General features: G+C 64.0%; 110 protein-coding genes and 2 tRNA genes (1 of these 112 only partly in view). 71 read left to right on the plus strand and 41 right to left on the minus strand.

Annotated elements, in window-relative coordinates:
- Positions 1-112: 112 nt before the first annotated feature.
- The 3 genes from NKH54_RS04255 to NKH54_RS04265 form a co-directional block, all read right to left on the minus strand.
- Positions 113-189, minus strand: a tRNA-Arg gene (locus NKH54_RS04255).
- A gap of 162 nt (positions 190-351) precedes the next feature.
- Positions 352-1,254, minus strand: a complete 903-nt coding sequence (locus NKH54_RS04260) for a DUF1003 domain-containing protein (RefSeq protein WP_023703727.1) — start codon at positions 1,252-1,254, stop codon at positions 352-354.
- Between the two features lie 429 nt (positions 1,255-1,683).
- Positions 1,684-2,652, minus strand: a complete 969-nt coding sequence (locus NKH54_RS04265) for a D-alanyl-D-alanine carboxypeptidase family protein (protein WP_023689149.1) — start codon at positions 2,650-2,652, stop codon at positions 1,684-1,686.
- 249 nt (positions 2,653-2,901) lie between these two features.
- On the opposite strand from NKH54_RS04265, the gene NKH54_RS04270 reads away from it, so the two are divergent.
- The 4 genes from NKH54_RS04270 to NKH54_RS04285 all read left to right on the plus strand — a co-directional run bounded on the left by NKH54_RS04270 (position 2,902) and on the right by NKH54_RS04285 (position 7,387).
- Entirely contained in the window at positions 2,902-4,713 is a 1,812-nt protein-coding gene (locus NKH54_RS04270; RefSeq protein ID WP_023829330.1) for a methyl-accepting chemotaxis protein, read from the plus strand.
- A 236-nt stretch (positions 4,714-4,949) separates the two neighbouring features.
- Positions 4,950-6,041: a hypothetical protein gene (locus NKH54_RS04275; protein WP_023714518.1), complete on the plus strand. Its 1,092-nt coding sequence runs from the start codon at positions 4,950-4,952 to the stop codon at positions 6,039-6,041.
- Positions 6,042-6,309: 268 nt separating this feature from the next.
- A complete protein-coding gene (locus tag NKH54_RS04280; protein ID WP_023671222.1) occupies positions 6,310-6,930 on the plus strand; it encodes a nucleoside triphosphate hydrolase in 621 nt (206 codons plus the stop codon).
- A gap of 85 nt (positions 6,931-7,015) precedes the next feature.
- Positions 7,016-7,387 carry a hypothetical protein gene (locus NKH54_RS04285; RefSeq protein WP_023683605.1) on the plus strand — a complete coding sequence of 124 codons (372 nt, stop codon included), beginning with the start codon at positions 7,016-7,018 and terminating at the stop codon, positions 7,385-7,387.
- A 25-nt stretch (positions 7,388-7,412) separates the two neighbouring features.
- On the opposite strand, the gene NKH54_RS04290 is transcribed toward NKH54_RS04285, so the two are convergent.
- From NKH54_RS04290 to NKH54_RS04300, 3 genes are all read right to left on the minus strand, one after another.
- Positions 7,413-8,117: a glutathione S-transferase family protein gene (locus NKH54_RS04290; protein WP_023671224.1), complete on the minus strand. Its 705-nt coding sequence runs from the start codon at positions 8,115-8,117 to the stop codon at positions 7,413-7,415.
- A 152-nt stretch (positions 8,118-8,269) separates the two neighbouring features.
- On the minus strand, positions 8,270-9,478 hold the full coding sequence (locus NKH54_RS04295; protein ID WP_023671225.1) for a beta-ketoacyl-[acyl-carrier-protein] synthase family protein: 1,209 nt from the start codon (positions 9,476-9,478) through the stop codon (positions 8,270-8,272).
- 5 nt (positions 9,479-9,483) lie between these two features.
- Positions 9,484-9,738, minus strand: a complete 255-nt coding sequence (locus tag NKH54_RS04300) for an acyl carrier protein (protein ID WP_023671226.1) — start codon at positions 9,736-9,738, stop codon at positions 9,484-9,486.
- A gap of 235 nt (positions 9,739-9,973) precedes the next feature.
- On the opposite strand from NKH54_RS04300, the gene NKH54_RS04305 reads away from it, so the two are divergent.
- From NKH54_RS04305 to NKH54_RS04325, 5 genes are read left to right on the plus strand one after another with little or no spacing between them, the layout of a single operon-like run.
- A complete protein-coding gene (locus NKH54_RS04305; protein WP_084568503.1) occupies positions 9,974-10,795 on the plus strand; it encodes an urease accessory protein UreD in 822 nt (273 codons plus the stop codon).
- Positions 10,796-10,825: 30 nt separating this feature from the next.
- Complete coding sequence (locus NKH54_RS04310) at positions 10,826-11,128, plus strand: urease subunit gamma (RefSeq protein WP_023671228.1); 303 nt, start codon at positions 10,826-10,828, stop codon at positions 11,126-11,128.
- Between the two features lie 11 nt (positions 11,129-11,139).
- Positions 11,140-11,394, plus strand: coding sequence for a DUF1272 domain-containing protein (locus NKH54_RS04315; RefSeq protein WP_023671229.1), 255 nt, complete (start codon positions 11,140-11,142; stop codon positions 11,392-11,394).
- 29 nt (positions 11,395-11,423) lie between these two features.
- Positions 11,424-12,017, plus strand: a complete 594-nt coding sequence (locus tag NKH54_RS04320) for a HupE/UreJ family protein (RefSeq protein WP_352759940.1) — start codon at positions 11,424-11,426, stop codon at positions 12,015-12,017.
- 8 nt (positions 12,018-12,025) lie between these two features.
- Positions 12,026-12,331 (plus strand): urease subunit beta, encoded by a 306-nt coding sequence (locus tag NKH54_RS04325; protein WP_023714521.1) that lies wholly within the window; start codon positions 12,026-12,028, stop codon positions 12,329-12,331.
- A gap of 26 nt (positions 12,332-12,357) precedes the next feature.
- Here NKH54_RS04325 and NKH54_RS04330 read toward each other — a convergent pair whose 3' ends face one another.
- Entirely contained in the window at positions 12,358-12,861 is a 504-nt protein-coding gene (locus NKH54_RS04330) for a hypothetical protein (RefSeq protein ID WP_023700467.1), read from the minus strand.
- Between the two features lie 129 nt (positions 12,862-12,990).
- On the minus strand, positions 12,991-13,353 hold the full coding sequence (locus NKH54_RS04335; protein ID WP_023700466.1) for a hypothetical protein: 363 nt from the start codon (positions 13,351-13,353) through the stop codon (positions 12,991-12,993).
- 179 nt (positions 13,354-13,532) lie between these two features.
- Between NKH54_RS04335 and ureC the strand changes: the two genes are divergently transcribed.
- The 8 genes from ureC (at position 13,533) to NKH54_RS04375 (ending at position 19,759) form a co-directional block, all read left to right on the plus strand.
- A complete protein-coding gene (ureC, locus tag NKH54_RS04340; protein ID WP_031195771.1) occupies positions 13,533-15,245 on the plus strand; it encodes an urease subunit alpha in 1,713 nt (570 codons plus the stop codon).
- 92 nt (positions 15,246-15,337) lie between these two features.
- Positions 15,338-15,931, plus strand: a complete 594-nt coding sequence (locus tag NKH54_RS04345) for a hypothetical protein (RefSeq protein ID WP_353027761.1) — start codon at positions 15,338-15,340, stop codon at positions 15,929-15,931.
- Between the two features lie 42 nt (positions 15,932-15,973).
- Positions 15,974-16,579, plus strand: a complete 606-nt coding sequence (locus NKH54_RS04350) for a glutathione S-transferase family protein (protein WP_023714523.1) — start codon at positions 15,974-15,976, stop codon at positions 16,577-16,579.
- The gene (locus NKH54_RS04355) at positions 16,576-17,178 is read left to right on the plus strand and encodes an urease accessory protein UreE (protein WP_023671237.1); all 603 of its coding nucleotides are present in this window, start codon (positions 16,576-16,578) and stop codon (positions 17,176-17,178) included. Before NKH54_RS04350 ends, NKH54_RS04355 begins: the two co-directional genes overlap by 4 nt.
- Complete coding sequence (locus NKH54_RS04360; RefSeq protein WP_353027919.1) at positions 17,171-17,842, plus strand: urease accessory protein UreF; 672 nt, start codon at positions 17,171-17,173, stop codon at positions 17,840-17,842. The genes NKH54_RS04355 and NKH54_RS04360 overlap by 8 nt, the downstream gene beginning before the upstream one ends.
- Positions 17,839-18,279: a DUF3995 domain-containing protein gene (locus NKH54_RS04365; RefSeq protein WP_023671239.1), complete on the plus strand. Its 441-nt coding sequence runs from the start codon at positions 17,839-17,841 to the stop codon at positions 18,277-18,279. The genes NKH54_RS04360 and NKH54_RS04365 overlap by 4 nt, the downstream gene beginning before the upstream one ends.
- Positions 18,280-18,292: 13 nt before the next feature.
- Positions 18,293-18,925, plus strand: coding sequence for an urease accessory protein UreG (gene ureG / locus NKH54_RS04370; RefSeq protein WP_023671240.1), 633 nt, complete (start codon positions 18,293-18,295; stop codon positions 18,923-18,925).
- A gap of 66 nt (positions 18,926-18,991) precedes the next feature.
- Complete coding sequence (locus NKH54_RS04375; protein WP_023711372.1) at positions 18,992-19,759, plus strand: class II aldolase and adducin N-terminal domain-containing protein; 768 nt, start codon at positions 18,992-18,994, stop codon at positions 19,757-19,759.
- A 360-nt stretch (positions 19,760-20,119) separates the two neighbouring features.
- On the opposite strand, the gene NKH54_RS04380 is transcribed toward NKH54_RS04375, so the two are convergent.
- On the minus strand, positions 20,120-20,752 hold the full coding sequence (locus tag NKH54_RS04380) for an HAD family hydrolase (RefSeq protein ID WP_023671242.1): 633 nt from the start codon (positions 20,750-20,752) through the stop codon (positions 20,120-20,122).
- Positions 20,753-20,972: 220 nt separating this feature from the next.
- Between NKH54_RS04380 and NKH54_RS04385 the strand changes: the two genes are divergently transcribed.
- Positions 20,973-21,932 (plus strand): sugar-binding transcriptional regulator, encoded by a 960-nt coding sequence (locus tag NKH54_RS04385; protein ID WP_023689163.1) that lies wholly within the window; start codon positions 20,973-20,975, stop codon positions 21,930-21,932.
- A gap of 22 nt (positions 21,933-21,954) precedes the next feature.
- On the opposite strand, the gene NKH54_RS04390 is transcribed toward NKH54_RS04385, so the two are convergent.
- Positions 21,955-22,140, minus strand: coding sequence for a hypothetical protein (locus tag NKH54_RS04390; protein WP_023732685.1), 186 nt, complete (start codon positions 22,138-22,140; stop codon positions 21,955-21,957).
- Positions 22,141-22,250: 110 nt separating this feature from the next.
- Between NKH54_RS04390 and NKH54_RS04395 the strand changes: the two genes are divergently transcribed.
- From NKH54_RS04395 to NKH54_RS04440, 10 genes are all read left to right on the plus strand, one after another.
- A complete protein-coding gene (locus NKH54_RS04395; protein ID WP_023671245.1) occupies positions 22,251-23,159 on the plus strand; it encodes a LysR substrate-binding domain-containing protein in 909 nt (302 codons plus the stop codon).
- Between the two features lie 112 nt (positions 23,160-23,271).
- Positions 23,272-23,613 carry a hypothetical protein gene (locus NKH54_RS04400; protein ID WP_353027762.1) on the plus strand — a complete coding sequence of 114 codons (342 nt, stop codon included), beginning with the start codon at positions 23,272-23,274 and terminating at the stop codon, positions 23,611-23,613.
- 242 nt (positions 23,614-23,855) lie between these two features.
- A complete protein-coding gene (locus tag NKH54_RS04405) occupies positions 23,856-25,166 on the plus strand; it encodes an ABC transporter substrate-binding protein (RefSeq protein ID WP_023746514.1) in 1,311 nt (436 codons plus the stop codon).
- A 122-nt stretch (positions 25,167-25,288) separates the two neighbouring features.
- Positions 25,289-26,161 (plus strand): carbohydrate ABC transporter permease, encoded by an 873-nt coding sequence (locus tag NKH54_RS04410; RefSeq protein WP_023711367.1) that lies wholly within the window; start codon positions 25,289-25,291, stop codon positions 26,159-26,161.
- A gap of 11 nt (positions 26,162-26,172) precedes the next feature.
- Positions 26,173-26,997: a carbohydrate ABC transporter permease gene (locus NKH54_RS04415; RefSeq protein ID WP_023671250.1), complete on the plus strand. Its 825-nt coding sequence runs from the start codon at positions 26,173-26,175 to the stop codon at positions 26,995-26,997.
- Positions 26,998-27,047: 50 nt separating this feature from the next.
- Positions 27,048-28,052: an ABC transporter ATP-binding protein gene (locus NKH54_RS04420; protein WP_023689168.1), complete on the plus strand. Its 1,005-nt coding sequence runs from the start codon at positions 27,048-27,050 to the stop codon at positions 28,050-28,052.
- Positions 28,049-28,816, plus strand: coding sequence for an L-iditol 2-dehydrogenase (locus NKH54_RS04425; RefSeq protein WP_023736921.1), 768 nt, complete (start codon positions 28,049-28,051; stop codon positions 28,814-28,816). Before NKH54_RS04420 ends, NKH54_RS04425 begins: the two co-directional genes overlap by 4 nt.
- Before the next feature lie 46 nt (positions 28,817-28,862).
- Positions 28,863-30,341: a mannitol dehydrogenase family protein gene (locus tag NKH54_RS04430; protein ID WP_023736920.1), complete on the plus strand. Its 1,479-nt coding sequence runs from the start codon at positions 28,863-28,865 to the stop codon at positions 30,339-30,341.
- Positions 30,342-30,352: 11 nt separating this feature from the next.
- Positions 30,353-31,012 (plus strand): HAD family hydrolase, encoded by a 660-nt coding sequence (locus NKH54_RS04435; protein WP_023736919.1) that lies wholly within the window; start codon positions 30,353-30,355, stop codon positions 31,010-31,012.
- A 134-nt stretch (positions 31,013-31,146) separates the two neighbouring features.
- The gene (locus tag NKH54_RS04440) at positions 31,147-32,733 is read left to right on the plus strand and encodes an FGGY-family carbohydrate kinase (RefSeq protein ID WP_023755460.1); all 1,587 of its coding nucleotides are present in this window, start codon (positions 31,147-31,149) and stop codon (positions 32,731-32,733) included.
- 54 nt (positions 32,734-32,787) lie between these two features.
- Here the strand turns inward: NKH54_RS04440 and NKH54_RS04445 are convergent, their stop codons facing one another.
- The 7 genes from NKH54_RS04445 to NKH54_RS04475 all read right to left on the minus strand — a co-directional run bounded on the left by NKH54_RS04445 (position 32,788) and on the right by NKH54_RS04475 (position 40,055).
- Positions 32,788-33,882 (minus strand): ABC transporter ATP-binding protein, encoded by a 1,095-nt coding sequence (locus tag NKH54_RS04445; protein ID WP_023683585.1) that lies wholly within the window; start codon positions 33,880-33,882, stop codon positions 32,788-32,790.
- A 2-nt stretch (positions 33,883-33,884) separates the two neighbouring features.
- Positions 33,885-34,931 carry an NAD(P)-dependent alcohol dehydrogenase gene (locus tag NKH54_RS04450; protein ID WP_023683584.1) on the minus strand — a complete coding sequence of 349 codons (1,047 nt, stop codon included), beginning with the start codon at positions 34,929-34,931 and terminating at the stop codon, positions 33,885-33,887.
- A 15-nt stretch (positions 34,932-34,946) separates the two neighbouring features.
- Positions 34,947-35,759 (minus strand): carbohydrate ABC transporter permease, encoded by an 813-nt coding sequence (locus NKH54_RS04455; protein ID WP_023671259.1) that lies wholly within the window; start codon positions 35,757-35,759, stop codon positions 34,947-34,949.
- Positions 35,760-35,770: 11 nt separating this feature from the next.
- Positions 35,771-36,637, minus strand: coding sequence for a carbohydrate ABC transporter permease (locus NKH54_RS04460; protein ID WP_023707770.1), 867 nt, complete (start codon positions 36,635-36,637; stop codon positions 35,771-35,773).
- A 96-nt stretch (positions 36,638-36,733) separates the two neighbouring features.
- Positions 36,734-38,005, minus strand: coding sequence for an ABC transporter substrate-binding protein (locus NKH54_RS04465; protein ID WP_023693095.1), 1,272 nt, complete (start codon positions 38,003-38,005; stop codon positions 36,734-36,736).
- A gap of 228 nt (positions 38,006-38,233) precedes the next feature.
- On the minus strand, positions 38,234-39,151 hold the full coding sequence (locus tag NKH54_RS04470) for an AraC family transcriptional regulator (protein WP_023750402.1): 918 nt from the start codon (positions 39,149-39,151) through the stop codon (positions 38,234-38,236).
- Between the two features lie 94 nt (positions 39,152-39,245).
- Positions 39,246-40,055: a helix-turn-helix transcriptional regulator gene (locus NKH54_RS04475; protein ID WP_353027763.1), complete on the minus strand. Its 810-nt coding sequence runs from the start codon at positions 40,053-40,055 to the stop codon at positions 39,246-39,248.
- Positions 40,056-40,168: 113 nt separating this feature from the next.
- On the opposite strand from NKH54_RS04475, the gene NKH54_RS04480 reads away from it, so the two are divergent.
- The 6 genes from NKH54_RS04480 to NKH54_RS04505 all read left to right on the plus strand — a co-directional run bounded on the left by NKH54_RS04480 (position 40,169) and on the right by NKH54_RS04505 (position 46,567).
- Positions 40,169-41,305 (plus strand): ABC transporter ATP-binding protein, encoded by a 1,137-nt coding sequence (locus tag NKH54_RS04480; RefSeq protein WP_353027764.1) that lies wholly within the window; start codon positions 40,169-40,171, stop codon positions 41,303-41,305.
- The gene (locus NKH54_RS04485; RefSeq protein ID WP_353027765.1) at positions 41,286-42,449 is read left to right on the plus strand and encodes an ABC transporter substrate-binding protein; all 1,164 of its coding nucleotides are present in this window, start codon (positions 41,286-41,288) and stop codon (positions 42,447-42,449) included. Before NKH54_RS04480 ends, NKH54_RS04485 begins: the two co-directional genes overlap by 20 nt.
- A 34-nt stretch (positions 42,450-42,483) precedes the next feature.
- Positions 42,484-43,374, plus strand: coding sequence for an ABC transporter permease (locus NKH54_RS04490; protein WP_196813865.1), 891 nt, complete (start codon positions 42,484-42,486; stop codon positions 43,372-43,374).
- Positions 43,374-44,186 (plus strand): ABC transporter permease, encoded by an 813-nt coding sequence (locus tag NKH54_RS04495; protein ID WP_352626433.1) that lies wholly within the window; start codon positions 43,374-43,376, stop codon positions 44,184-44,186. The genes NKH54_RS04490 and NKH54_RS04495 overlap by 1 nt, the downstream gene beginning before the upstream one ends.
- A gap of 28 nt (positions 44,187-44,214) precedes the next feature.
- Positions 44,215-44,976, plus strand: coding sequence for an SDR family NAD(P)-dependent oxidoreductase (locus NKH54_RS04500; RefSeq protein WP_352626431.1), 762 nt, complete (start codon positions 44,215-44,217; stop codon positions 44,974-44,976).
- A gap of 187 nt (positions 44,977-45,163) precedes the next feature.
- Positions 45,164-46,567, plus strand: a complete 1,404-nt coding sequence (locus NKH54_RS04505) for an MATE family efflux transporter (protein WP_023693102.1) — start codon at positions 45,164-45,166, stop codon at positions 46,565-46,567.
- A gap of 232 nt (positions 46,568-46,799) precedes the next feature.
- Here NKH54_RS04505 and NKH54_RS04510 read toward each other — a convergent pair whose 3' ends face one another.
- Complete coding sequence (locus tag NKH54_RS04510; RefSeq protein WP_155921645.1) at positions 46,800-47,234, minus strand: MerR family transcriptional regulator; 435 nt, start codon at positions 47,232-47,234, stop codon at positions 46,800-46,802.
- A 69-nt stretch (positions 47,235-47,303) separates the two neighbouring features.
- Here NKH54_RS04510 and NKH54_RS04515 point away from each other — a divergent pair, with 69 nt between their 5' ends.
- Positions 47,304-49,565, plus strand: a complete 2,262-nt coding sequence (locus NKH54_RS04515) for a heavy metal translocating P-type ATPase (RefSeq protein ID WP_023671271.1) — start codon at positions 47,304-47,306, stop codon at positions 49,563-49,565.
- Positions 49,566-49,716: 151 nt separating this feature from the next.
- On the opposite strand, the gene NKH54_RS04520 is transcribed toward NKH54_RS04515, so the two are convergent.
- From NKH54_RS04520 to speB, 8 genes are all read right to left on the minus strand, one after another.
- Complete coding sequence (locus NKH54_RS04520; RefSeq protein ID WP_023671272.1) at positions 49,717-50,520, minus strand: ABC transporter permease; 804 nt, start codon at positions 50,518-50,520, stop codon at positions 49,717-49,719.
- Positions 50,517-51,371 (minus strand): ABC transporter permease, encoded by an 855-nt coding sequence (locus NKH54_RS04525; RefSeq protein ID WP_023742279.1) that lies wholly within the window; start codon positions 51,369-51,371, stop codon positions 50,517-50,519. The genes NKH54_RS04520 and NKH54_RS04525 overlap by 4 nt, the downstream gene beginning before the upstream one ends.
- Entirely contained in the window at positions 51,368-52,405 is a 1,038-nt protein-coding gene (locus NKH54_RS04530; protein ID WP_023695892.1) for an ABC transporter ATP-binding protein, read from the minus strand. The genes NKH54_RS04525 and NKH54_RS04530 overlap by 4 nt, the downstream gene beginning before the upstream one ends.
- Before the next feature lie 95 nt (positions 52,406-52,500).
- Positions 52,501-53,589 (minus strand): ABC transporter substrate-binding protein, encoded by a 1,089-nt coding sequence (locus tag NKH54_RS04535; protein WP_023671275.1) that lies wholly within the window; start codon positions 53,587-53,589, stop codon positions 52,501-52,503.
- A 68-nt stretch (positions 53,590-53,657) separates the two neighbouring features.
- A complete protein-coding gene (locus tag NKH54_RS04540) occupies positions 53,658-54,305 on the minus strand; it encodes an amino acid ABC transporter permease (protein WP_353027766.1) in 648 nt (215 codons plus the stop codon).
- The gene (locus NKH54_RS04545; protein ID WP_023671277.1) at positions 54,302-54,958 is read right to left on the minus strand and encodes an amino acid ABC transporter permease; all 657 of its coding nucleotides are present in this window, start codon (positions 54,956-54,958) and stop codon (positions 54,302-54,304) included. Before NKH54_RS04545 ends, NKH54_RS04540 begins: the two co-directional genes overlap by 4 nt.
- Positions 54,959-54,964: 6 nt before the next feature.
- Positions 54,965-55,759 (minus strand): transporter substrate-binding domain-containing protein, encoded by a 795-nt coding sequence (locus tag NKH54_RS04550; protein ID WP_352460783.1) that lies wholly within the window; start codon positions 55,757-55,759, stop codon positions 54,965-54,967.
- An 83-nt stretch (positions 55,760-55,842) separates the two neighbouring features.
- Entirely contained in the window at positions 55,843-56,904 is a 1,062-nt protein-coding gene (speB, locus tag NKH54_RS04555) for an agmatinase (protein WP_023714542.1), read from the minus strand.
- Between the two features lie 212 nt (positions 56,905-57,116).
- Between speB and gcvA the strand changes: the two genes are divergently transcribed.
- The 8 genes from gcvA to NKH54_RS04595 all read left to right on the plus strand — a co-directional run bounded on the left by gcvA (position 57,117) and on the right by NKH54_RS04595 (position 66,106).
- On the plus strand, positions 57,117-58,085 hold the full coding sequence (gene gcvA / locus NKH54_RS04560) for a transcriptional regulator GcvA (RefSeq protein ID WP_023671280.1): 969 nt from the start codon (positions 57,117-57,119) through the stop codon (positions 58,083-58,085).
- Between the two features lie 169 nt (positions 58,086-58,254).
- A complete protein-coding gene (pncB, locus tag NKH54_RS04565; RefSeq protein WP_023683568.1) occupies positions 58,255-59,559 on the plus strand; it encodes a nicotinate phosphoribosyltransferase in 1,305 nt (434 codons plus the stop codon).
- Positions 59,560-59,750: 191 nt separating this feature from the next.
- On the plus strand, positions 59,751-61,193 hold the full coding sequence (locus NKH54_RS04570; protein WP_023700438.1) for a hypothetical protein: 1,443 nt from the start codon (positions 59,751-59,753) through the stop codon (positions 61,191-61,193).
- Between the two features lie 152 nt (positions 61,194-61,345).
- The gene (locus NKH54_RS04575; protein ID WP_023683566.1) at positions 61,346-62,650 is read left to right on the plus strand and encodes an ABC transporter substrate-binding protein; all 1,305 of its coding nucleotides are present in this window, start codon (positions 61,346-61,348) and stop codon (positions 62,648-62,650) included.
- A 159-nt stretch (positions 62,651-62,809) separates the two neighbouring features.
- Complete coding sequence (locus NKH54_RS04580; RefSeq protein ID WP_023683565.1) at positions 62,810-63,691, plus strand: branched-chain amino acid ABC transporter permease; 882 nt, start codon at positions 62,810-62,812, stop codon at positions 63,689-63,691.
- Positions 63,688-64,650: a branched-chain amino acid ABC transporter permease gene (locus tag NKH54_RS04585; RefSeq protein WP_023683564.1), complete on the plus strand. Its 963-nt coding sequence runs from the start codon at positions 63,688-63,690 to the stop codon at positions 64,648-64,650. The genes NKH54_RS04580 and NKH54_RS04585 overlap by 4 nt, the downstream gene beginning before the upstream one ends.
- Positions 64,647-65,372, plus strand: coding sequence for an ABC transporter ATP-binding protein (locus tag NKH54_RS04590; protein ID WP_023683563.1), 726 nt, complete (start codon positions 64,647-64,649; stop codon positions 65,370-65,372). The genes NKH54_RS04585 and NKH54_RS04590 overlap by 4 nt, the downstream gene beginning before the upstream one ends.
- Positions 65,369-66,106 carry an ABC transporter ATP-binding protein gene (locus NKH54_RS04595; protein ID WP_023683562.1) on the plus strand — a complete coding sequence of 246 codons (738 nt, stop codon included), beginning with the start codon at positions 65,369-65,371 and terminating at the stop codon, positions 66,104-66,106. Before NKH54_RS04590 ends, NKH54_RS04595 begins: the two co-directional genes overlap by 4 nt.
- Here NKH54_RS04595 and NKH54_RS04600 read toward each other — a convergent pair whose 3' ends face one another.
- Both NKH54_RS04600 and pncA read right to left on the minus strand, forming a co-directional pair.
- Positions 66,107-67,474 carry a sodium:proton antiporter gene (locus NKH54_RS04600; protein WP_050588706.1) on the minus strand — a complete coding sequence of 456 codons (1,368 nt, stop codon included), beginning with the start codon at positions 67,472-67,474 and terminating at the stop codon, positions 66,107-66,109. It abuts the gene before it with no gap.
- 85 nt (positions 67,475-67,559) lie between these two features.
- Positions 67,560-68,174, minus strand: coding sequence for a bifunctional nicotinamidase/pyrazinamidase (gene pncA / locus NKH54_RS04605; protein WP_023683560.1), 615 nt, complete (start codon positions 68,172-68,174; stop codon positions 67,560-67,562).
- Between the two features lie 281 nt (positions 68,175-68,455).
- On the opposite strand from pncA, the gene NKH54_RS04610 reads away from it, so the two are divergent.
- From NKH54_RS04610 to NKH54_RS04635, 6 genes are read left to right on the plus strand one after another with little or no spacing between them, the layout of a single operon-like run.
- Positions 68,456-69,319, plus strand: a complete 864-nt coding sequence (locus NKH54_RS04610; RefSeq protein ID WP_353027767.1) for an FAD binding domain-containing protein — start codon at positions 68,456-68,458, stop codon at positions 69,317-69,319.
- Between the two features lie 11 nt (positions 69,320-69,330).
- Positions 69,331-72,294 (plus strand): molybdopterin-dependent oxidoreductase, encoded by a 2,964-nt coding sequence (locus NKH54_RS04615; RefSeq protein ID WP_031197791.1) that lies wholly within the window; start codon positions 69,331-69,333, stop codon positions 72,292-72,294.
- Complete coding sequence (locus tag NKH54_RS04620; protein ID WP_352545136.1) at positions 72,291-73,832, plus strand: 6-hydroxynicotinate reductase; 1,542 nt, start codon at positions 72,291-72,293, stop codon at positions 73,830-73,832. Before NKH54_RS04615 ends, NKH54_RS04620 begins: the two co-directional genes overlap by 4 nt.
- Positions 73,832-74,716 carry a UPF0280 family protein gene (locus tag NKH54_RS04625; RefSeq protein ID WP_023729752.1) on the plus strand — a complete coding sequence of 295 codons (885 nt, stop codon included), beginning with the start codon at positions 73,832-73,834 and terminating at the stop codon, positions 74,714-74,716. Before NKH54_RS04620 ends, NKH54_RS04625 begins: the two co-directional genes overlap by 1 nt.
- Positions 74,709-75,293: an amino acid synthesis family protein gene (locus NKH54_RS04630; RefSeq protein WP_352545137.1), complete on the plus strand. Its 585-nt coding sequence runs from the start codon at positions 74,709-74,711 to the stop codon at positions 75,291-75,293. The genes NKH54_RS04625 and NKH54_RS04630 overlap by 8 nt, the downstream gene beginning before the upstream one ends.
- Positions 75,290-75,751: a MarR family winged helix-turn-helix transcriptional regulator gene (locus NKH54_RS04635; protein ID WP_023671294.1), complete on the plus strand. Its 462-nt coding sequence runs from the start codon at positions 75,290-75,292 to the stop codon at positions 75,749-75,751. Before NKH54_RS04630 ends, NKH54_RS04635 begins: the two co-directional genes overlap by 4 nt.
- Before the next feature lie 4 nt (positions 75,752-75,755).
- On the opposite strand, the gene NKH54_RS04640 is transcribed toward NKH54_RS04635, so the two are convergent.
- Together NKH54_RS04640 and NKH54_RS04645 are read right to left on the minus strand one after the other, a co-directional pair.
- Entirely contained in the window at positions 75,756-76,871 is a 1,116-nt protein-coding gene (locus NKH54_RS04640; RefSeq protein WP_353027768.1) for an aminomethyl transferase family protein, read from the minus strand.
- A 70-nt stretch (positions 76,872-76,941) separates the two neighbouring features.
- On the minus strand, positions 76,942-77,712 hold the full coding sequence (locus NKH54_RS04645; RefSeq protein WP_353027769.1) for an ABC transporter substrate-binding protein: 771 nt from the start codon (positions 77,710-77,712) through the stop codon (positions 76,942-76,944).
- 254 nt (positions 77,713-77,966) lie between these two features.
- Between NKH54_RS04645 and NKH54_RS04650 the strand changes: the two genes are divergently transcribed.
- Positions 77,967-78,857, plus strand: a complete 891-nt coding sequence (locus tag NKH54_RS04650) for an SGNH/GDSL hydrolase family protein (RefSeq protein ID WP_023689203.1) — start codon at positions 77,967-77,969, stop codon at positions 78,855-78,857.
- A gap of 22 nt (positions 78,858-78,879) precedes the next feature.
- On the opposite strand, the gene NKH54_RS04655 is transcribed toward NKH54_RS04650, so the two are convergent.
- Positions 78,880-80,562, minus strand: coding sequence for a hydantoinase B/oxoprolinase family protein (locus NKH54_RS04655; RefSeq protein WP_353027770.1), 1,683 nt, complete (start codon positions 80,560-80,562; stop codon positions 78,880-78,882).
- Between the two features lies 1 nt (position 80,563).
- Positions 80,564-82,648 (minus strand): hydantoinase/oxoprolinase family protein, encoded by a 2,085-nt coding sequence (locus tag NKH54_RS04660; protein WP_353027771.1) that lies wholly within the window; start codon positions 82,646-82,648, stop codon positions 80,564-80,566.
- A gap of 220 nt (positions 82,649-82,868) precedes the next feature.
- Between NKH54_RS04660 and NKH54_RS04665 the strand changes: the two genes are divergently transcribed.
- The 5 genes from NKH54_RS04665 to NKH54_RS04685 all read left to right on the plus strand — a co-directional run bounded on the left by NKH54_RS04665 (position 82,869) and on the right by NKH54_RS04685 (position 89,578).
- Positions 82,869-83,696, plus strand: a complete 828-nt coding sequence (locus tag NKH54_RS04665; RefSeq protein WP_023683551.1) for a ferredoxin--NADP reductase — start codon at positions 82,869-82,871, stop codon at positions 83,694-83,696.
- 217 nt (positions 83,697-83,913) lie between these two features.
- Positions 83,914-84,963: a deoxyribose-phosphate aldolase gene (gene deoC / locus NKH54_RS04670; protein ID WP_023703681.1), complete on the plus strand. Its 1,050-nt coding sequence runs from the start codon at positions 83,914-83,916 to the stop codon at positions 84,961-84,963.
- Positions 84,964-85,189: 226 nt separating this feature from the next.
- On the plus strand, positions 85,190-87,562 hold the full coding sequence (locus NKH54_RS04675) for an aldehyde dehydrogenase family protein (RefSeq protein WP_353027772.1): 2,373 nt from the start codon (positions 85,190-85,192) through the stop codon (positions 87,560-87,562).
- A 292-nt stretch (positions 87,563-87,854) separates the two neighbouring features.
- Complete coding sequence (locus tag NKH54_RS04680) at positions 87,855-88,586, plus strand: SDR family oxidoreductase (protein ID WP_023695912.1); 732 nt, start codon at positions 87,855-87,857, stop codon at positions 88,584-88,586.
- Positions 88,587-88,732: 146 nt separating this feature from the next.
- Positions 88,733-89,578 (plus strand): fumarylacetoacetate hydrolase family protein, encoded by an 846-nt coding sequence (locus NKH54_RS04685; protein WP_023671304.1) that lies wholly within the window; start codon positions 88,733-88,735, stop codon positions 89,576-89,578.
- Between the two features lie 80 nt (positions 89,579-89,658).
- On the opposite strand, the gene NKH54_RS04690 is transcribed toward NKH54_RS04685, so the two are convergent.
- Both NKH54_RS04690 and NKH54_RS04695 read right to left on the minus strand, forming a co-directional pair.
- Positions 89,659-90,678 (minus strand): LLM class flavin-dependent oxidoreductase, encoded by a 1,020-nt coding sequence (locus NKH54_RS04690; protein WP_353027773.1) that lies wholly within the window; start codon positions 90,676-90,678, stop codon positions 89,659-89,661.
- Positions 90,679-90,760: 82 nt separating this feature from the next.
- Positions 90,761-90,958 (minus strand): hypothetical protein, encoded by a 198-nt coding sequence (locus NKH54_RS04695; RefSeq protein WP_155923605.1) that lies wholly within the window; start codon positions 90,956-90,958, stop codon positions 90,761-90,763.
- Positions 90,959-91,018: 60 nt separating this feature from the next.
- Between NKH54_RS04695 and msuE the strand changes: the two genes are divergently transcribed.
- The 5 genes from msuE to NKH54_RS04720 are packed head-to-tail and all read left to right on the plus strand — an operon-like array spanning position 91,019 to position 95,710.
- Positions 91,019-91,576 (plus strand): FMN reductase, encoded by a 558-nt coding sequence (gene msuE / locus NKH54_RS04700; RefSeq protein WP_023683545.1) that lies wholly within the window; start codon positions 91,019-91,021, stop codon positions 91,574-91,576.
- Positions 91,577-91,630: 54 nt separating this feature from the next.
- Complete coding sequence (locus NKH54_RS04705) at positions 91,631-93,007, plus strand: LLM class flavin-dependent oxidoreductase (RefSeq protein WP_352840252.1); 1,377 nt, start codon at positions 91,631-91,633, stop codon at positions 93,005-93,007.
- Positions 93,008-93,031: 24 nt separating this feature from the next.
- The gene (locus NKH54_RS04710; RefSeq protein ID WP_353027774.1) at positions 93,032-93,880 is read left to right on the plus strand and encodes an ABC transporter permease; all 849 of its coding nucleotides are present in this window, start codon (positions 93,032-93,034) and stop codon (positions 93,878-93,880) included.
- A gap of 42 nt (positions 93,881-93,922) precedes the next feature.
- Positions 93,923-94,921: an ABC transporter substrate-binding protein gene (locus NKH54_RS04715; protein ID WP_353027775.1), complete on the plus strand. Its 999-nt coding sequence runs from the start codon at positions 93,923-93,925 to the stop codon at positions 94,919-94,921.
- A gap of 24 nt (positions 94,922-94,945) precedes the next feature.
- Complete coding sequence (locus tag NKH54_RS04720) at positions 94,946-95,710, plus strand: ABC transporter ATP-binding protein (protein WP_023671311.1); 765 nt, start codon at positions 94,946-94,948, stop codon at positions 95,708-95,710.
- 49 nt (positions 95,711-95,759) lie between these two features.
- Here the strand turns inward: NKH54_RS04720 and NKH54_RS04725 are convergent, their stop codons facing one another.
- The 3 genes from NKH54_RS04725 to NKH54_RS04735 form a co-directional block, all read right to left on the minus strand.
- On the minus strand, positions 95,760-96,149 hold the full coding sequence (locus NKH54_RS04725) for a hypothetical protein (RefSeq protein ID WP_353027776.1): 390 nt from the start codon (positions 96,147-96,149) through the stop codon (positions 95,760-95,762).
- A 102-nt stretch (positions 96,150-96,251) separates the two neighbouring features.
- Positions 96,252-96,327: transfer RNA gene (locus NKH54_RS04730), tRNA-Ala, on the minus strand.
- Positions 96,328-96,500: 173 nt separating this feature from the next.
- Positions 96,501-96,893, minus strand: a complete 393-nt coding sequence (locus tag NKH54_RS04735) for a TIGR02300 family protein (protein ID WP_023683538.1) — start codon at positions 96,891-96,893, stop codon at positions 96,501-96,503.
- A 206-nt stretch (positions 96,894-97,099) separates the two neighbouring features.
- Between NKH54_RS04735 and aroA the strand changes: the two genes are divergently transcribed.
- The 4 genes from aroA (at position 97,100) to NKH54_RS04755 (ending at position 102,178) form a co-directional block, all read left to right on the plus strand.
- Positions 97,100-98,458, plus strand: a complete 1,359-nt coding sequence (gene aroA / locus NKH54_RS04740; protein WP_023693131.1) for a 3-phosphoshikimate 1-carboxyvinyltransferase — start codon at positions 97,100-97,102, stop codon at positions 98,456-98,458.
- A gap of 109 nt (positions 98,459-98,567) precedes the next feature.
- Entirely contained in the window at positions 98,568-99,212 is a 645-nt protein-coding gene (gene cmk, locus NKH54_RS04745) for a (d)CMP kinase (RefSeq protein ID WP_353027777.1), read from the plus strand.
- Positions 99,213-99,416: 204 nt separating this feature from the next.
- Positions 99,417-101,114: a 30S ribosomal protein S1 gene (gene rpsA / locus NKH54_RS04750; protein ID WP_023671316.1), complete on the plus strand. Its 1,698-nt coding sequence runs from the start codon at positions 99,417-99,419 to the stop codon at positions 101,112-101,114.
- Positions 101,115-101,356: 242 nt separating this feature from the next.
- Positions 101,357-102,178, plus strand: coding sequence for an MOSC domain-containing protein (locus NKH54_RS04755; protein ID WP_353027778.1), 822 nt, complete (start codon positions 101,357-101,359; stop codon positions 102,176-102,178).
- Positions 102,179-102,314: 136 nt separating this feature from the next.
- Here NKH54_RS04755 and NKH54_RS04760 read toward each other — a convergent pair whose 3' ends face one another.
- The 4 genes from NKH54_RS04760 to NKH54_RS04775 all read right to left on the minus strand — a co-directional run bounded on the left by NKH54_RS04760 (position 102,315) and on the right by NKH54_RS04775 (position 106,299).
- Positions 102,315-103,022, minus strand: a complete 708-nt coding sequence (locus NKH54_RS04760; protein ID WP_353027779.1) for an SDR family NAD(P)-dependent oxidoreductase — start codon at positions 103,020-103,022, stop codon at positions 102,315-102,317.
- A 189-nt stretch (positions 103,023-103,211) separates the two neighbouring features.
- The gene (locus NKH54_RS04765) at positions 103,212-104,792 is read right to left on the minus strand and encodes a 5-guanidino-2-oxopentanoate decarboxylase (RefSeq protein ID WP_353027780.1); all 1,581 of its coding nucleotides are present in this window, start codon (positions 104,790-104,792) and stop codon (positions 103,212-103,214) included.
- Positions 104,789-105,457, minus strand: coding sequence for a TetR family transcriptional regulator C-terminal domain-containing protein (locus NKH54_RS04770; RefSeq protein ID WP_353027781.1), 669 nt, complete (start codon positions 105,455-105,457; stop codon positions 104,789-104,791). Before NKH54_RS04770 ends, NKH54_RS04765 begins: the two co-directional genes overlap by 4 nt.
- On the minus strand, positions 105,427-106,299 hold the full coding sequence (locus NKH54_RS04775) for a dimethylarginine dimethylaminohydrolase family protein (protein WP_352740225.1): 873 nt from the start codon (positions 106,297-106,299) through the stop codon (positions 105,427-105,429). Before NKH54_RS04775 ends, NKH54_RS04770 begins: the two co-directional genes overlap by 31 nt.
- Before the next feature lie 226 nt (positions 106,300-106,525).
- Here NKH54_RS04775 and NKH54_RS04780 point away from each other — a divergent pair, with 226 nt between their 5' ends.
- The 7 genes from NKH54_RS04780 to NKH54_RS04810 all read left to right on the plus strand — a co-directional run.
- Positions 106,526-107,341 (plus strand): ABC transporter ATP-binding protein, encoded by an 816-nt coding sequence (locus NKH54_RS04780; RefSeq protein ID WP_023739669.1) that lies wholly within the window; start codon positions 106,526-106,528, stop codon positions 107,339-107,341.
- Between the two features lie 53 nt (positions 107,342-107,394).
- Complete coding sequence (locus tag NKH54_RS04785) at positions 107,395-108,195, plus strand: transporter substrate-binding domain-containing protein (protein WP_023671323.1); 801 nt, start codon at positions 107,395-107,397, stop codon at positions 108,193-108,195.
- Between the two features lie 162 nt (positions 108,196-108,357).
- A complete protein-coding gene (locus tag NKH54_RS04790; RefSeq protein WP_352984396.1) occupies positions 108,358-109,068 on the plus strand; it encodes an ABC transporter permease in 711 nt (236 codons plus the stop codon).
- On the plus strand, positions 109,068-109,877 hold the full coding sequence (locus tag NKH54_RS04795; RefSeq protein ID WP_353027782.1) for an ABC transporter permease: 810 nt from the start codon (positions 109,068-109,070) through the stop codon (positions 109,875-109,877). Before NKH54_RS04790 ends, NKH54_RS04795 begins: the two co-directional genes overlap by 1 nt.
- Positions 109,878-109,989: 112 nt before the next feature.
- The gene (locus tag NKH54_RS04800; RefSeq protein ID WP_023714560.1) at positions 109,990-110,991 is read left to right on the plus strand and encodes an Ldh family oxidoreductase; all 1,002 of its coding nucleotides are present in this window, start codon (positions 109,990-109,992) and stop codon (positions 110,989-110,991) included.
- A gap of 326 nt (positions 110,992-111,317) precedes the next feature.
- Positions 111,318-111,770, plus strand: coding sequence for a DoxX family protein (locus NKH54_RS04805; protein ID WP_353027783.1), 453 nt, complete (start codon positions 111,318-111,320; stop codon positions 111,768-111,770).
- 104 nt (positions 111,771-111,874) lie between these two features.
- A protein-coding gene (locus NKH54_RS04810; RefSeq protein ID WP_023750418.1) for a complex I NDUFA9 subunit family protein crosses the window boundary here: on the plus strand, positions 111,875-112,089 show its 5' end (the start). 766 nt of this gene lie beyond the right edge of the window; the window shows 215 of its 981 coding nt (coding positions 1-215); the start codon lies at positions 111,875-111,877; its stop codon lies off the right edge, out of view.

Raw genomic sequence — 112,089 nt, forward strand, 5'->3', positions numbered from 1 at the left:
ATGATGAGACATGCAGGCTCGAACCACTCCAAAACCCCTTCGGGCCAAAAGTGTTACCCATGTCTCCGATATAAACCGTAACCTATGTGTCCGGAATGGACCCTCGGTAAGCTGGCGCACCCGACAGGATTCGAACCTGTGACCTCTGCCTTCGGAGGGCAGCGCTCTATCCAGCTGAGCTACGGGTGCCTTCAGGGAACCTGAAAACGAACCAGCCGATAGGCCGGCCAGCCACGGCTTCTTAGCGGAAGCCGGCGCGGGCTTCAACGGGCAATTGGCGTGGCGATATTTTCGAAGCCACGTCGCGCGGCTCGGCAACTTCGCGTCCGCCTTGCAGCCTCAGCCCGGGACTCACCCCGCCACCTCCACCTTCGCCACCCGCCTGCGCACCCTGCGCGGCGCCCGCTTCGCCTTCTTCGCGCCGGTCAGTTCGTGCATCGCATCCAGCTGCATCTGCTGCATTTCGGCCAGCCGCGTCCATTGGCGCGAGATCAGATAGTCGAGCTTTTCGTGCAAATGGCGCACTTCCAGCTCGGCTTTCAGGTTCACCCGGTAGTCGTTGAACGAGCGCAGGCGGTCCTTGGCCTCCGTCCGTCTCTGGCTCATCATGATGATCGGCGCCTGGATGGCGGCGATACAGGAGAGCAGCAGGTTGAGCAGGATGAAGGGGTAGGGGTCGAAGGCGCTGCTCACGCCCGCGATCAAATTGATGCCGATCCACACCGCAAGCACGCTGCCGAACGAGATCAGGAACCACCAGCTGCCGCCGAAAGCCGCCATGTTGTCGGAGACGCGGTCGGCGAACGAGCGGTGCTCCTCGAACTCCTCTTCCGAGTTTTCCGAAATCGTGTCCTGCCTGGCGATCGATTCGACCACCTGGCGGTCGAGCTCGGAGAATTCGCCATGCTCCTGCTGCAGCAGCTCCTCCATGTAGCGCATGCGGTAACGGCCGAGCTCCTCCCGGCTGATGCGGGCGCCGCGCGGCAGGTCGGGATGATCGGAGCGGATGCGGTCGGCCAGGCTCGGCCTGAGGTCGTCGATGCGCACCAGGTCACGCTTGCGAAACTTTCTACCTGATATCGCCGACGGTTTTCGCTTCGGCTTCAGGCGGCCATGGGGTTCGGAGTCCGGCACATCGGGCGCTTCCAGCGCCTCGTCGGCAACCAGTTCGGCGTCGTGGGCGGGCGGCGCCTCGAAATACTCGCCGCCGCTGTCGTTTTCATTGTCGGCCTGTTCGGATGGTTTTGGGCTCATGATGCCGGCTCCTGCTGTCGCGCCCACGATACGCCAAGGCGAGGCGGCATAGCCACTGTGGCGGTGAAGATTGGGGGCTTGTGCATGCTTGTGATGAATGCCTGCTGCAATTGCCTGTGGCAGCGCAGCCCCCCGGGGCCTCGCTCGCCTGCTGCTCGGCAACCAGACCGCCGAAGTGCTGTTGCCGACGGAGGTCGCGCCTGCTGCAGAGTTAAGATGAGGCAGCGATCCTTCACGACCCCCCTCTGTCCTGCCGGACATCTCCCCCTCAAGGGGGGAGATCAGATGTCGCCATGGCTTCGCCAAACACGAAAAAGAGGCGAGACGCCGAAGCTGCTAATCTCCCCACTTGAGGGGGAGATGGCCGGCAGGCCAGAGGGGGGTGCTGTCCCGCCGGCGTTTCAGAGTTCCTCCACCCAACGACGGGTTCTATTGCGGCGGTAAACCAGGCAACTGCGACCCCTGCGCCGGCAAACCAGGCGGCGGCAGGCCGGGCGACGCGGCCGGCTGATCTCCCGCAAACATCAGCCGCGTCTTCGTATCGGCCATGGCGGGCGACAGACTGCGCTGGATCAGCGCTTCGACATGGTCGTTGCGCTGCCTAGCGCTGTCGGCGCCCATCACCACCACGATCAGATGCCGGCCGTCGGCATTGTAGGACGTGACGATATTGTAGCCGGATGCCCTGATATAGCCGGTCTTGATGCCGTCGACGCCGCGCACCCGGCCGAGCATGTCGTTGTGGCCGCGCACCAGCCGGCCGCGGAACATGAAGTCGCTTTCGGAGAAATAGTGGAACTGCTGCGGGAAGCGGGCGCGCAGCGCCATCCCCAGCGTCGCCATGTCGCGCGCCGATGTGTGCTGGCCATCGTCGGGCAGGCCGGAGGCATTGCGGAAGACGGTGCTGCTCATGCCGATCTGGCGCGCCTTGGACGTCATCATGGCGGCGAACTGGTCCTCCGAGCCGCCGAGATATTCGCCCACCGCCACCGCCACGTCATTGGCCGACTTGACCACGATCGCCCGGATCGCCGAATCGACATCGATGCTCTCGCCGCGCTTGAAGCGCAATTTGGTCGGCGGCTGCCGGGCGGCATTGTCGGAGACCGGAATCTGCGTTTCCTTCGAGACGCGGCCGGACTCCAGCGCCTCGAACAGCAGGTACAGCGTCATCATCTTGGTCAGCGACGCCGGATAGCGTTGCGCCCTCGAACTGACTTCGAACAGCGTCTTGCCACTGCCGGCATCGACGACGATGGCCGCATATTTCTCCTGCGGCGCCGGCACCGCCAGCACGCTGTCGGGCGGTGCGGTGGTGCTGCAGCCGGCCACGAAGACAAGCAGCAGGAGGGCTGCGAGAAATTTCTGGGCGGGGGAGGGGAAATGGAAATTTGGCAAGTCAAGTCCGGCGTTGCTGAGAGGGCCGGAACCTAGCCTAACCCATTTTGTTCGTCCATTTGGTTAACGGCGGAGCTGCCGATGACGCTGCCAATCTCCCCCGCAAGGGGGGAGATCAGATGTCGCTTCGGCTTCGCCAACCATCGGCGCTGAAACGGCAACCTCCCGAAATCGCCTGCTTCCTGTCCTGTTTTGCCTGCGGGGTCGCGGTGCTGCTATAGAGGCGGCAATTGCTTGGGGGATTTGACAATGACCGGTGACATCGGCGCGGCTGCGCCATCTCTTATCAGGGCTTCGCTCAGCCGCACCGGCAAATGGGCCGGCAGCGTCGCTTTCATCGGCGGCGCCGCATCCGACATCCTCAATCCGCTGGCGCCGTTCGCCGCCTATATCGCGCTGGTCGCTTCGGTTGCCGCCGCCGTCATCGCCATTGCCATCGTTCTGCGGCTGGTGCTGGCCGCCAAGGCGCTGCCGGCGCTGATCTTTGCCACCAGCGCTGCCGCCGTCGCCGGCGGCGTCTATGGCCTGCAGCAGCAGTCCAATTCGCAGAACGGTGTGATCGCCGGCCTGGTGCCGGCCATCGCCCAGTTGCAGCAGCAGATGGGCATCGTCTCGGCCAGGGTGGCCAGGATCGAGCAAACGGTAACCGAGACGAAGCTGGCGGTCGACCAGGTCAAGCAATCGACCGACGCGGTGGCGAAGAAGACCGAGGAAATTGCGTCGACCCAGCAGCAGCAGGCTGAGCAGGGCGCGCAGACGCAAAAGTCGGTAGAGGCGGTCAAGCAGACGACCGAAACGCTCGCTGCCGGCCAGCAGAAACAGGCCGAGCAGGCGGATAAGCTTCAGGCGACCACCGAGCAGATCGCCGCCTCGATCGACACCATCGCCAAGGGCTTTGCCGCATTGGCCGCGCAGGGCGGGACGATCGCCGAGCCGAAGCGGCCGGACGAATTCTATCACAATGCCCGCGTCTACGAGCTTTCCGGCGACATGCTGAATGCGCGGCGCTCCTATCTCGCTTTCGCCGGTTTCGACGTCGACGCCGTCGATCCCTACACACGCTTCGCCACCCTGCTGCGCGTGCAGGACGGCAAGGCCGGCGCCCGCGAAGTGTTCGGCGCCCTGGCCGACAAGGCCAAGGCGCTGTCGATCAAGCTGGTCCATATCCTGCAGTTCGACGATGCCCAGCGTCTCGACAAGCTCAACGCCTTCATCGCCGCCAATCCGGATTTCGCACCGGCCTATTACCTGCTCGCGCAGGAGTTTTCCGAGGATCGCCTCGGCGTCCAGTCGCTGTCCGACAAGCGCAGCGAGGCCGAGGCGCTGACCAGGTTCGTCTCCTATGAAAAGGAAGGCGGGCTGCTCAAATATTTCGTCGACCAGACGCAGCTCGCCGACTGGCTCGACCGCAGCCGTACCCGCCTGACGGCGCTTGGCGACGTGCTCGACCCAGCACGCTTTGCCCCGACGCTGACGCCGATGCGCTCCAATGCCGGCTGGACGATCTCCATCTCGCTGCCCGAGGCCGCGACCGGCATTTCCTGGCGCATGGGTGTGTCAGGTCCGTTCACCGACACCGGGCTGATGGCGATGAACGACCAGCGCACCGGCAAGCCGATGCCCAATCCGAGCTTCGAATTGCCCGACAGCACCACGGCCACCATCATCGGGGTCAAATATCTCGATCTCAGGGGCCGCGAGACCGGGCCGTTCGACATAAGTTTCGATCCGGACGCGGCGCTGCAACAGGGCAACAAACAGATCCTCGACCAGTTCTGGACGTCGTGGATCGCCTTCGACGCCAGCGGCAATCACGGCCTGGTCTATTTCTCCCAGATGCTGTCATTCCGCTGCGGCATCAGGGAGGTGCGCTACAGCTTGAACGGCACGGCGCTCGACAAGGAGATCAAGCTGCCGCCTTGCGACAAGAAGGACCCGTACGCCATTCCTTATGACTACCAGCCTTACTTCAAGGTCGCCGACAACGTGACGTCGATGGCGGTGCAGGTCACCTACACCGACGGCACCAAGTCGCCGGTGCGCGAGTATAAGCGGCAGTAGGCGTCCACCCTTCCCCTTGTGGGGAGGGTCGATCCGCGTAGCGGATCGGGGTGGGGGTCCTTGTAGGGCGCTACCCCCGCCCCGTCGAACAATCTCCGCTTCGCGTCGAGCGCTTGCCGACCCTCCCCACAAGGGGGAGGGTAAAAATCGCCCTGATGCAAAATGCCGGTCGCTGTGCTTGCGCATCCGTCACGGAGCGGGTTTGTTCGCTGCCATCAGAATCAGCAGGTGCGCGGATGGATACGGTCACGATCAAGGCAAAGGGCATTTCGGTCACGCTCGATCTCACTGTCGGCCATATCGCCGACATGACGGTCGACAGCGATGGCCGCCAGCTGAAGCCGCTGCACCGCGCGCCCTGGATCGATGCCGGCGAGACGCTGCCGCCGGATCTGCCTCAAGGCACGGTGCGGCTGTCTGGCGATTTCCTATGCGCACCGTTTTCGGCCAGCGACATCGAGGCCGCACCGCTGCATGGCTGGCCGGCCAACAGCCCCTGGGATGTCACCGTCAGCGAAGCGACATCCGACGGCTGGCGGGCCGTCTTCCGGTTGCGCCGCACGGTGATGGGCGCGACGGTCGACAAGATCTTCACGCTCCGCAACAGTCATCCCTTTCTCTATCAGGAGCATGTCTTTTCCGGCGGTTCCGGAGCGGTCTCCGCCGCCCACCATCCGATGGCGGCGATGCGCGATGGCGGCCGGCTGGCCTTTTCGCCGAAGCGCTTTGCCGGGACACTGGACGCACCGCTGGAGCCCGATCCGGCCCGCGGCCGCTTCAAGCTTTCCTATCCCGCCCGCTCGACCGATCTGACGCGCTTTCCAGCCACTGGCGGCGGCACGCTCGATCTCACCGACTACCGCATGGAGGATGAGCGCGAGGATTTCATCACCCTGGTCGAAGCCGATCATGACGGTCCGGGCTGGACGGCGCTGGCGCGCCGGGCCGAACAGGATCTGGTGCTGGTGCTGAAGAACCCGGCGGAGCTTCCGGTCACCATGCTGTGGTTCAGCAATGGCGGCCGCGACTACGCGCCGTGGAGCAGCCGCCATCGCGGCGTGCTCGGCATCGAGGACGGCCGCGCCGCCATCGGCCATGCCGCATCGATCGACGACAATTGGCTGAAGCGCGAAGGGGTCGCGACCGCTTTTACCCTCGGCGGCGAAGTCTCCTTCCGCCATGTCATCGGCACGCTGCCGCTGGCGAGCGGCGAGCCGCCGCGCGCTATCGGGACAGCCTCAGGTCACATGCATCTCACCGGAGCCGATGGTTCGACCCGCGATGTCGCATTCGACAGCGATTTCCTGCGGATCGGCCAGCCCGGCTGATTTTCGAACGCTGGCCCTGCCCCTCACCTGCCTGCCGGCATCCTCGACACACGGCACATGGAGCTTGTCCGCCGCACCGCCGCGCCAACCAATCTGCTTGGCGCTGCGGCGGACGCATAGGGGGAGAAGTGTTACCCATCTATCGGCTGCACACCGGCAGGCGACGAGGGGCAGCGCTGACGTGGCGGATGTCGTGAGATTGCCCAAATCGCGGTTTGAAATTTCCTCAAACTGCCGACAAGATGCAAAGCATAACTGGAAGCGCCCAATGTCCGAAATCGCCCATCTCGCCGCCACCATCTTCAAGCGCGCTGGCAAGGCGAAACGCTTCATCGTCGCCATTGCCGGCCCGCCCGGCGCCGGCAAGTCGACGCTCTCGGCCGGCCTGCATGATCTGTTGCCGGAGGGCGCGGCTGAAGTCGTGCCGATGGACGGCTTCCACTATGATGACATCGTGCTCGACCAGCGCGGCCTGCGGTCAAGAAAGGGCGCGCCGGAGACTTTCGACTTCGCCGGCTTCGAGACGCTGTTGAAGCGCATCCGTTCGGGCGAGCCAGACATCGCCATTCCGGTGTTCGACCGCAGCATGGAATTGTCGCGCGCCGCCGCCTCCATCGTTGCCGCCGAGACCAAGTTCATCCTGGTCGAAGGCAATTACCTCCTGCTGGACGAGGAGCCGTGGTCGCGGCTGGCGCCGCTGTTCGACTTCACCATCTTTGTCGATGTGCCGCGTGCCGAACTCGAGCGCCGCCTTCTGGTGCGCTGGCACGAGCATGGCCGCTCCGACGAAGACGCCCGCGCTTGGATCGCTTCCAACGACATGCCCAACATCGATCGCGTGCTCGGCCGTCGCAGGTCCGCCGACCTGGTTGTTGGCGATCCCGCATAGTTCGCTGGACTTCGGAACGGGAACCTTAAGACTTTCAGGTCGTTATCTCTCATCGGCAATCGTGCCGCCGTGAGGGAACCGTCAGATGGCAACCAAGGCAAAAACACCCGCCAAGAGCAAGACCGCTCAACCCAAAGCCAGGCAGGCAAAGGCCACGCAGGCGAAGGCAGGCGCCGGCCCGGCGATCGCCGAGCGGTCCAAGGACGCAAAGCCGGCTTTCGGCAAAGCGGCGCCAAAGAAGGTAGAACCGGTGGCGACGGCAAAGGTGACGGCGAAAACCGCCAAACCCAAGAAGCCGGCAAGCAGCGGCTCGGTGGCCGGCGGCGCGATGCGCACCGTCAAGGCGACCGCCAATGTCGCCGCTGGTGCGGTGGCGGCGACAGCCAGGGGCGCTGCGTCGCTCGCTGCGTCCGTCATCGGCAAGGGCGGCTCGAAAAGCAAGGCCAAGGCGAAATAGACCCGGCTGCTTCGGCTGGCCGAGGTCAATTCCTGGCGGGAATGGTCAGGCCGCGCTGCACCGCGGGCCGCGCCAGCCCGCGCTCCAGCCATGCCGCGACGGTGGGGAAGTCGTCGAAGCCGACGAGTTCGCGCGCCTCGTAGAAGCCGATCAGATTGCGCACCCAGCCCAGCATCGAAATGTCGGCGATGGTATAGTCGTCGTCCATGATCCAGGTTCGACCCTTCAGCCGCGTCTCCAGCACCCCGATCAGCCGCCGCGATTCATTGCGGTAGCGATCCAGCGGCCGCTTGTCGGCGATCTCGCGTCCGGCGAATTTGTTGAAAAACCCGACCTGTCCGAAAATCGGCCCGATCGCCGCCATCTGGAAGAACACCCATTGGATGGTCTCGTAGCGCCGCGCCGGATCGGCAGGGATCAGCTTGCCGGTCTTGTCGGTGAGGTAGAGCAGGATGGCGCCGGATTCGAACAGGCCGAATGGCCTGCCGCCCGGCCCGTCGGGGTCGATGATCGCGGGTATCTTGCCGTTCGGGTTCAGCGACAGGAATTCCGGCGTCCAGCTCTGGTCCTTGCCGATATCCACCAGATGCGCCTCGTAGGGGAGGCCGAGTTCTTCCAGCGCGATCGAGACTTTCACCCCATTCGGCGTCGTCGCGGAATAGAGCTGCAGGCGGTCGGGGTGGCTGGCCGGCCAGCGCTTGGTGATCGGAAAGGCGGACAGGTCGGTCATCGAAAGCTCCGGTCGGGAATTTGGCGCGGTATCGCGCCGTCTGGCGAGTTGCGAAGGATTATCCTCGGCTTCTTTGCCGATCAACCGGTCGAAGGTGCACACACCGTCTTCGCAGTCATTCAGGGCCAGTCGCTCAGGCCAGTCGCTTGCCGTCAGACCGCCTTGAACGCCACCACGGCATTGGTGCCGCCGAAGGCAAAACCGTTGCTGATCGCCGCGCGCACCTTGCGCTCGCGCGCCACATTCGGCGTGATGTCGAGATCGCAGTCGGGGTCGGCCTGCCGGAAATTGGCCGTCGGCGGCACGATGCCTTCGCGGATCGCCATCACGCAGGCGATCATTTCCAGGCCGCCCGAGGCGCCGAGGCAATGGGCATGCATCGACTTGGTCGACGACACCGACAGCTTATAGGCATGGTCGCCGAAGACGCGCTTGATTGCCGCCGTCTCGATCTGGTCGTTGGCCTTGGTGCCGGTGCCGTGGGCGTTGAGATAGTCGACGTCCTCGGGATTGAGCCCGGCGTCCGCCAGGCAGGCGCGCATCGCCGCCGTCGGTCCCTCGACAGTCGGCGCGACGATATCGGAAGCGTCGGCGGAAAGGCCGGCTCCAGCAAATTCGGCCAGAATGGTCGCGCCGCGCGCCATGGCGTGTTCATACGTTTCCAGCACCGCCATTCCAGCACCTTCGCCGAGCGACAGGCCTTGGCGATCGGCCGAGAACGGCCGGCAGGTATCGGGCGCCAGCACCCGCAGGGCCTCCCAGCCCTTCAGGATGCCCCAAAGCAGCGGCGCGTCGGTGCCGCCGGCGACCATGACATCGGCGCGGCCGAGCCGGATCTGGTCGACCGCCGAGGCAAAGGCGTGATTGGACGAGGAGCAGGCCGAAGTGACGCCGAACACCGGCCCGCGCAGGCCGAGATTCATGCTGACATGGCCGGATGCCGCACTCGGCATCACTTTCGGCACGGTGAAGATGCCGGCCCGGTTCTTGCCGTCGACCAGGATGGCGCGATAGTTCTCCTCGATCGCCTCCCAGCCGCAGACGCCGACGCCGACAACCGCGCCCATCCGGTAGGTGGTTGCTTCAGTCGATGTCAGGCCGGCATGCTGCATGGCTTCGCGCGCGGCAATCGTCGCCAAAAGGCTGAAGCGGTCCATCGACACGGTCTGCTTGTGGCTGATGCCATGGTCGGGCAGCGTCTTGATTTCGCAGCCGACCTTGACCTTCAAATCATGCAAACCGGGATTGCTGATTTGACCGATGGCCGATCGGCCGGCCCGCATTTCGTTCCAGATTGCAGGCGCATTGGCGCCGAGCCCGCATATGCCGCCGATGCCGGTAATGACGACGCGCTTTTGCATTCAGCTCAGGCTTTTTTCGCAATCAGCGCGCGAACAGCCTCAACCATATCGCCGACATTCTTGAGATTGCTCCAGGCATCGACCGTGTTCATCTCGATCTCGATGCCGTACTGCTCCTCGAGATCGAAGATGATCTCGGTCAGTTCCAGGGAATGGATGCCAAGCGCGGTCAATTCCGTATTGGTGGTGATCTCTTCGCCACCGGGCTCCGCATGTGCCCTGATCTTGGCGATGATTTCCGTTGCCAGCTCGTCAGCCATTCGATTCCTTCCCCAATTTTATAACGTCGCGGTGCCGATTGGTTGGCGCCCCTGTTGCCTGGACTGAAATCGCCGTCGCCTTCAAAAACCCGCCAGGCGCAGCATGACCGTTCCAAAGAGGCTCCCTCTATAGAAACGGAAACGCTGTCAAGCAACAAGCTATATCAACAAGCACCATATCGACAAAGCGCCGGGAGTGCTTAACGTTAGCGCCGTGGATACGTTGCAGCATGTCTTGATCTCAGCTCTTCCGGCCCAGCGCGCGGCCGGGGCGGCCCGGCTTGCGTGCGGCGTCAGGGATGGACGCACCCGGCTTTTGCGCCTCTATCAGGACGGCTCGGCCAAAATCCGCATGCCGGCCGTTGCGGCCGATCCGCTCGAAGCCGTGCTCATCAACACCGCCGGCGGTCTGACCGGCGGCGATCGGCTCGGCTGGGAAATCGATGTCGGGCCAGGTGCCTCCGCCTCGATAACCACCCAGGCCTGCGAAAAGATCTATCGTGCCGCTAGCGACCGCGCCGAAGTTCGGGTGAAGCTCAGCGTCGGCGCGGGCGGGCGTATCGCCTGGCTGCCCCAGGAAACCATCGTCTTCGACCGCTCGGCCTTTGCCCGCACGCTCGAGGTCGAGCTTGCCGCAGGCGCCGAGGCATTACTGCTTGAAGCCACCATATTCGGCCGCCTCGCCATGGGCGAAGAGGCCGCGCACGGCCATTTCCACGACCGTTGGCGTGTCCGCCAGGATGGTGCGCTCGTTCATGCCGAGGATTCCCGCATCGGGCCGGCTATCGCGGCGGCACTTGGCCGCCCGGCGGTCGCCGGCGGCGCCATTGCCGCTGCGACGCTGCTGATGGTTTCGCCGCAGGCCGAAGGCTTGCTCGATGCGGCCCGCGACATCATCGGCGCCGACGGCGATGCCAGCGCCTGGAGCGTCAAAAAATCTGGCAAGCTTCTTGCGAGGCTGTTTGCCGAGGACGGCTACCAGCTGCGCAAGCGGCTGGTTCCGCTCGTCGAACTGCTCAACGGGCGGGCGGGTCTGCCCAAATTATGGTCACTCTGAGCCAAATCCAGGCCAAATCCAGGAAAGCGCATGAACCTGACGCCGCGTGAAAAGGACAAGCTGCTCATCGCCATGGCGGCGATCGTGGCGCGCAAGCGGCTGGAACGCGGCGTCAAGCTCAATCACCCCGAAGCGATCGCGCTGATCACCGATTTCGTCGTCGAGGGCGCCCGCGACGGCCGCCCGGTCGCCGAACTGATGGAGGCCGGCGCCCATGTCATCACCCGCGCGCAGGTGATGGAAGGCATCGCCGAGATGATCCACGACGTGCAGGTCGAGGCGACCTTTCCCGACGGCACCAAGTTGGTGACCGTTCACGAACCGATCAGGTGAGGAGAAAAACGATGCTGGAGCTGCGACCGAATTGCGAATGCTGCGACAAGGACCTGCCGCCGGAAGCGGCGGACGCGCTGATCTGCACCTTTGAATGCACCTTCTGCGCTGACTGCGCTGAACATGTGCTGGGCGGCGTCTGCCCGAACTGCGGCGGCAATTTTTCCGCACGCCCGATCCGCCCAGTGGAGAAACTGGTGAAATATCCGGCCTCGACCCAACGCGTGCTCAAGGCCGAGGGCTGCGGCCCGCGCAAGGCTGCGTGATTGTTTTCGTGACTTCGAAGGGAAGACCGATGATCTCTGCTTCAACCAAACGCACCACGCTTGCAGCGATCCTGCTGCTGGCGGCGGCGATGCCCGCCTATGCCCATGTCGGCATCGGCACCACCTCGTCCTTCGCGGCGGGCTTCGCGCATCCGCTGTCCGGCCTCGAGCATATGACCGTCATGGTCGCCGTCGGCCTGTGGGCGGCGCTCAAGGGCGGCAAGGCGATCTGGGCCTGGCCGCTGGCCTTTGTCGGCGTCATGCTGGTCGGCGGCGCGCTCGGCATGCTCCACGTGCCGGTGCCTTTCGTCGAACCGGGCATCCTTGCCTCCGTCGTCGCGCTTGGCTTGCTGGTGGCGTTGGCGGTCGATCTGCCGGTCTCGGCCGGAGTCGCCATCATCGGCCTGTTCGCGCTGTTCCATGGCCATGCCCACGGCACCGAAGTGCCGGAAAATGCAGGTGGGCTTGACTATATGGCCGGCTTTGCCGTTGCCACCGCACTTCTCCATGCCATGGGCATCGCTGCCGGCCTTGGCCTCGGCATGCGCTTTCGCGGGCTTGCCCGCGCCGCTGGCGCCGCTTGTGCTGCAGTCGGCGGCGGCCTGGTCTTCGGCGTTTTGTGAGGCTAACGATGATTCCCGGCGAAATCATCACCGCAAGCGGCGACATCGAGCTCAACAAGGGGCTGCCGACGGTGACGCTGAAGGTCGCCAACAGCGGCGACCGGCCGATCCAGGTCGGCAGCCACTACCATTTCTTCGAGACCAATGAGGGGTTGAAATTCGACCGCGACAAAGCGCGCGGCATGCGTCTGGACATTGCCGCCGGCACCGCGATGCGCTTCGAACCGGGACAAGAGCGGGACGTCACGCTGGTGCCGCTCGGCGGAAAACGCGAGGTCTACGGCTTTCAGCAGAAAATCATGGGCAGGCTGTGAGATCGACGGGGTCGAGCGCCCGGACGTCAGTTCGACGGCCTGGCCGCCGCGTAGATGACGATTCTTGCCGAGCCGTCGAATTCCACGGCAAGGACGTCTTCCGCAAGCACGCGCCGCGAATCGATGGCGTTGAACAGCAAGGCGTTGGCGTCGATCTCCTTCCGCAGTTCCGCAATGTCGTCCTGATGCTGTTCGACCTTGCTCTCGACGGCCGGCGGCGGGCCGCCTTCGCTGCGTGCCGCGTCGGTGAGGAAGACGATATCGACGGTATCGAGCTTGGATGTCTTGCGCACGGCACCGATGTTGTCACGCGTCCGCTCGATCGCGGTGATGATCTTTTTGGTCTGCGTCTCCGTCCGCGCCTCTTCCTGCCGGACATCGGAGCCCACAATCCGGTTGACAGTGTCAGCCCGGTTGACTGTGTCAGCGCTTTCAAGACCTTGCGCGGCTTGCGGGCCGAAAGCCGCGAGAAACGCGCAAGCGGCAATGGCGTGGAGCCATCTGGCGTCGGCAAGGGGAATGGTAGGCATCGCTCGCTCCTGGCAGACTTTTCTGCGCAACGCCGTTCGGCGCCAAAGGGACGAAACGGCTCCCGTCCGGCGAAGGTTCCCTCCGGGATAGGGCCAGCGGGCCGGATGCCGGCCCGCCATGCCCTGTCGTCAGCTTGCCTTCTTGGTGACGATGGTCAGCGCGCCATCGGTGGTCATGCTGGCGGCGACCACCTGTGCCGAGGTGAGTCCCTTGGCTTCGAGCGCCGACTTGATCTGCGGCGTCGCGTCGATCGAAGAGCGCAGTTTCTGCAGCCCGGCATCGCCACGCTGGGCGATCACCTGATTGACCTGCGTCTGGGTGGCCTTGGGCAATTCGCTGATATCGACGATGTTGACCTTCTGGATTGCCGGCGCCGCCGGCTGAGCGCTGGGCGCCGCCGGCTTCGGTTGCGGCGTGGGCTGCTGCTGGGCGCCGGCTACGGTTGCGGAGGCCAGCGTGGCGGCGGCTGCAAGAACGATGATCTTGCGCATGTATTTTCCTTTCATCGATTTGGCCAAGGGTTTGGCAAACAGGCGGTTTGGGTGGCAGGGCCACCTCAACGGCCAAATGGGATCAGAAGGTGTCGCCGAGCGGGTCATTGCATGACCATTGGATGGCGACGATGTGGAGTTCGGCTGCGGCCGGGCTCTCGTTTGGGGAGCATTGACTGATGGCTAGAATTACCCGCGCCGCCTACGCGCAGATGTATGGCCCGACGGTCGGCGACAGAGTGCGCCTGGCCGACACCGAGCTGTTTATCGAGGTCGAAAAGGACCTCACCGTCCATGGCGAGGAGGTGAAATTCGGCGGCGGCAAGGTCATCCGCGACGGCATGGGCCAGAGCCAGGTGTCGCGCGCCGGCGGCGCGGTCGACACGGTCATCACCAACGCGCTGGTGGTCGATGCCACGGCCGGCATCTTCAAGGCCGATATAGGTCTCAGGGACGGCCGCATCGCGGCGATCGGCAAGGCCGGCAATCCCGACACGCAGGACGGTGTCACCATCATCATCGGCCCCGGTACCGAGATCATCGCCGGCGAGGGCAAGATCCTGACCGCCGGCGGCTTCGACGCGCACATCCACTTCATCTGCCCGCAGCAGATCGACGAAGCGCTGATGTCGGGCATCACCACCATGCTCGGCGGCGGCACCGGCCCGGCGCATGGCACGTTGGCCACCACCTGCACGCCCGGACCCTGGCACATGGCGCGCATGATCCAGTCCTTCGACGCTTTCCCGATGAACATCGGCCTGTCCGGAAAGGGCAACGCCTCGCTGCCGGCGGCGCTCGAGGAAATGGTGCTGGGCGGGGCCTGCTCGCTGAAGCTGCACGAGGACTGGGGCACGACGCCGGCGGCCATCGACTGCTGCCTGTCGGTTGCCGACGATTACGACGTGCAGGTGATGATCCACACCGACACGCTGAACGAATCCGGCTTTGTGGAGAACACCGTCGCCGCCATCAAGGGCCGCACCATCCACGCCTTCCACACCGAAGGCGCCGGCGGCGGCCATGCGCCCGATATCATCAAGGTCTGCGGCCTGCCCAACGTCATTCCGTCTTCGACCAACCCGACCCGGCCCTACACCGTCAACACGCTGGCCGAGCATCTCGACATGCTGATGGTGTGCCATCATCTGTCGCCGTCGATCCCTGAAGACATCGCCTTTGCCGAAAGCCGCATCCGCAAGGAGACCATCGCGGCGGAAGACATTTTGCACGATATCGGCGCCTTCTCGATCATCTCGTCGGACTCGCAGGCCATGGGCCGTGTCGGCGAGGTGGCGATCCGCACCTGGCAGACCGCCGACAAGATGAAGCGCCAGCGCGGGTCATTGCCGCAGGAGACCGGCAACAACGACAATTTCCGCGTCCGCCGCTACATCGCCAAATACACCATCAACCCGGCCATCGCGCATGGGCTGTCCAGGGACATCGGGTCGATCGCGGTCGGCAAGCGCGCCGATCTGGTGCTGTGGAACCCAGCCTTCTTCGGCGTCAAACCGGACATGGTGCTGATCGGCGGCATGATAGCCGCAGCCCCGATGGGCGACCCCAACGCCTCTATCCCGACCCCCCAGCCCATGCACTACCGCCCGATGTTCGGCGCCTATGGCAAGGCCAGGACCAACTCGTCGGTGACCTTCGTTTCGAAGGCGGCGCTGGAGTCCGGCCTGCATGGCAGGCTCGGCGTCGACAAGCAGTTCGTCGCGGTCGAAAATACCCGCGGCGGCATCGGCAAGCACTCGATGATCCTCAACGACGCCACGCCGCATATCGAGGTCGATCCCGAAACCTATGAGGTTCGCGCCGATGGCGAACTCTTGACTTGCGAGCCGGCAACCGTGCTGCCGATGGCGCAGCGGTATTTCCTGTTTTGAGGCGAGGGGTGATTTGATCGACCCGGCAAATTCCATTGCGAGCCGGTCGGTGCCGCCGCAATATGCGGCTCAAAGAAACCGCGTAGCAGGTCATGGCCACCGAAATAGCCTCCGCCCACGACATCTTCCCGCATATCCGCATCGTCATGGGCATGGTGATCGGACTTGGCGTCGCTCGCCTGCTGTCGGGGGTGGCGCGAATCGTCCAGCATCCCGGCCAGTACAGGCTCTATCCCGTGCACCTCGGCTGGGTCGCCTCCATGCTGTTGCTGCTGGTGCATTTCTGGTGGTGGGAGTTCGGCCTCTACACCATAGAGGTCTGGACTTTCGGCAAGTACCTGTTCCTGATCTTCTACGCCATCACGCTGTTCCTGCTGTGCGCGCTGCTGTTTCCGGATTCGATGCTCGACTACACCAGCTACGAGGATTTCTTCTATTCGCGCCGTGGCTGGTTCTTCGGCCTGCTGGCGGCCACCTATCTGCTCGATGTTGTCGACACGCTGCTGAAAGGTCCCGAGCATTTCGCCCGCTACGGCAATGAATATCTGTTCCGAACGCCGGTTTTCGTGGTGTTTTGCATTGCCGCCATACTGGTGCGTGACCGCCGTTTCCACATCGCCTTCGTCGCCGGCACGCTGATTTACCAAATATCGTTCATCCTGCGGCTCTTCGACACCATCGTCTGAACAGTGGCTATGGTTTAGGGTCGCAGGAAAGAGGGTTCAACCATGTACAAGGCCATCGGATCGCGTGGATCCCGCGTCAGCCGCGTTCTGTGGATGCTCGAGGAACTCGGGCAGCCCTATGAATTCGTCGAGGTGAAATTGCGTTCGCCCGAAGCCTATGCGCTCAACCCGTCGGGCAAGGTGCCGATCCTGATCGATGGGGAACTGACGGTGACCGATTCGGCGGCAATCTGCGTCTATCTCGCCGACAAGCACGCCGACAAAGGCATGGGCGCCAATCCAGGTGTGGCCGGACGCGCCGAGATGGATTCCTGGATGCATTTTGCCCAGAGCGAATTCGAAGCGCCGCTGTGGAACAAGCTGCGCCACCGCTTCCTGCTGCCCAAGGAAGTGCGGGTCGATGTCGGTCCTGCCGCCGCCTACGATTTCGCCTCCGAGACCAAGGCGCTGGACGGCCGGCTGGGCAACAGGCCGTTTGCGCTGGGCGACCGATTTTCCGCCGTCGACGTGCTGTTGGGCGACATGGGCGGCTGGGCCCGAGCCGGAAAATTCCCGATCGAGTCCGAGCGCGTCAACGCGTATTTCGACCGCGTCTTGGCGCGGCCTGCCCGGGCACGGGCGCAAGCCAATGGCGGAGCCATGCGATGAAACTCAACCTCAACACCGACTTCACCAAATTCCCGCGCGCCGTCTCGGTGCTGACGGCCGGCACTGCCGGTAGCGTGCCGCCATCCGGCCGTGCCGTGCTGCCCCATGACGAGCGCCATCTGCGCCGCCGCGCCATCGAACTTGCCGACGGCAGCAAGGTGCTGGTCGACCTGCCGGAGCCTGTCACCCTGAACCATGGCGACCGGCTGGTGCTGGAGGACGGTGGTTATATCGAAATCATCGCAGCGCCCGAAGAGGTCTACGACATCCGCGCCCGCGACGCCGTGCATCTGACCGAACTTGCCTGGCATATCGGCAACCGGCATCTGGCGGCAGCGATCGAGGCCGGCCGCATCCTGATTTTGCGCGACCACGTCATCAAGGCGATGCTGGAAGGTCTCGGCGCCACGGTGCGCGACGTTTCCGAGCCGTTCAAGCCGGTGCGCGGCGCCTATTCCGCGCAAGGTGCGCATGGCCACGATCACGGTCATGCCCATGCTCATGCCGAAGCGCATTCCCATGATGGGCATTCCCACGCACACAGCGAGTCGCATTCGCACAGCCATTCCCATGACGGGCATCATCACGATCATGACTGACCAGCCATCCGGCATCGCTTTGCTGCGGCTCATGGCGTGGCTGTCGCCGGCCTTTCCGGTCGGCGGCTTTGCCTACAGCCATGGTCTCGAACGCGCCGGGCAAGACGGGCTGGTTGCCGATACCGCCAGCCTCGCCTCCTGGCTGGAGACGCTGGTCGAGATGGGCTCGGGCTGGAACGACGCCGTGCTCTTCACGGAAGCCTGGCGTCGCGCCCGCGACGGCGGCGATCTCCATGAAATTGCCGATCTCGCCGAAGCGCTGGCCGGCTCGCGTGAGCGTCACACCGAAACCATGCTGCAAGGCGCCGCCTTCCTGAAAGCGGCAGCGGCGTGGGCGAATCCGGTGATGGGCCGCCTGCCGGCCGAATGCGCCTACTGTGTCGCCGTCGGCGCCGCTGCCGGCGGCAACGGTTTCGCGCTTCAGGACGCGATGTCGGCCTTCCTGCAGGCCTTCTTCTCCAACCTCGTCCAGGCGGCGATCCGACTCGGCATCGTCGGCCAGACGGACGCTATGGCCTTGCTCGCCGGCTTCGAGCCGCTGGCGCTGTCGACGGCCGCGCGCGCCGCCGGCTCGACATTGGACGATCTCGGCGGCTGCGCCTTCATCTCCGACATCATGGCGATGAAGCACGAGACGCAGTATTCCAGGCTGTTCCGCTCATGATCGTCCTCGCCTTCGCCCTCTCGGCCGTCCTGCTGCTGATCACCGCGCTGCATGTCTATTGGGGCCTTGGCGGCATCTGGCCGGGCAGGGACGGCGTCTCCTGCGCCCACGCCGTCGTCGGCTTTCGCGGCGTCGACGAGATGCCGACGCCGTTTCCCTGTTTCGCCGTTGCCGCGTGCCTGTGCCTCGCAACCCTGTGGCCGCTGGCGCTGACCGGGGTCTTCGCCTCCCCCTTTCCAAGGGAGGGCCTTGCCGCCACAGCGCTGCTCATCGGGCTCGTCTTCCTCGGCCGCGGCATTGCCGGCTTCACGCCGTGGTGGCGCCGTCTGGCGCCGGAACAGCCTTTTGCGCGGCTCGATATCAGCTTCTATTCGCCGCTCTGCCTGTTGATCGGGCTCAGCTTCGCCATCCTCGCCATCACGGAGTTTTCGGCATGACGGAGTTTTCGGTATGACTCAGGCAAACGGTCCCCTGCGTATCGGCATCGGCGGTCCCGTCGGCTCCGGCAAGACGACGCTCACCGAAAAGCTCTGCAAGGCGCTGCGCGACGATTTCTCCATCGCCGTCGTCACCAACGACATCTACACCAAGGAAGACGCCATGATGCTGGCCCGCCTGCAGGCGCTGCCTGAGGACCGCATCGTCGGCGTGGAGACCGGCGGCTGCCCGCACACCGCCATCCGTGAGGACGCCTCGATCAATTTGCAGGCGATCGCCGGACTGAACAGGAAATTCCCCGATCTCGACATCGTCTTCATCGAATCCGGCGGCGACAATCTTGCCGCCACCTTCTCGCCGGACCTTGCCGACCTGACCCTCTATGTCATCTCGGTTTGCCAGGGCGAGGAAATCCCCAGGAAGGGCGGGCCGGCGATCACCCGTTCCGATTTCCTGGTCATCAACAAGAGCGATCTGGCGCCCTATGTAAACGTCAACCTCGATGTCATGGAGAGCGACGCCGCCCGAATGCGGGGCAAGCGCCCGTTCGGCTTCACCGATCTATCGCGCGGCAAGGGACTGCAGGAAGTCATCGACTTCATCGTCGAACATGGCGGGCTGCAGTCGGCCCGCTCGGCGGCCTGACCCAGTACTTACCGGTTGCTGGTCGGCATTGGGCGCGGCATTCTCGGGGAAATGGAGGATTTTTTGATGAGCATCGCCCGTTTGCAGAAAGAGCCGCTGACCAACCTGCCCTATTATGAGGAGCGCGTCGACCTTGCCGCCGCCTTCCGCTGGACGGCGCGGCTCAACATGCATGAAGCCGTGGCCAACCACTTCTCGCTGTCGGTCAACGAGGCCGGCAGCAAATTCCTGATGAACCCCAACCAGGTGCATTTCTCGCGCATCAAGGCGAGCGACCTTTTGCTGATCGACGCCAACGATCCCGAGACATTGTCCGGCCCGAATGCGCCCGACCCGACCGCCTGGGGTCTGCACGGCGCCATTCACCGCAACGTGCCGCATGCGCGCTGCGCCATGCATGTGCATTCCATTCATGCCACTGTGCTTGCATCGCTGGCCGACTCGACTCTGCCGCCGATCGACCAGAACTCGGCCATGTTCTTCAACCGCCACGTCGTCGATGCCCACTATGGCGGGCTGGCCTTCGAGGAGGAAGGCGAGCGCTGCTCGCAACTGCTCACCGACCCGAAAGTCAAAGTGATGGTGATGGGCAATCACGGCGTCATGGTCATCGGCGACACCGTTGCCGACGCCTTCAACCGCATGTTCTATTTCGAGCGTGCCGCCGAGACCTACATCAAGGCGCTGTGGACCGGCCGTCCGCTGCGCACGCTCTCCGACGCCATTGCCGAAAAGACCGCCAGCGAAATGGACGACTATCCCGGCCAGGCGGAGCGCCATCTCGCCGAGCTGAAGGCGATCCTCGACGAGGAGGAGCCGGTGTACCGCAGCTAAGCGACCATCCGTGCTTCTCTCGTTTACGCTACGCACTCACCTTCTGTGATTTGTTATGACTGATCGGCGTAAGGTTGATTGCCAGGTGGTTCCCCCAATCCGTCGCTGCTTCGCAGCGCCACCTTTCCCCCTCCGGAGGGAAGGAAGGGAGCCTTTCTGGACGAGCGTTTGACGGCAAAAAGCTTGGCGCCTTTCCTCTACCCCGTCGATCGGGGGGTCCGAAGGACGGGCGAGACCCGTGGCTCGCCCCGGCAGGGTGGCTCGGCGAAGCCGAGACGGGGGTCGACCAGCGCAACATTAGACAATGCATGGCCAAGCTGAAGGGAGGATGAGGGGCAGCGCCGACGTTCATAGGCTCACTCAGAGTCCCAACTGAGCCCGCAACTCTTCCGCACTGTTGATCACGACAGCGCCCTTCGGTCCTGCCATCGGCGCTTCCGGCCAGAAGATCGTCCGCATCCCCGCGGCCAGGCCTGATGTGGCGCCGGTAACGCTGTCGTCGACGGCCACCGCGTCTGAAGGATCGACGCCGGCCAGCCACGCGGCGCGCAGGAACGGTTCGGGATGCGGCTTGCCTTCGCGCACGTCGTTTCGGCTGATCGTGCGCATGCCGGGATAGATCAGGCCGACGGCGCTCAGATTTGCATCGACGATCACCCGGTCGGAATTGGACACCACCGCCTGCTGCACGCCGAGCGCGCGCAACTCGTTGAACACTTCGATCGCGCCGGGGCGCGGCTTCAGCGTCTCGGCCATCGGCATGTAGTGATCGTATTTGCGCACGATCCAGTCGTCGAAGGGCAGGTCGAGGCCGAACTCGCTGCGCAGCATCTCGTAGACCGGTGCGGCGGCGACGCCCAGCACCCGCTCATGCAGGTCGGCCGGCGGCGTGATACCGACGCTGCGCAGCGCCGCCACCAAGGCCGCCTCGTGCAGCGGCTCGCTGTCGACCAGCGTGCCGTCCATATCCCAGAAAACCGCTTTCGGCGTCATGCGAGGCTCCTTTGCCGATCCCCTTAAAGCGTTTGTATCAGGAGATAAACCGCCGAGCCCGTCCGCTGGCGATTTTCGCTGGGTTGGTTGCCGCGCGGCGGCCGGATCGAAGCAGCAAGCAATTGTCTTCCCGATTGAACAATTGCGCGCCGACACATTCCCTGCAAGACTACGACGCTTCGCCCAAGGGCGCGCAAAGGGGCAGGGCTGGAGGCACATTTTGAATTCGCGGCAAGATGGCGGCAGCAGCAGGCTGGACGAGGCAGCGCGCGCCGGCTGGCTTTATTATGTTGCCGGCAACACCCAGGACCAGATCGCCGCCACGCTCGGCATTTCCCGGCAGACGGCGCAGCGGCTGGTGTCGCTGGCGGTGTCGGAGGGGCTGATCAAGGTTCGCGTCGATCACCCGATCGCCAATTGCCTTGATCTCGCAGCTAGACTGAAGTCACGCTTCGCGCTCGACCTCGTCGAAGTGGTGCCGAGCGATCCAACCTCATCCTCGACCACGATCGGCATTGCCGAGGCGGCCGCGGCCGAGATCGAGCGGCGGCTGCGGTCACCGACGCCCATCGTCTTGGCCATCGGCACCGGCCGCACGCTGAAGGCGGCGATCGAGCAATTGCCGCCGATGGAATGCTCGCAGCACAAGGTTGTGTCCTTGACCGGCAACATCTCGCCCGACGGTTCGGCCGCCTTCTACAACGTCATCTTCACCATGGCCGACCGGGTCAAGGCGCGCTCGTTCCCGATGCCGCTGCCGGTCATCGCCTCGTCGCCGGAAGAGCGCGAGATGCTGCTTGCCCAGCCGATGATCCAACCGACGCTGGCGCTGGCCGCGGAAGCCGACGTGACCTTTGTCGGCATCGGCGATCTCGGCCCGAAGGCGCCGCTCTACGAGGACGGTTTTATCTCGGAAAGCGAGCTGAAGGCGTTGCAAAAGGCTGGCGGCGTCGCCGAGATCGTCGGCTGGGTGTTCGATCGGGAAGGCCGCATGATCGAGGGCATCACCAACGACCGGGTATCGTCGGCAGCCTTGCCGTCACGCGAAAAGTCGCTGGTCATTGCACTCGCCATGGGCGAACGCAAATTGCCGGGCATCCTGGCTGCGGTGAACCGCCGGCTGGTCAATGGCCTCATCACCGACGAGCGGACCGCCACGGCCCTACTCGACGGCGCCTGATCTGGTGATAAAATCGGCACTGCTATTTGTGCCGTCCGCAAACATCATTTCCATCGAGGAAACCCATGTCGCGCTGCAGATGCGGCGACAATTCCCTGACGTCGACATAGCTGCGGCGGCGGCGTACCAGCAGGGAAAATTCGTGCGCCAGCACGGAAAACCAGCTCCGCGCCGGGGCCGAATGCAGCTTTTCCTGTACCGTGGTCATGATCTTCAGCCTCCGCTATGCTCGAACTGGATTGTTCCTCGACACCAAATATCAGTCTGATCGGCTCCGGCTTCCAATCAAACGTCGATCAAGACCCATAAGGAGGGCTTATGCCCGATCTCAAGGCACCACAGCTCGCCCAGTTGCCGCCGCTGCAGGCCATCAGGGTGTTCGAAGCCGTCGCGCGGCATCTCTCCTTCACCAAGGCCGCGCAGGAACTCGGCATGACGCAGGCCGCCGCCAGCTACCAGATCAAGCTTCTGGAAGAGCGCATCGGTTCGCCGCTGTTCCTGCGCCAGCCGCGCCAGATTGTGCTGACGGAACCCGGCCAGCGCCTGGCGCCCGCCGTCAGCGAGGCGTTCAGCCTGCTCTCAAGCGCCTATTCCGCCGCGCGTGGGGGCGCCGATGGTGTGCTGTGTGTCTCGACGCTGCTGACCTTTGCCTCGAACTGGCTGGCGCAGCATCTCGGCTCCTTCCAGGTCGCGCATCCGTCGCTGGCGGTGCGCGTCGATACCTCGAACAGGGTGATCGATTTTGCCCGCGAGGACATGGACATCGCTATCCGCTCCGGCAGCGGCAAGTGGCCTGGAGTGGAGACCCATCTTTTGTTCAAGGCCGATTTCACCCCGGTGCTGAGCCCGGCACTCGCTGCCACCATCGGTGGCGTCCACGAACCCGCCGACCTGTTCAAGCTGCCCATTCTCGATCCCGGCGACATCTGGTGGCGGGAATGGTTCGCCCTTGCCGGCGTTCCGGCGGACGAACTTGCCAGGCGCACCGGCACCAGCATGGGCGCGCAGGCCTATGAGGCGAACGCGGCCATCGCCGGCCATGGTGTGGCGATCCTGACCACCGCATTGTTCAAGACCGAGCTCGCCGCCGGCCGCCTGATCCAGCCCTTCGACCTGGTCGGCGACGACGGCCACGCCTATTGGCTGGTCTACCCGACGGCGCGTCGCAACGTGCCGAAGATAAAAGCCTTCCGGGACTGGATCCTGGCCGAGATCGCCTGCGCCTGAGGGCGAGCGACTCGCGGATTGATTTCCGAGATGCAAAGCGAGCCATGGATCCGCGACGAATGCTCGCTTTCGCGGACAAACAGCTGCGATCGGGCCACCCGGTTAACCAAGCTTGACAAAAACGCTGTCGGTATCACTCGCCCGGCATAGGCTTGTGCTTGTGACGACCCAATTGAGCAGGATCAATCGTCTGCAGATTGAAACAGGGTCGATCAGCCGGCTGATGAAAGTCTATCGCGTCGAAGAAATCGAAAACAACACCGTGCGCACGACGCAGGTGATCGAAGCATTTACGCCGTTTCAAGCTGCCGTGAAGGCAATCGGCCGGGAAGTTAGGCTGCGCAAGGACGAGCCCAGCTGGATCCAGGTGACGGAAGTGCTGACCAGAGCCAAGCAAACACGCGACGGCAGGGTTTTCGAATATTCCGTCGGAAGCTACCCGTCCCACGGCTGACGGGCTGGGCCCTATCGCTCCCTTGGCGCCATGATTGGGTTGCGATGGGTCGGCATCAACCCGCTCTCACATCCCGTGCAAACAGCTTCCCAAATCCATTCAATATCCTCTACGCGCGCAACGCCGCGCTCCGCCTTGCGTGCTGCGCTGCAGCATCGAATCTGGCTTGACATAATTTATGCCAAGTGAGTAATTGCCCATTACCAAGGCAAATGCTCATCTTGGTTCATGGGAGGAATTTGATGAAACTGCGCACGCTCACCCTGGGCTTGTTGTCGGCCAGCGCTTTCGCTTTTGCCGCACACGCCGAATCCATCACCATCGCCACGGTCAACAATGGCGACATGGTCCGCATGCAAAAGCTGACGGACGACTTCACCAAGGCGAACCCCGACATCCAGCTGAACTGGGTCACGCTCGAAGAGAACGTGCTGCGCGAGCGCGTCACCACCGACATCGCAACCAAGGGCGGCCAGTATGACGTGATGACGATCGGCACCTACGAGGTTCCGATCTGGGCCAAGCAGAGCTGGCTGTTGCCGCTCGACAAGCTCGGCGACGACTATGACGCCAAGGACATCATCCCGGCCATCGCCGGCGGCCTCTCGGTCGACGGCAAGCTCTATGCCGCGCCCTTCTACGGCGAAAGCTCCTTCGTCATGTACCGCAAGGACCTGATCGAGAAGGCCGGGCTGACCATGCCCGATGCCCCGACGTGGGACTTCATCAAGCAGGCGGCCGACAAGATGACCGACCGCGCCAATGGCGTGAACGGCGTATGCCTGCGCGGCAAGGCCGGCTGGGGCGAGAACACGGCGTTCCTGACGGCCATGTCCAACTCGTTTGGCGCCCGCTGGTTCGACGAGAACTGGAAGCCGCAGTTCGACCAACCGGAATGGAAGAACACACTGCAGTTCTATGTCGACCTGATGAAGGCCGACGGTCCGGAAGGCGCTTCGTCCAACGGCTTCAACGAGAATCTGGCTCTGTTCCAGCAAGGCAAGTGCGGCATGTGGATCGACGCCACCGTGGCGGCGTCCTTCGTCTCGGATCCGAAGGCCTCGAAGGTGGCCGACAAGGTCGGTTATGCTTTGGCGCCGGACAATGGCCTCGGCAAGCGCGCCAACTGGCTCTGGGCATGGTCGCTGGCGATCCCCGCAGGCACGCAGAAGGCGGAATCCGCCCAGAAGTTCGTCTCATGGGCGACCAGCAAGCACTATGCCGAACTGGTCGCTTCCAAGGAAGGCTGGGCCAACGTTCCTCCGGGAACGCGTTCCTCGCTCTACGCCAATCCCGAGTACCAGAAGGCGGCCCCGTTCGCCAAGATGACGCTGGACTCGATCAATGCCGCCGATCCGGCGCATCCGACGGTCAAGCCGGTGCCCTATGTCGGTGTGCAGTTCGTCGCCATTCCTGAGTTCCAGGGCCTCGGCACAACCGTTGGCCAGCTGTTCTCGGCGGCGCTCGCCGGCCAGACCAGCGTAGACGACGCGCTCAAGCAGGCGCAGGACGCCGCCACGGCGACCATGACCGAAGGCGGTTATATCAAGTAAGGCTCCTCCCGGTGCCGAACGCCGGTCGCCTCCTGACCGGCGATGGCCGCCCGAGTCCCAGTTCGGGCGGCCGCTTTTTCCCCGCTGTGAAAATTCAGTCCGACTAGTGAAGGGTGACCGTCATGGCTACTCAGCAGACCCGTTCGCTTGCCCGCTTCATGATGGCGCCGTCCGTCGTGTTGCTGTTCGTCTGGATGATCGTGCCGCTGGTCATCACCTTCTGGTTCTCCTTCCAGCAATACAATCCGCTGAACCCGATCCGCGACGGCTTCGTCTGGTTCTCGAACTACTCGCTGTTCTATTCCAACCCGGCATTCCTGCAATCGATCCTGAACACGCTCGTCCTGGTCGGCAGCGTGCTGCTGATCACCGTGATCGGCGGCATCATGCTGGCGCTGTTGATCGATCAGCCGATGTGGGGACAGGGGATCGTGCGCATCCTCGTCATCTCTCCGTTCTTCGTCATGCCGCCGGTGGCTGCACTTGTCTGGAAGAACATGATCATGCACCCGCAATACGGCGTCTTTGCCGACATTGCGCGCTTCTTCGGCGCTCAGCCAATCGACTGGTTCGGGCAGCACCCGATGCTGGCCATCATCATCATCGTCGCCTGGCAATGGCTGCCCTTCGCAACGCTGATCCTTTTGACCGCCCTGCAGTCGCTCGACGGCGAGCAGAAGGAAGCCGCCGAGATGGACGGCGCTGGCTTCGTCAGCCGCTTCATCTATCTGACGCTGCCGCACATGTCGCGCGCCATCACCGTCGTCATCCTGATCCAGACCATCTTCCTGCTGTCGGTCTATGCCGAAATCCTGGTCACCACCAATGGCGGACCCGGCTATGCCTCCACCAACCTGCCCTTCCTCGTCTACCAGAAGGCATTGCTGGAGTTCAAAATCGGCCAGGCATCGGCCGGCGGTGTCATCGCCGTCATTCTCGCCAACATCGTCGCCTTCTTCGCCATGCGCGCGGTCGGCAAGAACCTGGACAAGTAAGGGAGGATACGATGGCACGTGCAGTCACCACCCAACACAAGGTCATTGCGACAGGCGCCGCCTGGATCGTCGCGCTGCTGATCTTCTTCCCGATCCTCTACACGATCATCACCTCGTTCAAGTCGGAGCAGGAGGCCATCCAGGGCTTCGCGCTGATCCCGTCGGGGACGTTCGAGAGCTATACCGAGGTCCAGGCGCAGAGCGGCTACTTCAAGTTCTTCTTCAACTCGGTGCTGCTCTCGGTCGGCTCGACCATCCTGGCCCTGATAGTCGCGGTTCCGGCCGCCTGGTCGATGGCCTTCTCGCCGGGCAAGTGGACCAAGGACATCCTGATGTGGATGCTCTCGACCAAGATGATGCCGGCGGTTGCCGTGCTGTTCCCGATCTACCTCATCTTCCGCGATGCCGGACTGCTCGACAGCCGCATCGGCCTGATGATCATGCTGATGCTGATCAACCTGCCCATCGTGATCTGGATGCTCTACACCTACTTCCGCGAAATCCCCGGCGAGATCCTGGAAGCGGCACGCATGGACGGCGCCACCTTGTGGGGCGAGATCGTCTATGTGCTGACCCCCATGGCCGTGCCGGGCATCGCATCGACCATGCTGCTCAACATCATCCTGGCGTGGAACGAAGCGTTCTGGACCATCCGCCTGACCACCACCGAGGCGGCGCCGCTGACGGCCTTCATCAGTTCGTTCTCGAGCCCGCAAGGCCTGTTCTGGGCCAAGCTTTCGGCGGCCTCGACGCTGGCCATCGCCCCCATCCTGATCATGGGCTGGTTCAGCCAGAAGCAGCTGGTGCGCGGCCTGACATTCGGCGCGGTAAAATAACGGACGTTGCCTGAAGCAATCCGGCCAAATAACCCCTCGGGGAGGAAACCATGGGAAACATCACGCTCAAGAACGTCTCCAAGCATTTCGGATCGACGGTCATCATTCCAGGCCTCGACCTCGTCATCGAGAATGGCGAGTTCGTCGTCTTCGTCGGGCCGTCGGGTTGCGGCAAGTCCACGTTGCTGCGCCTCATTGCCGGGCTCGAGGACACCAGCGGGGGCACCATCAACATCGATGGCCGTGACGTCACCGGCGAGGCGCCGGCCAAGCGCAAGCTGGCCATGGTATTCCAGTCCTATGCGCTCTATCCGCATATGACGGTGGCCAAGAACATCGGCTTCCCGCTGAAGATGGCGGGCGAGGATGTGGCGACGATCGACAAGAAGGTGAAGGACGCAGCCCGGGTCCTCAACCTCACCAACTATCTCGAACGCCGGCCCGGCCAGCTCTCCGGCGGCCAGCGGCAACGCGTCGCCATCGGCCGCGCCATCGTGCGCCAGCCCTCGGCCTTCCTGTTCGACGAGCCGCTGTCCAACCTCGATGCCGCACTGCGCGGCACCATGCGGCTCGAAATCAGCGAGCTCCACCATCAGCTCAAGACGACGATGGTCTACGTCACCCACGACCAGATCGAAGCCATGACCATGGCCGACAAGATCGTCGTGCTCAACGCCGGCAACATCGAACAGGTCGGCTCGCCGATGGAACTCTACAAGTCGCCGAAGAACCTGTTCGTGGCGGGCTTCATCGGTTCGCCGAAAATGAACCTGATCGAAGGTGCGCCGGCCGCCAAATACAATGCCAAGACCATCGGCATTCGTCCCGAGCATATGGGGATATCGACCACGGCGGGCGACTGGAAAGCCCTTGTCGGCGTCGCCGAGCATCTGGGCTCCGACACCTTCCTGCATGTCCAGGCCGACGGCGTCGGTCCGCTGACGGTACGCGCCGATGGCGAACTGGCCGTACGCCACGGCGACACCATCTACCTGACGCCCGACAAGGTCCGGATGCATCGCTTCGGCCCCGATGGAAAGGCGCTGACGCAGTGAGACTGACGGGCAAATCGGCGCTGATCACCGGATCCGCGCGCGGCATCGGCAGGGCTTTTGCCGAAGCCTATACGCGCGAGGGTGCCACGGTGGCCATTGCCGACATCAATCTGGCGGCTGCCGAAAAGACGGCCGCCGAGATTGGCGCCAACGCCTATCCGGTCAGGCTCGACGTCAGCGACCTTGCTTCGATCCAGGCGGCGGTCAAGGCGGTCGAAAAGACCGGCGGCCTCGACATACTGATCAACAATGCTGCCTTGTTCGACCTGGCGCCGATCGTCGAGATCACCAAAGCGAGCTACGACAAATTGTTCTCCGTCAACGTCGCCGGCACCTTGTTCATGCTGCAGGCAGCGGCGCGTTCGATGATCGCAAGGGGCAAGGGCGGCAAGATCATCAACATCGCCAGCCAGGCAGGACGCCGCGGCGAGCCGCTGGTCGCCGTCTATTGCGCCACCAAGGCCGCGGTGATTTCGCTGACCCAGTCCGCCGGGCTCGACCTGATCAAGCACCGCATCAACGTCAATGGCATCGCGCCCGGCGTCGTCGACAGCGATATGTGGGATGAGGTCGATGCGCTGTTTGCCAAATATGAGAACCGGCCGAAGGGCGAGAAGAAGCGGCTGGTCGGCGAGGGCGTGCCCTATGGCCGCATGGGCAAGCCGGAGGACCTGACCGGCATGGCGGTCTTCCTGGCCAGCGACGACGCCGAATACATCGTCGCCCAGACCTACAATGTCGATGGCGGCCAATGGATGAGTTGATGGGCCGGGATCACGAAGGCCGCAGCCCGGCCAAAAGGGTAAAAAAATGACCGTGAAACTCTCCTCCTCGATCCTCTCGGAACTCCCCGCCAAGGTCGCCGGTCCCAGATATGATCGCTCCAGGCTCAAACCCGGTATCGTCCATTTCGGCGTCGGCAATTTCCATCGCTCGCATCAGGCGGTCTACCTCGACGATCTCTTCAATTCAGGCATCGGCCATGACTGGGCGCTGGTCGGCGCCGGGGTCTTCGAGGGCGAAAAAATCGGCCGTTCCAAGCTGCAGGAGCAGGACTGGCTGACCACCGTGGTCGAGCAGGATTCCGACCATATGAGCGCCCGCGTCACCGGCGTTATGATCGACTTCCTGACGCCCGGCGATGCCGATGCCATCATCGACCAGCTCGCCGATCCGGCGATCAAGATCGTCTCGCTGACCATCACGGAAGGCGGTTATTTCATCGATCCGGCCTCCGGCAAGTTCAACCCGACCCACCCCGACATCGTCGCCGACGCACAGGCAGGCACGACGCCGAAGACGGTGTTCGGCCTCATCCTTGCGGGCCTGATACGCCGCCGGGCCGACGGCATCGTGCCGTTCACCGTCATGTCCTGCGACAACATCCCTCACAATGGCCATGTCACCTCGGATGGCGTCATCGGCCTCGCCCGGCTGATCGATGAGGATCTGGCAAACTGGGTCAGCGACAATGTCGCCTTTCCCAACGGCATGGTCGACCGCATCACCCCCGCCACCTCCGACCGCGAGCGCGGCATTCTCGCCACCGAGTTCGGCCTTGAGGACAACTGGCCGGTGTTCTGCGAGCCGTTCAGGCAATGGGTGCTGGAGGATCATTTCACCGACGGCCGCCCGCCGCTGGAAAAGGTCGGTGTGCAATTCGTGAGGGATGTCGCGCCCTATGAGCTGATGAAGATCCGCATCCTCAATGGCGGTCATGCCACGATCGCTTATCCCGCAGGGTTGATGGACATCCATTTCGTCCATGAGGCGATGCAGGAGCCGCTGGTGCGCGGCTTCCTCGCCAAGCTCGAGCATGACGAGATCATCCCGACCGTGCCGCCGGTGCCGGACACCGTGCTGGAGGATTATTACCAACTCATCGAGCACCGCTTTTCCAACCCGAAGATCGGCGACACCATCCGTCGGCTTTGCCTCGACGGTTCCAACCGGCAGCCGAAATTCATCATCCCGACCATTGCCGACCGGCTGAAGGCCAGCAAAGGCGTCGCGGGTCTGGCGCTCGAGTCGGCGCTGTGGTGCCGCTACTGTTTCGGCACCACCGACAGCGGCGCGGTCATCGAGGCCAACGACCCGAGCTGGGACCGGCTGCAGGCAAGCGCGAAGGCGGCGAAGGACAGGCCCGGTGCCTGGCTTGCGATGGAGGATATCTATGGCGGTGTCGGCCGCTCGGCGCCGTTCGCCGAGGCCTTTGCCCATGCGCTCAACGTCTTGTGGGCGAATGGCACGCGCGCGACGCTGACGCGCTACATCTCCGGCAAGCTCTGACGCCAGCCGCAATGACGCCCGAACTGGTCATCTTCGACTGTGACGGCGTGCTGGTCGACAGCGAGGCGCTGTCGGTTTCGGCTCTGCTCGGCATGATCTCTGCCGCCGGGGGCTCGGTCAGCGAAGATACCGCCTACGAGCATTTCCTCGGCAAGAGCATGAAGAGCGTGCGCGAGATACTTCTTCGCGATTTCACCATCGACATCACCGACGTGCATCTTACCGACATGCGGGTCGAACTGATGCGCAAATTCCGCGAGGAGCTGAAGCCGATTCCCGGCATCGGCGACATCCTGCCGAGGCTGGGCGTGCCCTGCTGCGTCGCGTCCTCCGGCACGCTCGACCGGATACGCTACGCGCTCGACGTCACCGGTCTGCTCGGCCTGCTCGAGCCGCATCTGTTCAGCGCCGCCATGGTCGCGCGCGGCAAGCCGGCGCCGGATCTTTTTCTCCATGCCGCCGCCGCCATGGGCGCGCATCCCGGTAATTGCATCGTAATCGAGGACAGCCCGGCTGGCATATCAGCGGCGCGTGCGGCCGGCATGCGCGTCTTTGCTTTCACCGGCGGTTCGCACGCCGGCAACCCGGCCTTGAAAGCGCGGCTTGCGTCGAGTGAACCGGACTTTATATTCGCGGACATGCTGCAATTGCCCGATCTGATTGCAGGCTAGAGCATGATGCCGAAAAGTGTGAAGCGGTTTTCGGACGACATCATGCTCTACTTCTTTGATTTAGAGACGGATTCAGATTTCGGGTCGAACAGACCTGAAATCATCCGGCTCTAGGGAGCGAGAGTAAAAGCATCTTGACGAAAAGCTTCGTTTGCGCGGTCGATGTCGGCACCGGGAGCGCCCGCGCGGGCATTCTCGATACGTCAGGCACCTTGCTCGGCCGCGCCGAGCATCCGATCGTCATGAACCAGCCGAAGGCCGATCACGCCGAGCACAATTCGCAGGATATCTGGTCGGCGGTCTGCATCGCGGTGCGTGCCGCGCGCGAAAAGGCCGGTGTGTCAGCCGACGATATTGTCGGCATGTCGTTCGACGCCACCTGCTCGCTGGTGGTGCTGGACAGGAATGCCGGCCAGCTCAGCGTCTCGGTGACGGGCGAACGGCGCTGGGACACCATCGTCTGGCTCGACCATCGCGCCATCGCCGAGGCAGATGAATGCACCGATAGCGGCCACGCCGTACTCGACTATATCGGTGGCGTCATGTCGCCGGAAATGGCGACGCCGAAGCTGATGTGGCTGAAGCGCAATCTGCCGGGAACTTGGCATGAAGCCGGCTACCTATTCGACCTCACCGATTTCCTGACCTGGAAGGCGACCGGGTCGCTGGCGCGCTCGCAATGCACGCTGACCGCCAAATGGACCTATCTGGCGCATGAGGAAACCGGCTGGCGCCGTGACTTCTTCGACAGGGTCGGGCTTGGCGATCTGTTCGAACACGGCAGCCTGCCGGAGAAGGCAAGTGCTGTCGGCGCAGACATCGGCACGCTCACCCCTGAAGCGGCGGCGGAGTTGGGCTTGAGCGAAAACTGTCGGGTCGGCGCCGGCGTCATCGATGCCTATGCCGGCGCGCTTGGCGTGCTCGGCGGCTTTGCTGGCGACGAGCAGAATATCGGCCGCCATCTGGCATTGATCGCCGGCACCTCGTCCTGCGTCATGGCCATGTCGCCCGATCCGCAGCCTTTCGCCGGCGTCTGGGGTCCATACTATGGCGCCGCACTGCCAAAACTCTGGCTGTCGGAAGGCGGCCAGTCGGCGACCGGTGCGCTGCTCGACCATATCATCCGCTGGCACGGCGCCGGCGGCGAGCCGGACGCGGCCATGCATGCAAAAATCGCCAGGCGCGTCGCCGAACTGCGCAGCACCGAAGGTGACAAGCTGGCGGCAAGGCTGCATGTGCTGCCGGATTTCCATGGCAACCGCTCGCCGCTTGCCGATCCGCATGCGGTCGGTGTGGTCAGCGGGCTGACGCTGGATTCCTCCTTCGACAGTCTGTGCAAGCTGTATTGGCGCACCGCCGTCGGCATCGCGCTCGGCGTGCGCCATGTGCTGGAGGCGCTGAACGAGAACGGCTATCTCATAGACACGCTGCATGTCACCGGCGGCCACACCAAGAACCCGTTGCTGATGGAGCTCTATGCCGACGCCACCGGCTGCGCGGTGATCGAGCCGCTGGCCGACGAAGCCGTTCTGCTCGGCACCGGCATGGTCGCCGCCACCGCGGCCGGTCTGTTCCCGGACCTGAATGCCGCTTGCGTCGCCATGCAGCAAGGCGGCAGGGCGCGCACCTCGAACCCGGCCGCGTCAGGCCGCTTCGACCGCGACTACAAGATTTTCCTCGAAATGCACCGCCAGCGGCAGGAGCTCGACGCCATCAGCTAGAGCAATTCCAGGAAAAATGTGAAACGGTTTTCCGTCCGGAATTGCGTACCAAATCTAGGCCTCCTCTCGCCGGCGCAAGGATGCGCCGGTCGCCGCGTCGAACAGATGCACGCTCTCCTCCTCGAATGTGTAGCGCACAGGCGCGCGCAACCCCGGGCATTCGCGGGCCGATACCAATGCGCCGACCTCCTTGCCGCCGCAGGCGAACGTCACCAGCGCGTCATTGCCATGGAACTCGATGAGGTCGGCGGTGCCTTGCAGAAGATTGATGCTCTGAGCGCCGGCGGTCTTCAGGTCCGGCGGTCGGATTCCAAGCACGGCGCGCTGGACGCCGCGTAGATCGAAGCCCGAGCCTTCTATGGAGAAGCTCGAGCCGCCGCCTGTCAGCGTCCAGCGTTCGTCCTTCCGCCCGACGGCCACGTCGATGAAATTCATGTTCGGCGTACCGATGAAGCCGGCGACGAACAGATTGCCCGGCTGGCGATAGATCTCCGCAGGCGAGCCGATCTGTTCGATAACGCCATCCCTGAGCAGCACGATCCGGTCGGCCAGCGTCATCGCTTCCAACTGATCGTGGGTGACATAGACGGTGGTGGTCTTCAGCGACTGATGCAGCCGGGCGATCTCGACCCGCATGTGGTTGCGCAGCTTGGCATCTAGATTGGACAGCGGCTCGTCGAACAGGAACACTTTCGGCGTCTTGATCATGGCGCGCGCAATCGCCACGCGCTGCTGCTGGCCGCCGGAAAGTTCGGTCGGCTTGCGGGCGAGGTAAGGTTCGAGGCCGAGCGTCGTTGCCACCGCCTCGACCCGCTTCCGGATCTCGGCCGGGGGCACTTTCTGTCGCTTGAGCCCAAAGGCGATGTTGTCGAAGATCGTCATATGCGGGTAGAGCGCATAGTTCTGGAAAACCATGGCAATGCCGCGCTCGCCGGGCTCGAGATCGTTGACCACTTTGCCGCCGATCGACACTTCCCCGCCGCTGATATCCTCCAGTCCGGCCAGCATCCTGAGCAAGGTCGACTTGCCGCAGCCGGACGGGCCGAGGAATACGACGAATTCGTGCTCCTCGATCGAGAGATTGAGGTCGCGGATGACGGTGGTGGCGCCGTAAGCCTTGTCGACATGGGAGCAAACGATCGCGGACATGGTCAGCCCTTCTCGCCGGTAAGAAGGATTTGCAGCTTGACGTCTTGCGGCTTGCCTTGCGCCGCCCGCTCGAAGGCCTCGATGCTGTCCGAGAAATCATAAGTGCCGGTGATCAGCGGCTTGAGGTCGACCTTCCCCGAGGCGATCAGCTGCAGCGCGCGGTCGAAGATGTTGGCGTAACGGAACACCGTCTCGATGCGCACTTCCTTGGAGATCGCCGCCGGAACGTTGAGGCTGACCGGTTCGACCGGCAGTCCGACCAGCACCACCGCGCCGCCCGGCCGCACGACATCGAACAGGTCGGCGAATGCCTTCGGGCTGCCGCTCGCCTCGAACACGATATCCGCGCCCCAATTGTCGGTCGCGGCGGAGACTGCGTCGACCAGCGATTGCTCACCTATATTGACCGGCACGATGCCGGGATATTGCGCGGCAATCTTGAGCTTGGGTGCGGAAAAATCGGAGATCAGCACCTTCGAGCAGCCGCCGGCCAGCGCCGCCAGCGCGATCATGATGCCGATCGGGCCGCAGCCGACGACGACGGCGACGTCGCCAGGCACGATGCGGGCGCGGCTCGCCGCCTGCATGCCGATAGCAAAGGGTTCGACCATCGCGCCTTCGGCGAAGGTGACATTGTCCGGCAGTCTGTAGGTGAAGGCGGCCGGGTGCACGGCATAGGGCGCCAGCACGCCATGCACCGGCGGTGTCGCCCAGAAGCTGACATCGGGATCGACATTATAGATGCCGAGCCTCGTCGCGCGCGACGACAGGTTCGGCACGCCCGGCTCCATGCAGACGCGGTCGCCGACCTTCAGCGTGCCGACATTGGCGCCGATCTCAACGATCGTTCCCGCGGCTTCGTGGCCGAGCACCATCGGGGCCCGCACGACATAGCTGCCGATCGCGCCATGGGTGTAATAGTGCACGTCGCTGCCGCAGACGCCGACCGTGTGGATGGCGATCTTGACATCGCCCGGTCCGACGTCGAGCGGCAGCGCGATCTCGCGCAGCGACAGTTCGCCTTTTTTCTCAAGCACCAGTGCCCGCATAGGTAAGTCCTCGCATCAAGTCTTTTTTTGCCGGAAAACGGAATTCAGGAAGCCGCTGAGCACGCCGAGGAACAGCAGCGGCGGTAGCGACAACAGCACGACCGAGGCGTTGAGGATTCCCCACGGCACGTTCATGCCTTGCTGTGAAAGTTCGGAAGCGACGATCGGCAATGTCTTGGCGTTGGAACTGGACAGCATCAGCGCGATCAGGAATTCGTTCCACACCAGCACGAAGCTGAAGGCGACGGCGCCGATCAGCGAGCGCGCCGCTACCGGCAGCGCAATGCGCCAGAACACCGAGTAAGCGCCGTAGCCGTCGACGAAAGCGGCTTCCTCGATTTCCTTCGGCACGGCCTGGAAGGCGGGAATGGCGAGCCACATGATCACCGAGATGGTGAGCAGCGAATAGGTGACGATCAGCGCCGGCAAGGTGTCGTAGAGCCCGATCTGCAGCCAGATCACCATCAGCGGAATGGCGACTGCCACCGGGGGCAGGAAGCGCAGCGACAACACGAAGAACTGGATGTCGCCAGCGAAGCGATTGGGATAGCGCGCCACCGCATAGGCTGCCGGAAGGCCGAGCATGACGCCGATCAGCACGGCGACGCCGCAGGAAATGACCGAGTTATAGAGACCAGTCATGACGCTGTCGCGGCCGATGATGTAGCTGATATTGTCGAAGGTCGGGGTAAACACCAGGCGCGGCACGCGGGTGATGATGTCGACATTGTTCTTCAGCGAATTGACCGCCGTCCAGGCGAGCGGAAACACCGCCATGAAGCCGGCGAAGGCCAGGATGATCTTGCCGATGAGGCGGCCCGGTCTCATGCGATACGGCCTCATGCCTGCACCCGCTTCCACAGCATGGTGAAGGTGATGACAGTCGCGATCATCATCAGCACCGCCATGGCCGAGGCATAGGACACCTTGCCGGATTCGATGAAGCCTTGCGAGAAGGCGTACATGTCGAGCGTCTCGGTCGCCACGCCCGGCCCGCCGCGCGTCATCACATAAATCAGGTCGAAGGAGCGCAGCGATTCGATCATCTTGACGAACATCAGGCTGATCAGCGGCGCCTTCAGCATAGGCAAGGTCACATAGGCATGGATCTGCCAGCGTTTGGCGTGGTCGAGCCGCGCCGCTTCGATCGGCTGCGGCGGCAAGGTCTCCAGAAGCTTCAGCACGATGACCGCGAAGAACAGTCCCCACTGCCAGACATCGACCGAGGCGACGGCAAACAGGGCCGTCGCTGGCTTCGAAAGCGGGTCGAAGATCAGCCCGCCGGTGATCAGCCGGTAGGGGTAGGTGGCGATGCCGTAGAGCGGATGATAGGCGAACTTCCACACGAAAGCCGCCGACACGCGCGGCAACAGCACCGGGATGATGAACAGCAGGCAGTAGATGTTGCGCAGCCGCGGCGACGCCACTTCGAACATCAGCACGCCGAGCCCGATGGCCACCATCATCGTTGCCACGACGGTGACGATTTCCCACTTCACCGAAACCCAGACCGCGTTGAGGAAACGCCGGTCGGCGAACAGGTCGATGAAGTTCGACAACCAGACCCAGGAATAGTCCGAGGAACTCAGCTCGCGGTTCTGCAGGGCGATGACGATGGCGTAGAGCGTCGGCACCATCGACAGCACCAGAAGAATGGCGAGCGTCGGAACCAGAAACGTCACGGGCAGGGAAGAGCGTCGGCGCATGGCCTATCCTCGGGCTGTGCCTTTTTGGAGAGACCCGCGGCGCACAGTCCCGGCATCCAGTCGAATGCCCCGGACCGCGCGCCGCGGACGGGAGGATTACTTCTTCTTCACCAGCTCGTTGGCGTAGGCCTCGAGTTCGTCGAGGCCGCCCTTGACGTCGGTGCGCGTGCCGGTGACCAGCTCTTCCAGGATGATGCCCCAGCGGTCGCCGAGATCCGGCCAGCGCGGATCCTGCCAGAAGTTCACCGCCGTCACCTTGCCGGTATCGGCAAGCGCCTGGCCGAGATCGGCGCCGTAAATGTCGGCGAACTCCTTGCTGGACAGCACGCTGGTGCGGTTGAGCTCGCCGAATTGGTGCGCGTCGAGCCGGCGCTTCTCGTTCTCCTTCGACGTCGCCCAGGCGATGAACAGGCCGGCGCATTGCTTCGCGGCGTCATCGGCATTGGCCTTGGCGGCGATGGCGAGGCCGTGGCCGTAGCCGCCGCCGGTCAGTGGCGAGGGCGGCGGCAGGAAGCCGATCTTGCCGACCACTTGCGAGGTCTTCGGGTCGACCGCCATGCCCGACAGCGGCGTCGATTCGACCAAGATGGCAACCTGGCCCGACAGGAAGGCGCCGGTCGATTCATCCCAGCTGCCGGTCTGCGTGCCGGGCGCTGAATCCTTGAACAGTTTAAGATAGGTCTCGGTTGCTTTGACCGCGGCCTCGGAGTTGAAAGCCGGCTTGTCACCGTCGAACCATTTTCCGCCATAGGCCTTGAAGAACGGCATCCAGCGCCAGACATTGGCGCCCGAGCCACGCGCGCCGCGCAGCGCGATGCCGTACATGCCCTTGTCGGGATCGGTCAGCTTCGGCACGTCGGCGATCAACTCGTCCAGCGTCTTCGGCGGCTGGATGCCGGCGGCTTCCAGAATGTCCTTGCGGTAGACCATCAGGTCGCCGCCGCCGGTCAGCGGCGCGAACCACACCTTGCCGTCATAGGTGGCGACCTTCTGCCGGCCCGGGTCGAAATCGGCGTAGTCGTAGTCAGCCGGGTAATAGTCGGTGAGCGGCACGATCCATTTCGACGAGGCGAACAGCGCCACATTGGCTTCGTCGACATAGTAGACGTTGTAGTTGCCCACCGTGGACGCATCGGCGCGCGATTTTGCCCGGCGGTCGTTCTCGTTGAGATAGTCGATCTGGAAGCTGGCGCCGGCCAGTTTCTGGAACTCGTCCTTGGACGCCTCCAGCAGCGTCAGCCCGTCACGCGGTTGCGCCAGCACCTTGACCGGCGCCGAGCAGACCGGCGCCGCCAGCGCCATGGTCGAGAGGGTCGTGGTAAGCATGAAAGCTGCGCTTATGCTCGCAGCGAGCCGAATTGGTTTCATTGATTTTCTCCTCCAGGAACAGTCGCAGGAAGCGGAAGTCTTCGGTTGCGCGATCCTCGCCATCGCCCGAGCGACAAGCCACCCATCGCCAAAATGAGGAGTTGCTAAAGGCCGCGCTAGAAGCCCCGTTGCAGCACACCTGTACTTTTATGCATTGTGCGCTGCAAATCCGGCCCGCCTGCACGACCTCTGTCACATGAGTACCGATGGAGTGAGGAAGGCCGGTTTTCAGGCGCGCATCGTCATCCGCTGCTTCGACAGCTTGCGGTAGGATGACGGCGTCATCCGGTGCTTGCGCAGGAAGGCGCGGTTGAAGTTGGAGATGTTCATGTAGCCGACCTGGAAGCAGATGTCGGTGATCGGAGTATCGGTGTCCGCCAGCAGCTTGCAGGCTTGCCAGAGCCGGAGCTTGGCGATGTGGTCGCTGAAACTGTTGCCGGTGTTCTTCTGGAAGAAGCGCGAAAACGTGCTTTCGCTCATCCCCGCCAGCTCCGCCGCCTCCGGCAGCTTCAGGTCCTCGGCGAAGTGCTGGAAGAGATAGGTCAGCGTGCGCTGGATGATGTCCAGCGAGGTTGCGTCGAGCGCGGGTGAGAAATCCGGCGAGGACAAAAGCTCGTATTCGTCTGTCCTGGCCAGCAGATCGACCAGTTCGAGGAAGAGGCAAAACCGGGCGAGCCCGTGCACGGTGCCCATCCGTTCCATCAGCGCAGCGCCGTCGAGCGCGGCGCGGCCATGGAAGACGATGCCGCGCAGCGATCGCTCCAGGAACGGTTCCAGTTCGCGCAGCTCCGGCAGCAGTCCCGCCGAGCCGCGCAGCCGCTGCGGATCGAATTGCAGCACGATGTCGCGTCCTTCGATCAGCTCGCCGGGTTGCACCGATGTCACCCAGTCATGCGGCAGCCCGCCGCCGACGATGCTCAGGTAGCCCGGCCCGAATTCGCCGATGTGATCGCCGACCAGCGCGACCCCGGAAGACTTCCTCAGGAGATGGATCTCGTATTCCGGATGAAAATTCCAGACATTGCGCTCCCAGGGATAGTCGTCGAGCCGCCACAGGAAACTGTCGCTCGCCTCGGTGACGATGTGCTCGAAAGCCGGCACCGTGCGAGGGATCGCGGCCGTGTTCTTTCTGCGCCTGAATGCCATCGTCTGCTCTCCGGGGCGTATGAGGAAGCGACTGGTTTCGGGTAATCCGTAGCAGTCTGTCGCCCGCAAGTGAACGATGTCTGCCTCAGCGATTTCAACGCCGGCTCTCGATGATCTCAATGAAGCGGGCGAACAGCCCGGCTTGGGATTTGATGCCGAGTTTGCGGTGGATGTTGCGGCGGTGAACCTTCACCGTTCCCGGCACGATGCGCATGGCTCTTGCGACCGACTCGGTGGAATGCCCCTGCAGCACCAGATCGACGACATGCTTTTCGCGCGGGGTCAGCGACAGGCTTTCCCAAATGTGTGCGCGGTCGAACTCGTTGACTGCGGCGATCGTCTCGCCCTGCTCCGCTTCGTCCTGCTCCTCGGCCGAAAGTGCGGGCCAGCGCAACCGGGCGAAGTTGATGACCGCCGGCGCCATGTCGCGCAGCAGCCTGGCATCGGCGGTGCCGAAGGGACCCGAGGCGTGCAATCGCATCAGCGACAGCACCAGCGCATCCTTGCCGGGCAGCGGCACGAAGAAGCCGACCTCCTCGGCCAGCCTTGTCTGGCTATAGTAGGTGCGAAAATACTCGCTGGCATAGAAGCGGTCGGGCGCCAGTTCGCGCATGCGCCAGAACCCCTCCTTGCGCTCCACCGCCGCGTGATGAAATGGGTCGAGCAGATAAGGTCCTTCCTGATAGAGCGTGACGAAGACATGGCTCTCGGCCGGCGAGAAGGTTTCGAACAGCAGCGGCGGTCGCGATGCGCCGCGATAGCCGAAGATAACGCAGTGGTCGAAGCTGACATGCTGGCTCAGCCAATCGACCATTGCCTGGCCGAACATTTCGCCGCTGGTCTCTCGCGTTGCCGCGACAAGGGCTGCGAGCCGGCTGTATTCGTCGCTGCGGGACGCACTCAACCTATACCCCCTCAAACGAGAAAATAGATCAGATATACCACCTGCGAGGTATATACTAGCCGCCATTGGCTCTGGTAGCGTCCTGAAATAGCCCTGTTGCTGGAGCCAGCACTTTGACCGCAGTGCCCGACATCGAGTTTCGCGGCGTCACCAAGCGCTATGGCGCCGTGACCGCTGTCAGCGGCATCGATCTGGCTGTGCCGCCCTCCGCCTTTGTCGCCCTTCTCGGACCGTCCGGCTGCGGCAAGACCACATGCCTGCGCATGATCGGCGGCTTCGAGCAGCCGAGCGAAGGCCAGGTGTTCATCCGCGGCCAAGACATGGCCGGCACACCGCCCTATCGCCGCCCGGTCAACATGGTGTTCCAGCAATATGCGCTGTTTCCGCACCTCGATGTCCAAGCCAATGTATCCTACGGGCTGCGCCAGGCACGGCCACGCCTGTCGTCGCAGGAAATCGGCCGGCGCGCCGGCGAGGCGCTCGAAATGGTGCGGCTCGCCGGCTATGGCCGCCGCAAGATCCACGAACTCTCCGGCGGCCAGCAGCAGCGCGTCGCGCTGGCGCGCGCACTGGTCAACAAGCCGGCCGTGCTGTTGCTCGACGAGCCGCTGGCGGCGCTCGACAAGAAACTGCGCACCGATATGCAGATCGAGTTGCAGAACCTGCAGCGCGAGATCGGCATCACCTTCGTGCTGGTCACCCACGACCAGGAGGAAGCGCTGTCGATGAGCGACTTCGTCTGCGTCATGAATGGCGGCCGCATCGTACAGCTCGGCCAGCCGAGCGAGATCTATGACGAGCCGGCCGACCTGTTCGTCGCCGACTTCGTCGGCAAGACCAATCTGTTGAGCGGCAAGGTTGCCGGGCATACAGGCGATCTTGTCAATGTGGCGCTGACGGACGGAACCGTCATTGCCGCGCGCAAACGAACCGCCTTGCAGCAGGGCGAGACCGTTTCTGTCAGCCTGCGTCCTGAATCGCTAAGCCTCGGCTCCACCAAAGGCAGCCCTTTCAAGGGCATCGTGCGCAACCGGATCTTCTTGGGCTCGACGGCGGAATACGCCATCGAGGTGCAGGGCATCGGAACGCTGCTGGCCAAGGCCGACCATGTGATCGGCCATGGCAATCTCTTCAAGCCGGGCGAACCCGTCGCCATCGGCTTTGCCTCTGGGACGCCGCTGGCGTTTCCGGAGAACAAGAACAACGGGACCAACCAGAGGGTAGCAAAAAATGTCGAAATCATATCGTGACGGACTGCCGATTAGCCCCGAGAACTTCGTCGACCAGCTGATGCGCCTGAAGCGCGGCTCGATCGGCCGCCGCGATTTCCTCGGCATCACCGGCCTGGGCATCGCAACCGCGGTGATGGCGCGCGAGCTCGGCATCATGCCGACGCCGGCCTTCGCCGCCGAAAACCTCGGCGACCGCATGTCGATCGCCACCTGGCCGAACTATCACGACCCGCAGACCTTCGAGAATTTCAAGAAGGACACCGGCGTCGCCGTCGAGGTCAACGTCTTCGGCTCCAATGAGGAGATGCTTGCCAAGCTGCAGGCCGGCGCCTCGGGCTGGAGCCTGTTCGTGCCGACCAACTACACGATCTCGACCTACAAGAAACTCGGCATCATCGATCCGCTCGACATGGCCAAGCTGCCGAATTTCGACGGCTCCCAGGAGGACCCGCGCTTCACCTCGGAAGGCACGATCGACGGCACGACCTACGCGGTGCCGAAGAACTGGGGCACCACCGGCTTCGCCGTCAACACCAAGAAGCTGGCCAAGCCGATGACGAGCTGGAAGGAGTTCTGGGACATCGCCATGGCTGAGGGCGATGGCCGCACCATGGTGCATGACTACCAGCTGACCACCATCGGCAACGCGCTGAAATATTACGGTTATTCCTTCAACTCGCTGAAGCAGGACGAGCTCGCCAAGGCCGAGGAGCTGCTGCTCAAGGTCAAGCCGCATCTGTTCGCGGTCTCGTCCGACTACCAGCCGGGAATGCGGGCGGGCGACGCCTGGATGACCATGTGCTGGACGAATGACGGCGCGCAGTTGCATCGCGATATCCCGGAGATCGCCTACGTGCTGGGCAAGGAGGGCGGCGAAATCTGGACCGATTTCTACGCCATCCCGAAGGACGCGCCGAACAAGCCGGCCGGCTATGCCTTGCTTAACTATCTGATGACCCCTGAGGTCGCGGTGAAGGAGCATCTCGCCAATGGCGCGCCCTCGACCGACGCACGCGTCAACAAGCTGTTGCCCAAGGAAGTGCTCGACAATCCGATCCTCTATCCGGCGGCGGACCTGTTAACGCCGCTGGAATTCGGTGCAGCGGCGACGCTGACCGATCCCGGCCGCGCCGAGCTGATGGCGCGCTTCAAGTCGGCCTGATGCCGACCTGACGCAAACGGAAACCGGTGGGCCTATGTCCGCCGGCATCGGGGCGGTTTCCATGCACGGCAACAGATTTCGGTATAACATCCTGACAGCGCTGCTGCTCGCTCCGGCTACAGCGTGGCTGGTGGTGTTTCTGGTGTTGCCGTTCGTCGCCATTGCCGTGTTCAGCGTCGGCGAGCGGGCGCCGGAGGGCGGCTACCAGGCCGCCTTCACGCTGGCGCAATATGCCAACCTCCCGGCGCGGGCGACTGCCTTCTGGAACACGATGATGCTGGCGCCGGTGGGCGCGCTTGCCTGCCTGCTCGTCGCCTACCCCGTCGCCTACTACCTTGCCCTGAAGGCGCCGCAACGCTGGCGGCTGATCCTGCTTGCGCTCGTCGTCATTCCGTTCTGGACCAGCCTTTTGATGCGTACCTATGCCTGGATGTACATTCTGGGCGGACGCGGCATTCCCGCGCTGCTGGCCTTTGTCGGTATCGAGGATGTCAGGCTGATCAACACGCCGGGCGCCGTGCTGCTCGGCATCGTCTATGGCTATCTGCCGCTGATGATCCTGCCGATCTATGTCAGTCTCGAGCGGCTCGACCGAAGGCTGCTGGAAGCCTCCGCCGATCTCGGCGCGACCCCGCTCTCAACCTTTCTGGGGGTGACGCTGAAGCTGTCGCTGCCGGGCGTCATGACCGGCTTCTCACTGGTCATGATCCTGCTGCTTGGCGAATACCTGATCCCGACGCTGCTTGGCGGCGGCAAGGTGTTCTTCATAGGCAATGCGCTGGTCGACCTGTTCCTGCAGTCGCGCAACTGGCCGTTCGGATCGGCCATCGCCATCACGCTGGTGGCGGTTTCGGTGGTGGTGCTGATCGCGGCAAACCGTATCTCGACACGGGTGTCGGGCGCCCGCAGGGTGGATCTGATCTGATGCGCGCCTTCGTCACCGCCGTCTTCGCCTTTCTCTATCTGCCGATCGCGCTGGTCGTGCTGTTTTCCTTCAACGCCGGCCGCCATGCCAGCGAGTTCACCGGCTTTTCGGTGCAGTGGTACGGCACGGCGCTGTCGAACCCGTTCCTGGTCGAGGCGTTGAAGAACAGCCTGTTCATCGCCACCACCAGCGCCCTTCTGGCGGCGGTGTGCGGCACGGCGGCGGCACTCGGCCTGGCGCGGGTGGGGCTCAGAACCCGCGCCGTCTTCGACGCGCTGATGGGTGCCGCGATCGTCGTTCCCGGCGTCGTCATCGGCATCTCGACGCTCGTCGCGCTGGTCCAGTTGTTTGGCGTGCTCAACCCGTTCCTCGCCTCGATCTGGCCAAACGACCAGCCGCCACGCCTGTCGCTCGGCTATGGATCGATCATCGCCGCGCATGGCCTGTTTTCGATGGCGCTGGTAACGATGATTGTCGGCACGCGTCTCGCCAGCCTCGACCGCAACCTGGTCGAGGCCTCGAGCGATCTCTACGCCACGCCGCTGACGACGTTTCGCTCGATCGTGCTGCCGCAGATCATGCCGGCGATGATCGCCGGCTTCCTGCTCGCCTTCACCTTCTCCTTCGACGATTTCATCGTCGCCTTCTTCGTCGCCGGCGCGCAGACGACGCTGCCGATCTATGTCTTCGCCTCGATCCGGCGCGGCGTGACGCCGGAAATCAACGCCATCGCCACCATCGTGCTCGTCGCCTCGGTTCTTCTGGTGGTGCTTGCCCAATGGCAGCTGCGCCAGCGCCAGCCGTCAAACTGAACAAGCCATCCAGCTGAAAGACAAATTCATGATCCTTAGAGACCGCATCGCCGTGGTGACGGGCGCCGGTTCCGGCATCGGCCGCGCCGGCGCCATGATCATGGCCAGGGAAGGCGCTGTGGTGGTCATCGCCGACTGGGATAAGGCCAGCGGCGAGACGACAGCGGCGGACATCCGGGCAGTGGGCGGGCAGGCCGAGGCGATTGTCACCGACGTCTCTGACGACGCGGCGGTCGGACAGCTCATCACCGGCACGCTCGGCAAGTATGGCCGCATCGACATCCTGCACAATCACGCCGGCATCCAGGTCGGCGGCACGCTGACCGAGGTCGAGGTCGATGGCATGGATGCGTCCTGGCGCATCAATGTACGGGCGCAGTTCCTGTCCGCGCGGCTGGCCATGCCGGCGATGGTCGCGCAAGGCGGCGGCGTCATCCTCAACACGGCCTCGAATTCCGGCGTGTTCTACGACCGCGAGATGATCGCCTACGCGACGTCGAAACATGCGGTGGTGGCGATGACCAGGCAGATGTCGCTCGACTATGCCCGGCACAATGTGCGCGTCAACGCGCTCTGCCCGGGCTGGGTCGACACGCCTTTCAACGAGCCGTTCATCGCCCAGATGGGCGGGCGCGAGGCGATCGAAACCTATGTCCGCACCAGGATTCCGATGGGGCGCTGGGCGAGCGCCGAAGAGATCGCCGAAGCGATCCTGTTCCTCGTCTCCGACCGCTCATCCTTCATGACCGGCCAGGCGCTGGTGATCGACGGCGGCGAAAGCATCGGTTGATCCAAGGGCGGTCGGTAGGAATGGTTCCCGCCTCTGGCTCAATCGCCGGCTGCCCGTCGTCCCTTGCCTTCATGTCGCATTTCGTCCAATAGAACGACGCAAACGCCGCGAAACCGAAGGTTTTGCCGTTTGGAAGTGCGGCTTCCGGCCTCGTTGCCGACGCGCCGCAACCGGAAAGAGCAGGACAATGTCTGCGATCGAAGCCGGCGCTCGTGCGCCGGAAAATCTTTGGCGTCAGGAAATCAGGGCGACGCTGGCGCTGGCCTGGCCGATGGTGCTCACCAATCTCGGCCAGACCGCGATGACCGCCACAGACGTCATGATGATGGGTCGTCTGGGCGCCGATACGCTGGCCAGCGGCGCGCTCGGCGCCAACCTCTATTTCATGCCGCTGATCTTCGGCCTCGGCCTGATGCTGGCGACCTCGCCGATGATCGCCACCGAGCTTGGCCGCCGGCGCTATTCGGTGCGCGATTTGCGCCGCACCGTGCGCCAAGGCCTGTGGCTGGCGATCCTGATCTCGATCCCGATCTGGGTCGTGTTGTGGCATGGCGAGGCCATTCTGCTTGCCATGGGCCAAGAGCCGGCATTGGCGCATCAGGCCGGCATCTATCTGCGCTGGTTGGAATGGGCGGTGCTGCCTTTCTACGGCTATATCGTGCTGCGTTCCTTCATCTCGGCGCTGGAGCGGCCGGGCTGGGCGCTGATCATCGTCTTCGTCGCCGTCGCCTGCAACGCCTTCTTCAACTGGGTGTTCATGTTCGGCAATCTCGGCGTCACCTCGATGGGCATTGCCGGTTCGGGGCTGGCGACCACGCTGTCGAGCACGCTGATGTTCTGCGGCCTGGCAGCCGTGGTGATGCTGGAGAAGAAGTTCCGCCGCTACCGCCTGTTCGGCCGCTTTTGGCGCTCCGACTGGCCGCGTTTCAAGGGTCTGCTGCGGCTCGGCATGCCGATCGCCGGCATCCTCGCCTTCGAGGTGACGATCTTCAACGCGGCAGCCCTGCTGATGGGCCTGATCGATGCGGACTCGCTGGCCGCGCACGCCATCGCAATCCAGATCGCCTCGATCTCCTTCATGGTGCCGCTCGGCCTCAACCAGGCCGTCACCGTGCGCGTCGGGCTGGCCCATGGCGCAGGCAATCCGGCAGGCGTTTCGCGCGCCGGCTGGACCGCCTTCGTCATCGGCGTCTCGTCCATGGCGCTGATGGCGCTGGTGATGGTGCTGTGGCCGCATCTGTTGATCAGCGCCTTCATCGACATGACCGATCCGGCCAATGCCAGGGTGATCGCGCTGGCCGTGTCGTTCCTTGCCTTTGCGGCGCTGTTCCAGATCTTCGACGGCGCGCAGGCCGTTGCCGCCGGCATGCTGCGCGGCCTGCACGACACCAAGGTGCCGATGATCTATGCCGCCATCGGCTATTGGGGCATCGGCCTGCCGCTCGGCGTGCTGCTCGCCTTCCATTTCGGCCTGCACGGCGTCGGCATCTGGATCGGCCTGGCGTCAGGTCTGGCCGTGGTGGCGGTGCTGCTCCTCGCGCGCTGGCTGCGGCGCGACCGCATAGCACCGCCGCTTGTCTTTGGGCATTGACGGCGAACCAAGCGGTCCGCCAACTGCCCGAAGCAGTCACTGCAGAGCAGATGTCTGGTATCGCTTTGGGCCGAAAGCTGCCGGTCGGCTTGCGACGCGCAGGTTAAATAGCGGACCATGCGAAAACGCCCCTGGCAGAGTACTTCAACGGCGGAACTCCTGAAATTGCGTCAGTCGCAATCGAGGTCTTCCCATTGTTGGAAATGGAGACCAAGGTGGCCACATGGAGCACTTAAATACGCAAACATTTGTGCTCGTGTCGACATTGATCATGGTCGGCCAAAACCTCGATCACCCGGCATTCGCCGACTCTACCATGGCGGCAGCCTTCAACCATCAGCTCGAGCTCGGCCTGCAAGGCTTTCAGGCTGCGGATACGCTGCGCAACGTCGGCGAGCCGTGCTTGGGCAATGGCGTCAGCAGTTGCACAAGGCTGTAAAGGGTTATCCTGCAAATCAAGTAGAGTGCGGATCGCTTCGATATCGAAGCCCAGTTCGCGGGAATGGCGAATAAACGCTAACCGGCGCAAGTCGCCACCTTCATATTGACGGCGGTTGCCGTCACTTCGCGCTGGCGCGGCAAGCAACCCTATCTGCTCGTAATAGCGAATGGTCGGTACTTTCACGCCGCTTTGGCGGGCGGCTTCGCCAATGGTCACTCCATTCAGCATATTTCGCTTGCTCCTCTAGTCGCTAGAGGATGTAGCGTCGCAGTCAAACGATACAAGAGGAATGTTATGACCGCGCTTCAAGCACAAACCCGTTATCGCGTCGAAGGCATGGATTGTGCCGGTTGCGCCACCAAAATCGATAAGGCGGTACGTCGCATCCCTGGCGTCGAAGATGTCAGCGTGTCCGTCACCGCCGGCACCATGACGGTCAGGCACACGCCCGAGAGTGACCTCGCCGAACTTGAAAAGAAGGTGACTGGCCTCGGCTACACGGTTGCCGAACTCAAGGTAAAGGGAAAGGTCGGGCTGGACGGGGCAGAGCACCATCACAATGACCACGACGATGCGGGCGACTACCATGCGGGCCATGCTCACGCCAGCCACGATCAGGTCAGCGAAAGTCAAGATGACCGCGAGGAGGGAATAGAGGGCCTTCACGGGCACGACCGCGCGCCAACCTCGGGGCCGTGGTGGAAGAGTCCCAAGGGTCGCCTGACGATCGCCAGCGGCGCCGCGCTGGTCCTTGCGTTTGCCATTCACTATGTGTGGCCGGCGTCCGGGGTGTGGGTCTTTATCGCGGCCATGCTGGTTGGCCTGGTGCCTATCGCCAAACGGGCCGTCATGGCCGCCGTCGCAGGCATTCCCTTCACCATCGAAATGCTCATGACCATAGCGGCCGTCGGTGCGGTCATTATCGGCGCCGGCCAGGAAGCTGCCACTGTGGTCTTCCTGTTCCTTGTCGGTGAGCTTCTCGAGGGCGTTGCCGCCGGAAAGGCGCGCTCGAGCATTCAAGCGCTGACCACGCTGGTCCCGAAAACGGCCTTCATTGAAAAGGGCGGCAAGACGCGCGAGGTGCCGGCCGAAAGCCTTGAAGTAGGCGCCATGATCATGGTGCGGCCGGGTGACCGGATTCCCGCCGATGGCGAGATCACCGAGGGTGAGAGCGCGATCGACGAATCCCCGGTGTCAGGCGAGAGCGTGCCGGTGCGCAAATGCGTCGGCGACAAGGTTTTCGCCGGCACCATCAATGGCGACGCTGTTTTGCGCATCAAGGTCACCGCCGTTGCCTCCGATAACACCATCGCGCGCGTCGTCAAGCTGGTCGAGGAAGCCCAGGAGAGCAAGGCGCCAACTGAGCGGTTCGTCGACCGCTTCTCGCGCTGGTACACGCCTGCTGTGGTCGGCGTGGCCGCGATGGTGGCCGTGGTTCCACCTCTCGTTTTCGGCGGCAACTGGAACGAATGGATCTACAAAGGCCTCGCCCTGTTGCTCATCGGCTGCCCCTGTGCCCTGGTCATCTCGGTCCCGGCGGCAATCGCCGCGTCGCTCTCGGCTGGCGCCAAGCGCGGCCTACTGATGAAGGGCGGGGCGGTCCTCGAGGTTCTCGGCAAGGTCACCGCCGTGGCGCTTGACAAGACCGGCACGCTCACGCTCGGCAAGCCCCAGGTCACCGACGTGGTTTCTTTCGGAAAATCGGAGGCCGAAGTGCTGCGTCTTGCTGCCGCCTTGGAGACCGGCTCAAGCCATCCGCTTGCCATCGCCATCCTCGCAAAGGCGTCTGCAGACAAGGTTCAGGCTCCGGCCGTGTCCAAAGCGCAGGCTCTAGGTGGCAAGGGGGTCAAGGCGAACGTGGAAGGCACCGAAGTTTTCCTTGCATCGCCACAGGCGGCCGAGGATACGGCGAAGCTCACTGAGGTTCAAAAGTCTCAAATCGCCGCGCTCAATGACGAAGGCAAAACCGTTTCGGTCGTCCTCGTCGACAACAAGGTGGCGGGCGCCATTGCAATGCGTGATGAACCGCGCCCGGACGCTTTCGCTGGTCTCAAGGCGCTGACGGATTCCGGCATTAAGACCATCATGCTGACGGGCGACAACAAGCGGACAGCTGCCGCGATCGGCAAGCAACTCGGCATCGAGGTCCGCGCCGCGCTACTGCCAGAAGACAAGCAGCGTATTGTCGGAGAGCTGAAGGGAGAGGGCCTCATTGTGGCCAAGGTCGGCGATGGCATTAATGACGCGCCAGCCCTTGCGGCCGCCGATGTTGGTATTGCGATGGGCGGCGGCACTGACGTGGCTCTCGAAACCGCTGATGCAGCGGTGCTGCATGGCCGTGTCGGCGACGTTGCCGCGATGATTGCGCTGTCGAAGGCGACCATGGCCAACATCAAACAGAACATAACCATGGCCCTCGGCCTCAAGGCCGTCTTCCTCGTGACCACGGTCTTGGGAATCACCGGCCTGTGGCCGGCGATCATGGCCGATACCGGCGCGACCGTGCTGGTGACGGCCAATGCCATGCGCCTCCTGCGTTGGAAAGGGGCAGCATGACGGCGGTGCCGCACCATGTGCTAGACTTGCGAAATGGCTGGTGCACACCGGCTTCGCCGCACCAGCCATATCGCTGAAGATCAAGCAGGCCTGGGCCGGGACGGCCCGTACAGGCGACGCGATCGAGGGGTGCTGTTACAAATGATTGCGCTCAGCTCCCGTCCGACGACATCGCGCCGAGCAGCCGGCGTATATCGCCGAACCTGGCGATCGAGCCGAACACCAGTGCCGCCACCGCCACGAAGAACACCGAGACCGAAGCCATGGTCGGCGTGTAGCCGTAGCGCAGCGCGTTGAAGATCTTGATGGGCAGCGTCTCGGTGGTGAAGCCGATCGTCATGTAGGCGACGATGTATTCGTTGAGCGACAAGACGAAGGCGAAGGCGTAGCCCGAGACGAGGTAGGGCAGGATCAACGGCAGCACCACGGTTTTCAGCACTGTGCGGTCATCGGCGCCCATGGTCGCCGCGGCCTCGACCAGCGAGCGGTCGATCGAGGCAAAGCCGAGCGACAGCGTCACCAGCGGCAGCGTCACGAAGAAGATGGCGTGGCTGATTATGGCGGTGAAGAACTGGCCGAACAGCCCGACCGTCGCCCAGAAGGAGAGGAAGCCGAGCGCGGTGATGACCGGCGGCAGGATGAAGGGGGCAAGCCCCAGCACCTGGAAGATGTTCGCCCATGGCGCGATGCGCCGCCACAGGAACCAGGCCAGGGGCAGCGCGACCGCCACGGCAATGGCTGCCGAGCAGACGGCCAGCGTCACCGAATGGATCAGCGCCAGCCGCCATTCCGGATCGGTGAAGATCTGGGCGTACCAGGCGAGCGAGAAGCCGACCGGGGGGAAGCTGAGCTCCTGCCGCGAATTCACCGACACGCCGGCGACGACGATCAGCGGCGCCGCCAGGAACAGCGCGACGATGGTGAAATAGACACGGCGCAGCAAGGTCGCGGTCATAGGGCGTTCTCCCTTCGTCCGACGAGCAGCGTCAGTCCGACCAGCGCCAGCGAGATCAGCACCAGGAACACCGCCATCGCGGCTGCGAACGGCATGTTGGACTGGTAGATCGCCTGGTCGGTGATCAGCACCGACAGCGTCCAGTGTTGCGGGCGTCCCAGAATCTGCGGTAGCAGATAGGAGCCGAGCGCAAAGACGAAGACCATGATCAGCGTCGCCACGATGGTGTTGCGCAGCGCCGGCGCGACGACGTTGAAGAAGGCCCGGATAGGCGAGGCGCCGAGCGTGCGCGCGGCCTCTAACAGAGTCGGATCGAGGCGGACCAAAGCGGGGTAAAGCACCAGGATCGTATAGGGCAGCGCCTGGTAAACCATGCCGGTCAGCACCGCGCCGAAGGTCGGCAGCAGCGCCACCGGCTTGTCCATCAGCCCGATCGCCACGAACAGATTGGTGATGCCCGCCGTGCGCGAAAACAGCGTCGACCAGGCAAAGCCGATGATGACTTCCGACAGCGACAGCACCGACAGCAGGCCGACCAGCCATAGCGTCTGCACGCGGCGCGGCCGGCGGGTCAGGAGGTAGGTGAAGGGGAAGGCGATGGCCACGCAGCAGACGGCGACCAGCACCGCCAGCAGCAGCGAAAAGCCGAGCACGCCGCCGAAGAACACCGACAGGAAGCGGGCGTAATTGTCGAACACGAAATCCGGCGTGTAGAAACCGGACGGGTTGCGCTTGAAGAAGCTCACCGCGATCATCGTCGAGAAGGGCACGACGAAGAAGACTATCAGCATCAGCGCCGGAAAGAACAGCGGCGTGTAGTCGGCTAGCGACTTCGGAGCCTCGCGTCTCATGCGCCGAGCACCACGCAGCTGCCGGGCGGCAGCGTTACGCCGACCTTGGCGCCGACCGGCACGTCATGCCGTTCGCGCGGCGTCGTCACGGCAATGATGCTGGTGCCGCCGACATCGACGAAGGTCTCGATGGTGCCGCCGAGATCGCGAACGAAACTCACCTCGCCGGTAATGGCCGAGCCGCCGGGGCTGCCGAGATGCACATCCTCGGGGCGGACCGATACAGACGCTTTAGTCTGACCCGCCGGCATGGCAAGACCTGGAATGGCTGTGCCCAGAATGGTGGTACGCCCGGTGCTGTCGATCTCGGCCGGCAGCAGATTGGTGATGCCGATGAAGTCGGCGACGAAGGCGTCGGCCGGCTTGCGGTAGATCTCGATCGGCGGCGCCGCCTGCAGGATCCTGCCGTGGCCCATGACGACGACGAGGTCGGCCATGGTCATGGCTTCGCGCTGGTCGTGGGTGACGACGATGGTGGTGATGCCTAACCGCTGCTGCAACTGGCGCAGTTCCACCTGCATGGCCTCGCGCAGTTTGGCGTCGAGCGCCGACAGCGGCTCGTCGAGCAGGAACAGTTTCGGCGACAGCGCCAAGGCCCGTGCAATTGCCACGCGCTGGCGCTGACCGCCCGACAGTTTGGCCACCGGGCGGTCGGCAAAGCCGGTCAGATGGATGAGGCCTAGCAACTCGTCGACGCGCTTCTTCTGCTCCTCCTTCGAGGCGCCGCGAATGCGCAGCGCATAGGCGATGTTGTCGCCGACAGAGAGATGCGGAAACAGCGCCAGCGACTGGAACACCATGCCGAGATTGCGCTTGTGCGTCGGCAAAGGCGTGATGTCCTCGCCGTCGAGCACGATGGCGCCGCTGGTCGGCTCCTCCAGTCCGGCAATCATGCGCAGCAGCGTGGTCTTGCCGCAGCCCGATGGGCCGAGCAGACACACGAACGTGCCATGCGGCACGTTGAGCTGGACATTGTCGACGGCGGCGAAGTTGCCGAATTTTTTGGTGACGGCGTTGATATCTAGTCCGGACATGCTCATCCCTCTCAGGCTGTGCGCTGGAGCAATTCCAGGAAATGGCCGCCGGAGGAAATCCGGCGGCCGATCAGTTTTCAAGCGGAACGGGCGGCTCAGCCGACGATCAGCTCGGTCCACTTCTGGTTGATCCAGTCGGCCTTCGACGTATAGAGGTCATAGCGCGGGATGATCGGATCGATATCCGACGACACCGCGGCGAACTCTTCCGGCTTGAGGTCGAGCACCTCTTTCTTCAGCGTCGGCGTGGTGCCGACCTTGCGCGACATCAGACCCTGCATCGACGGCTGGCTCATATAGTCGATGAATGCATGCGCCTCGTCGACCTTGGTCGAGGCGCGCGACAGCACCCAATTGCCGGAGTCCTGGATGCCGCCTTCCTTCGGGAAGGTCGAGCGGACATGGAAGCCGTCGGCGACCGCGAGGCCGGTGACGTCGTGATAATACTGGCCCATCGGGATCTCGCCCGACTTCAGCGCCTGCTCGAACTGCGCCTCGTCGCGATACCACAGCCGGACATTCGGCTTGAGCTCGGCGAGCTTTTCGAACGCCTTGTTCAGTCCGTCCTCGGTGTCGAGCGCATTGGTGCCGCCCATGAAGGTCTTGGCTGTCACTTCGAGCAGGAACGAGTTCGAGGCAAGTGCCAGAAGGCCAAGCTTGTCCTCATTGGCCTTGTCCCACAGCGTCTCCCATGAGGTCGGCGCATCTTTGTAGACATCGGTGTTGGAGACCAGCGTGATCCACCAGGCGACGGCGCCGATGCCGGCAACGCGACCATCCGGATATTTGTTGACGAAGCGCGGCAACAAATCGTTGTAGTGCTTGAACTTCGACGTATCGAGCGGCGTCCACAATTCGGTCGACTGGCCCTTTAGCGTCGAGGTCTGCGACATCATCGAAAGGTCGGCCGGCGCCTGGCCGGCCTTGGACGCTTGTTCGAGCTGCACCAGCCAGGCTTCGCCGGTCGGCTCGGCGACCGATTCCACTGCAATGCCGGTGGCCTTGGTAAAATCTGGGAAGACGTGCTCGTCAAAGGATTTCTTGAAATAGCCGCCATAGACGCCGACCTTCAGCGACTTGTCCTGCGCGCGCAGGATCGACGGCATGGCCAGCACGCCGGCTGTAGCGAGGCCCGCACCAAGCACGCCGCGCCGTGTCAGGGATTTTCCAATCAGTCTGTTCATCTGGTTTCTCCTCAGTTGATGCCGTTCTATTCCGGCAGGTTCCCTTCACGCACTGTCGCCGCCTGGCGTCAGTGGGCCGCCGCTCGTTGTTCGAGCGTACGGGCGTATTGCGTCAGTGGAAAGCACATGACGAAGAAGATCAGCGCCACCAGCCCGTAGACCTTGAACGGTTCGAAGGTGGCGTTGTTGATGGCGTTGGAGGTTCTGACCAGCTCCTCGAAGCCGATGATCGAGGTCAGCGCCGTCGATTTGATCAACTGCACCAGGAAGCCGATGATCGGCGCCCTTGTGATCGAGAAGGCCTGCGGCAGGATGATCAGCCGGAGCTCCTGCAGACGGTGCAGGCCAAGGCTGGCGCCGGCGTCCCACTGCCCGCGCGGCAGCGCATCGACGCCGCTGCGCCAGATCTCGGCCAGATAGGCGCTGGCGAAGAAGGTCAGGCCGAGCACGGCGGCAGTCCATGGCTCGATGCGCAGGCCGAGCATCGGCAGGCCGAAGAACATCAGGAACAGCTGCATCAACAGCGGCGTTCCCTGGAACAGGGCGATGTAGCCGGAAGCGACCCGCTGGCTCCATTTATTCTCTCCGATCCTGAAGAACAGCACGATCAGCCCGACCAGCGCGCCGCCGACAAAGGCCGCCAGTGACAACAGCACCGTCCAGCGGGCGGCGAGCAGCAGATTGCGAACGATGTCCCAGAAGGTGAATTCGATCATGTGACACCTGCCCCCAATACGCGGCGCCCGCCTGTGACCAGCAGCCGGCGCAAGGCCATGGACAGGACGAGGTAGACCAGGGTCACGACGAAATAGGTTTCGAAGGACCGGAAGGTGCGGGCTTGCAGCATGTCGGCCTCATAGGTCAGCTCGCGCACGGCGATCTGCGACACCACGGCCGATTCCAGCATCATGATGACGATCTGGCTGGTCAGCGCCGGGTAGATCACCTTGAGCGCCTGCGGCAGCACGATCTTGATGAACACCTGGCGCGGTCTCAAGCCCAGTGCAAGCGCTGCTTCCGTTTGTCCGCCGGGCACGGCATCGAGACCGGCGCCGACGATTTCAATGGTGTAGGCTGCCATGTTGAGCGTCATTGCCAACATGGCTGCCAGGATCGGATCGAGCCTTATGCCGAGGCTGGGCAGGCCGAAGAAGATGAAGAACAGCTGCACCAGGAACGGCGTGTTGCGCATCACCTCGACATAGACCGCGATGGCGCGCTTCACGAATACCGGGCCGTTGCGCCGGCCGGCAGCGCCCAGGATGCTGAGCAGCGTGCCCACGAGCGTGGTCACGACGATCAACAGGATCGTCGTGGCCGCGCCGCGCGCGATGTCGCCCACAGCACCTGGGAGCCAGGCAAAAGCCACGAGAACTCAATCCTTGAGGTTGTCGGGATTGAGCGGCGTCTTCAGCCAGACCTTCGAGCTCTCGTCGAGCTTGCCGTTGGCCAGCATCTTGGCAACCGCATCATTGACCGCCGTCTTCAGCCGGTCCTCTTTTTTGTTGAGGCCGATATGCGAAGGCGAGGTCAAGAGCTGGAACTTCTGCTCCGGCTTCAGCGCGTCCTGCTTGGCCAGCACCTGGGCGCCGACATCATTGCCGACCACCATCAGCTGGGTCTGGCCGGAGATGAAGGCCTGGATGACGGAATTGTAGTTGTCGAAGCGCTTGATGTCGGCCGATGACGGCGCCGCTTCGGTCAACGACGTATCCTCGAGCGTGCCGCGATTGACGGCGATCGACTTGTCGGCGAGATCTTCCTTGCCTTTGATCGAAAGCGCTGCCGGACCGATGACGGCGATGTAGTAGGGCGCATAGGCGGCGGCGAAATCGATCACCTCCTCGCGCTCCTTGGAATAGCCGACGCTCATCAGGATATCGACGCGCTTGTCGGTGAGATACGGGATGCGGTTCTGGCCGGTGACGCTGACCAGATTGAGCTTCACCTTGAGTGAATCGGCGATCGCCTGCGCGACGTCGACGTCGTAACCCTTGATGCTCATATCGGCGCTGGCCGAGGAGAAGGGTGGAAAGTCGGAGAAGATGCCGACATTGATGGCGCCGGCCTTGGTGATGTCGTCGACGGCGTCGGCATTGGCCGGGGAGGCGAAGCCGAGGCCGGCGAGCATCAGCGCGGCGGCGATGGTTGATTTCATTTGGATTGTCATTGGTATTCCCCTTCTGGAAGCTTGTTTGTTTTGGAAACGGCCGCCGGCTCCAGCGCGGCGGCCGCCTTTGCATGTGAAATCCGTCAGGCCCCCTTGCCGGTGATCGCCGGGCTGAACACCATCAGGCTCAGGATCTCGAACAGGACCTGGGCGCCGACATGGGCGGTGTTGGTGGTCGCGTCATATTGCGGCGCCACCTCGACGACATCGCCGCCGACAATGTTGAGACCTTTCAAGCCGCGCAGCAGTTCGAGCACCTCGCGCGTCGTCAGGCCGCCTATTTCCGGCGTGCCGGTACCCGGCGCGAAGGCCGGATCGACACTGTCGACGTCGAAGGAAATGTAGGTCGGGCCGTCGCCGACTATTCTGCGCGCCTTCTCGATGATGGCCGGAATGCCGAGACCCGTCACCTCTTCGGCATGCACGACCGTCATGCCGGATTCATAGGTGAACTCCCACAGATACTCCGCCGAGCCGCGGATGCCGATCTGGATGGTGCGGGTGGGGTCGAGCACGCCGTCCAGCACCGCGTTGCGGAACGGTCCGCCATGATGGAACTTGGTCATGTCGAACAGCCCGCTTGTGTCGCAATGAGCGTCGATGTGGATCATGCCGACCGGCGCCTTTTTGCCGACCGCCTTCAGGATCGGATGGCTGATCGAGTGGTCGCCTCCGACCGAGAGCGGCAGCACGCCGGCATCGACGATCTGGTTGGTGCGGCGCTCGATATCTTCGTGGCTGACCTCCAGCCGGTAGCGGCTGCGGAACGGCGTATCGCCGATGTCGGCGACGCGCAGCTCATGCGTCGGCGCGCATTCCAGCACATGATTGTAAGGGCCGATGCGCTCGATGGCGCGCAGCGCCCTTGGCCCGAAGCGCGAGCCGGGCCGGTTGGTGACGCCGAGATCCATCGGCACGCCGATGATCGCCACCTGCAAATCGCCGAAATCCGGATTGTCGGCAGCGATTTCACGGTAGGGCGCGGCGAGGAAGGTGGGGATGCCGGCATAGGGCGCCAGCCTTGTGCCGCTCTTGGAGAAGATCTTGTCCGCGACCTTGCGGAACTTCGGGTCGAACATCTCGCCGCCATGGCTCTCGCCATACTTGCGGCGCAAGGCTTCCAGCTTGCCTCTGTCATAACCCATGTCGGTCTCCTCCTGCGGGCTGATGCATGCGGCCGTGGCGACATCTGCGAACTGACCATCATCCGGCCGGGTCGCTGTCCCGCTGGCTGCCTGTAGATTTCACGTCATTGATGCTGTTGACCTGCCAAAGTGTCCGGCAGCCGCATTGAAAAATCAATTGATATTGTTACGGTGCTGATTGTGAGAAAATCTCACAGAGTATCCGGTTGCTCATGGCCAAGCGTCTGCCCCCCTTGAATCCCTTGCGCGCCTTCGAGGCGACGGCGCGGCATGCCTCGCTGACCAAGGCGGCGAGTGAGCTCAACGTCACCCACGGCGCAATCAGCCACCAGATCAAGGCGCTCGAGCAATCACTCGGCGTAAAACTGTTCGAACGCACCGGACAGCGGGTAAAGCTCACCCCGCACGGCGCCGAATTGCTGCCGGCGGTCTCGACCGCCTTCGACGGCATCGCCGCCGCCACCCAGCGCATGACCAGGCCAGCCAGCGCCGGTACGCTGTCGGTCTCCTGCGTGCCGGCGCTGCTGCTTCTGTGGATGACGCCGCGGCTCGGCAGCTTCATGGCGCAATATCCTGATATCAGGTTGACGCTGATCCCGTCCAACGACCCCAAGGACATCCGCGCCCCACAGGTCGATGTCTGCGTGCTCTATGGCGACGGCAGCTGGACCGATTGCTGGATGCGCAAATGGTCGGGCCTCGAACTGTTCCCGGTGGTCAGCCCGACGCTGATCAACAACCGGCCGCTCCGCATCTGCCGGGATCTTGCTGGCCATGTCATCCTGCATGGCGATGATGGCCGCGAATGGCACACCTGGCTGGCCGCCGCCGATGGGCTCGACCTCGAACGTGGCCGCCGCCACCATCTCGGCGACGCCCGTACGGCGATCGAAGCCGCGGTGCACGGACATGGCGTGGCTCTCGGCGATTCCGTCACCGCCAGCATGCTGCTCGCCAGGGGCCTGCTGGTGGCGCCGTTCAGCCTGTCGGTGCCGGCGGTCGATGATTTCTACGTCGTCTGCCGCAACGAGATGCGTTCGGCGCCTATCGTGCAATTGTTCGTCGACTGGCTGTTTGCCGAAAAGGAACAGGCCGACAGCCGGGCCGACGCGCCGGTGGCCGGCCGCATCGGCAGCCGCAGGAAGCGTCCGGCGCTGCGGGTGGTGGGCGCCAAGAGTTGAGGCTGGACCTGAGCGGCTGCTTTTTGTCGGGCCAGCCCGGAAAGCGGGAGGCGCTTTCAAAAATTCAATGCTAATAAGCTCTTGCCCGGCAATTCCAGGAAAACTGTGCGGCGGTTTCCCGTCCGGAATTGCGTAAGAAAGACGTGAGCAGCGAAGGCGACGGCAGGACATGGCAAGAACCGATATAGCGCGGCGCGTCTACAACCACACCTGGAAGCTGGACCCGATCGTCCGCAGCCTGCTCGACACCGATTTCTACAAGCTTCTGATGCTGCAGATGATCTGGGGCATGTACCCCAAGGTCGACGCCACCTTTTCGCTGATCAACCGCACCACCTCGGTGCGCCTGGCCGACGACATCGACGAAGGCGAATTGCGCGACCAGCTCGACCATGCCCGCACGCTGCGCTTCTCCAAGAAGGAGATGATCTGGCTTGGCGGTAACAATTTCTATGGCCGCAAGCAGATCTTCGAGCCGGAATTCCTCGCCTGGCTGGAAGGTTTTCGGCTGCCCGACTACGAGCTGTCCAAGCGCGACGGTCAGTACGAGCTCTCCTTCAGCGGTCCCTGGATGTACACCACCCTGTGGGAAATCCCGGCGCTGGCGATCATCAATGAGCTTCGTTCCCGCGCCGCCATGCGCGCCTTCGGTCCCTTCGCGCTTGACGTGCTCTATGCACGCGCCAAGGGGAAGATGTGGGCCAAGACCGAACGCTTGAAGGCGCTGCCCGGCATCCGCATCTCCGATTTCGGCACCCGCCGCCGCCATTCCTTCCTGTGGCAGCGCTGGTGCGTCGAGGCGCTCAAGGAAGGCATTGGCGAAGCCTTCACCGGCACCTCGAACGTGCTGCTGGCCATGGACAACGACCTCGAAGCGCTCGGCACCAACGCGCATGAATTGCCGATGGTTTTTGCCGCCCTTGCCAAGTCGGAAAAGGAATTGAAGGAATCGCCCTACAAGGTGCTGCAGGACTGGCAGCGCTATTACGGCGGCAACCTGCTGATCGTGCTGCCCGACGCTTTCGGCACCGCATCCTTCCTGCGCGACGCCCCGGACTGGGTCGCCGACTGGACCGGCTTCCGCCCCGACAGCGCGCCGCCGATCGAAGGCGGCGAAAAAATCATCGACTGGTGGCGCGAGAAGGGCAAGGACCCCAGGCAGAAGCTGCTGATCTTCTCCGACGGTCTCGAGGTCGAAACCATCGAGGAGACCTACAGGCACTTCAAGGGCAAGGTGCGCATGTCCTTCGGCTGGGGCACCAACCTCACCAACGATTTCGAAGGCTGCGCGCCGACCGAAACCAACAGCCTGGATGCGATATCGCTGGTCTGCAAGGTGACGGAGGCCAATGGCCGGCCGGCGGTGAAGCTGTCGGACAATCCGGCGAAAGCGACGGGCGACAAGAAGGAGATCGAGCGCTATCTCCGGATTTTTGGGGCGAAGGACCGCGTGGAGCAGCTGGTCAAGGTTTGAGGGTCGGCGGGTGCCTTGCTGGACGAAATGGAAATCGCGATAGCGTGAGTTGCCGCCCACCCCCCTCTGTCCTGCCGGACATCTCCCCCGCAAGGGGGGAGATTGGCAGCATCGAGTACCGCGCCTCTTTCTTTACCCTTGAAAGTTGGCGAAAGCCCCGGCGACATCCAATCTCCCCCCTTGCGGGGGAGATGGCCGGCAGGCCAGAGGGGGGTGTGAAGGATCGCGTCAGGCTGACATATGTCGCCTGCTCCCCCACCCTCACACTCCTCCCCACCCCTGCCTTCGCCCACGCCTCCGACCGCGGCCACGTCCTCCTCCTCCCGACCGGCTACTACATCGCCGGCGGCGCGCTTGCCGTCGCGGTAAGCTTCCTCGTCCTCGCCCTGCTGCCACCCGCAACCCTCGACCGCTTCTGGCGCCGCCGCCTGCCGCTCTTCCCATTCGCCGACACCCCTCGCACAATCATCAGCCTCATCTCCTTTGCCGGTTTCGCAACGCTCATCGCCGCCGGCCTGTTCGGCAGCCGCGACCCGCTCTCCAATCCGCTGCCCCTGACCATCTGGACGCTGCTCTGGGTCGGCCTTGCCATCGCGCAAGGCCTGTTCGGCGATGTCTGGTCGTGGCCGAATCCATGGTATGGCCCGTGGCGGATCGTAAGCCGCCTGTTCAAGCTTCGTGGCGGTGAGGGACAGAAATTGCGTTTGCCTTCATGGCTCGGCTGCTGGCCAGCCGTTATCCTGTTCTTCGCCTTTGCCTGGTTCGAGCTGATCGACCCGGCGCCCGACGACCCGGCGCGGCTGGCCTATGCCGCCGGCCTCTACTGGTTGCTTACCTTCATCGCCATGCTCGCCTTCGGCTACCGCGATTGGAGCCGGCGCGGCGAATTCCTGACGGTGTTCTTCGCCATGGTGGCGCGCTTCGCCATCGTCGAGCGCAATGAACACGGGCGGCTCGCTCTCTGCTGGCCGGGCTCAAAACTGCTCGGCGCGGCACCCCTGCCGGCAAGCGGCATCGCTTTCCTGCTGCTCAGCCTGTCATCGGTGTCCTTCGACGGCCTGTCGAAAACCTTCTTCTGGCTCGGCCTGTCCGGCATCAACCCGCTGGAATATCCCGGCCGCACCGCGCTCATCGGCATTAGCAGCTTCGGCCTCGTGCTGACCTTCGTTCTGCTGGCGGCGGCATTCCTGCTGGCCGTCATCCTCGGCCAGCGCCTCGCCGGCAGCCGACATTCCCTCCGCGAGGCCGCCAGGCTGCTGGTGTGGTCGATCGTGCCGATCGCGCTCGCCTATCATGTCGCGCACTATCTGACGGCGCTGCTGGTCGACGGCCAGTATGCGATCGCCGCTCTGTCCGACCCGTTCGCGCTGGGATGGAACCTGTTCGGCGCCGCCGACATGCAGATCGAGGCCGGCATCGTCGCCGGGGCCCACTCCGCCTGGTGGCTGTGGAACCTGCAGGCCGGCATCATCATCGCCGGCCATATGCTGGCGGTGCTCGTTGCCCATGGACTGGCCTGGCGACTGCACCAGGTGCCATCGCGCGCCGCCCTCAGCCAGTTGCCGCTCACCATGCTGATGATTGCCTACACGATCTTCGGCCTGTGGTTGCTTGCCACGCCGACGGCCGGATGAGACAAGCTGATCAACATGCCTTTGCGGAAAGCCCGCTTGCAAGCTCTGTGCTTTGGTGATTTAGTTTGTACACATGCAATTTCTGCCCCTCCTGCAAGGGAGTGGCCTTGCCTCGTTACAGACAGTCAAAACTCAAAAACAGGGGAACTGCCGTGACTGACAAGAATGGGTTTTTCGATCTCTCCAAATCCACCCTTAGCCGCCGCACCGCGCTGAAAGGTCTCGCCGCCGGCGCCGGGCTGACGCTCGCGCCCGGCTTCGTCCGCTACAGCCAGGCGCAGAGTTCGGCGCCAATCAAGATCGGCTTCCAGTCGCACCGCACCGGCATCGGCGCCGCCTATGGCCGCTGGTACGAAAAGACCAGTGCCGCCGCGGTCAAGGCGATCAACGATGCCGGCGGCATCAACGGCCGGCCGGTCGAACTGGTGATCGAGGATGACGGCACCGATCCCGGCCGTGGCGCCGAAGTGGTCGGCAAGTTCGCCACCCAGCACAAGACCGACATCGTCTTCGGCACGCTGTTCTCGCATGTCGTGATCGGCTCGGCGCCGGCCGCCGGCGAAAACAAGATCCCTTATTTCGTCGTCAGCGAAGGCCACCATGTCGCTTCGACCAAGCTCAACCGCTACGTCTTCCAGCCCGGCATCACCGATGTGAAGAGCCAGATCCAGTCGATGGCGCCATGGATCGCGGCCAATGCCGGCAAGAAGGTGACGCAGATCTTCCCGGATTTCGCCTTCGGCTACGACCATCGCGACTACCTGCCGCCGGCGCTGAAGGCGCAAGGCGCCGAGGTCATCGCCCAGATCGCCATCCCGCCGACAGAGTCGTCTTTTACGAAATACTTCCCGCAGATACCGGCCGAGACCGAAGTCATCTACCACGTGATGGTCGGCCCGGCCGTGCTCACCTTCGTCAAGGAACTCGGCGAGTTCTACGGCTCCAACCGGCCGCAGCTGTTCGGCTTCATCGATTCGCTCGAAGCCACCGACATCAACAGCCCCGGCCTCGAATTCCTGGACGGCAGCCATTTCTGGGAAGGCTCGCCGCGCTATGCCCAGGCCAATGACTCGGCCGCGCAGAAAGCCTACCGCGCCGCCGTTGGCATCGACGAAAATGGCGCTGCCGTCGGCGACCCCAAGGACGTCTCCACCGCCGCCCACATGTTCGGCTGCTGGGAGACGCTCTATGTCGTCAAGAAGGCGATGGAAGACGCCGGCTACAAGGGCCTGGAAGACCGCGCCAAGCTGGTCGAGGCGACCGAGGCGCTGACCGAATTCGCCGAAGGGCCGGAGCATCCGCAGGGGCCGAAGACCTTCAACGGCAAGATCCACCAGTGTTTTGGCATCCAGAACATCTCCAAGGTCGAAGGTGGCAAGCTGAATGTCGTCCACAAGACCAAGATCGAGGACGGGCTTTACGAGGCCGAAGGGGATTATACGACGCAGGCGCTGTGAGGCGCCTTACCCTCCCCCTTGTGGGGAGGGTCGGCACGCAAGCTTCGCACTTTTGCGAAGCTTGCGAGACGGGGTGGGGGTCGCGACGGCCCGTGCCCAACCCCCACCCGACCGCTGCGCGGTCACCCTCCCCACAAGGGGAGGGTAAGGGCGCCCTGAATGCATTTCGGACCCCATCTCCTCCTCGCCGCCCTCGAAGGCCTTGTCACCTCAGCCGTGCTGGCGCTGACGGCGCTTGGGCTGTCGCTGGTGTTCGGCGTCATGCGCGTCGTCAACGTCGCCCATGGCGAGTTCTTCATGCTGGGCGCGGTGCTGGCCTGGGCGATCTCGACGGCGATACCCGGCCATCCCACGCTCGGCTTCCTGGCGGCGCTGGTGATTGCGCCGCTGATTGTCGGCGCCATTGCGCTGGTAGCCGAGCGGCTTGTGCTGCGGCGGCTCAATTACAATCCGGAAGCCACCATCGTCGCCACGATCGGCATGCTCTACATCATCCAGCAGCTGGCGTTGAGCTTCTATGGCCCGGAAGCCCGCCCGGTGGAGCCGCCCTTCAGCTACCGCATCCTTTTGCCCTGGTTCGGCTATTCCGGCTACAAGCTGTCGATCATTGCCGCTTCGGCCCTTCTGCTCATCGCCACCTGGCTGGTGCTGACGCGCACCAAGATCGGCCTCATCATGCGCGCCACCCAATATGACAGCGAGACGGCGCAGGCCTTCGGCATTCCGGTCGCCCGCGTCTATGCCGGCGTCTTCGCGCTCGGCGCCATGCTGGCGGCCATCGCCGCCGTGCTGATCGTGCCGATCAGTCAGGCGCACTACCTGATGGGGCAGGACCCGCTGCTGTTGTCCTTCATCGTCGTCATCATCGGCGGCCTCGGCTCGCTGCGCGGCACCGTCGTTGCCGCCGTGCTGATCGGCCTGTCCGATGGCATCATCTCGGTGTTCTTCTCGCCGACTTTGGCCAAGATCATAGCCACGCTGCTGGTGGCCATGGTGCTGGTGTTCAGGCCGCAAGGCCTGTTCGGGCAGGCGCCGCGATGAGCGAAGCTTCGCCGGCAAAAGCGTATGCATTGCATATCGGCGCCATCGCGCTGCTGTTCGCCCTGAGCTTCGTCCTGCCGGATTATCATCACGGCCTGCTCGCCCGCATCATGGTGCTGGCGGTGTTCGCCATGGGCTACAACATGCTGTTCGGCTATGTCGGCCTGCTCAGCCTCGGCCACGCCATGTTCTTCGCCGCCGGGCTCTATGGCGCTGGTCTCGCCGTCATCCATCTCGGCTGGAGCGTGCCTTTGGCTTTCCTCGCCGGTATCGCCTGCGGCGCGCTGCTGGCACTTGTGATCGGCCTGCTGGCGCTGCGCACCACCGGCGTCGCCTTCATGATCGTCACCATGATGTTCGCGCAGGTGTTTTACCTCACCATCCTCTATTTCGCCGCCTGGACCGGCGGCGACCAGGGTCTGGTGGTGCCGCAGCCGGCGCGGGTTCTGGCCTTCGGCTCGACATCGCTCGACCTCACCAACCCGACCGTGCGCTACATGAGCGCGCTGGCGCTGTTCTCGGTCGTGCTGCTGATCACCCTCGCCATCGTCCGCTCCCGCTATGGCCGCGTGCTGGTCGCGGTGCGCGAGAACGAGGAGCGCACGAAAATGCTGGGCTACGACACCTTCTCCAACAAGCTGATCGCCGTCGTCGTCTCCGGCACCATCTGCGCCGCCTCGGGTGCGGCCTATGCGCTGCTGTTCGGCTATGTCGGCTCGAGCTTTGCCTCGGTGCAGTATTCCATCCTGCCGCTGCTCTGGGTGCTGCTCGGCGGCGCCGCCACGACGCTGGGCGCGCTGCTCGGCACGGTGTTCATGTACTATGTCATCGACACCGCCAGCGGCTACACCTCCGCCTATCTCCTGATCGTCGGTATTGCGCTCATCCTGCTGGTGCTGTTTTTCCCCAAAGGCATTCTGGGCACCATCCGCCAGCGCTGGCTCGGGTGGCTGCCATGATGCCGTTGCTGACCACCAAAGGCCTGGCGCGCAGTTTCGGCGGCCTGCGCGCCGTCGACGGTGTCGATTTTCAGCTGATGCCGGGCGAGATCCGCGCCGTCATCGGTCCCAATGGCGCTGGCAAAACCACCTTCGTCAGCCTGGTCAGCGGCCGCATTCAGCCATCGTCCGGCATGATCGTCTTCGACGGCGCCGACATCACCAGCCAGCCGGCCTATCTCAGGGTGCGCCGGGGCATCGCCTACACCTTCCAGATCACCAGCGTCTTCGCCAACCTCTCTGCCTACGATAATGTCGCGCTGCCGGTGCAGCGCACGCTGACCGATGCCCGCTCGAAAGGTGCGGTGCGCACCGGCGTCATGGCCGCGCTGGAACGCACCGGACTGGCCGGCCGCGCCCATATGCCGGCCGGCCAGCTTTCCTACGGCCATCAGCGCCTGCTGGAAGTGGCAATGGGCCTGGCGCTGAAGCCGCGGCTTTTGATCCTCGACGAGCCGACGCAAGGGCTGGCCGACAGCGAGATCGACAATTTCATCGAACTGGTGCGCGAGATCGCCAAGAGCGCCACCGTGCTTTTGATCGAGCACAACATGCCTGTCGTCATGCAGCTGGCCGACCGCATCACGGTCTTCAACGCCGGCAGGATCCTGGCCGAAGGCACGCCCGAACAGGTTCGCGCCAACACACAGGTGCAGGAAGCCTATCTGGGGACGGCGCCATGAGCGAAGCCCCCAAGACTGAAGCCCACGAGACTGAAGCGCTGACTATCTCCAGGCTCGACTGCTTCTATGGCGAGGTTCAGGTGCTCTATGGGCTCGACCTAGTGCTCAACAAGGGCGAGGTGCTGTGCCTGTTCGGTCGCAACGGCGCCGGCAAGACGACGACGCTGAAAGCGATCATGGGGCTGGTTCGGTCGAGCGCCGGTTCGATCCGGCTCGCCGGCAAGGAGTTGACCGGCCTGGCGGCGCATGAGGTGCCCAAGGCCGGCGTCGCCTATGTGCCCCAGGGCAGGCGGCTGTTCGCCGAGATGACGGTGGCGGAAAACATCGAGATCGGCCTGATGGCGCGCGGCAAGGGAAGAGCGACGCGCGAGAGCGTGCTCGACCTCTTCCCGCTGCTGCGCCAGCGGCTGCGGCAGCGCTCCGGCACTTTGTCCGGTGGCGAACAGCAGATGCTGGCCATGGCCCGCGCGCTTTGTCTGGAGCCGCAGGTGCTGTTGCTAGACGAGCCGACCGAAGGGCTGATGCCGTCGATGATCGCCAAGATCCGCGAGACGGTGGTGAAGCTGCGTGAGCTAGGTGTCTCCACCATTCTGGTCGAACAGCGCGTCGACGCCGTGCTGTCGGTCGCCGACCGCGTCTGCTTCATCGAAAACGGCCGCAACCGCGAGACCGTCGATGTCGAGCAATTGCGCGCCGACCCATCGGCAGTCAGGCGCTATGTCGGCGTCGGCTGATCAGCCGAAAAACAGGAACCCGGCGATCAAAAAGATCGGGATCAGCACCAGCCCTGACCATGCCATGTAGCCGAAGAAGCCCGGCATCTTCACACCGCGGTGTCGGGCGATGGCGTAGACCATGAAGTTGGGTGCATTGCCGATATAGGTGTTGGCCCCCATGAACACCGCGCCGGCCGAGATCGCGGCCAGCGTCGAGGCCGCCTCCGTCATCAGGTGCCGCGCGTCGCCGCCTGCGAGTTCGAAGAACACCAGATAGGTCGGCGCATTGTCGAGGAAGGACGACAGCCCGCCGGTCAGCCAGAAATAGGCGAGATCATTGGGCTGCCCGGTGGGTGACGTCACCAGCGCGACCAGCGGCGCCAGCGCGCCGTCATGGCCGGCGCGAAGGATGGCAATGACCGGCACGATGCAGATGAAGATGCCAGCAAACAGTTTCGCCACCTCCGCGATCGGGCCCCAGGTGAAGCCGTTGGCCTCGCGATGGCTCTTGAGTGACACGACAAGCGACAGTCCGGCGAGCCCCAGGATAATGGCGTCGCGCGCCAGGTTCTGCAGTTCGAGGCTCACGCCCAGCACTGAAAAGCTCACGCCCGGCTTCCACGCTGCCGACAGCAGGATCGCGGCAATGACGCCGGCCAGCAGCGGCAGATTGGCCAGGCCGCGAAGGCGCACCTTCGTATCCGGCGTCGGATCCTTGATCTTCGGCGCGCCGCCTTCACGGCGATGCAGCATGATGTCGATGGCCAGGAAGACAAGCAGCACCAGGCCGCCGGTAAACAGCGTCTCGCGCCAGAGGTTCGCCGACGTCCAGAAGAAGTCGACGCCGCGCAGGAAGCCGACGAACAATGGCGGGTCGCCCAAGGGCGTCAACGAGCCGCCGATGTTGGACACCAGGAAGATGAAGAAGATGACGACATGGGCGTTGAACTGCCGGTTGTCGTTGGCGCGCAGCATCGGCCGGATCAGGATCATCGAGGCGCCGGTGGTGCCGATCACCGAGGCCAGCATCGCCCCGACGAGCAGCAGCCCGGCATTGACCAGCGGCGTGCCATGGATGTTGCCGGCGACAAGGATGCCGCCCGAAATGGTGTAGAGCGCGAACAGCAGGATAATGAAGGACATGTATTCGGTGAGCAGCGTGTGCAGCACGGCTTCACCGGCTACCGGAACGCCGAATGCAACCATCAGCGGGATGACCGCCAGCGCTGCCCAGCCGGCGGCGATCTTGCCGTAATGATGCTCCCAGACATAGTGGAACAGCAGCGGTCCGGTGGCGATCGAGAGCAGCAGGCCGGCGAAAGGCAGCGCCCACCACAGCGACATGGCAGCATCGGGCAGGCCGCGGGCCTCGGCCGCGAAGGCCATTTGCGGAGACACAGCGGAAGCGAGTACACCTGCCGCGAAAGCCTTCCCCAACTGTGTGCAGCCCCCTCGATGCGTCACGATCCAGTCACTCCGAGATCGGGTCTTCGAGCTTCACCCCGGCATCGCGCATCCTCTTCAGCATCGCCTCGACCGAACCGTTTAGATCGATGCCGCGGCACGCGTCGAGCCGCACCGTCGTCTTGAAGCCTTGCTTGACCGCGTCGAGGGCCGAAAAGGCAACGCAGAAGTCGGTCGCCAGGCCAACCAGGGTCACACTGTCGATGCTGCGCTCCTTGAGGTAGCCGGCGAGCCCCGTCGGCGTCTTGTGGTCGTTCTCGAAGAAGGCGGAGTAGCTGTCGATATCAGGGCGAAATCCCTTGCGGATCACCAGCTCGGCCTTGGTCCAGGCGAGCCCCGAGTGAAAATCCGAGCCGAGGCTGCCCTGGATGCAATGGTCCGGCCACAGCGTCTGCGGCCCATAGGGCATCTCGATCGCGCTAAAGGGCTGCGCCCCCGGATGGCTGGAGGCAAAGCTCGAATGTCCGGCCGGGTGCCAGTCCTGCGTCAGCACGACATGCTCGGCATGCCGAATCAGATCGTTGACCAGCGGCACGATTTCGTCGCCGCCGGCAACCGCCAGTGCGCCGCCGGGGCAGAAGTCGTTTTGCAGGTCGATGACAACAAGCGCTTCGTCGGCCATGGCGCCTCTCCTCTTCTACGTCTCGAACGGGGGATCGAGTGAAATACGCCGCTGATGCGACCGGATGCTGAAACTTGACCGGATGGCCGCCTGCGTCAACCTCTGCAAGCGTAAGAAATGCTTGGCGGCCGGGTTCCCTTAAACTCCGGCTTTGACAATTTCCGCCAGCTTGATATCATTTGCATACGAATGAATTTGGCCTGATCAGACACTGGCGGGTTCGGGAAGTCCCCACCTTTGAAGGCCCCAATGGGAAGGCCGATTTTTTTGGAAGGCAAAGCGTGATCCGTTACGCGAAACCCACCACGCTCGACGAGGCGCTCGCTCTGCTGGGCGAGGGCGCCTGGCGCGTGCTTGCCGGCGGCACCGATTTCTATCCAGCGCAGGGCGCCAAACCGTTCCGCGACAATGTTCTCGATATTAACGGCCTGCACTCGCTGCGCGGCATTGCCGAGACCGAAACCCATTGGGTTTTGGGCGCCCGCGCCACCTGGACCGACCTTGTCCGCCATCCATTGCCGGCGGCTTTCGATGCGCTGAAGCAGGCCGCGCGCGAAGTGGGCTCCCTGCAGATCCAGAATGTCGCCTCGATCGCCGGCAATCTCTGCAATGCTTCGCCTGCCGCCGATGGCGTTCCGGGACTGCTGGTGCTGGACGCCGAGGTCGAGCTGCGCTCTGCAGCCGGGACGCGTCATCTGCCGCTGCAGGAGTTCATTCTCGGCAACCGCCGCACCGCGCTGCTACCGGGCGAGCTGGTTACCGCCATCCGGGTGCCGAAGCCCAGGGCCACCGGCACGTCGGCCTTCGTCAAGCTCGGTGCGCGGCGCTACCTCGTCATCTCCATCGCCATGGTGGCGGCGCGCCTCGTTGCCGAGGATGGCATGGTCATGGAAGCCGCTGTCGCGGTCGGGTCCTGCTCGGCCGTGGCCAAGCGGCTCGCCGCTGTCGAAGCCGTGCTGGTGGGCAAGCCTGTCGGCCCGGCACTCGCCGATGCGCTCCTGTCCGCGCCGATGGCCGAGCTCTCGCCGATTGCCGACGTGCGCGGCAGCGCCGAATACCGGCTCGACGCAGCGCGCGAGCTTGTCGCCCGCGCCGTGCTGAGGGCTTGCGGACTGACGAACGACAACAGCATGGTGGCGGCATGAGCCACTCCGAGATGATTGAAGCCCTGCCCGACCTCGTGCCGGGCGTCGGCCTCGATCGCGCCGAGATCGCCTTCGCCGTCAATGGCGCCGCCGTCTCGGTCAATGTGCCGCCGCTGCGCCGTCTGTCGCAGGTTTTGCGCGACGAATTGCAGCTGACGGGCACCAAGGTTGGCTGCGATGCCGGCGATTGCGGCGCCTGCACGGTGCTGGTCGACGGCGACGCCGTCTGCGCCTGCCTGATGCCGGCGGCCTCCGCAGCCGGGACGTCCGTAACGACCGTCGAAGGCCTCGCCAATGGCCGGCTCTCGGCTCTGCAGGCGTCCTTCCTGGCACATGGCGCCGCGCAATGCGGCATCTGCACGCCGGCGCTGCTGGTCGCGGCAACGGCGCTGGTGGATGGCACGCCGAATCCGACCGAGACCGAGGTGCAGGATGCGCTGGGTGGCATCCTGTGCCGTTGCACCGGGTACAGAAAGATCATTGCGGCAGTGATGGATGCGGGACGGTTCGAGACGTCGACCGACGGCGCTGCCCCTCATCCGCCTGCCGGCACCTTCACCCCGTATAGTGACGGGGAGAAGGGAAGTGCTCCAGCGCCGACGCTCCCCTCTCCCCGTTCTTCACGGGAAGAGGGTAAGGGTGAGGGGCAGCGCCAACGTCATTCGTTGGAATTCAACTTTGAACGTAGAATGCCAACCACAGGGAATGCTGTAGGCGCCTCCCCGGTCCGGCTCGACGGCGTGCCAAAAGTCACCGGCGCTGAAAAATTCGGCGCCGATGCCTTTCCCGCCGATGCGCTGGCCGTGCTGGTGGTCCGCTCGCCGCATTATCATGCCGGCTTCGCCTTCGGCGACCTGGAGGGCTGGGTGAAGTCGCATCCCGGCATCGCCGGCGTCTTCACCGCCGCCGACATTCCGGGAAAAAACTGTTTCGGCGTCATCGGTCCGTTTGCCGACCAGCCGGCGCTGGCCGAAGGCTTTGCGCGGCTGCGCGGCGAGGCAGTGGCGCTGGTCGCCGGCGAGCGCGAGGCCATGCTCGATCTCGACCTCCAGGATTTCCCGGTCCGCTGGACCGAGCTGCCGCATTTTCTGCAGCCCGGCGACGCGCAGGCAGAAGGGGCGGCGCTCATCCACGCGAACCGCCCGGCCAATTTGTTGACCAAGGGCTTTGTCGAGCGCGGCGACCCCGAGGCGGCGCTTGGCGAGGCTGCCTTCACAGTGTCCGGTGCCATCGACACCTCCTATGTCGAGCACGCCTATATCGAGCCGGAAGCCGGCCATGCCTACATGGACGGCGACACGCTGGTCGTCGTCGCCTGCACCCAGGCCCCCTACATGGATCGCGACGAAACGGCGAAGGTGCTCGGTCTTGCCGTCGACAAGGTGCGCATCGTGCCGACCGCGACCGGCGGCGGCTTCGGCTCGAAACTGGACGTTTCACTGCAGCCGCTCATCGGCCTTGTGGCACTGAAAACCGGCCGGCCGGCGGCGCTTGCCTACACCCGCACCGAATCGATGATGTCGACCACCAAGCGCCACCCCGCCGAGATGAAGGCGACGATCGGCACTGACGCCGAGGGCCATGTCACCGGCATGATCTTTTCCGGCGATTTCAACACCGGCGCCTATGCCAGCTGGGGCCCGACCGTCGCCAACCGCGTGCCGGTGCATGCCTCCGGTCCCTATGCGACGCCGAATTACCGCGCCGAAGGCCGCGCCATCCACACCCACGGGCCGATTTCCGGCGCCTTCCGCGGCTTCGGCGTGCCGCAGGCGACGATCATGCAGGAGACGCTCTATGATGAGCTCGCCGGCAAGCTGGGCATGGACCGGCTCGATTTTCGGCTGAAGAACTGCCTTCGGAACGGATCCGAAACGGTTACCGGACAGCGACTGGAGTCGGGCGTCGGCATATTCGAGTGCCTCGACTCCTTGCGGCCGCATTGGGCTCGCGCGAAGGCCGACGCAGATACATTCAACAATGCCAATACGAGCAAAAAGCGCGGCGTCGGCATCGCGTCCTGCTGGTATGGCTGCGGCAACACCTCGCTGCCCAATCCGTCGACCATCCGGGTCGGTATCTCGCCAGAGGGGGAGGTCATCCTGCATCAGGGCGCCGTCGATATCGGCCAGGGCTCCAACACCGTCATTGCCCAGATCTGCGCCGACGCACTTGACCTGCCGCTGGAAAAATTCAAGCTGAGAAGCGCCGACACCGCGATCAGCCCGGACGCCGGCAAAACATCGGCCTCGCGCCAGACTTTTGTCACCGGCAAGGCGGCCGAAAAAGCCGGCCGCGCCTTGCGCGAAAAGATCCTGCGCTTTGCCAATGTCTCGGAGAACGCGGCCCTGCAATTGGACGGTCCGGTGATCGTCATTCGTGAGGGCGAAGCCACTCGGCGTATCGATCTCGCCGCGCTCGATGTCGATGCGGACAGTTTCGTCTTTCGCGCTGAGGAGACCTACGATCCGCCGACGCTGCCGCTCGATGCCAAGGGCCAGGGCAAGCCTTACGCCGTCTACGGCTATGGCGCGCAGATCGCCGAACTCGAGGTCGACCTCAAGCTCGGCACGGTGAAGCTCTTGAAAATCACCGCCGCGCACGATGTCGGCAAGGCTATCAACCCGCTGCTGGTCGAAGGCCAGATCGAAGGCGGCATCGCGCAAGGCATCGGCATGGCGCTGATGGAGGAATACATCCCCGGCCGCACCGAGAATTTGCACGACTATCTCATCCCGACCATCGGCGATGTGCCTGAGATCGAGCACATATTGATCGAGGTTCCCGATCCGGAGGGACCGTTCGGCGCCAAGGGCCTGGGCGAGCATGTGCTGATCCCGACCGCGCCCGCCATCCTCAACGCCATACGCCACGCCACCGGCGTTCTCATCACCAAGGTTCCGGCGACGCCGACGCGCATCCGCGCCGCCATCCGCGAAAAAGATGGCATCCGCGACAAGGAGGCACGCCGATGAGCGAGCTTGCCGAACGCTTCGAAACCCACGATCCGGGCGAAAAGCTGGTGGCGGAAAAGATCCGCTGCGATGCCTGTCCGGTGATGTGCTACATCGCCGATGGCCGCACCGGCGCCTGCGACCGCTACGGCAATGTCGGTGGCCGAATCGTGCGCATGGACCCGCTGACCATCCTCGACCATGCGGCAGAGAGTGGCGCCGCGGTCGTGCCCTTCACCGCCGAGGGCGAGCAATGGGACGGCGAACTGGTCAACACCGGCCGCCGCTTCGTCACTGCGATCGGCGCCGGCACCACCTATCCCGACTACAAGCCGGCCCCCTTCATCGTCAGCCAGGAGGTCGAGGGCGTCGATCTGGTGACCGTGGTCACCGAAGGCATTTTTTCGTACTGCGGCGTCAAGGTGAAGATCGACACCGACCGCCATCTCGGTCCCGAAACGGCAATCGTGCGCGCGCAAGGCGAGCCGATCGGCCACGTCACGACAGGCGAGTATGGCTCGCAGATGCTGTCGCTGGGCGGCGTGCATCATCTGACCGGCGGCTCCAAGGGCGAAGGCCGGGCAACCTGTGACGCGATGCTCAGTCTGTGCAATCGCAAGCCGGTCGAACTGACCATCGATGGCGGCGCCACCATCATCGTCGAAGCCGGCAAACCACCTGTCATCGACGGCAAGCAGGAACACCGTATGCGGGTCGGCTGCGGCTCGGCCACGATCGGCATGTTCGCCACGCAATGGCGCGGCCTAGTCGACGAGGTGGTGGTGGTCGACGACCACATCACCGGCGTCGTCTCCGAGCATCAGGCCGGCAAGGTGCTGGGCTGGCAGGACACCGGCATCAAGATCATCGGCCGCCGTTCGACGCCGGGCCGCTATTTCAAGGTTTCCGAGCCCGGCCTCGGCTGGGGCGGCACCTCGATTTCCGACCCGCTGTCGATCCTCGGCGGATGGAACGCCAAGAAGGGCGCCCGCCCCGGCCTGTCGCTGCTGATGGTGTCGACCACCGGCGAGCAGTTCGCCTATTACGAGCTCGACGACGAGTTGAAGCCGGTGGAAAAACCGTTCCCCGAGCGGCTGCAGAAATCGGTCGGCCTGATCGAGGACAATTGCGAGCCGGCGCTCTGCACCGTGCTGTTCATCGGCGGCGCCGGCGGTTCGCTGCGCGCCGGCGTCACCGAAAACCCGGTCAATCTCACCCGCTCGGTGCAGGGCTTGAATACCTATGTTACCGTTGGCGGCGCGCCGGTCTATGTCTGGCCGGGCGGCGGCATCACGCTGATGGTCGACGTCATGCGCGTGCCGGAAGGCGCCTTCGGCTATGTGCCGACGCCGGCGCTGGTGGCGCCGATCGAATTCACGCTACGCCGCGACGACTATGTCCGGCTGGGCGGCTACGAGGCCGAGATACGCAGCGTCGAGGATATCGTTGCCAAAGGCGGCGAATATCTCAACCCGCGCCGCGGCTCAGGCGCCGAGGCCCACAATCCATGGCCGCCGCTGGCGCAGTTGCGCCGCGTCGGCTCGAACGGGGCCTCTTGATGCAAGGCCCGCAAGTCCACTGGCTGCAGGACGGCAAGCGGCTGCACCTCAACCACGGGCCGATCGACCTGATCGTCGAAGCCTTTGGTGAGGCGGCTGAGTGTCGTGCCGCCTACGATCAGGCGATCGAGCGCTTCCAGACGATCCTGATCGAGTTGGTCGAGGAGCTTCCCGAATTGCGGCTGCCGGCATTTTTCCTGGCGCCGCGCACCTTCGCCGGCCCGACCGCGCGGCGCATGGAAGCAGCCGTCATGCCGTTGGCGGAATGCTTCATCACGCCGATGGCCGCCGTCGCGGGATCGGTAGCCGACGAAATGCTCTCGGCATTGCTTGCCGGTCGCAAGCTCGACCGGGCCTATGTCAACAATGGCGGCGACAGCGCCCTCCATATCGGCAAGGGCCAGTCGATGAACCTGGCGATCGCCGGCACCGGCAACGGCATGGCCGACCGCCTCACCATTCGCTCGGCGGACGGCGTGCGCGGCGTCGCCACCAGCGGCTGGCGCGGCCGTTCGTTCTCGCTTGGCATTGCCGACGCCGTCACCGTGCTGGCGCACACCGGCGCCGAGGCCGATGCGGCCGCGACACTCATTGCCAACGCCGTCGACCTGCCCGGCAATCCCGCCATCAAGCGCATTCCCGCGCAGGACTTGGCGCCCGACAGCGATCTCGGCGCGCGGCTGGTGACACAAGCCGTCGGCATGCTCGCGCGTGGCGATGTGGAGCGGGCGCTGGACAATGGCCTTGCCGTCGCCGAAGATTTTCGCCGGCGCGGCCTGATTGCCGCATCGGCGCTGTTTCTAGGTGGGGAAGCCCGCATCAGTGGTTCCATGGCGCTTGCCGCGCCCAACAAAAATCCAGGGAAGGAAGTTGCCCATGCCTGAGTTTCCGATCCGCAAGATCGCGGTTCTGACCGAAGAGATCTTTCACGATGGCGGGCCGGTCGCTGCTCTGCCGCGCCGCCGCGCTGCAGCCGTGGCGCTGGTGAAGAACCCGTTCGCCGGCCGCTACGTCGAAGAACTGCAGAGCGCCATGGACGATCTGAAGCCGCTTGGCCTGCTGCTCACCGACAAGCTCATTGCCGCATTGGGTGGCGACATCAAGCAGATCGACGCCTACGGCAAGGGCACCATCGTCGGCTCGTCGGGGGAGCTGGAGCACGGCGCGCTGTGGCACGTTCCTGGCGGCTACGCCATGCGCGAGCGGCTGGGCGACGCCAAGGCGATCGTGCCGTCGGCAACCAAGGTCGGGGCGTTCGGCTCGCGGCTCGACGTGCCGCTCGGCCACACCAACGCCGCCTATGTCCGCAGCCATTTCGACGCCATGGAGGTCGGCATCAGCGACGGGCCGCGTGCCGACGAAATCCTGTTTTGCCTCGCCATGAGCTGCGGCCCGCGCGTGCATGACCGCATGGGCGGCCTGGCTGCAGGCGACATCAAGGTCTGGGATGGCTTGCGATGAGCGGCGGGGACAATCTGCTGAAACTGGTCGAGGCCGAAGAGCCCGACGAACATGACTACCGCCTGCAGGAGCAGGTCGGCTTCATCCTGCGCAAGGCGCATCAGCGCCATGTCTCGATCTTTGCCGCCCAGATCAGCGACCTGACGCCGCCGCAATTCGCTGCACTTGCCAAGCTGCACGATGTCGGCGAGACCTCGCAGAACCAGTTGGGCACGCTGATCGCCATGGATGCGGCGACGGTCAAGGGCGTCATCGACCGGCTGAAGGCGCGAGGCCTGGTAGACCTGACCAAGCACGAGGTCGACAAGAGGCGGCTGCTGGTCAACCTCACGCCAGAGGGACGCGAGGCGATCGAACGGCTGATCCCGTTGGCCCGCGCCATCACCCAGGAAACGCTGGCGCCGCTGACCGCCAAGGAAGCGGCCACCTTTATGCGGCTGCTGGCAAAGTTGGCCTGAGCAATCAGGCGCGCAGTCTCGTGCCTTCTGGATCGAAGAACGGCATCGGCGCCACCACCGCGCGTGTCCGCTTGCCGTCAATGTCGATGCTGAGTTCGGTGCCGATGGCGGTGAACGGCAGCCGCAGATGCGCGGTCGCCAGCACCTTGCCCAGCGAATAGCCGTGATCGCTGTAGGTGACGACGCCGGCATCCTCGCCGTCGGCGAAAACCCTGGCATCCGTCGCGGCCGGCTTGTCACCGTCGAGAATCAGCCCGGTCCAGCGTTCGTCGAGCCCCTTGCCGCGAATTGTGAGCAATGCCTCGCGGCCGATGAACTCGCCCTTGTCGAACTTGATCCAGCGATCGAGCCCGACATGGAAGGGCGTACGGCTCTCGTCCATGTCGATGCCATGCGCCGGATAGGCCTTTTCCAGCCCGAGCGTGAACATGGCCAGCACGCCGTATGGCTTCAGGCCGAAATCGCTACCGGTCCGCATCAGCGCGTCCCAGACGGAAGTGGCCTCGTCCGCCGGCACGAACAGTTCGAAGCCGAGCTCGCCGGTCACCCCGGTGCGTGAGATCAGGACTTTGGTCTCGCTGACGCGCCCTGAAGTGAACGCCCAGCGTTTCAACTCATCGAGATCGGCATCCGAAACCAGTGCTTTCAGCAGCTCGCGTGAGCGCGGCCCCTGTATGGTCGGGAAGGCGACGGCCGCGGTGATGTCGGTGACATAGGCCTTTCGCGCTTCAGCATGATGCTGCAGCCAGGGCAGCATCTTCAGCCGGTTGACCGAACCGGTCACCAGCATGAAATGCTCCGATCCCAGCCGGAACACGGTGAGGTCGTCCATGATGCCGCCATCGTCGCGGCAGACGGTGGAATAGCGCACCTGGCCGGGGCTCATCGCGGCCGCATCGTTGACGATGATGTGGTTGACCAGCGCCTCGGCTTCCGCCCCCTTGATGTCCATCTTGCCCATGGTGCTGAGATCCTGCACGCCGACATTCTTGCGCGTGTTCAGATGCTCGTCGGCGATGCCGGAATAAGTTTTGGCCGAGACGAAGTCGCCGCCGACCCGGCCCATCGTGGCGCCGAGGCCAACGATGCTGGTGTAGAAAGGGGAGCGCCGCTCAACCAAGAAACTTCTCCGTCATCTCATGAAAACGGCAGCGCCGGGTGGCGCTGCCGAGGTCGGGTTGGCTGAGGGATTAACCCCCGTAGACGTCGAAGGCGAAGTACTTGTCGTTGATTTCCTTGTACTTGCCGTTGGCGCGCAGCGCCTCGATTGCGGTATTGAACTTGTCGGCCAGTTCCTTGTTGCCCTTTTGCAGGGCGATGCCGACGCCGGGGCCGTGAATGGCCGGATCGGCGGTCAGCGTGCCGAGCAATTTGCAGCAGGCGCCGTCGGGCTTCTTCAGCCATTCGGTCAGGATGATCGAGCCGTCCATCATCGCGTCGAGCCGGCCATTGGCCATGTCGGTGCGGGCGTCGTCGCCGGTCGGATAGGCCTTGACGGTCGAGCCGGAGTATTTCTGCTCGGCGAAATTCTGGTGGATGGTGGCGCTCTGAACGCCGAGCACCTTGCCCTTCAGGTCGTCAGGCGACGTCCCGGCGATGGTCGAATCCTTCGGCACGGCGATGGCCGGCGGCGTCTGGTAGTATTTGTGCGTGAACTCCACCTTCTCGGCGCGTTCCGGCGTGATGGTGATATTGATGATGGCGTCGAACTTGCCGGCCTGCAGCGCCGGGATCGAGCCATCGAAATCCTGCACGGAGAATTCGCACTCGGCCTTCATCTCGGCGCACAGCGCCTTGCCGAGGTCGATGTCGAAGCCGCCCAGCGTGCCGTCCGAATTGGCATAGTTGAAGGGCGGATAGGCGCCCTCGGTCCCGATCCTGAGTTTCTCGGCGGAGGCAGCACCGGTCCCAAGCAGCAGGGCGGCGGAAGCGGCAAGCACGAAACGACCGAAAAGACGCATGCTCCTGATCTCCGTTGACTAAGCAATTCCAGGGAAGGTGTTGGCGGTTTCCCGTCCGGAATTGCGCGAAAACAAGGATAGAAGTCTATGGTCTTTTGCAGGCCCCACGGAGACGGAAACGACATGCTCTGCGGCGATCACGGCGTGGCAAGCCGTCCTTCCCCAGGAATCTTACTGTGATCTAAATTACAGACCGATCATGGACATGGGCGCATGCTCAGCTGGAAGTAGACGGTCGTGGGAGGGACCTGGGGATGGACCAGCAGGAATTCGTGCAGGAAGCCGCGCAGCGGCGCATAGACGACGACATCGCCAAGCGCATCAGGGTTCACCAGGCCAACATCGAGCGGCTCGAAACCGCAAGGGAAAGTGCCGGCAATCTCGAGGCGGCCGTCGCCAACCGGCCGCTGGTGATGCTGGCGCAGGGCGATTCCTGGTTCGACTATCCGCTGACCGGGAACGGATTTCCGTTCGTCGACACCGATGTGATCGCGCAGCTGCGCCGCATCGGCTCGATGCCGCCGACCATCCTCAACCTTGCCCATCATGGCGATGCGGCGACCGACGAGATGTCGCTGCCCAAGCAGCAGCGCATGATCGCCGCCCTGCGCAACAAGGCCAACTGGCTGGACGGCAAGCCCGATGCCATCCTGTTCTCTGCCGGTGGCAACGACATTGCCGGCGACCAGTTCTGCATCTTCCTCGACTTCAATGACGGCCACGCCCCCGGGCTGAACAAGAACCGCTTCACCAAGGCGCTCGGCATGGTCGAGGCCTGCTATCTCGATTTGTTCGCGCTGCGCGACCGCGTCGCGCCAGGCGTGCCGATCTTTGGCCATTGCTATGATTTTCCGATCCCGAACGGAGCGCATCCGTCCTGTGTCGGCCCGTGGCTGAAACCGTCGCTCGATTTCTGCAACTGGACGGTCGCCAAGGGCACGGTCATCGTTCACGACGCGCTGGCGGCGTTCCGCGATGTGGTGAAGCGCCTGGCCGACGATCCCAACAACAATTTCCATCTGGTCGACACGCAGGGAACGTTGAAGGTGGCCGACTGGGCCAACGAACTGCATCCCGATCCCGCCGGCTTCAAGAAGATCGCGCAAAAATTCGCCGATGCGCTGAAGGCCAAGCTGCAGACCTGACGCGGCTCGGGCCTGTCGGCTGTCAGGTTCCGAACAGCTCTTTGGCTTGTTCATCGGTGTAGTAACCAAGCCTGATGTCTTCGGCGACCAGTTTCGGGTCGCGCTCACGCGGATCGCCATAGCCGCCGCCCCCGGGCGTGCCGACGCGCACGCGGTCGCCGGCCTTGAGCGCGATGTCCTGTTCCTTGGACAGATGCGGCGGTACGTGGGCTTCGCCGCCGCGGAACACGGTCACCGTGTTCACCGCGCCGTCCTTGCCGCCGAGCGCGCCTTGCGGGCCGAAACGGCCATGGTCCATGACGAAGGACGCGCGCGCCTCGCCTCGCAAGATCTCGACCTCATAGGCGAGGCCAAAACCGCCGCGCTGCTTGCCGGCGCCGCCCGAGCCTTCGCGCAAGGCATAGTGGCGGTAGAGAACCGGAAATGCCTGCTCCATGATCTCGACCGGCGGTGATTTGGAAATGCCGATGGTCGAGCAGCCATTGGTCAGCCCGTCATGGTCTGAATTGCCGCCATAGCCGCCGCCGGAGATCTGATACATCACATAGTCGCGGCCGCGCGCCGGATCGTTGCCGCCCAGCGCGAAATTGCCGCTGGAGCCGGCGGGCGCGGCCGTCACCTTGTCTGGCAGCGCCTGCACCATCGCGGCGAACACCGCCTCGGCGATGCGCTGCGAGACTTCAGCCGCGCAGCCCGAGACCGGCCGCGGGTATTTGGCGTCGAGGAAGGTGCCTTCCGGCCGCTTGACGATCAGGGGCTCGAAGGCGCCGGCGCTGATCGGCACATCAGGAAAAATATGGCGCATGGCGAGATAGACCGACGACAATGTCGTCGCCAGCACGCTGTTCATCGGCCCCGCGCATGGTTTTGACGAGCCGGTAAAATCGAAGGTCAGCGTGTCGCCCTGCTTCTCGACGGCGAGCGCGATGGTCAGCGGTTCGTTGACCACGCCGTCCGAGTCGACAAAGGCCTTCGAACTGTATGTGCCGTCGGGAATGGCGGAGATGTTGGCGCGCATCTGCTCGGCGGCGCGGCGACGCAGTTCGGCGATGGCCCCGACGACAGTTTCGTCGCCGTAACGATCGAGGATTCCATTGAGCCGGTCCTGACCGATCAGCAGTGCTGCGGCCTGCGCTCTTATATCGCCGATGCGCTGGTCGGCGACGCGGATGTTGGAGCAGATGATGGCGTAGATTTCCGTGTCCAGCACGCCCTTCTTGAACAGCTTGACCGGCGGCAGCCGCAGGCCTTCCTGCTCGACGGCTGTGGCGGAAGCGGAGAAGCCGCCCGGCACCGAGCCACCGATATCGGGCCAGTGGCCGGTATTCGATAGCCAGCAAAATATCTTGCCGTCGCGGTAGACCGGCATGGCGAAGCGCACGTCCATCAGATGCGTGCCGCCGAGATAGGGATCGTTGACGATGTAGATGTCGCCGGGTTCCGGCGGCAGGCAGCGGCCGTTGGCGATCATCTCGATCACCGTCCTGGTCGAATACTGCATGACGCCGACGAACACCGGCAGGCCCTGGCTGCCTTGTGCGATCAACGAGCCGTCGACGGCGGAGTAGATGCCGTCGGAGCGGTCATTGGCTTCGGCGATGACAGGCGAGAAGGCAGCGCGGGAGAAAGTAAGATCCATCTCGTCGCAGACCTGCTGCAAGGCTGCCTGCAGGACCGAAAGCGTGATGGCGTCGAGCTTTTGCATCTCAGGCCTCGCCTATATCGATGATGATGTTGCCGTCGGCGTCCGATCTTGCGCGGTCGCCGGGTTCGAGCACGGTGGTGGCGTCCATCTGTTCGAGGATCGCCGGCCCTTCGATGACGGCATCGGGCGGCAACTTTTCGCGTGCGTATATCGGCGTATCGTGCCAGCGCCCTGCGTACCAGACAGGCCTTGTTTCGCGCAGCGCCTCGTCTAGCGTCTTTGTACGTCCGGCCGGGTCGATCAGCCGTGACAGGTCGATCGCCGGCCGCACGCCCGTCACCGACGTGTTGAGGTTGACCAGATTGGCGCGGATCTCCGGCAACTCGACCTTGAAGCGGGCGAAATAGGCTTTTTCGAACAGCGCCTGCAACTCTTGCCTTGTCACCGATGAAGACGGCAGCGCCACGTTGATGATGTGGGTTTGGCCGACGAACTGCATGTCGGCAGAGTGCGTGACGCGGATCGTTTCCGGCTTCACCGCTTCCTTGCCGATCAGTTCCTCGCCTTCCCCGCGGTGACGTTCCAGCACCTCGCGAAGCCTGGCTTCATCGAGCACGGCGACCGGCTGGTTGATGGTGTTGACGAAGTCATGGCGCAGATCGGCCACGACGCAGCCGAGCGCATTGGTGATGCCCGGACGCGCCGGCACCAGCACACGGGGCAGGCCGAGTTCGCGCGCCAGGGCGGAGGCATGCAGCGGCCCGGCGCCACCGAAGGCGAACAGCGCGAAATCGCGCGGATCATGGCCGCGCGACACCGAGACCATGCGGATGGCGCCGGCCATTTTCATGTTGCCGAGCCGCAGGATTGCACCCGCCGCCTCGACGCCGGAGAGGCCGGTGGCCTTGCCTATTCTGTCTTCGAAGATCCCGGTGACCCGCTCGACGGTGACCGGATTTTCGACCGCCAGCAGCTTCTTCGGCGCCAGCCGCCCGAGCACCAGATTGGCATCGGTGATGGTCGGCTCGGCTCCACCACGACCGTAGCAGATCGGGCCGGGATTGGCGCCAGCACTTTCCGGGCCGATCTGGATCAGGCCGGCCGCATCGACGCGGGCGATCGAGCCGCCGCCGGCACCGACCGTATGCACCGCCACCATCGGCACGTGGATCGGCATCGCATATTCGATCTCGATCTCGTTGGAGACCGCCGGCTCGGCGTTGCGGATCAGCGCCACATCGGTCGAGGTGCCGCCCATGTCGTAGGTGACGAGGTTTTCAAAGCCGGCGCGCTTGCCCGTATAGGCGGCGGCGATGACGCCGGAAGCCGGGCCGGACATCACGGTCTTGGCCGATTCGCGGGTGACGAAACGGGCCGAGATCATGCCGCCATTGCCGTTCATGATCAGGAAGTCGCGGGCATAGCCCTTGGCGGCCAATTCCTTGCGCAGCCGCTCGACATAACGCTCGAGGATCGGCTGCACCGAGGCGTTGACCGCGGCGGTAACGCCGCGCTCGAATTCGCGGGCTTCCGACAGCAGCGCATGGCCAGTCGTGATGTAGCCGTTCGGCCAAAGCTCGGCGGCGATTTCGGCCGCGCGCCGCTCATGTCCAGGGTTGGCGTAGGAATGCAGGAAATGGATGACGAGGGACTCGCAGCCGGCCCCGATCAGCGTCTTCACGGCGTCGCGCATCTCGGCCTCGTCGAGCGGCGTGCGCACCGCGCCCGACGCCTCGACGCGCTCCGACACTTCGAGCCGGAGATCGCGCGGGATGATCGGAACGAAGCTTCCGGTCATGCCATAGGGCTGCGGCCGTGTGCGGCGGCCAAGCTCGATCACGTCGCGAAAACCGCGCGTGGTGATCATGCCGGTTTTCGCCAGCCTGCGTTCCAGCACCGCATTGGTGGTGGTGGTCGTGCCATGCACGATGAGGTCGATGCCGTCTATGGCAAAGCCTGTGGCGCCCAGCGCTGAAACCACGCCGAACGCCTGATTGTCGACCGTCGTCGGCGTCTTGGCGATATGCACCTTTCCGCCGTCATTTCCGTCGATCAAAATGAGGTCGGTGAAGGTTCCGCCAACATCGATGCCGGCAACGACGTGACCCAGGGAATCCGGTTGTTGCACCGAAAAATTCTCTTTCATTGTCGAAATCCGAAATGGCGGAACTACGAATATGCCGCAGTTTGGAAAGCTGTTTTAGCGTGGTATCTTGACACAAATATCGTTTGTATACTAATAAATCTGAGACACAAGAGCTCACTGCTTTGGAGTGTGTGAACGGCACGCCGGGACCTGAAGGGTCTGGGCGCGCAGGAAACGGTTTGGCGCCCGCACAGGCGTGGGCAAGACAGAGTTGGATTTGATGAACACCACATCCGCACTCAACACAGCCGGCGCCCGTCCGCTGCAGTTTCCGATTCCGGCCAATGTCTATGCCGAAACCGTCGTCTCGGTGAAGCATTACACCGACCGCCTGTTCTCGTTCCGCATCACCCGTCCGCAGTCGCTGCGCTTCCGCTCCGGCGAGTTCGTCATGATCGGGCTGCCCAATGCCGAAAAGCCGGTGTACCGCGCCTATTCGGTGGCAAGCCCGGCCTGGGACGAAGAGCTGGAATTCTTCTCCATCAAGGTGCCGGACGGTCCGCTGACCTCCGAACTGCAGAAGATCCAGGTCGGCGACACCGTCATCATGCGCCAGAAGTCGACCGGCACGCTGGTCGTCGACGCGCTGACCCCGGCAAAGCGCCTGTTCATGATCTCGACCGGCACCGGCATTGCGCCCTTCGCCAGCCTTCTGCGCGACCCCGATACCTACGAAAAATTCGATCAGGTCATCCTGACCCACACCTGCCGCGACAATGCCGAACTGACCTATGGCCAGGAGCTGGTGGCGGCGCTCGAGAACGATCCGCTGATCGGCGAACTTACCGGCGGCCGGGTCACGCTCTACAACTCAACGACCCGCGAAGAATCGGCGCGCATGGGCCGCATCACGGCGCTGATCGGCTCCGGCAAATTCTACGCCGACCTCGGCATCGAGAAGCTCAATCCGGAGACGGACCGCATCATGATCTGCGGCTCGATGCATATGCTGAAGGACGTCAAGGAAATGGCCGAAAGCCTCGGCTTCCATGAGGGCTCGCTCAGCCATCCCTCGACCTTCGTCGTCGAGCGCGCTTTCGTCGGCTGACATCAGCCGGCGCTTCGGCGCCTGCTTCTCGATTGGAATTTTGACCATGCGGTCAGATTCAGCTGCTTTCGCCGCCTTTTTCCGCTATGACCGCTTGAAGGACTCGTGAAGCGATGCTTCACGGGCTATCTTCGGTGTGCGTCGCCTAAAGCCGCCGTGCGGTCCGGGAGCAACGACACGCACCACGACGTAAAATCGTCGAGCGAAAGGGCAGGAGATGAGCAGCACAATCCGCGAAGCCGATCTCGGCGCGTCCAAGGTCACGCCGCTGCCGGCACGTGCGGCCGCCAACACGCCCGTGCCGCAATCGCATGGCATCGCCCGCAACACCGGCATGCGGCTCGATCTCGGCTTCATGGAATCGGTGCGCTCGGTCAACCGCTCGGCGCTGGAACGCAGGGTCGCCAGCCTCACAAAGCGGCGCTCGATCAAGGCTGACAACCAGGCCGCATGGCTGCTGCGCGCGGTCTCCTGCATGGATTTGACGACGCTGAATTCCAACGACACCGAAGAGCGCGTGCGCCGCCTGTGCGCCAAGGCGATCAACCCGTTCCGCCGCGACATCGTCGAGGGGCTTGGCATCGAGGGCGAAAAAATCCGGCCGGCAGCGGTCTGCGTCTATCATCCATTCGTCGCGACGGCTGTTGATGCCGTGCGCGGCACCGGCATCCATGTCGCCGCCGTCTCCACCGCTTTCCCGCACGGCCTTGCGCCGCTGTCGACCCGCCTGCAGGAGATCGAGGCTTCGGTGCGCGACGGCGCCGACGAGATCGACGTCGTCATCCCGCGCGGCCTCGTCTTCGGCGCCAAATGGCAGGAGCTCTACAACGAGATCGTCTCGATGCGCGAAGCCTGCGGCGATGCGCATTTGAAGGTCATCCTCGGCACCGGCGACCTCGCCACGTTGCGAAATGTCATGCTGGCCTCGATGGTGGCGATGATGGCCGGCGCCGATTTCATCAAGACCTCGACCGGCAAGGAAAGCGTCAACGCCACACTGCCCGTCGGCCTTGCCATGGTGCGCGCGATCCGAGCCTATTTCGAGGAGACCGGCTTTCTCATCGGCTTCAAGCCGGCCGGCGGCATCTCTACAGCCAAGGCTTCGCTCGACTGGCTGGTGCTGATGAAGGAGGAGCTCGGCCGGCCATGGCTGGAGCCAGACCTGTTCCGCTTCGGCGCCTCGAGCCTGCTGACCGATATCGAGCGCCAGCTCGAGCATCATCTGACCGGGCATTATTCGGCCAACCACCGCCACGCAATGGCGTGAGGCGGGTGAAGGCCTTGAACGCCGAGTTTTTTCGCGCCCCCCTCTGTCCTCCCGGACATCTCCCCCACCTGGGGGGAGATTGGCTATCATTGACGATTTCGCCAGTCGTCGACGTTTCGAAGCCGACAGGCGCGAAGGCTAATCTCCCTCCTTGTGGGGGAGATGTCCGGCAGGACAGAGGGGGGCGCCACAGAGCGCCTGCCAAGACGATTATCTGGAGCGCGTCATGAACATTCTCGAACGCTATCACGCCATGGAATACGGCCCGGCGCCGGAAGCCCGCACCGAGGCCGATGCCTGGCTTGCCGGACGCGATTTCGGCAAGGCGCTGTTCATCGATGGCGGCTGGAAGGCGGCCGCCAGCGGCAAGACTTTCGAGACCAGCGAACCCTCCTCCGGCAAGCTACTGGCCAAGATCTCCGATGCCGGCGCCGCCGATATCGACGCAGCCGTTGCCGCAGCCACCAAGGCGTTGCCGAAATGGTCGGCGTCCTCCGGCTACCAGCGCGCAAAAGTGCTCTATGCCATCGGCCGCGCCATGCAGCGCCATCAGCGCCTGCTCGCGGTGTTGGAATCCATCGACAATGGCAAGCCGATCCGCGAAAGCCGCGACATCGACGTGCCGCTGGCCATCCGCCATTTCATCCATCACGCCGGCTGGGCGCAGGCTCTAGACAAGGATTTCCCCGGCCACAAGGGCGTCGGTGTCGTCGGCCAGATCATTCCGTGGAATTTCCCGCTGCTGATGCTGGCCTGGAAGATCGCGCCGGCGCTCGCCGCCGGCTGCACGGTGGTGCTGAAGCCGGCCGAGTTCACGCCGCTCACGGCCATCCTGTTCGCCGAGATCTGCGAGCGCGCCGGCGTGCCCAAGGGCGTCGTCAACATCGTCCAGGGTGGACCTGAAGCGGGCGTCGCCATCGTCAACCATCCCGGCGTCCAGAAGATCGCCTTCACCGGCTCCTCGGAAGTCGGCAAGATCATCAGGAAAGCCACGGCCGGATCGGGCAAGAAACTGTCTCTGGAACTCGGCGGCAAGTCGGCCTTCATCGTCTTCGAGGACGCCGATCTCGACAGCGCCGTCGAAGGACTGGTCGACGGCATCTGGTTCAACCAGGGCCAGGTCTGCTGCGCCGGGTCACGGCTTCTGGTGCAGGAAGGCATTGCCGATGCCTTGATCGCCAAGGTCAAGGTCAGGATGAGCCGGCTTCGCGTCGGCAGCCCGCTCGACAAGAACACCGATATCGGCCCGCTGGTCGACGCCACACAGCTCGACCGCGTCAAGGGCCTGGTCGCAGAAGGCGCCAGACAGGGCGCCGTCTGCTGGCAGCCCGACGCAGTGCTGCCGTCTTCCGGCTACTACCACCTGCCGACGCTCGCCACCGGTGTTTCGCCGGCAAATATATTGGCGCAGGAAGAGGTGTTCGGTCCGGTTCTGGCCACCATGACCTTCCGCAACACCGAGGAAGCGATCGAGCTTGCCAACAACACGCGCTATGGGCTGGCCGCCTCGGTGTGGAGCGAAAACATCAATCTCGCGCTGCATGTCGCGCCGCAATTGAAGGCCGGCGTCGTCTGGGTCAACGGCACCAACATGTTCGACGCCGCCTGCGGCTTCGGCGGCTATCGCGAAAGCGGCTTTGGCCGCGAGGGCGGGCGCGAGGGCATGTTCGAATATCTCTCGGCAAAACTGCCGCTTGGTCCCGTGATCAAGCCGGCGACCTCTTCGGCGCAGCCCGTCGAGCAATCGGATGGCGGCGCCATCGATCGTACGGCCAAACTGTTCATCGGCGGCAAGCAGGTGCGGCCCGATGGTAATTATTCGCTTTCTGTCGCCACTGCCAGGGGCAAGCTGGCCGGCGAAGTCGGTCTCGGCAGCCGCAAGGACATCCGCGACGCCGTTGCCGCCGCCCGCGCCTGCAAGGCCTGGACGGAAGCGACCGCCTACAACCGTTCCCAGGTGCTCTTTTATCTCGCCGAAAACCTGTCCGGCCGCACCGGCGAATTTACCGCACGCTTGTCCGAACTGACCGGCGCCAACGCCAAGGCCGCGCGGGAGGAAGTGGAACAATCGATCGAGCGCCTGTTCCTCTATGCCGGCCTTGCCGACAAGTATGAGGGCAGGGTGCATCAGCCACCGGCCCGCGCCGTCACGCTCGCTTTGCACGAGCCGGTCGGCGTCCTCGGCATCGTCGCCCCGGACAGCGCGCCGCTGCTCGGCTTGATCTCCCTGATCGCACCTGCGCTTGCCATGGGCAACACGGTGGTGGCCGTGCCGTCGGAAAAATACCCGCTGCTTGCCACCGATCTCTACCAGGTGATCGAATATTCCGACGTTCCGGCAGGCGCCATCAACATCGTCACCGGCCGCACGGCGGAGCTTGCCGGCGTGCTGGCCAAGCATGACGATGTCGACGGGCTCTGGCTGTTTGCCGATGCCGACACTTGCGCCAAGGCGGAGGCCGATTCCGTCGGCAATCTCAAGCGCGTCTGGACCGGCAACGGCCGCAGCCTCGACTGGGCGTCCGACGAGGCCGCCGGCGATGCCCTGCTGCGCCGCGCCGTCGAAGTGAAGAACGTCTGGGTGCCATACGGCGACTAATGCCGCCGAAGCGCGCTGTGCTTGAGTGAACCATGGCAGCGTGACTCGTTGTCCGGTTGTCATACATGTTGTTGCATCAGAGCAAGCGATGTGCATTACATCAGCCGTCGCGAAGGTGATCGCGTTCGGGCTTGACGCTTGGACATGTGTTCTTTAACCAGAAAAAACATTTGTTATTTAAGGACTGATGGATTGTGCAGGCCGCATAGTCGCGCCTGTCTGGCACAGGACGCCCCAGTCAGCCGGCAGTAAATCGGGCCGAGCAGTGGCCAAAGAGGGCGAGGAGAAACGCATGGCGGATCTAGCAGGCAAGGTCGTTGTCGTCACCGCGGCGGCACAAGGCATCGGCAGAGCGAGCGCATTGGCCTTCGCCAAGGCAGGTGCCATCGTGCACGCCACCGACATCAACGAGGCGCTGCTGGCCGAACTCGCCAAGACCTCCGGCATCAAGACCCGCAAGCTCGACGTTCTCAACGACGATGCGGTGGCATCCGGCTTCGCCGAAATCGGCCGCGTCGACGTGCTGTTCAACTGCGCCGGCTTCGTCCATTCCGGGTCCATCCTCGAGATGAAGGATGCCGATCTCGACTTCGCCTTCAACCTCAATGTCCGCGCCATGATCCGCACCATTCGGGCGGTACTGCCCGGCATGCTGGAGCGCGGCGATGGCTCGATCATCAACATGTCGTCCGTCGCCGGCGCCGGCAAGGGCGTGCCCAACCGCTTCGCCTATGGCGTCTCCAAGGCGGCCGTGATCGGTCTCACCAAGGCGGTTGCCGCGGACTATGTCGCCAAGGGCATTCGCTGCAACGCCATCTGCCCCGGCACCGTAGAGAGCCCGTCGCTGCAGGACCGCATGCATGCGCAGGGCGATTACGAGGCGGCCCGCGCAGCCTTCATTGCCCGCCAGCCGATGGGCCGTCTCGGCACGCCCGAGGAAATCGCCGACCTTGCCGTCTACCTCGCCGGCGCCACTTACACCTCGGGGCAGGCCTATAATATCGACGGCGGCTGGTCGATCTGAGCATAGTCTCGATACGCAGGTTCCGGGTCGACCAGTCCTAAAGTCCGGCTTGCCCCAGGTCGGATCCGTTAGCCAGAGTCGGCCAGTCCTCGTCGCTATGGCAGAGTGAGTTGAAAACGGCCTTGGGCCGCAATTTGGAGAGCAAGATGAAACTGCTGCGCTATGGCGAGATAGGGAGCGAACGCCCCGGCCTGCTCGATGCGGATGGAACGATCCGCGATCTTTCGGGTCATGTCACCGACATTGCCGGCAAGGCGCTCGATCCGGCGTCGCTCGAGACATTGTCGAAGCTCGATCCGAACTCGCTGCCGGCGGTTTCCGGCAAGCCGCGCCTCGGCGCCTGCGTCGCAGGCACGGGCAAGTTCATCTGCATCGGCCTGAATTATTCCGACCATGCCGCCGAAACCGGCGCCACCGTGCCGCCGGAGCCGATCATCTTCATGAAGGCGAGCTCGGCCATTGTCGGTCCCGACGATGACGTGCTGATCCCGCGCGGTTCGGAAAAGACCGACTGGGAGGTTGAACTCGCCGTGGTCATCGGCAGAAAAGCCAAATATGTCAGCGAAGCCGAGGCGCTGGATTATGTCGCCGGCTATGCCGTTGCCCATGACGTGTCCGAGCGAGCCTTCCAGGCCGAGCGCCAGGGCCAGTGGACCAAGGGCAAGAGCTGCGACACGTTCGGTCCGACCGGGCCGTGGCTTGTCACCAAGGACGAGGTTGCCGATCCGCAGAACCTCAAAATGTGGCTGACGGTCAACGGCAAGACGATGCAGAACGGCTCGACCAGGACCATGGTCTACGGCGTCGCCTATCTCGTTTCCTATCTCAGCCAGTTCATGTCGCTGCATCCTGGCGACATCATCTCCACCGGCACCCCGCCCGGCGTTGGGCTGGGCATGAAGCCGCCGGTGTTCTTGAAGGCTGGCGATGTGGTGGAACTGGGCATCGAGGGGCTCGGCCAGCAGAAGCAGACCTTCAAGGCGGATGTTTAGCCATCTCTTCTCTTGAGCGTTTCACCGTTTGGCGGCGAAACGCTCAATCTCTTTGTTTCCCCGGCGGCTGGCGCCACTTGTCAGCGCCAGCCGAGAGCCGGCGCGACGTGCTTCAGGATCGCCTCGATGACGTGGGCGTTGTACTCGACGCCGAGCTGGTTGGGGACGGTCAGAAGCAGCGTGTCGGCCTCGGCGATCGCTTCGTCCTCTTTCAGCTGATCGATCAGCACATCGGGCTCCGCGGCATAGGAGCGGCCGAAGACGGCAAGCTTCTCAGGCTCGATATAGCCGAAATGATCTTCGCTGCTGCCGCCGCCGAAATAGGCGCGGTCGCGGTCGTTCACCAGCGCAAAGATGCTGCGGCTGACCGACACGCGCGGCTCGCGCGCACGGCCGGCCTCCTTCCACGCCGCGCGATAAGCGCGGATCTGTTCGGCCTGCTGGATGTGGAGCGGCTGGCCGCTCTCATCGAACTTCAGCGTCGAACTTTGCAGGTTCATGCCGAGCTTGCCCGCCCATTCGGCGGTCGCGTTGGTAGCGGCGCCCCACCAGATCCGGTCGCGCAGGCCGGCCGAGAATGGCTCGAGCCGCAGCATTCCCGGAGGATTGGGGAACATCGGCCGCGGATTGGGTTGCGCGAAACCTTCGCCGCGCAGCACATTCAGGAAAACCTCGGCATGATTGCGCGCCATGTCGGCATCGCTTTTGCCGTCCTGCGGCACGTAGCCGAAGTAGCGCCAGCCCTCGATCACCTGCTCCGGCGAACCGCGGCTGATGCCAAGCTGCAGCCGGCCACCGGCGATCAGGTCGGCAGCACCCGCATCCTCGGCCATATACAGCGGATTCTCATAGCGCATGTCGATGACGGCGGTGCCGATCTCGATGCGGCTGGTGCGGGCGCCGACCGCAGCCAGAAGCGGAAACGGCGAAGCGAGCTGGCGGGCAAAATGATGGACGCGGAAATAGGCGCCGTCCGCGCCCAGCTCCTCGGCGGCGACGGCCAGGTCGATCGACTGCAGCAGCGCGTCGGACGCTGAGCGCGTCTGCGATTGCGACGAGGGCGACCAATGGCCGAAGGAAAGAAAGCCGATCTTCTTCATGCGCGCATCCTGTTCTTTGATTCCAGTTGCCTACTTCGTCGCCCACGCGATCGGGTTCAATCGACACTCACACAACGCAGTGTCAATGCCGCCGGCCCTTGACGGTTTCGCGACGATACCCATCGGTGCGCAAAGGACCAAGGCCATGGTCCCCGGCGATGCCTTGCGCGACCGCGTCAGCATCTGCCGCGGCGCTTTTGGGGCCAAATGAACCAACCAAAGGCGATGTACCGCAAACTCCATTCGCTTCAGAGCCCGGTTTTGAAATCTTCTCGCTCATTTAATTCTACAAAATCGGTAGGCTTAATGCGGATAGTGCGTTTGCGAGAAGGAGCCTCGGATGTCAAAAAAGCTGGTGGTGGGGTTGTCCGGCAACCTGACCCGTCCGTCAAAGACGAAGGCATTCGTCAGCCACATCGCCGGTGAGGTGGCGAGCCGGGCCGGCTCGGCTTTGAGCGTTTTCGACATCGAGGATCTCGGCCCGTCCTTTGCGCCTGCAAGACAGCTTGGCGATCTCGATCCGGCGGCGCGCGGTATTATCGAGCAGCTGCTCGGCGCCGACGTGCTGGTGGTCGGCTCCCCGACCTTCAAGGGCAGCTACACCGGGCTGTTCAAGCACTTCTTCGACCTGCTCGACCCGTCGTCGCTGCGCGGCAAGCCGATCATCCTGGCGGCAACAGGCGGCGGCGAGCGTCATTCGCTTGTCGTCGAACACCAGTTGCGGCCGTTGTTCGGCTTCTTCGAGGCGCAGACCCTGCCGACCGCGATCTACGCCTCGGACAAGGACTTTGCCGATGGCGTGCTGGTGTCAGAGGCAGTCAAGGCGCGAGCCCGGCAGGCGGTCGCCGAGGCATGCCGGGTGGCCGGCGTGCCCTACAGCGTCGTCCTTGCCGCCTGAACCACGATCCGCGACGCAATATTCCATCCCGCATAGACCAGAAGGACGCCTGCAATGACTCGAGCCAGCAAGTCCGATAGCAGGCCGCGGCAGATCAAGCTCGGCGCTTTCCTGCCCGGCGGCGGGCAGCATATCGCCGCCTGGCGTCATCCCGATGCGCCGGCCGACGGCGCCACCAATTTCGAGTTCCACAAGCAGCTGGCGCTGACCGCCGAGCGCGGCCTGTTCGACGCCTATTTCCTGGCCGACAACCTGACCGTCGGCCTCGGCGCCCGCGAGGGCGGCAACGCCAAGATCGCCGGCTTCGAGCCGGTGACGCTGTTTGCGGCGCTGGCGCCGCTGACGACGCATCTCGGCTTCATCGCAACGGCGTCCACCACTTATGAGGAGCCTTACACGCTGGCGCGCAAATTCGCTTCGCTCGACCTGTTGTCGAACGGCCGCGCCGGCTGGAACGTGGTGACCTCGGCCGGCGACGAAACGGCACGCAATTTCAACCGCGACGTCCAGCCCAGCCATGCCGAGCGCTATGCCAGGGCGCATGAGCATGTCGAGACGGTCAAGGCGCTGTGGGACAGCTGGGAGGATGACGCCTTCATCCGCGACAAGCAGTCGGGCCGTTTCTACGACAAGGACAGATTGCACGACATCGACCACAAGGGCGAGCATTTCAGCGTCAAGGGTCCGCTCAACGTGCCGCGCCCGGTGCAAGGACATCCGGTTGTCGTACAAGCGGGGCAGTCGGAAGACGGCCGTGGGCTTGCCGCGCACTCGGCCGAGGTCATCTTCACGGCCCATCAGAAGCTCGAGACGGCGCAGGAATTCTACCGCGACATCAAGGCGCGCGTGGCTGAAGTCGGCCGCGATCCCGACCAGGTGCTGATCATGCCGGGCGTCGCGCCCTTCGTCGGCCGCACCGAGGACGAGGCCCGCGCCAAATACCAACAGCTCAACGACCTTATCCTGCCCGAGGACGGTGTTGCGCTCCTCAACGGTCTTGCCGGCCAGACGCTCGACATCAGGGGCTATCCGCTCGACGGCCCGTTGCCGCCGAGCAAGGAAACCGAAGGCATGAAGAGCCGCCAGGCGCTGATCCGGCAGATTGCCGACGAGCACAATTTCAGCATCCGCCAGCTTTACCAATGGGTAGCGACGGCGCGCGGCCACTACACCATCGTCGGCAGCGTCAGGCAGGTCGCCGATCAGCTGGAGGAATGGTTCACCAGCGACGCGGCCGACGGCTTCAACATCCTGCCGCCCTGGCTGCCCGGCGCGCTCGACGATTTCGTCGACCTGGTCATTCCCGAGCTGCAGCGGCGCGGCCTGTTCCGCACGGCTTACGAAGGCCGCACGCTGCGCGAGAATCTCGGCCTCAGGCGCCCGGAAAATCCATGGACCGTCGCCCGCTCGACCGTCCTTGCCGCCGAATGACCTTGGCATCGAAGGGGTGAAGCAATGACGTTGCAGCACATCGATCGGCAAATCACGGTTCGCCGCAGTGGTGGCGAAACCGGGCTCGGCACCGACTTTCTGCGCCTCGGCGGCCGGGCTGCTGTTCGCTTCCTGAAGCGCTACGGCGTGCTTGCCGGCTTCCTGGCGCTCTGGCAGGTGGCGAGCAGCGTCGGCTGGGTCAACGCGGCGGTGCTGCCGCCGATCGACATGATCGTCGTCGCACTCTGGAAGGGGCTTGCCGGCGGCAGCCTGCTCGGCGACATCGCCATCAGCCTGCAACGCGCCGGCATCGCCTTTGCGGCAGCTGTCGCCGTTGCCATTCCGCTCGGCCTGTTCATGGGCCAGGTGCGCCCGGTCGAAACCGCGCTCGATCCGATCCTGCAGGTGTTCCGGCAGACGTCGGCGCTGGCGCTCTATCCGGTGTTCATCCTGCTCTTGGGACTTGGCGAGACCTCGAAGATCTTCGTCATCTTCTGGGCGACGCTGTTTCCGCTGCTGCTCAACACCACCAGCGGCGTCAAGGAAGTCGATCCCAAGCTGCTTGAAATGGCGCGCGTCTATGGTGCGAGCCGGCTCACCGTGTTTCGCCGCGTCGTACTGCCGGGCGCCGTGCCGTCGATCTTCGTCGGCTTGCGGCTGAGCGCCACCACGGCGCTGCTGCTGCTGATCGCGTCCGAGATGATCGGTGCCAACAAGGGCATCGGCTTCCAGGTGATGAACGCGCAGTACAATTTCCAGATCCCGCTGATGTTTGCGGCAATCGTCATCCTCGCCGGGCTTGGCCTGATCGCCAACCAGGCATTGGTCACCCTGCAGCGGCGGCTCTGTCGCTGGAGCAATCCTGTCAACTGAGCAGTCCGCCCCTCACCGTTTACCTCCAGGAAGGACCCGATCATGAAAATCACCCGCCGTTCGCTGCTTGCCGGCGCGCCGCTTGCCGCCGGCCTCATCGCCGCCGGCCTGCCGCGCATGGCCTTTGCGCAAGCCGCAGCCGTCAAGTTCCGCTACCTCGCCAGCCGTGGCAGCATCTCCCCGCACGAGCTGGCCGACGAGCTTGGCTACTTCAAAGGGCTCGGCGTCGAGCTGGAGAATGTCGGCTATTCCTCGGGTGGACCGGAATCGCTGTTTGCGCTGTCTTCCGGCAGCGTCGACATCGGCTCGGCCGCCACCGCGGCGGTGATCAACTCAATCTCGGGCGGCAACGACTTCGTCGCGGCGTATCCGAGCAACGGCATCAACAAGGATGTGAAGAGCGTCTTCTACGTGCTGGAAGACAGCCCGATCAAATCGATCGCCGACATTGCCGGCAAGACCATCTCGGTCAACACGCTCGGCGCTCATCTCGACTATACGGTGCGTGAGGCCCTGCACAGCGTCGGCCTGCCGCCGACCGCCGCCAACCTCATTGTCGTGCCCGGCCCGCAGCTTGAGCAGACGCTGCGCTCGCGCCAGGTCGACATTGCCGGCCTCGGCTACTGGCAGGCGACCTTTGCCGGCGCGCTGGTCGCCAATGGCGGCGTGCGCGGCGTGTTCGACGACACGCAGGTGCTCGGCGAACTCGCCGGCGGCTTCGTCGTACTCAGGCGCGACTTCATTGCCGCCAACCCGGATGCGGCGCGCAACTTCGTCGAACAGTCGGCGCGCGCCTCGGACTGGTCGCGCCAGAACCCGGACGAAGCCCGCAAGGTGCTGGCCACTATCCTCGACAAGCGCGGTGAAAACGGCGATCTCGCCCGCTACTGGACCGGCTTTGGTCTGCGCGAAGGTGCACAGGCGACCGACCGCGACATCGACTTCTGGGTCGCCGTGCTGGAGCGCGACGGCCGTCTGGCCCAGGGCAAGCTGAAAGCCGCCGACATCCTGTACCGGCCCGGCGAAATGAAGATCAACTGAGCTTTGAAATAGCTGAGAGACAAGATGGCCGGTTCCAACCGTGGCGGAGAGGTCTCGATCCGCGACCTCTCCAAATCCTTCAGCCTCGGCGGGCGCCAGCTTGCCGTGCTGCGGACGCTCAACCTCGACATTCGTTCGGGGGAATGCCTGGTCATTGTCGGCGCCAGCGGCTCCGGCAAGACCACGCTGCTGCGTATTCTGGCCGGGCTGGAGGCGGCCGACAGCGGCGGTGTCGCGATCGACGGCCAGCCGGTGCATGGCGTCGGCGCCGAGCGTGCCGTGATCTTCCAGGAGCCGCGGCTGCTGCCGTGGCTGAGCGTGCTCGGCAATGTCGCGTTCGGCCTCGAAGTGCGCGGTGTTCCCAAGAGGCAGGCCGAGGAACGCGCCCGCTTCTACGTCGCCCTGGTCGGCCTTGCCGAATTCGCCGATGCTTTTCCGAGCCAGCTTTCCGGCGGCATGGCGCAGCGCGTCGGCATCGCCCGGGCGCTCACCGTGCAGCCCGAAATCCTTCTGCTCGACGAGCCGCTGGGGGCGCTGGACGCCATGACCAAGATCGGCATGCAGGAGGAACTGGCGCGCATCTGGAGCGAGGAGAACGTCACCATGGTGATGGTCACCCACGATCTGGAGGAGGCGATCTATCTGGCTGACCGGGTGCTGATCCTGCCCAAGGAGAAAGGCGGCGCGGCGCGGTTGATCGACATCGACCTGCCACGCCCGCGCGAGCGCAGCGAGAGCCGCTTCGTGCGCTATCGCGAAGAACTGCTGCGCGAATTCGGCCTGCATTGATCAAGGGAAGGAGCCAGCCGTGGCTTCCCCGGAAGATTAGCTCTCGCGATTACTGCTTGGTGAACGTGCCCGTATAGGTGCGGTCGGCAAGCCCATAGGTGACGGCCAGCGTTCCGTCCGCCTGAATGACCGCGCTGACGTCCGCGCCATTGGGAAGGCGCCGCAGTTTCAACGTGTTGCCGAAAATCTTGCCTTCGCCGTCGGCCACGCCCGGTTTGTTGTCGCCGACATCGCCCCAAGCATAGCTGGCGGTGACATTGCCGCCGCGCGTAATCGTCAGCACAGCGAGCTTGCCATCATACATCCCGTCCAACTGTCCGCCCCATATGCCGGAAAACGCGACATACTTGGCCGGGACTCCTTCGCCGGGCGGCATAACCCGCACAGATGGATCGAGGACCGCCGCACCATCCGGAGCAGAGATCGCGGCAGGCGCCATGGGCTGAGGTGCGGGCGTTGGCGGCGGCGATGATGGTTCAGGCGCCGACTGGCAGGCGACAAGCACGAATGCCGCGAAACCGAGCGTCGGAAAAAGACTGTTTGGTGGAGCCAATCGGGATCGAACCGACGACCTCTTGAATGCCATTCAAGCGCTCTCCCAACTGAGCTATGGCCCCACTCCGGCAGTCAGCCGTCGCCGTTGCCGGCGAGAGGTCCGGCGCGGGTTTCAGGACCGCGCCGTTTAGTGCAGGCGGCTTCTAACCCCGCCTTCCCTGAAGATCAAGCCTTCGAGGGCCGCTTTTTCGTCATAGCCCGTCAACGCCGCTAAATGCATGCGTTCGAAGCGTTCCTAGACTTCGTCGTCGTCATCGCCGACGCCGATCATGTCGGCGACGTCGTCGTCTTCTTCCTCTTCGTCGGCAAGGAAAGTATCGTCCTCATCGTCGCCTAGATCGACATCGTCCTCGTCGTCGCCCAGATCGGGAAGCTCGTCGCCGGCCTTGACGTCTTCGTCGGCCTCTTCAAGCGAGACGACTTCAACGCCTTCTTCTTCCTCGGCGTCCACTTCCTTCTCGGCCACTTCCTCTTCCTCTTCGAGGGCGGCGATCTTGCCGTCCTCGAAATAGGAACGCGGATACGTCTTGCCCGTATAGGGCGAGACGATAGGGTCCTTGTTCAGGTCGTAGAATTTTCGGCCCGTTTCAGGGTCGACACGCTTTGTGCCAAGTTCGTTTTTTGCCACGTCAAGCCTCGTCAGTAAAAGAGTGGTCCCCTTAACCACAGTTTACCGCGCTGTCAAAGCGAAAAGCCGGCGTCACAAAACCAAGCACTGAAAGGCCTCGCGCCAAGCGACGACCATGGGGATGACCATTGGTGCCCGCCGTGATACGAGACCGCCGCAACAAATGAAAAGCGCCGGTGCGCCGGCATTCCGTCCAGGGAAATTCCATGTCTCACGCCGCCGCTGCCAAGCCGGCCACCGCCCGCAAATCATCCGCCCTTTCCGGCACCGCTCGCGTGCCGGGCGACAAGTCGATTTCGCACCGTTCCATGATGTTCGGCGGCCTTGCCTCCGGCGAAACCCGCGTCACCGGCCTGCTCGAAGGCGAGGATGTGATGCGCACGGCGGCCGCCATGAAGGCGATGGGCGCGCATGTCGAGAAGCGCGGCGCCGAGTGGGTGATCCGCGGCACCGGAAATGGCGCGCTGCTGCAGCCGGAAGGCCCGCTCGATTTCGGCAATGCCGGCACCGGCTCCCGCCTCACAATGGGCCTCGTCGGCACTTACGACATGGAAACGACCTTCATCGGCGACGCATCGCTGTCGGGACGGCCGATGGGCCGCGTGCTCGAACCCTTGCGCCAGATGGGCGTGCAGGTGCTGAAGGCGACGCCGGGCGACCGCATGCCGATCACGCTGCATGGGCCGAAACACGCCGCACCCATTACCTACCGCGTGCCGATGGCCTCGGCGCAGGTGAAGTCGGCCGTGCTGCTGGCAGGCCTCAACACGCCCGGCATCACCACCGTGATCGAACCGGTGATGACGCGCGATCATACCGAAAAGATGCTTAGGGGATTTGGCGCCAATCTCTCGGTCGAGACCGACGAGCGCGGCGTGCGCCACATCTTCATCGAGGGCCAGGGCAAATTGACGGGGCAGACCATCGCCGTGCCCGGCGACCCCTCCTCGGCCGGCTTCCCGCTGGTCGCGGCACTGATCGTGCCGGGTTCGGACATCGTCATCGAGAACGTGCTGATGAACCCCACCCGCACCGGCCTGCTTCTAACGTTGCAGGAAATGGGCGGCCAGATCGACATCTTGAACCCGCGCAATGCCGGCGGCGAGGATGTTGCCGATCTGCGCGTGCGCTACTCCGAGCTCAAGGGCGTCACCGTGCCGCCCGAGCGGGCGCCGTCTATGATCGACGAATACCCGGTGCTGGCTGTTGCCGCGAGCTTCGCCGAGGGCGAGACGCTTATGCAGGGGCTGGAAGAGTTGCGGGTGAAGGAATCCGACCGACTGGCAGCGGTTGCCAATGGGCTGAAGCTCAACGGCGTCGACTGCACCGAAGGCGAAGCTTCGCTCGCGGTGCGCGGAAAGCCCGGCGGCAAGGGGCTGGGCGGCCATCCCAATGGCCAGGACACGACGGTGCAGACGCATCTCGACCATCGTATCGCCATGAGCTTCCTGGTAATGGGGCTGGCAACGGAAAAGCCGGTAACCATCGACGACGCCGCAATGATCGCGACGAGCTTCCCGGAGTTCATGGGGCTGATGACGGGGCTGGGCGCGGAGATTGGGTAGGTTGATGCCAAGCGCAAAGCAAGCAGAGATGTCGGCAGGACAGAGGGGGGCGCGAAGGATCGCGGCGTCTGTCTTTTTCATCGAGCCTTTCGATCGTGTTGGCCCGCCAATGACCTTCACCATCGCCATCGACGGCCCGGCCGGCGCCGGCAAGGGCACGCTGGCCCGCCGGCTGGCCGACCACTACCGTCTCAACCTGCTCGACACCGGCCTCTCTTATCGCGCGGTCGCCCATGCGTTGATCCGGCACGCGCTGCCGCTCGACAATGTCTCGGCCGCCGAAACCGCTGCCCGCCAGGTCGATCTAGCCAAGCTCGACCGGGCGGTCTTGTCGGCGCATGCTGTCGGCGAAGCGGCTTCGAAGGTAGCGGTTTACCCTACCGTTCGGCGCATCCTGGTCGAAAAGCAGCGCGATTTCGCCAAAACGCCGCCGGGCGCGGTGCTCGACGGGCGCGACATCGGCACGGTCGTGTGCCCTGACGCCGACATAAAACTCTATGTGACGGCGAGTGCGCAGGTGCGGGCGCAGCGCCGGCTGGCGGAAATCGAGAGCATCGGCGGCACTGCCAATTTCGCCGAAATCCTTGCCGATATCATGCGCCGCGACGAGCGCGACATGGGCCGCGCCGACTCGCCGCTGAAGCCGGCGGCGGACGCGCACTTGCTTGATACCTCCGAAATGGCTATAGAGGCCGCGTTTCTAGCGGCCAAAGCGATCATCGACGACGCCCTGGCCAAGAGAGACAAAGCCTGATCCAGGGTTTTCCCGCTCCACCGATTGCCGGAAGCGAAGAAAATACCCATATCGGGCACGAACCAGCCTGCCAGCATTCTTCATGCGCCGGAATTGCCGCTTAGGCGGCCCAGGGCTTTTGTAGCCCGGAACGCCGGCAGGCCAACGCAACGCTAACCCACGGCGCCCGTCCCGCTTCAGATGCGGGGCACTCCAGGAGAAAATATGTCAGCTGCAAATCCCACTCGCGACGATTTCGCGAGCCTGCTCGAAGAATCATTTACCACCGGTCACTCCGGCGAAGGTCAGGTCGTCAAGGGCACGATCCTGGCGATCGAAAAAGACATGGCCATCATCGATGTCGGCCTCAAGGTCGAAGGCCGCGTGCCGCTGAAGGAATTCGGCGTCAAGGGCAAGGACTCGACGCTCAAGGTCGGCGACACGGTCGAGGTCATGGTCGAGCGCATCGAAAACGCGCTGGGCGAAGCCGTCCTGTCGCGCGACAAGGCCCGCCGCGAAGAGAGCTGGGTCAAGCTCGAAGAGAAGTTCACCAAGGGTGAGCGCGTCGAAGGCGTCATCTTCAACCAGGTCAAGGGCGGCTTCACTGTCGACCTCGACGGCGCCGTGGCCTTTCTGCCGCGCAGCCAGGTCGATATCCGCCCAATCCGCGACGTCTCCCCGCTGATGCACAACCCGCAGCCCTTCGAGATCCTCAAGATGGATCGCCGCCGCGGCAACATCGTTGTGTCGCGCCGCACCGTGCTCGAGGAAAGCCGCGCCGAACAGCGTTCGGAAATCGTGCAGAACCTCGAAGAGGGCCAGGTTGTCGAAGGCGTCGTCAAGAACATCACCGATTACGGTGCGTTCGTCGACCTCGGCGGCATCGATGGCCTGCTGCATGTCACCGACATGGCATGGCGCCGCGTCAACCACCCGACCGAGATCCTCAACATCGGTCAGACGGTCAAGGTGCAGATCATCCGCATCAACCAGGAAACCCACCGCATCTCGCTCGGCATGAAGCAGCTCGAGAGCGATCCGTGGTCCGAGATCGGCACCAAGTTCCCGATCGGCAAGAAGATCAAGGGTACCGTCACCAACATCACCGACTACGGCGCGTTCGTCGAGCTGGAGCCGGGCATCGAAGGCCTCATCCACGTTTCGGAAATGTCGTGGACCAAGAAGAACGTGCACCCGGGCAAGATCCTGTCGACGACGCAGGAAGTCGACGTGGTCGTGCTCGAGGTCGATCCGGCCAAGCGCCGCATCTCGCTCGGCCTCAAGCAGACGCTCGAGAATCCGTGGCAGGCTTTTGCCGCGAGCCATCCGGTCGGCAGCCAGGTCGAGGGCGAGGTCAAGAACAAGACCGAGTTCGGCCTGTTCATCGGCCTTGAAGGCGACGTGGACGGCATGGTGCACCTCTCGGACCTCGACTGGACCCGTCCGGGCGAGCAGGTCATCGAAGAGTACAATCGCGGCGACATGGTCAAGGCGCAGGTGCTCGACGTCGACATCGACAAGGAGCGCATCTCGCTCGGCATCAAGCAGCTGGCCAAGGATACGGTCGGCGAAGCGGCGACTTCAGGCGAACTGCGCAAGAACGCGGTCGTCACCTGCGAAGTCACCGGCATCAAGGATGGCGGCCTGGAAGTGCGGCTGGTCGACAGCGGCATAGAGACCTTCATCAAGCGCAACGACCTCAGCCGTGACCGTGACGAGCAGCGCCCCGAGCGCTTCTCGGTCGGCCAGAAGCTGGACGCCCGCGTCATCGCCTTCGACAAGAAGACCCGCAAGCTGCAGGTCTCGATCAAGGCGCTGGAAATCGCCGAAGAGAAGGAAGCCGTCGCACAGTACGGCTCTACCGACTCCGGCGCTTCGCTGGGCGACATCCTTGGCGCCGCGCTGAAGAAGCAGGGCAGCTAAGCCGCTTTGCGCGCAGCGCGTAAGCCGCTTCGCGCAAGCGTAAGCCTCGGCTGCGCCTCGCGCGCAGCCTGAACAAGAAAACCCGCGGGCCGCAAGGCTCGCGGGTTTTTCATGCTCGGCTGCGCGATTGGCACAAGACTAAGACCGTGCAACCCCTTCAATTCCGCACGCGCGGTTGTAGGCTCGGCCGTCGTTGCAGACGTAAACACGGAAGGCCCTTCGGGCAACAGAGAAGCATGCGGATGAAGGTCGTCGAACTCTATCGCTATCCGGTCAAGAGCCTGCGCGGCCATGCCGTGCCGAGCGCCGACATCGAGACAATGGGCATGGAAGGCGACCGCCGCTGGATGGTCGTCGACAAGGATGGGCAGTTCCTCACCATTCGCCAGATACCCGATATGACGACGATCGACGTCGAGCATCGCGGAACGGGCGTCCTGTTGAAACATGACAGGCATGGCTCGCACTTCGTCGAGGCACCGGCTCCCGGCACCGCGCTCCGGCAAGTCAAGATCTGGAAGGATATGGTTGCCGCGCGGCCGGGCGATCCGGCCGCCGGCGCCTATCTCTCGGCTATTGTTGGCCGGCCCGTCGATCTCGTCTATTTCGACGATCCGCGAAACCGGCCGGTCGATGCGGAATTCGGCCAGCCTGGCGATTACGTCGGCTTTGCCGACGGTTTTCCGCTGCTGATCGCCACGACGGGCTCGCTGAACCATCTGAACAGCCATCTTGCCAAGCCTATCGAGATGGCGCGGTTCCGGCCAAACATCGTCGTCGACGCAGAAGGCGCATGGCCTGAAGACAGCTGGAAGACGATCCGCATCGGCACGGTGGAGTTGCGGATCGCAAAGCCCTGCTCGCGCTGCGTCATCACCACCCGAGATCCGTTGAGCGGCGAGCAGCCGGACCCGAGCGAGCCGTTGCAGACGCTTGGCAAACTCCACCGCTCCGCCAAGGGCGGCATCATCTTCGGCCAGAATGCCATTCCCAACAACGCCGGCGCGATCGCCATCGGCGACGCAGTCGAGGTCGTGGAAGTGGGGGTCTCGAACCTGACGTAATCGCAGGCCTTCTAATGCCGTGGAGGCGTCGGCGGTCGCCATGATTGGATGGCCAACCTCCGCTGTAGATCAGGCGAGGTCGGCAAAGGCCGCCATCGGAAGCCAAACCAAATGAGCCGCTCTGGGCGGCGGAACTTCAGGCGCGGCCGTAGAGCGGCACCAGCGTGCCGTTCATCGCCAGATTGGCCGGTGATGCCAGATAGGCGATTGCCTCGGCGGCGGCTTCGAGGCTGACCCATTTGCCGAAATCGGCGTCTGGCATGTCGGCGCGGTTGGCCGGCGTATCGAGCGTCGAGGGCGCCACCGCGTTGACCAGTATGCCTTTGTGCTTCAGCTCTTCCGCCATCGCCACGGTCATCGCTGCCACTGCCGCTTTGCTGGCGGCATAGGCGACCATGCCGGCGCCTCGGCGCGGATCGAGCCCAGCACGCGCCGTGACATTGACGATGCGGCCTGCAGTGGCCGAGCCCAGCATGGAGCGCACCGCAGCGCGGCAGCACAGAAAGGCGGTGCGGGCGTTGGTGTCCATCATTTCGGCAAAGGATGCGGATTCGATCTTCTCGACCGGGGCTGCGGCAAAGCCGCCGGCCAGATGGATGGAGGCCCACAATTCGGGGACGCTGTCATAGAAGGCATCGACCTTGGCAGGATCGGCGAGATCGACATTGTGCGCCAGCCGGACGCGATCATGGGCCGCGAAGGGGAAATGCGAGGGGGCCGACGCGTGGGCATTGGGCACATGGCAGATCGCGCCGTCCGCCAGCAATTTGCCGACGACCGCGGCACCCAGCGCCCCGGTGCCACCGGTCACCACGATATGCTTGCCCTGAACTGTTTCCGTCATCCTGGACGCTCCTGTCGTTTCTTATGATTATGCCGCTTGTCGTGCCGCGCCGACGCAGAGCGTCGCGCCTTTTGCACGATCACTCAACCGACATCTCGACATGGCAGTTGTTGCGTCTTTGCATCGCTCGAAGCCGCCGACCGCCCCTTCCGACCCCCCGCGCATGGACATCCGGCGCAGGGCCAGGCGTCAGTCGATGGTGATTTCGATGACGTGCGGCAGTCTGGTTGCGCGTGCGCGCTTGAGCGCATCGGCGAGACCGGCAGTACCGGCAAGCCGCTCGGCTGATATACCATAGGCCTCGGCCAGCTTGCAGAAATCCGGCGGCGCCGGGGACACGCCGACCGGCTCGACGCCGACATCGAGCATCGACGTTTCGATCTCGCGATAGCCTCTGTTGTTCCAGACGACGAAGATGACCGGTGCGGGTGCATCGAGCGCCGCGCCCAGCTCCGGCAAGGTGAACTGAAAGCCGCCGTCGCCGGTGAGGCAAACCACCGGCACGCCGGGCATGGCGAGCGCTGCGCCGATCGCCGCCGGCGGCCCGTAGCCGAGCGCGCCGAAACCGGTGGCGGCGTTGAACCAGCCGCCTGGCCGGTCATGGTCGTAATAGAGATTGGCGGCGTAGATCGGCTGGGTGGAATCGCCGACGATGATGGCGCCCGGCAGTGCGTCGCGGATGGTTTCCACCGCACGCACCTGCGCGGCATAGGCCGGGCTGAGCTCGGCAAAGGCCGCCTTTCTCGACGCGGCTGCGCGGCTCTCGCCGTCCTTCGCTGCGGCATGATCAGGGTGGAGCGCGCCTAGCAGTGCACCAAGCGCCTCCGCGCAATCGGCCTGGATGCCGACGCTCACCGGGCGGCGGGCGAGCTGGTCGGCGCCGATATCGATGCGGATCAGATCGGCGGGCAGCACGAAGCCGCCGTCGCTGTAACCGTCATAGTCGGTCGGGCCGAATTCGGTGCCGGCGGCGATGACCAGATCGGCGTCTGCCATCAGCGCACGCACCGCCTTCAGGCTGGGGCTGGCCGGCACGCAAAGCGGATGCGCGTGCAGCAGACCGCGCGCATTGGCGGTCTGGACGACAGGTGCGCCGAGCCGCTCGGCCAGGCGCTGCAGTGGCTGTTCGGCGCGCTTGGCGCCGCCACCGGCAAGGATCAGCGGCCGGCGCGCGGCTGCGATCAGTCTGGCGGCCTCGGCAATGGCTGCGCCATCCGGCGCCGGCGGCGCTGCATTGGTGAGCGAAGCAGCGATGCCGTCGGCCGGTTTGACCATGACGTCGGTCGGGATCTCGATATGGACGGGGCCCGGCCGCGACGACGAAAACAGCGCGAAGGCCCGCGCCAAAGCGCCAGGCAATTCGCTGGCCTCGGTGACACGCTGCGAAAACAGCGCCACCTTCTCCATCATGCCGCGCTGGTCCGGCAGTTCGTGCAGGAAGCCCAGCCCCTTTCCCAGCGTCGGCATCGCGTTGACGCCCGAAATCACCAGCATCGGCACCGAATCGGCGCGCGCCTGGCCCATTGCGGTGATGGTGTTGGTCAGCCCCGGTCCGGTGATGACAAAGGCAACGCCCGCCCGGCCGCTGGCGCGGGCATAGCCGTCGGCCATGAAGCCGGCGCCCTGTTCGTGACGCGGCGTGACATGGCGTATCTTCGAGCGCGCCAGCCCGCGGTAAAGCTCGACAGTGTGGACGCCAGGAATGCCGAAAACGGTGTCGACGCCATGCGCTTCGAGCAGCGTGATCAGCGCTTCGCCGATGGTGGTCATGGGTTCTCTCCCTTTTGCGGCGCGAGGCCGAGCTCGGCCTCTATGGCTTTGACGCCGATCGCCGCCAATTCTCCAGGCGAGAACATCTCTGCGGCCAGACAGCCTTCGATCCAGAGCCCGTCGATGATCGCGTTGATCGCAATGGCATGGTGGCGCAGCTCATTCGCGTCCGGCCTGCGTCGTTCGGCGCCGAGCACTTCGGCGACGACCGCTTCCACCTCGTTGCGAAAGCCGAGATAGCCTTCGCGGTGGGCGCGAGCCAGGCTCGGATCCGCGCCGGCGCGGCCGATGAAGGTTGCCCACAGCGAAAACACGCGTGCATCGATGATCGGCGCGTTGAGGTTGGCGGCAACGAAGGCCGCAAGGCGCTGGCGCGGCGCGGCGTCTTCCATGAGCAATGCCGCCTTCGCCTGCTCCGTCATGCGGCCCATCAGCGCCGCGTACGCTTCCTGCAGCAAGTCTTCCTTGCCGGGGAAATAGTGCCGGATCAGCCCGGCGGTGACGCCGGCGCGGAGTGCGATGGTGCGCAGGCTGGCGCCCTCCAGCCCATGTTCGGCCACGCTGTCCAGGGTCGCGTCGATCAAATCCTGCCGCCGCCGCTCCTCGCCCTCGCGGCGGAACTTGCGGCGCTCATTCATTGGCGCAGGATGGGCCGCGTCAGGCATGTCGGCCCACCTTCGCAGGCGATGCAGAGCGCATCCGCCTCGAAGATTTGAACCGTGCAGCCGGCGGCTTCCATCGCGGCCCTGGTCTTGGGAAAGCCGGCCACGGCAATGACCTTGTGCGGGCTGGTCGGCAGCACGTTCAGGCTGAGGCCGTTGGACGCGGCAAACTCTTCGGCGTCGCCCTCGACCAGCCGGATGCCGCGCGCCTTCAGCAACTGATAGAACGGAGCCGGCAAAAGCGGTGAATAGACCAGGGCCAGGTCGTCGGCCAGCGGGCTGATCACCGACATCAGATGCAGGCACGCCTCCTCGCCCTGCCACAGCGGCAGATCGAAGCCGTAGACGGAAATGCCGAGCGGCGTCAGCAGGTTGGAAACCTGCTGTATGCCTTCCTGGTTGGAGCGCACCCCGCGCCCGATTACCAGCGTGTTTTTATCCAGCCATACGCAATCGCCGCCTTCGACCTGGCCGGGCGCCTCGACGCGGCCGAGGATAGGAATACCCAGGCGTGTGTAGGTTTCCTCATGCAGCGATGGCTCCCGGGCGCGCAATGGCTTGCCCATGGACAGGATCAGCGCGCCGCGGTCGGTCATCAGCGACGGGTCGTGGGTGAATACGGAATCCGACAGCCCGTCGGCCTTGTCATCGATCCATTCGATTTCGGCGCCGGACGCCGTCACCAGCTCAGCGAGAGCCGCGTGCTGCGCCGCCGCTTTCGCCGGGTCGAAACCCGGGCCATAGTGCCAGATAGCCCGGTCGGCACCGCGCATGGCATTGGCCGCCGACCGCATCAGCACGCGCCGCAACGGCGCCGCCATGGACTGTGATCCGAAAGCGCTCATCGGTGCCCTTTTCAATGCCGTGTTCAGGGTGAAAAAAATGGAAGAAATTTCATCGGAGGCTATTTATACACTTGCACAATAAGGCCGCAAGTGCCGTAATGAGCGGGATTGACGGGCTCGCGCTGTTGGGTCCATGCTGAAGTCTGGAGTGGGCATTACAGCGTATGTTGATTAGCCGGATAGACGTTCGACGATCTGCCGTGGACCCTGTGGCAGAGGTTCCCCGGTGAGCGCGGCGGGAACCGCCGCATTCCAATCCGGCAAGGCGCAGGACGGCGCCGCCGAGGCCATCCATGTCGAGAACCTGCACAAGAAATTCGGCCAGCTGCATGTGCTGAAAGGCGTTTCGCTGTCGGCGCGCGACGGCGAGGTGATCGCCATTATCGGCGGCTCGGGTTCCGGCAAGTCGACGCTGCTGCGCTGCATCAACTGCCTGGAAAATCCGACCAGCGGCATCATCCGCGTCAATGGCGAGGAGATCAAACTCAAGGCCGACAGCCACGGCCACACCGTGCCTGCCGACCGCCGGCAGATCGAACGCATCCGCGCCAAGCTCGGCATGGTGTTCCAGAACTTCAACCTGTGGAGCCACATGACGCTGATCGAGAACGTCATCGAGGTTCCGGTGCATGTTCTGGGCGTCAGGCGCGACGTGGCGATCAGGGAAGCCGAAAAGCTTTTGGCGCGCGTCGGCCTCGCCGAAAAGCGCGACGTCTATCCGGCCTATCTCTCGGGCGGCCAGCAGCAGCGCGCGGCGATCGCCCGCGCCCTGGCCATCAACCCGCGCGTCATGCTGTTCGACGAGCCGACCTCGGCGCTGGACCCGGAGCTGGTCGGCGAGGTGCTGAAGGTGATCGGCGACCTGGCGCGCGAGGGCCGCACCATGGTGCTGGTCACGCATGAAATGAAATTCGCCCGCGAGGTCGCGACCCATGTCGTCTACCTCTGCAACGGGCTGGTCGAGGAAGAGGGGCCGCCGGAGCAGATATTCGGCGCACCGAAATCCGAAAGGCTGAAGCAGTTCATCCGCAACATCGGCTAGGAAGGCCGGGACGGAAGAAAACCGGGAACCAACAACAAACTGGGAGTCGTGACATGAAGACTGTTCTGAAAACATTCGCCGCAGCGCTGCTGCTCGGCGTCGCCGCCATGGGCGTGGCCAAGGCCGATCCGGTCAAGATCGGCGTCGCCGCCGAGCCCTATCCGCCCTTCACCTCGCCGGACGCTTCCGGCAAATGGGTTGGCTGGGAAATCGAGTTCATCGACGCCGTCTGCGCCGAGGAGAAGCTCGACTGCGTCATCACGCCTGTCGCCTGGGACGGCATCATCCCGGCGCTGACGACCAAGAAGATTGACGTCATCGCCAGTTCGATGTCGATCACCGCCGAACGCGAGAAGACCATCGACTTCTCGGATAAGTACTACAACACGCCGACCGCCATCATCGGACCGAAGGACCAGAAATTCGGCGCCACGCCGGACGATCTCAAGGGCAAAGTGCTCGGCGTGCAGGTGTCGACCACCCATTCGGCCTATGCGAAGAAGCATTTCGGGCCCACGGCCGCCGAGATCAAGGAATACCAGACGCAGGACGAAGCCAACAACGATCTGGCCGCAGGCCGCCTCGACGCCGTCCAGGCGGATTCGATCGCGCTCGACGCATTTCTGAAGTCGGACCAGGGCAAGGCCTGCTGCGATCTGAAGGGCATGGTGGCTCCGGACGATGAAGTGCTCGGACCGGGCGTGGGCGCCGGCGTGCGCAAGGAAGACACCGACCTTAAGGCCAAGATCAACGCCGGCATCAAGGCGATCCGCTCGAACGGCAAATATGACGAGATATCGAAGAAATACTTCGATTTCGACATTTACGGTGGTGGCGGCGCGCAGTCGAACTGACGATCCTCGCATGAGCTAGGGGGCATGTCGTCAGCGCCATGCCTCCCTGCCCGATCTTCCCAGACATGCTTGCCGCCGGCGCTGCCGTCGGCGGTGGTTGAAGCCAGCAATCCGGGGGCGACGCTGATCGACGCACTTCTTTCGGCCTCGGCGGCCGGCACAATCGAGCTTCTTTCGCCCAATCCGCCGGGCTGGGGCGGCACGCTCTTGCTTGGGCTGCTCCATTCGATCGAGATCGCGCTCGGCGCCACGGTCCTTGGTCTCCTGATCGGCACCGGTGGCGCCTTTGGCAAACTTTACGGCGGGCCGGTCGTACGCGACTTGCTGGCGGTTTACACCACCATCGTGCGCGCCGTGCCCGAACTGGTGCTGATCCTGCTGCTCTATTATGCCGGAACAGACCTGATTAACCAGGCGCTGACGGCAATGGGCTACCAGCGCGTCGACGTCAGCGGCCTTGCGGCAGGCATCGCCGTGCTCGGCTTTGTCCAGGGCGCCTATTCGACCGAAGTGATCCGTGGCGCCATCCTGGCCATACCGCAGGGCCAGATCGAAGCCGCTCGCGCCTATGGCATGTCACCCGGGCTCATGCTGCGGCGCATCACCTTGCCGGCGATGCTGCCCTTCGCCATACCCGGGCTCGCCAATCTGTGGCTGATCGCCACCAAGGATACGGCCCTTCTGGCAGTCGTTGGCTTTTACGAGCTGGCGCTGGCGACGCGGCAGGCGGCGGGCGTCACCAAAGCCTATTTCACCTTCTTTTTCGCCGCGGGCGTGCTCTATCTCATCTTGTCGCTGGTCTCCAACCTGCTCATCGGCCGCCTCGAGGCCTGGTCGCGGCGCGGTATGCCGTCGCTCAAGGATGCGCGCTGATGGCCGGAGAAGCGACCATCATCAATGTTGCCGCGCGGACGTCGCTGTGGCTGCAGCCGCATCGCATGGTGCTGATCCTGATCGCGATCGTGCTGGTGCTGAGCGCCGCCTTCTTCATGCGCTGGGACTGGCTGCCGCAATATTATGAAATGGGGCTTCTCGGCATCTGGCGGTCGCTGTGGATCCTGGCCGTCACCTGCTTTCTCGGCTTCCTGCTCGCCGTGCCGCTCGGGCTCGCTCAGGCCGCCGGCTCTTTCTGGTTTTCCGCGCCCGCCAGGACATTCTGCACCGTCATCAGGGGCACGCCGCTGCTGATCCAGCTATGGCTGCTCTATTACGGGCTGGGCTCGCTGTTTCCGCAATTTCCCTGGATCCGCGAATCCTGGATGTGGCCGTATCTGAGGCAAGCCTGGCCTTATGGCGTGCTGGCACTGACCTTGTCCTTCGCCGGCTATGAGGGCGAAGTAATGCGCGGCGCCTTTGCCGGCGTGCCGAAGGGGCAGTTAGAGGCAGCCCGCGCCTTCGGCATGAGCCGCTGGAAGATTTTCCGCCGCATCTGGCTGCCGCAGGCCATCTACCGGGCGCTGCCGACGCTGACCGGCGAAACCGTGCTGCAGCTGAAATCGACGCCGTTGGTGGCGACGATCAGCGTCATCGACATCTTCGCCGTCTCGTCCAAGGTCCGGCAGGACACCTATCTCACCTACGAACCCTTGCTGCTTTTGGCGCTGATCTACATGATCATCACGGGCATACTGGTGTTTGCATTCAGCAAGATCGAGGCGCGGATTCCGAACAAGGTGGGCTAGGGAATAGTGAGTAGGCAGTGGTGAGTAGTCAGCATATGACCGGGAAACCGCTTGCTTTCGCTACTCCCTACTGACTACTCCCTACTCACTCACCACCAATCGGGTCCGCACCATGCAACTCTCTCTCGACCAGGCAACAGGGCTGTGCCGGATGGCGGCGCTCGGCGCCGGCGCCAATGAGGAGGCGGCGAGGTCGCTCACCGCCTCGATCATTGCCGCCGAGGCGGAAGGGCTTTCGACCGTCGGGCTGACCCATTTCATCGATTACCTCGAAGCGCTGGAAGCCGGCCGCATCGACGGCAATGCCGATCCGGTGATCACCAGGCCGGCGCTCGCCGTCTATCTCTCCGATGCGCGTGGCGGCCTCGCTCATACCGGCTTCGACCGCACCATCGACGACCTCGCCAAGGCGGCAAAGCTGTTCGGCGTCGCCATCTTCTCGCAGAAGAACGCTTATACCTGCGGCGCACTAGGCTATTTCACCGGGCGTCTGGCGCAATTGGGATTGGTCTCCTTCGCCGCCACCAACGGGCCGGCGGTGCTGGCAGGCTCGGGCTCGGTCAAGCCGGTCTATTGCACCAACCCGATGTCGTTTGCGGCACCCGCCGCCGATGGCGCGCCGCTGGTCATCGACCAGTCGTCGAGCGCCACGGCGTTCGTCAACATCCGCAAGGCGGCCGAGGACGGCAAGAAGATCCCCGAAGGCTGGGCGCTGGACGCCAGCGGCAACCCGACCACCGATCCGGCCGCGGCCATGAAGGGCGCCATGCTGGCCTTCGGCGGCCAGCGCGGCGCCAACATCGCGCTGATGGTCGAAGTGCTGGCGGCTGGCCTGTCGGGCGCCAACTGGTCGCTCGACGCGCCCTGGTTCTCCGGCGGACCGGACAGCCCGGGAACCGGCCTGTTCGTGCTCGCCGTCGAGCCCAAGCTGCTCGACCCGGATTTCGAGCAACGCATGAAGGACCAGCTCGACCGGCTGCGCCGGCGCTTTGGCGTGCACGTGCCGGGCCGGGCGCGGGCCGAAGCGGCCGAGAAGGCGCAGGCGCGCGGCATCAATGCCCCCAAAGCCGTGGTGCAGCGCATTTCCGAGTTCGCCGAGCGCTATTCGGGCTGAAGCGGTCCTGCGACAACGAATTTTTACGCGACCTGACTGAACCTTCTACCGATCGCAACGACCAATAGCTGCCGGGTCGGGTTTGCCCGGTCGGTGTCTTCTGTCGGATGCGTTTAGGGCCCGGGCGGGCGTATGCCGTCTCAGGTTATCCGCCCCGTTGCGCTCTGTCTCGACCGTTGCGTCACCCGGAAAACCCGCTTCGGCGGGGTTTTCTGCGTTCGTGCTCTGTGTGCTAAAACATGATGGCGGAAGTTAACTTTTGTTAACTTGACTTGCCGGGAACCATCGGGCGTTTGCAAGGGATCGTCACAACAACAGGAGCTACGATGTCCGCAACCACCGACGCTTCCCGCGGCAAACTTATCGTTCCGGTGTTTGGCCGCCTGTATTCGTCGCTGCATGATGGCGCCGAAACCCTTCTGCGCGTCGTCGCCGGCGGGTTTCTCACCATTCACGGCTCGCAGAAGATCACCAACCCTTTCGGCGCCGCCGAGATGGTCGAAGGCCTCGGCTTCTATCCCGGCGCGTTCTGGTCGTTGCTTTTGTCCTGCACCGAATTCTTCGGCGGCATTCTGATCGCCATCGGCCTGTTGACTCGGCCCGCCGCCTTTGCCGGCATGATCGTGCTGCTGGTCACCGTCTGGTTCCACTGGATCACTGTCGGCCAGGGCTTTTCCGGCGCTGAAAAGTCGCTTCTATGGGCGGCGATCCTGCTGTTCTTCGTTATCTGCGGCGGCAACCGCCAGTCGGTCGACGCGCGCATCGGCAAGGCGTTCTGAAGGGTCTATAAGAGGGTGGCAGCGACGACGCGTCACCCTTTGCCTTTGGCGCAAAACGGACTATGAAACGGCTTCAGCCAAGCTTTCGAGCGCCGGAGCCAGCCATGACCGAAATCCTGCAGATCCCCAAGCTCGTGGTCGTCTTCGGCGGCTCCGGCTTCGTCGGCCGCCACATCGTGCGGGCGCTGGCCAAGCGCGGCTACCGCATCAGGGTGGGGGTGCGCCGGCCCGATCTCGCGGGACATCTGCAGCCCCTCGGCAATGTCGGCCAGATCCAGCCGGTGCAGGCCAATGTGCGCGTGCGCTGGTCGGTCGACCG

Origin of the sequence: Mesorhizobium sp. M1004, from assembly GCF_040318795.1 — a bacterium.
Classification (GTDB): domain Bacteria; phylum Pseudomonadota; class Alphaproteobacteria; order Rhizobiales; family Rhizobiaceae; genus Mesorhizobium.

What these genes read in the sequence shown, in the direction of transcription:
- NKH54_RS04805 (WP_353027783.1), top strand. Translation starts at nt 111,318, where the DNA reads ATGTCCGCAACCACCGACGCTTCCCGCGGCAAACTTATCGTTCCGGTG.
- NKH54_RS04325 (WP_023714521.1), top strand. Translation starts at nt 12,026, where the DNA reads ATGATTCCCGGCGAAATCATCACCGCAAGCGGCGACATCGAGCTCAAC.
- NKH54_RS04320 (WP_352759940.1), top strand. Translation starts at nt 11,424, where the DNA reads ATGATCTCTGCTTCAACCAAACGCACCACGCTTGCAGCGATCCTGCTG.
- NKH54_RS04675 (WP_353027772.1), top strand. Translation starts at nt 85,190, where the DNA reads ATGAACATTCTCGAACGCTATCACGCCATGGAATACGGCCCGGCGCCG.
- NKH54_RS04355 (WP_023671237.1), top strand. Translation starts at nt 16,576, where the DNA reads ATGAAACTCAACCTCAACACCGACTTCACCAAATTCCCGCGCGCCGTC.
- NKH54_RS04380 (WP_023671242.1), bottom strand. Translation starts at nt 20,752, where the DNA reads ATGACGCCGAAAGCGGTTTTCTGGGATATGGACGGCACGCTGGTCGAC.
- NKH54_RS04505 (WP_023693102.1), top strand. Translation starts at nt 45,164, where the DNA reads ATGTCTGCGATCGAAGCCGGCGCTCGTGCGCCGGAAAATCTTTGGCGT.
- NKH54_RS04375 (WP_023711372.1), top strand. Translation starts at nt 18,992, where the DNA reads ATGAGCATCGCCCGTTTGCAGAAAGAGCCGCTGACCAACCTGCCCTAT.
- NKH54_RS04615 (WP_031197791.1), top strand. Translation starts at nt 69,331, where the DNA reads ATGATTGAAGCCCTGCCCGACCTCGTGCCGGGCGTCGGCCTCGATCGC.
- NKH54_RS04260 (WP_023703727.1), bottom strand. Translation starts at nt 1,254, where the DNA reads ATGAGCCCAAAACCATCCGAACAGGCCGACAATGAAAACGACAGCGGC.
- NKH54_RS04680 (WP_023695912.1), top strand. Translation starts at nt 87,855, where the DNA reads ATGGCGGATCTAGCAGGCAAGGTCGTTGTCGTCACCGCGGCGGCACAA.
- NKH54_RS04580 (WP_023683565.1), top strand. Translation starts at nt 62,810, where the DNA reads ATGCATTTCGGACCCCATCTCCTCCTCGCCGCCCTCGAAGGCCTTGTC.
- NKH54_RS04310 (WP_023671228.1), top strand. Translation starts at nt 10,826, where the DNA reads ATGAACCTGACGCCGCGTGAAAAGGACAAGCTGCTCATCGCCATGGCG.
- NKH54_RS04685 (WP_023671304.1), top strand. Translation starts at nt 88,733, where the DNA reads ATGAAACTGCTGCGCTATGGCGAGATAGGGAGCGAACGCCCCGGCCTG.
- NKH54_RS04535 (WP_023671275.1), bottom strand. Translation starts at nt 53,589, where the DNA reads ATGAACAGACTGATTGGAAAATCCCTGACACGGCGCGGCGTGCTTGGT.
- NKH54_RS04415 (WP_023671250.1), top strand. Translation starts at nt 26,173, where the DNA reads ATGGCACGTGCAGTCACCACCCAACACAAGGTCATTGCGACAGGCGCC.
- msuE (WP_023683545.1), top strand. Translation starts at nt 91,019, where the DNA reads ATGTCAAAAAAGCTGGTGGTGGGGTTGTCCGGCAACCTGACCCGTCCG.
- NKH54_RS04770 (WP_353027781.1), bottom strand. Translation starts at nt 105,457, where the DNA reads ATGCCTGACGCGGCCCATCCTGCGCCAATGAATGAGCGCCGCAAGTTC.
- NKH54_RS04720 (WP_023671311.1), top strand. Translation starts at nt 94,946, where the DNA reads ATGGCCGGTTCCAACCGTGGCGGAGAGGTCTCGATCCGCGACCTCTCC.
- NKH54_RS04635 (WP_023671294.1), top strand. Translation starts at nt 75,290, where the DNA reads ATGAGCGGCGGGGACAATCTGCTGAAACTGGTCGAGGCCGAAGAGCCC.
- NKH54_RS04755 (WP_353027778.1), top strand. Translation starts at nt 101,357, where the DNA reads ATGAAGGTCGTCGAACTCTATCGCTATCCGGTCAAGAGCCTGCGCGGC.
- NKH54_RS04350 (WP_023714523.1), top strand. Translation starts at nt 15,974, where the DNA reads ATGTACAAGGCCATCGGATCGCGTGGATCCCGCGTCAGCCGCGTTCTG.
- NKH54_RS04590 (WP_023683563.1), top strand. Translation starts at nt 64,647, where the DNA reads ATGATGCCGTTGCTGACCACCAAAGGCCTGGCGCGCAGTTTCGGCGGC.
- NKH54_RS04300 (WP_023671226.1), bottom strand. Translation starts at nt 9,738, where the DNA reads ATGGCTGACGAGCTGGCAACGGAAATCATCGCCAAGATCAGGGCACAT.
- NKH54_RS04785 (WP_023671323.1), top strand. Translation starts at nt 107,395, where the DNA reads ATGAAGACTGTTCTGAAAACATTCGCCGCAGCGCTGCTGCTCGGCGTC.
- ureC (WP_031195771.1), top strand. Translation starts at nt 13,533, where the DNA reads ATGGCTAGAATTACCCGCGCCGCCTACGCGCAGATGTATGGCCCGACG.
- NKH54_RS04295 (WP_023671225.1), bottom strand. Translation starts at nt 9,478, where the DNA reads ATGCAAAAGCGCGTCGTCATTACCGGCATCGGCGGCATATGCGGGCTC.
- NKH54_RS04405 (WP_023746514.1), top strand. Translation starts at nt 23,856, where the DNA reads ATGAAACTGCGCACGCTCACCCTGGGCTTGTTGTCGGCCAGCGCTTTC.
- deoC (WP_023703681.1), top strand. Translation starts at nt 83,914, where the DNA reads ATGAGCAGCACAATCCGCGAAGCCGATCTCGGCGCGTCCAAGGTCACG.
- NKH54_RS04285 (WP_023683605.1), top strand. Translation starts at nt 7,016, where the DNA reads ATGGCAACCAAGGCAAAAACACCCGCCAAGAGCAAGACCGCTCAACCC.
- NKH54_RS04665 (WP_023683551.1), top strand. Translation starts at nt 82,869, where the DNA reads ATGAACACCACATCCGCACTCAACACAGCCGGCGCCCGTCCGCTGCAG.
- NKH54_RS04695 (WP_155923605.1), bottom strand. Translation starts at nt 90,958, where the DNA reads ATGAGCGAGAAGATTTCAAAACCGGGCTCTGAAGCGAATGGAGTTTGC.
- NKH54_RS04660 (WP_353027771.1), bottom strand. Translation starts at nt 82,648, where the DNA reads ATGAAAGAGAATTTTTCGGTGCAACAACCGGATTCCCTGGGTCACGTC.
- NKH54_RS04365 (WP_023671239.1), top strand. Translation starts at nt 17,839, where the DNA reads ATGATCGTCCTCGCCTTCGCCCTCTCGGCCGTCCTGCTGCTGATCACC.
- ureG (WP_023671240.1), top strand. Translation starts at nt 18,293, where the DNA reads ATGACTCAGGCAAACGGTCCCCTGCGTATCGGCATCGGCGGTCCCGTC.
- NKH54_RS04270 (WP_023829330.1), top strand. Translation starts at nt 2,902, where the DNA reads ATGACCGGTGACATCGGCGCGGCTGCGCCATCTCTTATCAGGGCTTCG.
- NKH54_RS04450 (WP_023683584.1), bottom strand. Translation starts at nt 34,931, where the DNA reads ATGCGGGCACTGGTGCTTGAGAAAAAAGGCGAACTGTCGCTGCGCGAG.
- NKH54_RS04445 (WP_023683585.1), bottom strand. Translation starts at nt 33,882, where the DNA reads ATGTCCGCGATCGTTTGCTCCCATGTCGACAAGGCTTACGGCGCCACC.
- NKH54_RS04705 (WP_352840252.1), top strand. Translation starts at nt 91,631, where the DNA reads ATGACTCGAGCCAGCAAGTCCGATAGCAGGCCGCGGCAGATCAAGCTC.
- gcvA (WP_023671280.1), top strand. Translation starts at nt 57,117, where the DNA reads ATGGCCAAGCGTCTGCCCCCCTTGAATCCCTTGCGCGCCTTCGAGGCG.
- NKH54_RS04390 (WP_023732685.1), bottom strand. Translation starts at nt 22,140, where the DNA reads ATGACCACGGTACAGGAAAAGCTGCATTCGGCCCCGGCGCGGAGCTGG.
- NKH54_RS04600 (WP_050588706.1), bottom strand. Translation starts at nt 67,474, where the DNA reads ATGGCCTTCGCGGCCGAGGCCCGCGGCCTGCCCGATGCTGCCATGTCG.
- NKH54_RS04430 (WP_023736920.1), top strand. Translation starts at nt 28,863, where the DNA reads ATGACCGTGAAACTCTCCTCCTCGATCCTCTCGGAACTCCCCGCCAAG.
- pncA (WP_023683560.1), bottom strand. Translation starts at nt 68,174, where the DNA reads ATGGCCGACGAAGCGCTTGTTGTCATCGACCTGCAAAACGACTTCTGC.
- NKH54_RS04490 (WP_196813865.1), top strand. Translation starts at nt 42,484, where the DNA reads ATGTCCGCCGGCATCGGGGCGGTTTCCATGCACGGCAACAGATTTCGG.
- NKH54_RS04275 (WP_023714518.1), top strand. Translation starts at nt 4,950, where the DNA reads ATGGATACGGTCACGATCAAGGCAAAGGGCATTTCGGTCACGCTCGAT.
- NKH54_RS04530 (WP_023695892.1), bottom strand. Translation starts at nt 52,405, where the DNA reads ATGTCCGGACTAGATATCAACGCCGTCACCAAAAAATTCGGCAACTTC.
- rpsA (WP_023671316.1), top strand. Translation starts at nt 99,417, where the DNA reads ATGTCAGCTGCAAATCCCACTCGCGACGATTTCGCGAGCCTGCTCGAA.
- NKH54_RS04710 (WP_353027774.1), top strand. Translation starts at nt 93,032, where the DNA reads ATGACGTTGCAGCACATCGATCGGCAAATCACGGTTCGCCGCAGTGGT.
- NKH54_RS04395 (WP_023671245.1), top strand. Translation starts at nt 22,251, where the DNA reads ATGCCCGATCTCAAGGCACCACAGCTCGCCCAGTTGCCGCCGCTGCAG.
- NKH54_RS04290 (WP_023671224.1), bottom strand. Translation starts at nt 8,117, where the DNA reads ATGACCGACCTGTCCGCCTTTCCGATCACCAAGCGCTGGCCGGCCAGC.
- pncB (WP_023683568.1), top strand. Translation starts at nt 58,255, where the DNA reads ATGGCAAGAACCGATATAGCGCGGCGCGTCTACAACCACACCTGGAAG.
- cmk (WP_353027777.1), top strand. Translation starts at nt 98,568, where the DNA reads ATGACCTTCACCATCGCCATCGACGGCCCGGCCGGCGCCGGCAAGGGC.
- speB (WP_023714542.1), bottom strand. Translation starts at nt 56,904, where the DNA reads ATGGGTTATGACAGAGGCAAGCTGGAAGCCTTGCGCCGCAAGTATGGC.
- NKH54_RS04585 (WP_023683564.1), top strand. Translation starts at nt 63,688, where the DNA reads ATGAGCGAAGCTTCGCCGGCAAAAGCGTATGCATTGCATATCGGCGCC.
- NKH54_RS04460 (WP_023707770.1), bottom strand. Translation starts at nt 36,637, where the DNA reads ATGCGCCGACGCTCTTCCCTGCCCGTGACGTTTCTGGTTCCGACGCTC.
- NKH54_RS04550 (WP_352460783.1), bottom strand. Translation starts at nt 55,759, where the DNA reads ATGACAATCCAAATGAAATCAACCATCGCCGCCGCGCTGATGCTCGCC.
- NKH54_RS04760 (WP_353027779.1), bottom strand. Translation starts at nt 103,022, where the DNA reads ATGACGGAAACAGTTCAGGGCAAGCATATCGTGGTGACCGGTGGCACC.
- NKH54_RS04625 (WP_023729752.1), top strand. Translation starts at nt 73,832, where the DNA reads ATGCAAGGCCCGCAAGTCCACTGGCTGCAGGACGGCAAGCGGCTGCAC.
- NKH54_RS04335 (WP_023700466.1), bottom strand. Translation starts at nt 13,353, where the DNA reads ATGCGCAAGATCATCGTTCTTGCAGCCGCCGCCACGCTGGCCTCCGCA.
- NKH54_RS04330 (WP_023700467.1), bottom strand. Translation starts at nt 12,861, where the DNA reads ATGCCTACCATTCCCCTTGCCGACGCCAGATGGCTCCACGCCATTGCC.
- NKH54_RS04420 (WP_023689168.1), top strand. Translation starts at nt 27,048, where the DNA reads ATGGGAAACATCACGCTCAAGAACGTCTCCAAGCATTTCGGATCGACG.
- NKH54_RS04595 (WP_023683562.1), top strand. Translation starts at nt 65,369, where the DNA reads ATGAGCGAAGCCCCCAAGACTGAAGCCCACGAGACTGAAGCGCTGACT.
- NKH54_RS04525 (WP_023742279.1), bottom strand. Translation starts at nt 51,371, where the DNA reads ATGAGACGCGAGGCTCCGAAGTCGCTAGCCGACTACACGCCGCTGTTC.
- NKH54_RS04775 (WP_352740225.1), bottom strand. Translation starts at nt 106,299, where the DNA reads ATGAGCGCTTTCGGATCACAGTCCATGGCGGCGCCGTTGCGGCGCGTG.
- NKH54_RS04795 (WP_353027782.1), top strand. Translation starts at nt 109,068, where the DNA reads ATGGCCGGAGAAGCGACCATCATCAATGTTGCCGCGCGGACGTCGCTG.
- NKH54_RS04345 (WP_353027761.1), top strand. Translation starts at nt 15,338, where the DNA reads ATGGCCACCGAAATAGCCTCCGCCCACGACATCTTCCCGCATATCCGC.
- NKH54_RS04470 (WP_023750402.1), bottom strand. Translation starts at nt 39,151, where the DNA reads ATGGCATTCAGGCGCAGAAAGAACACGGCCGCGATCCCTCGCACGGTG.
- NKH54_RS04520 (WP_023671272.1), bottom strand. Translation starts at nt 50,520, where the DNA reads ATGACCGCGACCTTGCTGCGCCGTGTCTATTTCACCATCGTCGCGCTG.
- NKH54_RS04500 (WP_352626431.1), top strand. Translation starts at nt 44,215, where the DNA reads ATGATCCTTAGAGACCGCATCGCCGTGGTGACGGGCGCCGGTTCCGGC.
- NKH54_RS04725 (WP_353027776.1), bottom strand. Translation starts at nt 96,149, where the DNA reads ATGGCGCCTGCCGCGATCTCTGCTCCGGATGGTGCGGCGGTCCTCGAT.
- NKH54_RS04570 (WP_023700438.1), top strand. Translation starts at nt 59,751, where the DNA reads ATGGCCGGCAGGCCAGAGGGGGGTGTGAAGGATCGCGTCAGGCTGACA.
- NKH54_RS04645 (WP_353027769.1), bottom strand. Translation starts at nt 77,712, where the DNA reads ATGCGTCTTTTCGGTCGTTTCGTGCTTGCCGCTTCCGCCGCCCTGCTG.
- NKH54_RS04435 (WP_023736919.1), top strand. Translation starts at nt 30,353, where the DNA reads ATGACGCCCGAACTGGTCATCTTCGACTGTGACGGCGTGCTGGTCGAC.
- NKH54_RS04650 (WP_023689203.1), top strand. Translation starts at nt 77,967, where the DNA reads ATGGACCAGCAGGAATTCGTGCAGGAAGCCGCGCAGCGGCGCATAGAC.
- NKH54_RS04765 (WP_353027780.1), bottom strand. Translation starts at nt 104,792, where the DNA reads ATGACCACCATCGGCGAAGCGCTGATCACGCTGCTCGAAGCGCATGGC.
- NKH54_RS04360 (WP_353027919.1), top strand. Translation starts at nt 17,171, where the DNA reads ATGACTGACCAGCCATCCGGCATCGCTTTGCTGCGGCTCATGGCGTGG.
- NKH54_RS04495 (WP_352626433.1), top strand. Translation starts at nt 43,374, where the DNA reads ATGCGCGCCTTCGTCACCGCCGTCTTCGCCTTTCTCTATCTGCCGATC.
- aroA (WP_023693131.1), top strand. Translation starts at nt 97,100, where the DNA reads ATGTCTCACGCCGCCGCTGCCAAGCCGGCCACCGCCCGCAAATCATCC.
- NKH54_RS04515 (WP_023671271.1), top strand. Translation starts at nt 47,304, where the DNA reads ATGACCGCGCTTCAAGCACAAACCCGTTATCGCGTCGAAGGCATGGAT.
- NKH54_RS04540 (WP_353027766.1), bottom strand. Translation starts at nt 54,305, where the DNA reads ATGATCGAATTCACCTTCTGGGACATCGTTCGCAATCTGCTGCTCGCC.
- NKH54_RS04410 (WP_023711367.1), top strand. Translation starts at nt 25,289, where the DNA reads ATGGCTACTCAGCAGACCCGTTCGCTTGCCCGCTTCATGATGGCGCCG.
- NKH54_RS04485 (WP_353027765.1), top strand. Translation starts at nt 41,286, where the DNA reads ATGTCGAAATCATATCGTGACGGACTGCCGATTAGCCCCGAGAACTTC.
- NKH54_RS04630 (WP_352545137.1), top strand. Translation starts at nt 74,709, where the DNA reads ATGCCTGAGTTTCCGATCCGCAAGATCGCGGTTCTGACCGAAGAGATC.
- NKH54_RS04715 (WP_353027775.1), top strand. Translation starts at nt 93,923, where the DNA reads ATGAAAATCACCCGCCGTTCGCTGCTTGCCGGCGCGCCGCTTGCCGCC.
- NKH54_RS04655 (WP_353027770.1), bottom strand. Translation starts at nt 80,562, where the DNA reads ATGCAAAAGCTCGACGCCATCACGCTTTCGGTCCTGCAGGCAGCCTTG.
- NKH54_RS04455 (WP_023671259.1), bottom strand. Translation starts at nt 35,759, where the DNA reads ATGAGACCGGGCCGCCTCATCGGCAAGATCATCCTGGCCTTCGCCGGC.
- NKH54_RS04620 (WP_352545136.1), top strand. Translation starts at nt 72,291, where the DNA reads ATGAGCGAGCTTGCCGAACGCTTCGAAACCCACGATCCGGGCGAAAAG.
- NKH54_RS04315 (WP_023671229.1), top strand. Translation starts at nt 11,140, where the DNA reads ATGCTGGAGCTGCGACCGAATTGCGAATGCTGCGACAAGGACCTGCCG.
- NKH54_RS04690 (WP_353027773.1), bottom strand. Translation starts at nt 90,678, where the DNA reads ATGAAGAAGATCGGCTTTCTTTCCTTCGGCCATTGGTCGCCCTCGTCG.
- NKH54_RS04800 (WP_023714560.1), top strand. Translation starts at nt 109,990, where the DNA reads ATGCAACTCTCTCTCGACCAGGCAACAGGGCTGTGCCGGATGGCGGCG.
- NKH54_RS04465 (WP_023693095.1), bottom strand. Translation starts at nt 38,005, where the DNA reads ATGAAACCAATTCGGCTCGCTGCGAGCATAAGCGCAGCTTTCATGCTT.
- NKH54_RS04280 (WP_023671222.1), top strand. Translation starts at nt 6,310, where the DNA reads ATGTCCGAAATCGCCCATCTCGCCGCCACCATCTTCAAGCGCGCTGGC.